This window comes from Paenibacillus sp. ClWae2A (assembly GCF_032452295.1).
Lineage (GTDB): Bacteria > Bacillota > Bacilli > Paenibacillales > Paenibacillaceae > Paenibacillus.
Window position 1 is genome coordinate 1 of sequence record NZ_JAULSQ010000006.1, and the last position, 115,343, is coordinate 115,343.

A 115,343-nucleotide genomic window follows, 5' to 3' on the forward strand; every position below is an offset into this window, starting at 1 on the left:
GCCTGTTGCTCCGGTAACTCCTGTCGTCCCTGTCACACCTGTAACTCCCGTGACGCCTGTTGCTCCGGTAACTCCTGTGGTTCCTGTCACACCCGTAACTCCCGTGACGCCTGTTGCTCCGGTAACTCCTGTGGTTCCTGTCACACCCGTAACTCCCGTGACGCCCGTTGCTCCTGTGGCTCCTGTCACACCCGTTGTGCTCGGCGTTTCTCCCAACAACTCCTGGGATACCAATCGGTGAGCCGCGACTAATACACCTTCGGCGTCTTTGCCCCATACAGATATTTGCGCTTCTGGAGCAGCCGTATCTGTGGTTGAAAATACAAACTCAAAAGCATCAAAATTGCCATAATAATCTTTGGTAATGACCTGATTAGGCAACACATTGAGCAGTTCTTCTACATATAACGTCCTGACCCCATTAAGGTAATAGCCCATAAGAAGCACTGTGAACATATCTGTCGCATTCCGGTTATCGATTTTGACCGTAACGGATTGAGTCGGTCTGATCCCCGTTATCCCTGAAATATTATTCTCAATGGGCCCAGTTGATAGAATGGCCATTTCATCACTCTCCTTTTCTTCTTCATGCGGAATGCCTTCATATAGCATTATTCAGAATTTTCTTAATAGTGTGGACAATTCATGTTCTATATGAATAATCACTTCAACTGCCCGTGTAGCAGATTGAGAAATAACAGTTTAATCAGGTATTTCAAATGTCAATTTTAATAACTCAATCCTCACCTAAATCACTGAATGGACCATACGAATTAGCATTAATCCCTTTAAATGATATTAAAAGGGATTAAAAGAAATGAAAATTCAACATTGATCTCTTCTATGCCGATAACATGTATGCTTCATGTCAAAAAATATATACACACTACAACTGGAAAGTTATAATATGGGTAGCCAACATTCTCCAGTCATTTCATATGCAGATCATTTGCAAGTAACTCGTGTAAAAGAAGTCGTTTCCGAACGTTATGCTCTAATTGAGGTGATATCGATGAAACATTTACTTCCAGATTTAATGTCTTTATTGCGTACGGATATGGATATTCTGGATACAGACCTCTCCACATTTACCATTCCGTCATCAACGTCGTTGGTAGATGCCTTCTCCTTATTCGACACATCTTCTTATCTATTCATTCAGGATGATGGTCCCCTATTGGGATATATCGCCGTATCCGATGTTTTGCATGCCATGATGCATGCACATCGCCTAATAGAAGCTTATTTTGAGACCACACTGGAGACAGCGAGTTCAGCTCTGACATTAATTAATGAAGACGCGAAGGTGGCCTACTGGACAACTGGCGCGGAGCATATTTTTTCGATCAGCAAAAAAGACATCATCGGACAACCCGCAGCGGACTTTTTTCCTCCTGATCGGCTACAGTCTCTCAAGACCTTGTACACCGGCGAGTCGGTCTATCGCAAACAGCATCAGCCACGGCCCGACCTGTTCGCCCTGATTAATGCTCGTCCTGTCCAACTGGATGGACATATTGTGGGTGCAGTTGCTGCCGAAGTGGATATAACAACCGAAATCCGATTACATCAGGAACTATTACATATGACTTCCAAAGTCCAGCATCTGGAGAAAGCCGTTGCTCGACTACGGCCCGAATTAGATCCATTCGCCAGAATCAAGGGCAGCAGCTTGGTCATCAAGCAGTGCATGGAGACCATTCGCAAGATCAGTACCACCTCAGCAACCGTACTTATTCTCGGAGAGAGCGGCACAGGCAAGGAGTTATTCGCCAAAGCCATTCATGATCTTCGTGAATTGCAGACTGCACCGTTCATCGCTATTAACTGTGGGGCAATCCCTGCTTCATTGTTTGAAAGTGAATTATTCGGCTACGAGAAAGGGGCTTTCTCCGGAGCGGATCCCAAAGGCAAAAAGGGCAAGATTGAGCTTGCCAAAGGGGGGACTCTTTTTCTGGATGAGATCGGTGAGATGCCATTGGAATTGCAAGTGAAGCTGCTTCGGGTGTTGCAGGAGAAGAGTTACTTTCCTGTGGGGGGAACGCGTATGAAACAGGCTGACTGCCGGATTATCGCTGCGACCAACCAGAATCTACAGCATATGATTGCCCGCAATCAATTCCGGGAAGACCTCTACTATCGGCTAAATGTCATTAACCTTGTCATCCCTCCTCTGCGCATGCGGAAGGAAGATATATATGAATTAACCCAGACGTTCCTTCAAGAATTCTCGTTGCTCTATAACCGTCATATTGAGTTGGTTCCACCTGAAGTGTTCAAGTTGCTGTTCCAATATGATTGGCCAGGCAATGTACGTGAATTACGAAACGTGATCGAACGCCTGACCATTCTGACGACAGATGGTGAGGTGAAGCAGGAATATCTGCCTGATACCCTCACTTCCCTCACCATGCAAGAACAGTCCGAAGTTCAACTGACATCCGGATTTCATTCACATGCCAACAGTGAAAATCAGCAACGTCCAGATTCAGCGGGAGCAGAACAAGAACCTCGAACGGTTGCACATGTAGACGAATTAGATTTCTCAGATGATTCCGAACTTGTCTCCGGTGTTACCTACCAGCTAAAATTGGACACCTATGAGGCTCAACTTCTAATTCAATATCTGAAAGCAGCAGGTGGCAACAAACGAACACTCGCCAAGCAACTTGGCATCTCCAGGGCAACACTCTATAATCGCATGAAGAGGCTTGGTCTATGACCAGCCTCTTCTTGTCGTTATGAACGGTATATCAACGAATAGAACCTTACAAAATCCGTGCCAAGCGAGTCAGCGCCGTTTTGAGATGGCGATAGAATGTCGCCCGGCTCATGGAACACGTCTGGGCTGCGGCAGTTGGATTGCCAGCATGCGTCCAGTAGGCCGCGTATAACAGCATCTGATCCTGTGGAGATAGGCCATGCACTCTGCCCTCCAACAAATCCATGACATACAACTGTAACTGGATTCCATCCTTTACTCCTCTAACCCTGCCAACATATTCCCGCAATTCTCCCGGAGAACGAAGGTATCCTAACATCTTACGAACATCCTGTTCCGTCCAGACTACATCATCCACTTCCGTTGTTTCCGGCTGTATACGAGTCTCTGCTGATTTCGGATCAAGTAAAGACATGACCCACTTTCCGAATTGTCCATTACGCAAATCCAAATCAAGTACGTCGGCCTGATCCTCAAATCTGTCGCAGACACGCGTGCGGGTTGTTCGCATCCGGAATCCAATACTTTGCAAAAATAGTTTCAGGTGAGGATTCGTTGCAACAAGCATGGCTCGCGCACCGTCCCCCAGCAGAGATAGCCGGTCCAGTACCATGTATCCTACCAGTTCTTCTCGTGTATAACCAGGCACATCATCTCTTGCCGCAGCCAGCAAAGCAAAGTGCGTATCACTCTGATCCGGGTCATTCCCCAGCTCCTCTGATGTGAAGCATTCATACATCTCATTCGGAAAATATTTTAACAGCAGCTCACTACTAGCCTTATGCACAAGGACTGTAATGAACATGGCGATTGTCTCCCCATGCTTGTCACGCATTAATACGATTCCTTCGGGATAACGATGTGCCAGTTCATCCAGGAAGGGGCCATAGGGTACAACCTGCCATGGTTCTACACTGTACTCGCACCATTGTTGTAACAGGTTGTGCAGAGCAGGCAGATCGTCGCTTCTCATCGTTTCCAGAGGTGAGAACAAGGAATCACGGGACACATCCGCGTACTTGCGGTATTGAAGCATGGATTCCTGACAGAGCAACAGCATCTTCCGGGCGATCTGGCGACGCTCATGTGGACCCGCCTGTTCATGCAGCGGTTTTAGCAACTTCACAATCTTGATGCGCATGGTCTGCAATCGATGAGGCTCACGTTGGCGAAAGTCCCGGAGTAGATGTACTCTGGCCATATCATGCAGGGCAAGACCATCCGGGCCGGAACGGATAAACGACATCTGTCTCAGCATGTGGTACTCTTCTTGAGTCACGGTCATATCCAGTACGGATGATAACAATTCCTGATTGGCTGTCTCAAGCAATGTTAGTACCTCCACCATGGGATGCAGACGAGGTGTAGTCAGTTCCAATAACAATCGAGCACTGATCATATGAGACAGTTCAGCCCATTCGGATTGCGGAAGATTCCTCCTCTGATCCGCAGCTTCTACCGCTAAGGCCAGACCCAGTGGATGCCCATCGGTCATTCTCGAAATGGTGCCTGCCATGCCCTGATTCAAAAAACCTGCCACCGTGATATATTCCGTAATCTCATCCACTGTGAAATGTTGAAGCCGCATCTGAATAAACCTCTGATGCAATCGGGGATGTGTCCGCCAGGTAGATGCCAATTCCGGGCGTGATGCAAGAATGACAAGAATTCCTCTTAACGGAAGTTTGGATACAAACACTTCCATAAACCAACTCTCTAACAGAGCCAGCTCTTCATAATTATCCACTGCCAGGACCATTCGCCTCTCGATTGATGTGTCTTTAAGCAGACTTAATGGCCGGGGGTATCCTTCACTATCCAGTGTCTCCAATCCTAATGTAGAGGACAAATAATCCATAAAAACGGAAGGTGTCGCTCCACATGATCTGCCGTCCATCCAGATTGCTGTCGCACCTCGACTCCGAGAGAATGATAACATCTCTGAAAGCAATGAAGATTTACCGATGCCTCCCATACCGGTAATTGAAAATATGGTCAATGGGGCTTCCGGATGATTAAACCACCGCTCCAGTGTGGTCAGTTCCTTGATTCGACCAACAAAACGTTTGCCATCCTCAACATACTCGTCGTATTGAGCCTCACTACTGTTTCCCATATGTGTCCTCCGTACTAGATACTGGTACTTTTAATGTATTTATTTTCTCACCAAAATTGAGACTATATTGAGACGCGCAGCTGCATGTGAAGTGATAGAATCTTGTTAAAAGCCAATTTATAGGAAATTTTCAAAACAGCGGACATGGAAACGTTTTTACACGATATACATAGACGCCTCCGCGCTACTTCTTAACATAATGGATCATTCCGCCGATCAAGCACAGCCAACTTGCACATGAGCATTTACTGATCTCGAATTCATGCTTCCCTTTCAAACCCTACTACCAGCCCGATATTCCAGGAAAGGCGGATTTGTGTGAGAATAAACCTCGATATCTGTAATCTGAGCGGACAACTTGGAATCAATCCCAAACGACTTAATGAATGGCTGCACCAAAGTGGCATTTCAATGGCGGCCAATGAAGCAGAACCGGAAGGACGTCCTGACCGGTCATCACCCCCGTATCGGCTGGCTGCTCCATCTTCATTATCACTGGCACCATCCTCCGGTCAAACGAAGCTGTATCGGGGCCGACGCTCCACTTCCACCGCACAACGCCTGCATGCTTCATTACAACATACCCGGCGGATTAGTAAAAACTGCTAGACTGTGCTCAAGGTCGTGTCAGATCGATGCACAGTCTGTCTTCCATCTTTTCCTCCCATCAAGAGGATTGCCACTGTCCATTCTCAATCATCGCGTGCGCGAGCAGCGCCATCTCCAGACAAATTCTTCTCCCTTGGTCCATGTAATCTGGCCCCATCAGTTCTTCCAGCTTCTCCAGTCTGTTGTACAACGTTTGCCGATGAATAAATAACTGGGCGGCTGCATCCCGCTTGGAACCAAAATTTTGAAGGTAGGCATCCAACGTCTCCACCAATCGCAGGTGATGCGTCTGGTCATGTTCAATCAACATACCCAGGTGATCCTGAACAAAGGGTTGAAGGAAGGATTGGGGCAATGCCTTTAACATTTGATATATACCCATACGTTCGTAAAAGTGAACATGTTCCATCCGATCTACTGACCTCGAAACTTCGATCACCTGATAGGCCTCCTGAAGGCTCTCCGGCAGGCTGGTCAAACGGCTGCGCACCTTGCCAAATCCCACGTGAATCATAACCTGCTTCAAGTTACGACTGGCAAACCGTTTCACGTCCAGGGCAATCCCTTCCAGCAATCGCAGCAGTTGATGACGTGCAGCAGCCGTTACCGCTTCCTTCGCACAGCACAGATATACCTGGTTGTTCTTCAGCATAATCAGGCTGGGCAGATTGTTCTTCTTGAGCAGAGAACGAAGCAGGACAAGAACATCCTGATGATTGGCTTCCATTCGCTCCCGGCCTGTACCCTTCAATCGATGTTCAATCTCGATGACCCCTCCCGCAAACCAGTACTGCCCCTTCACCAGCAAACGAAGCCCCATTCGGGTCTGAGCCTGTTCCTCCTGATGGATGTTGCCATTCATCAGATCCTGGATCAATTCATTCTGATTACGGACCATCTTCTCTTCAAGAAACTGGGAACGAAGCGTGAGCGCTGCCGCCGCCTTCGCCGTATAATCGAGCAACAGCTTGAGATATTCCACTGGAGCTGCGGGATGCACAATCATGCCTACAGCCGAAAATACTTGGCCAAAACAGACGACCGGATGACAGAGCAGAGCCTTCTCTTCGTCCATGTGAAACCATAATTCGGTATCTGAATCATTCAAATCCAGATGTTCTACCTCCTGCTCATACCAGGTATAGATGGCCTGTTCCATCTCCGGAACAAGTTCGGGCACAAAACTGCCCGGCTCCATGGACGAAATGTACACCACCGGTTTTGCAGCGTACTCATGCAGCAGGTTCAGCACAGCAGACATATCCGTACTCTGCAATGTTCGTTGCTGAAGCTGACGGGAGTAAGCCTCCAGACTTTTCAGCAGCTGGTGCTGATGATTAATGAGCAGAGAGTGAATATCCTGCGTAATCTCGACAAAACGGACCGGTTGCTCAAATACGATCAGCGGAAACTGGTGTCTGTCCGCCAGTTCAATCAGTTCTTCCGGGATTCCGTATATGCTGGTACCAAACTCTACACATAACCCCGCTGCCTCACTGCCAATCAGCTGAAGCAGATACTCTTCGCGCCCTTCTTCCGATTGAAGCCACAGTCCAGTGGATAAAATAAGATCATGGGGGCTTACAAATGGAGATACATTCGTAATCTCAAGCACATGAACCCAGCCAACCTGACGGTTCACTCCATCCTTCCCTGCCGCTAGTCGTGCTCGGCCAAATACCGGACGTGCAAGGATATCTTTAATCGTAAACACGCGGTCATTTTGCAATGGCAATCCCTCTTCGTGTTATTTTTTCTTACATTATAATTCATGGACAAATGTCCTGAACAGTCTTTTTCGACAATATGTTGAGTACTATTTCTAAAAATTAGACATCAAGTATGGTGCAAAACGAATACTCAAGTCATAAACTTGTAGTATAAGCTAACAACCAATAAATGGACGAGGTGCATGGTGATGAGAATCGGAATTCCCAAAGAAATCAAGAATAATGAGAATCGTGTAGCAATGACTCCGGCCGGGGCTGCTGATTTCATCAGAGCCGGTCACCAGGTACTGATTGAACAAGGCGCGGGAATCGGCAGCGGCTTCACGGATCATGAATATAAAGCTGCGGGCGCAGAGATTCGAATGGATGCCAAGTCAGTGTGGAACGAGGTCGATCTGATCATCAAAGTGAAAGAACCGCTTGCCAGTGAATATGGATATTTTCGTCCGGGACTGATTCTGTTCACCTACCTGCACCTCGCAGCGGAACCGGAGCTTGCCAAAGCGCTTATTAAAAGTCGGGTAACGGCCATTGCGTATGAGACGTTGGAAGTCAACAGTACTCTACCCCTGCTAACCCCTATGAGTGAAGTTGCAGGCCGCATGGCCTCCCAGATCGGAGCACAGCTACTGGAGAAAACGGAAGGTGGCAAGGGCATTCTGTTGTCCGGTGTACCAGGCGTCAGTCGGGGGAAAGTGGTCATTATTGGTGGTGGAACGGTGGGAACAAATGCAGCCAAAATTGCCATTGGTCTTGGCGCCGATGTGACCATCCTTGACCTGAATCTGAATCGTCTACGCCAGTTGGATGATATCTTCGGCAATCAGATCCACACGCTGGTATCCAGCCCTTCCAACATTGCAACAGCTGTTGCGGCGGCAGATCTGTTGATCTGTGCGGTGCTGATTCCGGGCGCCAAGGCGCCAACGCTTGTCAGCGAGCAAGTGGTTAAGACGATGGCACCGGGTTCGGTCATTGTGGATGTCGCGATTGATCAGGGCGGGATCGTTGAGACCATTGATCATATCACAACCCACGATGAACCGACCTATGTGAAACATGGCGTCGTGCACTACGCGGTGGCGAACATGCCGGGCGCCGTGCCGCGTACGTCTACGGTGGCGCTGACCAACGCCACCATGCCTTATGCGCTGCAGCTGGCGAACCACGGTGCAGCCGCCGCGATTCGCGGCAGTTCGTCCATTCGCAGCGCGGTCAATGCGCTGAATGGACATATCACGTATGAGGCGGTTGCCCGGGATCTCGGGCATGCCTATGTTCCTGCGGGTCAGGCGCTGGAGAATACCGCCGCTGTCCAGTAATCTTGATATGATCGTTCCACCCGGCCCCTTGTCGCCAGGCCTGTGGAACGCAATAGAAGCGCAAGTCGGGCAGATGATGTTCCCGGCTTGCGCTTCTTGTTTTTTTTCACATATAAGATAGCTCGTTAGTTGGTATAAGGCCTTTAGTTTCCTCCAGTTTTGGCGCTTCAGACTGCTCGCTCACTGCACACTTCGCGGAAGTTGCAATCCCGGCAGGACCGGTGCGAAGGCATCGCTGTGAAGTAGGTGACGTCCTTTGGACGGTTATAGTACTCATCCTCCACACAGGATCGCATCTCCTCAATGTAACGACCCACGTTCTCCTCCACCTTCCGGATATCCTCTTCTGTGGCTGTAAACTCTCGGTGTTTTCCGGTTAACAGATACTCCACTCGCAGCTCAATCTGCTCCAAGGGAACCCGGTAGTGCTCTCTCACATAGGATGCGTACAACATTAGCTGATCGGAGAAGTCATCTTCCTTGCCCGTCTTCCAGTCCACAATGACAATATTGCCGTTACTGCGCCGATACAATAAGTCCATCTTCACATACACGCGCGTATCGTGCAGCATCATGGTATCCCATTTCTCGATCTCCAGAATGTCCGTACTTGCCCGGGATAAGTCCTCCCACGTAAGCGTCTGGTACAGGTTACCGACACAGGCCGAAGCCCGTTCCTTAATCGTGGCGATCCGGTCATTCAACGTGTCATCCCCATAATAGATCTCGGACAGCATTGTGCGATTCTTGGGGTTCAGCCGCCACTGATCCGCATCCATCGACTCCACATACGCCTGATTCAGCAGCTTGCGTATCGTCTGTTCCAGAAAGTGTTCACGCGGTTTATCTTTGCCCTCTTCCCTGCTGCGTATCGCCGACTCACACATCCGATGCGCGAGGTCCCCGAAGACAAGATACAGATTGCTGAGCTGCTTCAGACGGTACAGACGAACCTGCATCTCATCAGCAGAGTCTGTCTTCCAGCCGTTATGGGCACCGTAATAATGATAATAATATTTGCGCAGGCACTCATCGAACATACTCGCCCGCGACTGCGAATAAGACCATTGCGGGTATTGTGCCATAAGAACTTCTGCCTTTCTGTATGCCGGATCTGCATGAGATCCCTTAATGCTCACAGTATAAAGCCCGGGCAACCTTGCCGCAAGCGCGCTTCCGTTATTTTCTTCTGACGCAACCGTTTCCGATTCGATCCGTATCGTTTATATAGTATCATCACCAAAAGATGAAATTGCGGAGCAGAACGCATAATATACTCTACAGAGGGCAGCGAATTCGGGACCGGGAGGCTAGTTGGGATTTAGCCCGGGGCCAGTGCAGGCCCGGCGCTAACGAATCTCACACACCTTATCCCGTGGTCACGAGGTTTTACGGAATCTAACGAACCCCAGACAAGCTAATTAGTCTTATTTCGGTTGGAGAACGTGTTTACTGTGAGCAAATGAGCCAATAGCTTGTCTCTGATTCGTTACATTTTCAAATCTGGAAATTTTCGTGAAATAAGACTTACTCGGTTCGCTAGAAAATGATTATATGAAAAAAATTGTACAGGCATATCCTAAAAGGGGGCACCACCCATGAATCGACCGGATTGGTTCCAGGCGGAAGAAGCATTACAACAGATCCAAGTCATCGGAAGCGACCGGAATGAGCTCGTGAACATCATCGGCGATGTAGAAGGATTGAATTGCATTGGCACAGGTACAGACGCGGCTGTATTTACGTATGACGGCTTGCCGCAGTATGCCTTCAAGATGTACTCGGATCATGCCTTGGACAAACTCGAAAATGAAAAACAGGTATACGAGCAGCTCAAAGGTCTGCCATACTTCCCTACCTATTACGGCAGCGGCCGGAACGTTCTCGTGATCAGTTTTGAACCCGGGGATACACTGCTAGAATGTTTGGAAAAGGGAATCCCCGTCCCCGAGCAGGTGATGCTCGATGTGGACGCAGCGCGAGAAGCCGTTCGCAGCCGCGGGCTGAACCCTCGCGACATTCATCTGAAAAATGTAATTCTTCAGGATGGACGCGGGAAAGTGATTGACGTATCCGAGTATATTCAGGTCGGCAATGACAATCGCTGGGAGCATCTCGTCTGGGCTTATCACAACATCTATCCACGGATCAAAGGAACGCCCATATCTCCGCGCATGCTGCAAACGATCAAATGGGGATACAATCAGTTCGATCATGCCAACGTCAAAATGGACGACCTCGCCAAGAAAGCCAACCGTTTGTTCTCCAGATTTATGAAATAAGCACGTTGTACACATAGATGATTGTCTTGATATTATTGAATCAAAACCACCCGGATAACAGCCTTGAAGAGGCCTTTATCCGGGTTATTCTTTGTATATGTGCGTATGCGTATGATTATTGTTACGGTAATCACTGCTGTGTGCTCTGCTTCTGCTTCTGCTTCTGCTCACAATTGCGACTGTGAGTTACATATGGTCACAACCATCGTTATGACACTTTATTCGAGACTACTGCTAAACTGGCTGTGCTCAACCTTCTTTTCTCCCCCGCCCCTGCGAAGGGGTCATACCCTTGTACTGTTTGTATAACTTCGTAAAATAGTTGGCATTGTCGCAGCCTACTCTGGCGGCGATCTCCGTAATGGTCAGGCTACTGCCTTGCAGCAGTTGCTCTGCCTCACTCATCCTGCACCCGTTCACGTATTCCACAAAGGTACGTCCGGTCAGCTTTTTAAACATTTTGCAGAAGTGATACGCATTCAATCCCACATGACTTGCCGCTTCCGTAACAGACATCTTACCTGTGGGGTCCGCTTCAATCTGTGCAATCAACTTTTTGAAACGTTCGCGGTTGGGAAAATACGATCCGACCGATTTATCCGGTAGCTGCTGCGGCATAAAGGTTCGCGCAAGCAGGGTGAACAAGGCATGCAGCTTGGATTTCACCACGAGCTGATAAGCCGGGGGCTGTGACGCCATTTCCTCCACAGCTTCATTTAGCAAAGAATAATAGCCTGTGCAGGCTGTGTTTTCCTCTGCCGGTTTGACCGGGAATCTCACTCTTCCTTCCAAGTACGGCGCGACATATTGCTCATGCACAGGATCATGGGTGAAATCATGGAACAGTGCACGGTTAACTACAACGGAATCATAATGCACATCCCCCTCATCCAGAGCATATCCAACATGCAATGTGCCTCCAGGAATGATGATGACTTCACCTGCTCGAACTACATAAGGTTTGCTATCAATATGAAACAGCGCACTTCCCTTGCGCATAACAATCAGCTCAAAATGTTCATGCCAATGCAAATACAAAATGCATTCTTCAGCTTTCATATCTGAACACCTATTTTGGAACAGCTGAAATGGATGTGATTTATGGTCAATTCGGGTATTTTCGTGAAGCGCTTTCAGATCTAGCACGACTTCTTCCCCCTCTTCACAAGATCCGACTATTATTACACAAGATTGTTTAGAGCCATCCCGTTAATCCACGGCTATAATGAGTGTGTCACGAAGTACTATAAGCCAATATTGGAGTGAAATACAACCATGAATAAATCATTACGCATCGGTACCCTTGTAGGCGGGCAGGACGCCGTCCGCGTTATCCCGCAGATCATGCAACACGGCTTCGAATCATTTAACCTGACCTTCTGGCAAACAACTGGTGACCTGGACCTGGCAGAGACAGCCAAACGTGTCCGTGAAATCGTGGACGAACAAGGTATCGTCATCTCCGCGGTGAGTGTATTTGGTAATCCGCTAACTGGAGCCGGAGACAACGCCGATACACTGGCAAGCTGGGAGCGAGTGATCGATCACGCACAGCTCTTCGGTGCAGATATCGTCTCCGGGTTCACCGGACGTCTGACGGATCAACCCATTAACGAGTCCATCCCCCGGTTCAAGGAAGTATTTGGTGAACTGGCACGCCGGGCAGCAGACCGGGGTGTACGCATTGCTTTTGAAAACTGTGATATGGGTGGAACCTGGCAGACAGGGGACTGGAATATTGCCCATAACCCAACGGCCTGGGAGATGATGTTTGATGCTGTTCCAGATGAAAATGTTGGGCTGGAGTGGGAGCCTTGCCATCAAATGTCCAGCCTGATTGATCCTATTCCACAGCTACGCAAATGGGCTCACAAAGTCTTCCACGTCCATGGCAAAGATGCCACGATTGCTTGGGATATTGTCAAGGAATACGGCGTGCATGGCCCTCGTGAATTTGTCTGGCACCGCACACCCGGCTTCGGGGATAACAACTGGGCAGACATTATCACCATTCTGCGTCAGAACGGTTATCAGGGCACGATTGATATTGAAGGCTGGCATGATCCCGTCTACAAAGACGAACTCGAAATGACCGGACAGGTGCATGCATTGCGATATTTGAAACAATGCCGCGGCGGCGATTTTGTGCCAAATCCGGTATAGGAAACCTCATTATTTGAAGACTCCTGGGAAGAAACCATTTCAGCTGTATAACACAATCCATGCGAAGGAGATGAGAACATGAGTCATCCTTATCGGGTAATTATCGCTGGCTGCGGTGCCATGGCAAACACGTGGGCGGACTATGCCTTACAAAGGCCGGATACAGAAATCGTCGGGCTGGTCGATCTGTATGAACAGACAGCCAGTGCTTTTGCTACAAGACATGGCCTCACCTGCCCTACGTTCACCGATATCCGTGAGGCTATTCAAGCGACTGGCGCGAATATCGTGTTTGATGTCACGATTCCGGCGAGTCATTACGGCATTGCCATGACAGCCTTGAAGGAAGGATGTCATGTATTTGGTGAGAAACCCCTCGCAGAGTCCTTCTCCGACTGCACAGACATCGTGCAAACCTCTCGCAGTACAGGACACATTCAAGCCGTGATGCAGAATCGCCGGTTCGATCCGCGTATCCGCGCCTACCAGCATCTTATTTCCGGCGGAGCTATAGGGCAGGTAGGTTACGCAGGAGCCGACTTCTTCCTCGGGCCACACTTCGGCGGATTCCGGGATCTGATGGATAGTCCGCTACTGTTTGATATGGCTATACATACGTTTGATCAGGCACGATATATTCTCGGAGCCAACCCGGTATCAGTGTACTGCCACGAGTTCAATCCTCCAGGGTCCTGGTATCAGGGCAATGCGATGGCGTTATGTATATTTGAAATGTCCGACGGTTCCGTATTCAACTATCGCGGATCCTGGTGCGCAGAAGGTGTACCCACATCATGGGAAGCAAGCTGGCGCGTAATCGGTGAAAAAGGAACCGCCATCTGGGATGGTCATGATGACATCTATGCTGAGGTGGTTGCTGCGCAAACCCTGGATGCCGACGGCAAACCATCCTTTTTCCAGCCAAGTGAGCGGATTGAAGCGGAACTGCCAATCATGGAGAAAACAGGACACCATGGCTGCCTAGAAGACATGTTCGCTGCACTGGAATCCGGCCGACTGCCTGAGACCGATTGCAGTGATAACCAGTTCAGCATGGCCATGGTCCTCGCGTCCTTGGAAAGCGCACGCACAGGCCAGAAAGTCTTCATCGCCGATCTGCTAAAAAACACATAGCGAAGCGCCTGTGTTTTTCAATTAACAAAGCCCAAACTGCAAAGTTCAGCAGTTTGGGCTTTCCTGATTTTTTTACCTACTCTCCTATTCTAAAAATGATGTCGTTCAAAAACAGTCGCGCTCGATAGTAAAAGTAGTGCAGGGAACGAAATCGATTCTGAAGAAGCAAAGCGTTCGCCTAAAAGCTTTCTGAAAGAAAGCTGCATCGGAAGCATACGCTTATCCCCGGATATCAACTTTACAAAAGTCGATCAGGAAATCCGGGGATAACAGCGATCAAAAGAACGATTCGTAACCGGAACGGCTGCTTCACGAGCAGTGAGCAATTTTTTTTGAACTTACATCATTTTATAAAATTCCTTTTTTCATTGCCTTGTACACCAACTGCGAGAACAGATTATTAGACCAGGCAAACCATGGTCTGGTGAACGTGTTGGGATCATCGGCGTGGAAGCCTTCATGCATATATCCGGTACCCGCATCCGTACTTTCCAGCAATTCAATCATCGCCAGTATTTCCTCGTCATTGTCTGCGGTTAAGCCCTGCATGGATAACGCCATGTGCCAGATGTATCCCGGAGGGGTGTGGGGGCTACCTATCCCTTTGGCTACCTTCCCTTCATAATAGAACGGATTTTCCTTACTCAGAATAAATCGACGTGTGTTCTGATACACCCTGTCTTCAATCGAAGCATACTCCATATATGGAATGGACATCAGTCCTGGTGTGCCAGCATCATCCATCAGACAAAAGTTGCCGTAACCGTCCGTCTCATAGGCATAGATCTGCCCATACTCTGGATGACGGTAAGTACCGTACAGGGAAATACCGTGTCGTATTTCTTCTTCCAAACGAGCCATCCGGCTTACCAGTTGTTCATCCCTGAACACCCACTTCGCGATCTCCCCCATCTGACGCAAGGTTACCGCAGCAAACATGTTCGCCGGAATATTATAATGAAAATCACATGCATCATCACTCGGACGAAATCCGGACCAGATCATCCCAGTATAATTCACTGGCATACCCAATCCTTCATTTCGTAGCGTATCATGGGCTGGACAATTACGACGCATGAACCGGTAAGGTGATTGCTCTGCGTGATGCTGTTCTGTCTCCCATAGGTCTACAATATTCTCCATCACTTTCTTGAAGCGCTCATCGAATATATCCGTAAGTTCCGTCTCCCGCCAATATGTATAAGCCAGCTTCATGGAGAAACAAAGAGAATCCAGCTCAAACTTCCGTTCCCACACCCACGGTGACATCTCCGTCTCATCATTGGCATCCCAATGCCATCCATTCGCCGTTTCATTGAACGCATTGGCATAGATATCCATATCAGCGTAGAACGTATGGCGTTTGATCAGGCCTCCTATAATACGTTGCAACTTCTCGTCATCCTTCGCAAGCGGAACATAATGCATGACCTGCTCTACCGAATCCCTTAACCACATCGCGGGAATATCCCCTGTAATCACAAAGGTTGTTCCATCATCGAGAAGCTTTGTGGTCGTTTCCAGCGTATTGGGAAAACAATTGCGAAACTGAGCCAGCAACCTCGGTCGATGTTGCAAACGCTCGTCCGCCTCAGTCAGAATATCCTGCACAGCTTGCGGTAATTCCAGATGTGGCATAGGGATTTTTGGTAATCTGAACTGTTCCATGGATGTTGTCTCCTTATAATTATATTGTTATTTTTGTTATGATAAATTATAATAACATTATTATTTGTAAGTGTACTGTGTCAGAAGATGATCGTCAAATGAAGGAGTAATGATATGTCACGCAAAGTATCCATTCAGACGCTGGCTGACCAGCTTGGATTATCCAAATATGCCGTCTCCCGCGCACTAAGTGGCAAGACGGGTGTCAGTGAAGCAACACGCGCACGAGTTCTGGAACTCGCTCGGGCACTGGGGTATCGCCAAAGTACTCCGGGTGCTACCAACAGTCCTGCTGCTGCAAACCATGCAGATCCGTCCGATCCACCGTTTGCTCTCATATGCATGAATCAGCTCAACCGCGGTGAACCCCACTACTGGCAACGTGTTCTGTCAGGCATGATCTCCGCCTGTAATGAGCGTGGTTGGCATCATGCCATTGTATCTCCCTCACTCGGAGTGACGGACGAGAACACCTCTCCCGAAAAAGCTATTGCTCCTCATTTGGACTGGGAACGATGTGCCGGAATTATTGTCATGGGTGCTTTTCCTCATACGGTTCTGCAACGACTCTCTCAGACGGGTCGGCCTATTATTCTAGTGGATCATCAGGAGCCACTATTGAATTGTGATACGATCAGCCACGATAATCTGGAAGCTGGCATCACCGTGGCTAGATATCTATTGTCTATGAATTGCCAACGGATCGGCCTCATCACAGATGATGGTCGTGCTGCGAGCTTCGCCCAGCGGAAGATCGGGATTGAGTTGGCCCTGAACCATTTCCATGTGGACACCAGTCATACGACCAGCTTCAGAGAATGGAATATTCCGTATGAGAACGGGGAATGGGTTAACCAGCTGGCTACCACAATTCAAAACATGCCAGATGACAAACGTCCCGATGCCTGGATTGGCGTTAATGATGATATTGCCTTGCAATGGATGCACAAATTACAGGAGATGGGCATCTCCACGCCTAAAGATTGCCTTGTCATCGGTATTGACAATGTACATTCTGCCGTTACGTCCTCCCCGCCACTGACCACGGTTAACCTGTGCAAAGAGGAACTCGGACAGCGTGCCGTTGAAGCTTTACAACGCCGGATCGAACGCCCGGGGACACCGAAAGAAACCGTTATGTTATCGACTACGTTGATTCCAAGGGAATCGGCATAATTCAGAAAGGTAACCGCTCTTTTCTGAAAATGAATTCGTTAGGTACTTGCCTTCGCCGTAAATCTGGTACATACAAAAGAGGCCCCGCATATTATGCAGGGCCTCTTTCGTATATTAGGCTTATACCTTATATTCCTGTACATTCACACTTAAATCTGTCGATCCATCCTTATACATCCATTCGAAGCTTTCATTTACTTCATGTCTTGAATTGTACTAGTGGTTATTTCAGCCAAGGCAAGCTATTGTACGACGGAAGATCCACTTCCCAATTCAGATCGCGATACTCTCTATTGACTACGGTTCTTTTCAAAGTGAATTTTGTACCCTTTTCTTCGTTAAACCCCCGAATTTTTAATTGCAGATCATCTTCAACGTATTCACCGTTATTATTAGGTTGATCCGGATAACCGTTCACTTCAACAGGATACTCTTTTCCATCCGAATCTACTGCAACCCAGCGATCACCCATGAAAGCATTTCGGAACGTCCCACTCCCCTTCAGAACTAGTGAATACCCTTCCTTTACATCAATCTTCGGAGGATCATACGATTCCATCAGTGGCTCGTAATCAAAATCATAGAATAATATTTTATCTCCAAGCTGTTCAAATTGTGCAAAAGTATAAAAATTCGTGTCCTTACGTCTCTTATTCAGATCAACTTCCACTGATTTCTCTTCTTTCACCGGCAGGGTGTAACCATCCAGAACAAAGCGAATGTTCTTCGCATCTACCGTTACCAACGCAGGGTCCCATGTCTCTGACAACTTCAACGGCCCACCGTTCCTTAAGTCACTCTGATCTTGGAGCTGGAACTTGGCTTGACGGGCATCTGGTCTTATTCCATTGAAAATTCGATATTCATTTGTTTCAGGAATCTCAAGATGGTAGATGATACTCATATAGCTCGCCCAATTCTCATCAACTTTGGCACGAAGTTCATCATCCAGACTCACATTCAGGTCAAGCCGGGTTCCGTTTGGCGTGCGTACAAGCTGTGTCATATCAAGCTTCAGTCCTTCTGGCGTCGTATATGTGTTATCCATAGAATTTTCAACAGCCAATGATTTGGCTTTGGTCATATCGATCTTGAATTTGAAGCTCCAATCCACCGTAACTTCTCTATCTTCGTAGGATTTTTTCTCGTTATCATAATATCTGCCCACATTTAAATTACGCAGTTCACCCCGCACGACCACTTGATCCGGAATTTCATCATGAAACTGGAATAACAATCGTTCAGTTAGAGGGCCCTTTGTTCTTGCATCTCTTGCAAGAGTGGCAACCTGTCGCCCCTCTTCATCCGTAACATGAATTCTCCCCAACTCAGGCAGAAACCGTGATACCCCTAATCCATCAGGTGTTGTTTGTTGCATGGTCATTACCATATGAGATCGGTCTACAAGCACGTCTTCAATTTTAAGCGTGTAGCCCTGGTCATTGATATTGATATCCGGATTAACCACAAGTCCAAGAGGTTTAAGACGTTTATAATCATCCGCAAAATAGGAATATTTCAATGCTTCAGGCACAGGTATGTTAGGCAATGGCAGACGATCCACAGCATTTACCGCGGGTTGTGATGGCTCTGCTGTTCGTTCGAAAGCAAACCAGGCCCCTCCGGCAAGAATCACAACTGCAGCTGCGGCGATTCCCGTCCGGCGCATCCAAGACGCTCTCTTGGATTTTTTCACGAATGGATGCTCATCTTCTCCATTTTCCATGGACACGCCATCCAGCTTCTGCATGACCTTAAGCGTAAAATCTGCATCCGGTTCCTCACGGTACAGGTGCTCTTCCCACAACCGATCTTCATCCTTTGAAATAGGCTTCATACGTAGCTAGACCTCCTTTGCGTTCCATTTGCTTCCTCAGCGTTTTTTTCCCGCGATAAAGGGCGTTGCGCACTTTGGTTGCACTCATGCCTGTAATATCCGCAATCTCTTCATAGCTCAACTCGTTTGTGTACTTCAGTAATAACACCAGGCGATACGATTCAGGTAACTGTTCGAGCTGTCGATATATTTCACGTTGCATCTCTTTATGCAGCACACGCTTTTCAGGTGTTTCATTACTGACAGGTTCGATCCCCTGATCGACTGGAGACATGACGGGTTTCTTTTCCCGTATAAAATCCCGCATCCGATTCACCGCAATGGTGTACACCCATGACGAGAAACTGCTTCCCTCCCGCCGCGACGGGAGATAACGATAGATGCGAATAAACGTATCCTGAGCGAGATCCTGTGCATCCGGATGACTCGCGCCCATTCCGCGCATGATGCCGTAGACTTTATTTTTATATCGATCCACAAGCACGGAGAACAACTGCTTATCCCCTGCAACAATGCGCTGAATAAGCTCCTCCTCCGGTATCTGTTGAGTCATGTAATCCCCCTTCTCTACAGCTTCCATGCATGGTTCTGTACTATATAGACGGAAGCCGTTCCCGAAACCTCTCACTTTATCCAAAAAAAAGAATTCGCCCTTATCGGCGAAGCCGACTGGGTGAACTCTATGACAACCCGAATCACACATTCCATCGTACTCTCTTCCTGCTGCCTCTTATCTGTCCTGTCTTACTTGCCTCTTAATCTTCCCTGTTCTTCTCCACAACAAAATCAGCAAGCTGTGAATAGATCGCCACAATCTCATCCATCGACATGCGCACGAGTCCACTGGACGACGGAGCGACGAACTCCTGAATCTCCTTGACGACCGGGTCGTCCTGGAATCCCCATTGCACTTTGGCACGTTTGCTGTACTGGGTGTACACTCCTTTTCCGACAAAACAGGCGATGTCCGGTCGGTATTCCTCTAGCTTTTGCCGCAAAATCTGGCGTCCTTCTGCATATTCTTCCTTCGTAATATCTTCCATACCTTTAGTGGGCCGGGCCACGATATTCGTGAATCCGTACCCCAGCTTTAGCAACTCTCCATCCTCTTGTGCATCATATAAACGCGGGGTTAACCCCGACCGTTCAAGAATGCGCCAGAACCGGTTTCCTTTGTAAGCATAATGATGACCCGTCTCTCCAGACGTGATGCTAGGATTGAAACCAATAAACAATATCGATAAACCAACATCCAGATGATCTGGAATCATGATGGAAAGCCCCCTTATCTTTTTTAACTAATTACATCTTTCGTGTGTGTATAAAATGATATAATAAGCAAAGCATTTTCGAAATTGGATTGAAATTTTCATGAAAAAGGAAGCTGAACTAATGATTGCAGACATCATGCTTGAAGTCGTCTTGCCCGTCTTTCTCCTGATCGCCGTCGGGTCCTGGATGCAAAAGGTGTTCAAGCTGGACTTGTACACACTCGCCAAAATCAATTTCTATTGTATTACCCCCGCAGCCGTCTTTATGAGCATGTATCACTCCGATATGTCGGGCGAACTGCTTGGGACCGTGACATTATTTTACGCAATCTATGTATTGATTCTCTATATTATAGGTTCAGTCGTCTCCCGTTCTCTTCGGATGAATAAAGGCATGAAGGCTGCCTTCAACAACAGCATTATGCTGGATAACGCAGGCAACTATGGACTGCCTATCAATGCACTGGTATTTCGCGGCGATCCACTCGCCTCTTCCATTCAGGCGCTGGTCATGTCTTTACAGGCATTACTGACATTCACCTATGGCGTGTTGTCCATTCAGGGCGCGAAGCTCAAAGGTAATTACCGTGCGGTGATTATTGGATTTCTGAAAATGCCCGTTCCGTATGCGCTCTTGCTGGGGATTCTGTTCCATATGTGGAAAGTTCCCTTGCCTACGTTCCTGTCCATGCCGCTGACCTATGCGCAACAAAGTATGGTCGCTGTAGCGCTACTGACGCTGGGAGCACAGATTGTAAAATATCCAATTCGACTGTACCGTCTTGATGTGTATATTAGCACATTTTTGCGTCTCCTGATTGGCCCCGCTATCGGGATTTCTATTGTGCTCATGTTAGGATTGGAAGGTATCGCTGCACAGGCACTCATTATTGCCTCGGGTATGCCGACCGGTGTCAACGCATCCATCCTGGCGGAAGAATACGATAACGAACCCGATTTTGCAGCCCAGACGGTACTGATCTCAACGTTGCTTAATATCATTACGATCACGGCACTGATCTCTTATGCCAAAACGTTCTAGATGGGGAATGTCCATAAGTACATCCCTCCGTTAAGACCAAACTAAAATTTACAAGTCCACGCTCCCTATAGGGGGTTGTGGGCTTCTTTGTTTATACTGTTCGTCCCACTTGCAGGAACAAAGTCTTACGAAGAGCACTTATTTAACCCAACCAAAGGACTGTTTTGCGCGTCAATTGCTTATTAGCCGTTGCGAATAAACGTTTCGACCTTTAAAATTAGTGGGTAAATATTTCACAGCGTTTCATTTTTGATATGTACATAATCTGTAGAAATTCTTAATTTTATCTTCCACGAGGTGAATGTCGTGACCAGGATTATTGTACCGCCTGAGCAGCTTCAGGCAATCTCCAACCAATTTGCTCAAGCTTCGGAACATAGTCGTAGCATGATTAACAATTTAAGCAGACATATAAGTACATTACAAAGCCAGTGGTCAGGAATCACACAGGAGCGTTTCTTTCAGAACTTTCAGGTGGCACATCGGCAAATGGAAAGATTCTCTAGCTCAGTCTCTGCGATTGGCACGGAACTACATACGATCGCAACTCGTTTCTCACAAGCGGATCAATCTCAGGGGCATGGTGTACAGACCAGTACAAGCCAATCCACTTCTGGGAAAGATGTAAAAACGACAATATCGGATATATATGATCAAGGAAGTAAGTCTTGGAATATAGTTAATGGGATTCATGGAAATGTAGGCCTGATTGGAACAGGATTGTATTCTGCTTTGGCTACGTCCATGGTACTCTCCAAAACGGTTCATTTCAAAGTAGATCCCCGGAACTCTAGCCGTGCCAAAGTCCATAATGCTCCGTGGGTGAAGGGAAAGGGGAACTCCTTTCTGAGTAACATGGCACGTAAACTGGATAAACAATTCCGCAACCCGGGTCTGGTCATGAAAGGATTAAAGGGCTTTGATCGACTTGCAGGTAAATTAAAAGTAGGTGATATCGGGCTTGGTTTCAACAAAGCCAACAGCTTCAGTCAATGGACCCGCAATGTTATTGCCGGTGTGAATAAAGGTCAATACGGTATGAAAATTTCCAAAATCCCTACAATGATAAGCAAAAAACTGTTCCCTATCAACGTAGGACTTAATGTTTGGGATGAAGGGGTTAAAACGGTCTCCAAGTATAAGGAAGGAACATTAACCAAAACGGATCTCGCCGTGTCCACATCGAATATCGTGATCAAGTCTGCCTCTGCAGGGGCCGGGGCTATTGTTGGCGGGACCCTATTATCGTTCGCCGGGCCTGCAGGAACAGCAGTTGGAGCTTATGTAGGCGGAGCTATAGGTAGTTATGCCGGAAAACATATAGCCTCAGCGGCTGAAAAAGGGATTAGATGGGTTAGTAAACTCTTCAAATAATACTTAGGAGGTATCCATGCAGTTCGTTACATACCAACGCAAATATGCAATTCGTCATACGCTGATATCTGCTCTTTTTATCATTGCTGGACTTGTCTTGATTGGTGATGTTATCTATGGTGACAATAGCGTTCTTCAAACCTTGTACTTTACTAGTGCAGCTTTCTTAAGCTTTTGGTTTGTGGGGCGTCTGTTTATCTGGAACATCACGAGAATATTTGGAACAAACATCTTATTTTCCTTCGATCTGTCTGGCATTAAGACAAATGCAGGAAAACAGTTATCTTGGAAGGATATACGCACCATTGATTTTGTAGCACCGGGACTAAACAAATGGATTCAGCCTACTCCTTCCTATTACTTATTCAAAATGGTTGATGGAAAAAGCTATAAAATATATACGTATAGTCTACTGAAACATCAGGAAAGCGACATTCTTAAAATACTTCGAAAAACCTGGAATGAGCACAAATGACCTTCTAAAAAAAGTAACCTGTATCTATCAATCTACATAGAAAGTAGGCGGTTAAGCTCATGAATAAACGACTTGTTACCTTATCCATTGAAGAATTCGGATTTGCGCTGGCCACACTTGGCGCAGAGGACATTGCAGCCGGTCTCCTAAAACCGATGTATGGCGAGTTATCTGAACAACACTGGGAACTCGTTCTAAGGGCTGCCTCTCACGGTCTTTTATCCAAGGGGCTAATCTTGCATATGGAAGATACCAAGATAGAGGTCGAGCCGGAGTTTTTGAAGATGCTTATGCATTTTGCCCAAAGCCGCAGCATGATTAGAGCGTACTCAGACAGCCTTGAACAAGAAAAGGTATTAACCATTCACAAAAGTACGGATAACAACGATACATACCTCTATCATTTGGCAGTAGATCAACGTGTGCATTTGTTCACCTGGACAGAACCTGAGGAATGGGAAGAGGAGTTGTTCCGATTTTACATAGGGCAACACAAACCATTCATTGATCAACCTACTCAGTTCACGATAACGGAGGAACAATGGATTGTCCTGACGAACGAGGAGAACCGTATTGTGTTAGATAGATTCATGGACGATTGGGAACTACCTCTAGAAACACGCAATTTATTGAAGGTATGGCATAACTCTTTTGAAGCTTCTGGTCGTAGTGTGGATAACCTCAGTATCATCAATTATGCCGAAGATATAGTTCCTCTGCCTGATCAAGCTCTCCTGCTGCTTCATACCGAACAAGGTATCTGGAGCATGACTAACAGAGATTCCACCAGCGAAAATAATTCTAACATCGAGATTGACCAGCATACCAATTCCTCCTTTCGTAAACAATTGCGAGAATGGATCGATCGCTTCGCGGTCCCTGTCTCCCATACTTAAATGTGCACCACACGCAAAAAAGTCCAAGAGCCACTACCTTTGGTCTCTTGGACTTCTTTCATTATTCAACCCATGAACTCTCAACTGCCTGCTCAGCCCACTTGTCATGCAGCCTGCCATAGGACTATGATTCAAACGTCGTTCGTTCCGGGAACTTGCCGCCTTCCCTGAATAAACATCGTACCAGTCGCTGCGCGGCTCGGTTAAAGAAAAAACTCGGGCTTACCCCATCCACATGGACAGGTTCCAGTTCCCTCACACTTTCCTTGATCTTATTCATCTCAATGAGCCCCATCTTTCGCTCATTCGGTCCGAATCGATAAATAACCTTCTCATCGTCCTCCGTCTGTTTCACCAGCAGAATCACGGATGCCATACAGGTTACCCCCTATCGTTACGTTATGAGATTCCATTAATCACTTGCCTACTATAATTATTACCCAGATTCTAGGGGAAGGATATAGGACTTAAGTTAGTTATACCTAAATTAAATATCCTGATATAAAGATTCTCCGAAATGAGTCGTTAGGCTTACTAACACCCTGCTCGCGCTATCCTTTTGGATAGTCACTGTCATGAAAGTGCGTACTGCCCAAGTCTTTTTTCTCCGTTTATACTAACCCTATCTTGAATTTCAAAGGAGAGAAACTTATGACTACAGCTCAAATATATAGCCACGGTATGCCCTGGGAAGAAGCATTTAGCGTTGCTCAGGGATACAGCATTAACGGTACGATCTACATTGCAGGACAATTTTCGCATGATATGCAGGGGACGTTTATTGGTGTCGATGATATTGAAGCACAAGTTCGCCAGACACTGGATAACTTGGATCGCGTGCTCGCAGGATTTAACGTGACCAAGTCGAACATTGCTGAACTGGAGATTTTTTTGGTTCACCCGCAGGAGCATCTTGAGCCATGTGTTGCCGTGTATAAAGAGTATATTGGTACGCATCGTCCGGCTGTTACGATGGTTGGGACATCGGGTCTGGCCTTCCCTCATCAACTGATTGAGATTCGCGCCGTTGCTCATACCAACTAACTGATCCAGGTCATCTCAAGTCTTGCAGCACACAGCAAACTGACTGATGAGGTACTCGCTTTAACGAAGTTCATGCGCCACATAAAGAAGCAGGTTAGGATTAGATCCCAACCTGCTTCTTTTTGATTTCTTAATCTTAATCTTAATCTTAATCTTATTCTTTCACCTTCACTGTCAGCGTATTACCGGATGAAGTGAGGGATGCTCCAAGCCCTTCTACCAAAACTCTGAGTGGAATGTATGTTGTTCCCTTAATTTCTTTGGGCGCTGCCTGTAGGGTGACTTCTTTCCCGTTCACCTTCACCTTTTTACTGCCCAAGGTAAAGATTAGCTTGTACTTGTCTTTGGTAACGGTAATGGTTTGAGTCTTACTGTCCCAATACGTTTTGGCTTTCAACGCTTTGGCCATCTCACGCAGGGGTACGAGATTTGTATTATTCATTACAATTGGAGATTCAGTGAAAATAACCTTGGAACCATTCACCTTCACCTGAACAGAAGAGGTGATATATTCCGGTTTAGGAGCAGTTTTCTTTTTGCTTGCCGTTGAAGACTTGTTACTTTTCTTGGTACTTCCTGAACTGGATGAACTTGAAGATGAAGATTTGGAACTCGAAGAGGAAACTCCGTTATGATAGTGATATTCCCCTTGTTTCAGCCCCCATTTTGCACAGTTGGTACGACAGGTGTGCCCTCCACTCGAATCTGTTCTTCCCGGGTGAGCAGACGCAACGGTAGCAACAATCATGAAAATGGCAAGCAAACTGCTTATTACTTTGATACGCATACGGATAACCTCCAGCAATTAGTTTGGCCAGAGTATCATACCATAATTACCCATACAATATAGGTGAATAACAAAAAATATTTTCATATAACAGTTTACAAACGCGGGTCTACTCGCTCTGACTCTAGCGAAAGCGTCGCCAGCACACAACTTTCTTCCTCTTATTCCCCTTCGCCCCACACCTCTTGCAGTGCCAAACGGAAAATCCGGTCCAATTCTTCAAATTCAATTATTTGCTCATTCTCCATCTGGCCAGCCAGTCGTTCAAAATGCTCGATCTTCTCCGCCAAAAAAGTCTGTATTGCTGGCAACTGCGGCTCCAGATCCAGTTCCTCGCCCGCCTTTTTCCGGCGAAGCAATTCATGAATCTCCGTATACAGCGATGCATTCGCAGGTACAAGCTCTTGCACCAACTCTTCAAATGCCATCGGTGGCATCGCATCATAACGTTCAATCCAGCCACAAACGAGTAAGGGACGCAGCACGTAGAAATACTTTTTGATCTTCACTTGGTCCCCTTGTAAATAATCCCGAAAATTGCCCTTTGCCATATTCAGATAATGATACATACAGGACTTGGGCGAGAATGTCAAAGGCGACAGTGCACGGATATGCTGTGCCACGTTATATTGTTCATCATACTGAATGGGGGATTGCAGCCACTCCAATAAAGGTGGATTGGATTTGCGAAACAGCTTCAACGCCTTGCGCAGATCCCAACCATTGATATCGAGCAGATCACTGATTGGGCGTTCGATAACATCCCTTCGATCCTCAATCGACAAGTACCATTCCAGCGGTCTTACATACAGAAAACGCACATCATAATCACTGTCCTGTGAAGGAAACCCCCACGCCCGACTGCCAGATTCACAGGCATAAATGATCCGTACCTGTTCCTCCTGTTCAATCTGCTTCAGCTGTTGTCTGATCGTATCTTTCATTTCTTCATGAACGTAGGTCATGGTCAGCCGCCTCCAAATTCCCCCATTTAAATCTCTATCTCTCTCACCCGGTTCGCGAGTGTATCATATCCTGCCACAGTCTCGGCAATATACGTCAATACCGTTTCACTCCAACCGTAGATGTAAAAGGTTTTGCCATCCCGTGGCGGTACCATTGCCTGCCGATAAGGTGCTATATCCACAATAAATGCCTTCAGCTCCGGATTCATCATCCGGCGATATCGCTCAAGTTCAGCATATAACGGGCTGCCTTCATTCTGCTGTTCATCGGTGATCATAATGATCTGATCCACTTTCTCTCCAATATCGCGAAGTTCCCGCACCGGTCGACCTGTGTCTGTTCCACCTTGTGCGCGAATACGGTGAGCTTGGGCAAGAATGCTCTCATCCATCTTGGGACGAGCATCCTCAACCAAATGGTCGAATAACCAGAACAGCGCGTTACCTCTTGTTTGTTTATAAAGCGCCAGTGCCAGCACCGAACCAATCCGTAAATAATCCCCTTGCATGGAACCGGAACGATCCAGGAAAATAGCTGTTCTTCCCGGCAGCGTTGGCAGGTTACCAATGGATAGCTCCACTGCTTGTCGCAAAGCATCCCGCAGCTCTTCTCTGGAAATCGTTTCATATGCACTGGCGAATCGGAAAGGTAAGATTCGCGACTTGCGCAGGGCTTCTGCATCCGTTAGACGGCCCGTTACGTAATCAATATTTTTCGATTTTTCAAAAACACCTGCCCGATCCATTGCATTCAGATGGCGCAGCAACGCAAAGGTCGGCATCTGTGACATTAACGCCTCCCACACCGTACGTGTCGGTTGCATAATCGAGGTCACCACCGAATACGGGAGTTTACCTTTCGCGATCAGATGCATCCGACTTGCCGGGTTGCGGGTAGCCTTCAGCTTTTCCAGCGCCTGCAACTGCGGAAGTTCCGTAAGATCCACCTCATGCCCGCGCAGATAACGGAATAAGGCTTGCTGCTTCATATCGATCGGCTTGGGGTGTGCTGTAGCGATCATATCGCCCAGACTGTATCCACGCCCGCGTCCGTTGTATTTAATGGCCCAGTATTCGCTGATTCCGTTCAAAAAGAGATTCACCTGACGCTTCACCGCTCGGCCGCCCTGTCCCCGACCTGTTCCTCTTAGAATGGTCAAAAAATCGGCCAAATCAGCCGGTGTCTGTACGACTTGGGAGAACACCTTTGCAAAATGATCCACATCTACTTTGGACAGCAGTGCCAGCCCGTATAGAGGCTGTAACCGCATCAAACCTTCATTACGAGCATAGACCAACGCCCGCGCCATAAACCCTGCATCGACCTCAGCCATTTCCTGATGACTGACCAGCGCATCGTCCATCAGTTGCTGTGTGTCTGCATAGAACGTATTGTTCAATGTATTGGTCATCAACATCTGTATATATTGTTCCTCCACCAATCGCTCATAGGCTCCGTAGCCCCCATGATTACGTGTCGTTGGCTGAGGTTGATTGAATAATTGTTTCGCTCTGCTCATCACTCATGACCTCCCGGTGTGAGTCTATTTACTGATATTCCATAATAAAATGTTCCGAGGAAAAAGGTGGGAAGGTATAATACCCGCTCTACCGCTGAGCTACACCGCCATGTACGGCGGCGATTGGATTCGAACCAACGACCTGGTCGATTAACAGTCGAAGTAACCCTCCCTGGCGCCTCGGAACCTTGATCCGCAGAGTTTGTTGCTGCCCCGCTTCACATCCTCATTATGCCTCACACATCTGCATGCGAACATGGCGAAAGTATGGCGACGAATCATTTTCTGAAATGGAGTCAATCTTCATAAGTTTAAAATGAAACCTTCTGCTCATCCTGCTACAATGAAGGGATAACAAGGAGTGAATGTTCATGGCAAGAGAGAGTTTTGACAAAGAAATTCAGTTCTTACGCATGTTATCCCTAACAAGCGGTGCATATAACCGTAAACAGTATGCCGAGCGGCTTGGCATATCCGTACATACCTTTGATAAAACCAATCGCAGGTTAAAAGAAATCATGCAGACCGTCGCTGACCAGCGCTCAGGTGCCGAAGCAAGCCGGGAAATGGCCGATCTCGTTCGCTTCCAATACGGAGAATCCGCGGAACCTATGCTGCTCTTCCTCTTCCGCGCCAAGTCGATGAAAGAGACTGAAGTTCAGCGTCTTTCCATCCTTTTGCATACCCTACAAGATACAGCACTAACCGCGATGGAACTGCTGGACGCCTGCTGTGCTGATCTGCCCGAAGATCTGGCGTTACCTGACGAGAAAACCATTCGTTCCGATCTGAAATATCTGGAAGAGGTTGGGGTTATTCGAAAAGAACCCGGTGGCAGACCGTATCGCTATGCTTTACACCAAGATGTCCTTACCGAATTAACCGTGGAGGAACAGCTGGAGTTGTATGATTTTGTGGATATGATGGCGAATACCCAGGTTCCTTCCGTACAGGGGTACTTATTGCGGGACAGTTTGAAGAAAGCCATTACGGCAAGTTTTCCGCAAGAAGAAGCGACCGAACCCTATATCTACAAGTATCACTATTATTCTCGTATCCTGGACGAAGCTCATCTCTACACGCTGCTTAGTGCCATTCGTCAGCGCAAACGTGTGCAGTTCCTATACTATTCACCGAAAAAACCATCCAGCTACAGTTCACAGAATACGAATCCACGCTTTGAACGGGAAGCAGATGGTCGATCCAATCAGATCGTGCCCCTTGAAGTGATTTATGACCATCAGTATGGTCGTTGGTATGTAATTGGATATCAGGGCCGCCGCGGCTTTGTGAAATTCCGCATGGAAGGCATAACCCAACTGGAGGAACAGGACTCAGTTGAAGAGGAATACATGCTCGAGTTGAAGCAGCAATGGACCGATATCAGTCGCTACAGTTGGCTCGTGGATACGGGGAATACCGTGACGGTTCAAGCACGCTTTTTCCACCCGGAGCGTGGTCAGCGCAACTTCATTCTGGATCGGGTTCGTCTGCAAGGTCAATGGGGCAAGATTATACCCGAAACGGACCATACCTTTCTCTACGAAATTCAGGTCAACGGTACCACCGAGATCAAACCGTGGTTACGGAGTTTTGGCTCAAGCTGCGAAATAATCGCACCCCAGAGACTGCGCCAGGAGATGATCAAGGAATGGAAGGAGATTGCGGAATATTATGAACCTGTTCGAGAAGATGTTCAATTACCAGATGATGACACGACTGAATGAAACCGGACTGTTCACCTGGACCTCACAGGAACGAGCCTGGCTTCGCATGATGTTAAATCACCCTGCCGCAAGAGAAGCCCTGAGCCCTGTAACGTTGGATAAAATGCACAACATGCTGAATAGTGAACAGGACCTGAACCTTCAAGATTACCTGACCGAAAAAGCCAAAAGTGAGGAAAACAGTGTCTCTCACCCACTGCTTAGACAATTACGACTAATCATTCTGCATCATCAGGGATTTCGAATGATAGGCCGCGTCCGCAATGGACGCACAAGCCATGATGAATTTGGTTTCCCGTATAAACTGGAATATTCCATGGTCAAAAAAGAATGGTACGTGCTCTGGTACGCCCCTCGCTTCGACAAACTCATTTCTACCAAGCTGCACAGCATTGTTACCGTGGAAGCCCAACCGGTTGAACCGGATACCGCTTCTGGGTACACTGCCCGAATTGCTGCGATTACCGAGAAGCGGAAGACGACCATCACCATCGAAGTACTGCCCGAGTTCAATCAGGAACTGTCCCGAATCCTCTATGCCTTCTCCTGCTTTGAGAAACAGGTCGAGTACCTGGAAGCCAAGCAGACATATCGGATCGAGTTGACCGTTCCGCGCAATGAGATGGATTACGTCTTATCCAAAATGCGTTTTCTCGGCAAACGGGTTCGAATCGCTGACCACACAGTTCTGCGGGAGCGAATGTCGGAAACAGCTGCGAAGGCACTGGCCCGTTATGCGGAAAAAGATTCTGATATGCATTCCGAACGCTTCAATAAAGCTCAGCACCACCAACGTGAGGAAGGCTCCCTTGCGAAAGCCGATGGTCAATGATTTTGTAAGATTGGGTTAACCATAATTATTGCTCAAAAGCCAAATCCATATCTACATCCATATACGAAAAAAGGTCTGGAGAATCTCATCCAAACCTTTTTGGTATACATGCGCCTAAACTAGGTTCCACCACTGCTGGCAGCCGAGTTCCGTCTTTTATTAATCGCGTGCACGCCCATGACCACTGCAATTAATTCATACGTGTCCAGTTGTTCCGACTGATTATCTAATACAAATGCCCCTGAACTAAACCAACCGCTGGTGCGACGGAAACTGGCCACGATGCGGCCACCACTGCCACTTATATCATATTCCTGCGAAAATGCTGGAGCAGACACATCATACGTACCGCGCGATCCTGCGTCATACTCATACTTTTTACTAAAAACACTGAATCTCGCCCGAAGCACACCCAGATGTCTCCCATCAGCTGCAGTGATGTCCCAACGATTCGTTAACATGCGGAATTTTCCGCTACAAACCAATCCCGAGTTATCTGATACATCGAGCGAAGAACCAAAAACACTTTTCAAATCCAGATGCCCAGCCTGTTCCTGGTTCGGATTCATAATCTCGGTGTAACCCGCGTTAAAAAAGTTATCCCTGAAGTATAGTTCCATTACGCTTTCTCCTTTCCCTTACATATCCTTTCGTTTTGTTTAACCTAATCTCTCATCGAGCACACATTATATCTATATTTACGCATAATTAATGGTATTAGATTCAAAAAGTGTATTATTACTGGATGTAAAAAACGAGCAACCCTGGTTGCTCGCATCACGTTCAAGTTATCCTGTCATCAGACTTCAACTTTTTTGTTGTTCAGGTAAATGGTAGCCCACACCAAGATAACGGCTACGATGACTTCAAATACAATGCTTCCCCACATGCCGTCCGACCATAATACGCCATTGGCTGTGATCGAGATCCCTGTACTTTCTTCCGTGTACCGGAACATCTCATTTGGACTAAAACGTCCTGTCGTAATGATATTTTCCAACCAGCCAAGCAGATTAACGAGGACAAAGAATGCAACGATTCCAATCCATGGCCCCGTTCTCCAACGGAAGCTGCCTGCAATCGAGATCGAAAGGAAGATGATGACGGTCATGAATACCATAACCCATGCGCTAAACAGCACCAAACTAATATAATCCGAAACATGCAGACCCGAAAGATCAATATTGCTAGCCATGTTCATTCTGAGCTTCATTGAAATATAGATGTAGGCATGAGTCGTAAAAATAATGACTAACCCCAACCCGCAAAGAGCTCCAAAGATCAAGGGAGACAACACATGTGATAGGCCCGTTACGGGTAAAAGACGGCGATTATAAGAGCGGATATTGGACGTGTATGTTTTGATCATTTTCACATAAATAGCCACACCTACCCCAACATAACCCATAATGCCAATCACAACCCCTGTGACCTCAGACATAAAAAGGGAAAGCCCCACTTGCGCGATAATCAAAATAACTAGCCCAGCCAGCAGTGTATTCCAGTTCCTTCTAAAGTCATACTTCAATAATGTCATCATTCCGCATAGACCTCCTTGAACATCTCATCCACACTTTTCCCATATTTCAGACGGAGCGTTTCCACTTCTTCCCGCATCACCAGTTCGCCCTCGCGAATAAAGACAACTTCATCAAAAATCCGTTCGATATCATTCACAAGATGCGTGGAGATGATCAGACTGCTGTCTTCATCATAGAATTTGACGATCGCATCCAGTATCTTGCCTCGCGCAACCGGATCTACTCCGCCAATCGGTTCATCCAGCAAATACAGACGAGCCTTACGAGAAAGTGCCAGTGTTAGTTGTAGTCGTTCATTCATCCCTTTCGACAGATGCCGTACCCGGTCACTCTCGACAAGGTTCATGAATTCCAGCATCTCCCGCGCCTTCTCCTCGTCAAAATCAGCATAGAAATCCCGATAGTATGCAATCGCATCTCGCACTCTCATCCACTTCTCGGTTAATGGACGATCCGGCATGAATGAAACCAGCGCCTTCGTCTCCAGCCCAACAGGCTTACCTGTAACTTGAATCGTTCCGCTGCTCGGATGCAACAAACCTGCAACCAGCTTCATGAGCGTACTTTTTCCACTACCGTTGCTTCCCAGCAGACCTACGATTCGTCCAGGAGCAATATCCAATGTAATATTACTGAGCGCTTTCTTATTGCCATATGTCTTATTGATCTGGTTCAGTTCAAGAATGTTACTCATGCGTTGTTCCTCCCTTTCCTTCCGCAACGGCATCGGCTACGATGGATAAGATATCCTGCTCTTCGATCCCCAGTTCCTGCATTCCGGTCAGAAAGCGTTCCAGCAATTCACCGGCCATCTCTTTTTTGATCGTCATAATCTTCCGCTCCTCACTGGTCACATATCTGCCCAAGCCCCGTTTGGTTTCAACCACTTCTTCCCGCTCAAGCTCCTGAAATGTCCGTTGTACTGTATTTGGATTGATCTGTAGTTCAGCCGCCAGTTCACGAACCGAAGGAATTTTGTCCCCTGCCTGAAGTGTCCCGGTTACAATCTGTCTTTTGATGTACTGCATGATCTGCAGATAGATCGGTAAGTTGTTATCAAATTCCATAGTCACAAAGCTCTCGCTCCTTTCTGTACTGGTGTGTTAGTTACATAGTACACTAGTGAAATAGTGTTGTAAAGCCCATTTGTTATAAATATATATTCGCTCAGTTGATGAGCAAGCTTTGGTTATCGAAATACATACAAAAAAAAGAACAGATCGTGAAGATCTGCTCTGCATAACTCATTAATCGTGTTGTTATCTTATTCATATGCTTATCCGATAAAGTAGAACCAGCTACACGATATCTAAAGGTACCTTACCTTTAGGCGCAGGGAATGCCTCATCCAAACGGGTGAGTTCCTCTGGTGTCAAAACGATATTCACTGCTGCTGCATTGTCTGCCACATGATTCTGCTGCACCGCCTTGGGAATCGCCAGCACATCTCCGTCCCTGATCACCCACGCTAATGCGATCTGCGAAGTCGTAACTCCTCGACCCTGTGCAATCTCCTGAATGACTGGATTCTCCAACAATTCACTTCGAAGTCTGCCACCCTGTGCCAGTGGACAATACGCCATTACAGGAACGCTACGTTCCCGCATCCAGGGAAGCAGATCATGTTCAATACCACGCGAAGCTGCATGGTAGAGCACCTGATTCACCATGCACTGAGACCCCTCCGGCAGACTCCATAATTCCTGCATATCCCTTGTATCCAGATTCGATACACCCCAGCGAAGGATTTTACCGGATTGTTTCAATTGTTCCAATGCCTGAACCGTCTCTTCGAGTGGTACTCCTCCCCGCCAGTGGAGCAAATACAGATCCAGACGATCTGTACCAAGACGCGTGAGACTACGCTCACAAGCGGTAATCATCTGCTTGCGATCTGCATGATGGGGATATACTTTGGATACGAGAAAAACTTCATCACGAAGGCCCGAGATGGCCTTTCCCGTAACAACTTCTGCCCCGCCTTCTGCATACATCTCCGCCGTATCAATTACGGTCATTCCCAGTTCAATACCGGAACGCAGTGCCCGTACTTCTTCTTCCTGGCTAGATTGCTTCTCTCCCATGTACCATGTGCCTTGTCCTATCGCAGGCAGGGCAGTTCCATCCGGAAGCAGAATCGTGCGTGTTTGATTACCATGCATCATCTATATTCCCCCATTCTGAAGACTTATGGACATTGTAACCTCTCTAACGACGATTATACGAATCATAAATCATGTTATCACTCACATGCCTCCAGTGGCTCATCATCATGGTATACACCTGATCCAGTGGCATTGTGAGGCTACTTTGGGCAACGCTGATGGTTGCATCGACCATATTGCTGTTGACCGTCATCAACTTGCGTTTCATCCCGTTCTGGCGATCCAGAAAGGCTTTCTCGTCCCGCAATTTGACCCCGATCATTTTCTGTCCCATTAGTTCATACATAAAAATATTCTCAACGTCTCTCCAGGCCACTGCTCCTCCTGCGGTATAAGAAGATGCATCCACAAACCCATCCTCATCGATTACAAAAGAAGGTTCCTTCTTAATCATCTTTACCAGACTGTAGCAGAAACATAGCCCGAAAAACAAAATGGATAGAAGTCCAATCACACCCGAGAGGATGGAATCATTCGTAACTGAAGAACGATCAAAAATCAAAAAAAATCCGGCTGCCACAAAGAGTGCCGCCCCTGCCGTAAGCCACGCCATTCGTTTCCGGTTTGGATATTCTACATGCTGCTCATAGGATGTGCTCAACGTGACGTTCCTCCTTCATTACGACTGAATCATACAAGTTCTATATAAACGAATGGTTATGAACCCAAATACCTGAATGTAGAACAGGAATTGCATTGTACATTAAACCAAATTCACCAATGTTAAACATTAAATTAAGACCATTTTTCGGTCATTTCTGCGCTTATTCAACATTAGGATTCGTCATTCTTCGAGCAAATCCTTTTAACACACCTATATGAATTGAACTAAAGAATATTTACACTAGCTACTCCGATGACAGAACAACCTTCCGATCGCTGTTATAAAAGTCTCCCCTCCCATCCTTAGTCATATTGTCCTGTCCCTTGCTTTCCGTTAATATAAATGGAAAGGTTAGGAAATTAACCAATTCTAATTCATGGTGGGAGGACAAACAATGAACAGTCTGCGCGGCATAACAACGGAAGATCTTTATCAGATTACATGGGTTAACGATCCAACTCCGTCCCCTCAAGGCGGACAACTGGTATATGTAAGCCGGAAAACGAATGAAGCACGTGACGGTTATTGTTCTCACCTGAGACTGCTGCATCTGGGAAGTCAAAAGGATAGAATGTTTACCTCTGGAGAGAAGGATCATTCCCCAGCCTGGTCGCCGGATGGGTCACAGTTGGCCTTTTTAAGAGAGGTTGATGGGGAATCTCAAGTGTGGATTATCGCAACAGATGGCGGAGAAGCACAGCAAATCAGTCACCTGAAACATGGCGTCAGTTCCCTGCTCTGGTCACCAGATGGTCATACTTTACTTGTGAAATCATCCGTGGATATGAGCGGAGATGAAGAATCAGAACATACAGATCCTATAGACGACAAACCCAAACTGCTGCAAGAACATGTCGTAGACCGGATTCGCATGAAATCAGATGCCAGTGGATTATGGAACGGAAGACGTTCCCATCTCTTCACCATCGCGCCGATTGACGCGTACGCGGAAGCAACCCCGGTAACTACAGGTCATTATGACGTTGGAGACTACGCTTGGTCCCCGGACGGAACATCCATCGCATGGATTACGCAAATGCCTGAAGAAGGCGAGGAGCATAACGATTACACCCTTACCAATCATGTGTATCTTGCCAAGGCAGACGGATCAGATGTGCAGCAGTTAACCCCGGAAGGATATACGTTCAGCCGACTGACATTTGCACCGGATGGACAATCTCTTGCACTGCTCGCCAGTGACCGTTCTTATGGAAATGCCACACTTGTGAAGCTATATACCCTTCCTATATCAGGTGGTGAACCCGTATGTCTGAGCACGGATTGGGACGTGCAACTCAATCACAGCATTGTTGGCGACATGCGATCACATCTGACAACCACAGGGCCTGTATTCAGTCGGGATAGTTCATCCATCCTCTGTCTAGCGACCATTCATGGTAGTGTACGCATCGCCAAATTCGCACGAGACGGTAGAAGTGCCGAGTATATATTGCCTGACGAACGGGAGATTTATCAATTTGCCGAGTTGGAAAACGGGCAGATCGTTGCCGCTGTAGCCGATACACTAAATCCTGGTGATCTATATATATATGAACAACCGGAAGATCCTGAGGTAGAACCGATTCAGATCACCCGCAGCAACCCACAGCTTGAGGGTGAGATCCACCTTAGTACACCGGAAACCTTCTGGTTCAATTCCTCGGATGGATTGCGACTGCAAGGATGGATCATGAAACCTCACGGAATGGTGGATGGGGTCAAAATCCCGACCATTCTGGAGATTCATGGCGGCCCGCACATGATGTATGGTTTTACATTTATGCATGAGTTCCAAATTCTCGCCGCACAAGGCTACGCTATTGTGTATATCAATCCACGCGGTGGCCTCGGATACGGGCAGCAGTTTGTAGACGCCTGTCGCGGAGATTATGGCGGTGGCGATTATCGTGATCTCATGGAGAGTGTGGACTATGCCCTATCCCAATATGAATTTATCGATGAATCCAGATTGGGTGTAACCGGGGGCAGTTATGGTGGCTTCATGACCAACTGGATTGTTGGACACACGGACCGCTTTAAGGCCGCTGTTACCCAGCGTTCCATCTCCAACTGGCTATCCTTCTACGGTGTAAGTGACATTGGATATTTCTTCACGGAAGACCAGATTGGCGGTAACGCGTGGGATGACACGGAAAAACTGTGGAAACATTCCCCGCTCGCTTATGTCGGCAACGTGAGTACTCCGCTGCTCATTTTGCATGGCGAACAGGATCTGCGGTGTCCTATTGAACAGGCTGAGCAATTATACATTGCGTTGAAACGGCGTAAGCAGACCACTCGTCTTGTTCGTTTCCCAGGTGCCAACCACGAGTTATCTCGTGGAGGTCATCCCCACTTAAGGGTACGCCGTCTGGAGCATATTGCCGGATGGTTTAACGAGTACCTGTAACGGACTAATATTTAGACTATTAATTCAGAGTATAGAACCAAATATGGATTCAACCCTAAAAGCCGTCCAATGAAATCGGTTAAGATTTCAACGGGCGGCTTTGGCTTTTCACCTTTTATAGAAGGAAAGATTACTCTTCGCCCCACACTACGGTGATTTCATTCAGATCCTTGTTGGTTGCAGACACCAAACCTGTGATGGTTACGGCATATTTGCCATCTTCACGACCCACGATGCTGAAGCCATCTGCCTGGATATCCTGAGTGTTCTGGCTCAAGTTTTTGGTCTGGTAGTAGTCTTTGTAGGAGGTTCCAACGGTTAGCAATGATTCTTTGGTTGTGTACGTGAGCACGACTTTTTTATTGTCCCCGTCTACATTGCTCTCAATGAGGCTGGTTGCCTTCGCATCCTTCGGTAACGGGAAGTCAGCTGGCAGATACTTGGACTTCACACCTTGAGCCTGTGTGTTCGTGCCTGTAGATGGCAATGTCGATCCGCTGTTGCCTGTGGAAGTTGACTCACCAGAACTTGAAGAGCCGATGCTTACTTTATTGTTTTGGGCATCATACTTCACTTCGGTCTTCAACGCATCAGCAATCGAACGAACGGGGAGATATGTACTGCCTTGATATGTAATTGGCGCAAGCTTTTTGCCCTGGTCACCTGTCGGTGTAAATTTCTGTCCGTTCACTTCGATCGCGAGCCCATGGTTCAGATAAGCCTTAATCGTCTCCAGTTGTGTACCTGCATATACACCTGCCGATCCGGTTAACACCATGCCAAACACACCCGCAGCAATCAACCACTTTTTGCTTTTCATCCCTAAACGCCTCCTGAGTTCAATGTCAGCCTTATGCATAATACGATTCAAGCGATCGCTCGATGTACGCAAAAGGCTCATGTAGTTATGCTCATCATGTATGGGCACGAGCTTATTCGGATAACAGCCCGTTGTTCCACCAAATGTTAGCAATATAATAGCATCTGACAAGAGGTTGTAAACAATAAATGGATAAATCAGGACCAAGGGCGTACAAAAATAGTCTTTGTCGTATGCCTGCTGTTCTCTGGCTCGTTAAGTTGTTCTTATATGAATAAAGTCCTGAATTCCGGACCATACCTATGAAGCCAATCATACACGCACAACAGTTGCGAAATTAACCAATGTATTAGATAATTATTTGTCGATTTGTGGTCGAAGGAACGGAACTCAAGGGGGATTTATACGATGAACAATAACAGTACATTTGACCAGTCTATTAACCGGGTCTCTACCGGATCAGAGAAATGGGATGCACTTGAGGATATCTTCGGCGCTGCTGATGCGCTTCCGATGTGGGTGGCCGATATGGATTTCGCTGCTCCACCATCCGTCATTCAGGCCCTGCAAACACGTATGGAGCACGGGATTTTTGGTTATACAGTGCGGACTGAGGCGTATCATGCAGCTGTTGCAGGTTGGATGGAACGGCGCCACAACTGGAAAATTAATGATGACTGGATCGTATTCACTCCAGGGATTGTGCCTGCACTCAGCATTGCGGTACAACGATTCACTCAACCGGGAGATGCCGTGGTTATCCAAACCCCGGTGTACGCCCCCTTTTATGAAGTGGTACGTGGTCAAGGTCGTGAACTGATCACTAACCCTTTAATAGAGAATAATGGTCATTACACGATGGATCTGGAACAACTGGGAGCCAGCTTGCAGACGGGTCGGGTCAAAATGTTAATTCTGTGCAGCCCCCACAACCCCGTTGGACGGGTATGGACTCGAGAGGAGCTTGAAGGGCTCACGTCGCTGTGCCTGCAATACAACGTACTAATCGTTTCGGATGAAATTCATGCTGATCTTGTTCATCAGCGCGGAGCTCATACACCGCTAACCCTGATCTCGGATGCCGTCTCTGATCTAAGTATCATCTGTACGGCTCCAAGCAAAACGTTCAACATTCCTGGCCTCTGCACATCCAACATCATCATCCCCAATGCCAAGTTGCGGGAATCGTTCGCGCAGGGTGTAAAAACAATGGGACTTGCCAATATCAGCACACTGGGGGCTGTTGCAACCGAAGCTGCTTACAATGGTGCCGAGGAATGGCTGGATGAGTGCCTTGCCTATATCCGTGGAAATATGGAGTATGTCCAGCAATATGTTGCGGAACATATGCCACAGATCAAAATGCATCTGCCCGAAGCAACCTATCTGTTATGGATGGATTTCCGGGAGCTGAATATCCCTCATGCACAACTATGCAACATGCTGCTTCATGAAGCCGGGCTTGCTTTCAATGACGGGAGTTTCTTTGGAACAGAGGGCACAGGGTTCATGCGCATTAATGTAGCCTGTCCACGTTCCACGGTTGAAGAGGCGATGCGCAGGTTATCTGTGTTGTTAAGCAATGTGTCGGGCAAATAAGCTGTCCAGTTACATCTATGTACGTTGCGAACAAAACGTGTACTGTTCGTTAAATGGTGAATATTTGTCAAAATAGAAAAAGGGGTGCCCCGTAGTCAAGTCCATGACTCATATTCATAGTCAATGACTTCACAAGGGGCACCCCATTTGTATTCGATCATTTTATTTATTCAAAACATAATTAAAATTACAGTCACATCGATATCGGCATCGGTGTAATTCTGTCGCACAACCTGTTCAACAAATCCCGATCATGGCTTATGATCAATAGCCCCAGATCACGCTGGCGAGCCACTTCCATCACGGTATGCCATATCTGTGCCTGAGTGATTGCATCCAGCATCGTTGTCATCTCATCTGCGATCACATAACGTGTCGCTGTGCCAAGCGCCCGCGCCACACAGAAACGTTGCAGTTCTCCACCGGATAATTCAGTCGGCCTACGGTCCAACCAGGTCTGCTGAATACCCAAAGCTTCGAGCAACTGTTCATCCTGCACAGACGCCTCCTGAAGTACACGACGCATCCGCCAGCGTGGATTCACAGCCTTCTCCGGGTGCTGGAATACCAGCTGAACTGGACATACTCCTGTACGTGGGAGTGGGTTCCCATCCAGAAGCACTTGTCCTGCCACAGGTTCGGCATATCCTGCAAGGATGCGTCCAAGGCTTGTTTTTCCACAGCCACTTGGTCCCCACAAGCCCACGACTTCGCCTTGTTTCACCTGCATATTCATCTGCTGGAACACCCACGATTTCGGATCGTAACGGTAGCTCACGTCCCGTGCTTCAAGTGACATGGAAACACCTCACTTCTCCGCCTCGTATCTGACGAAGCTCTGGACGTTCGCGGGTACATGCAACGGTTGCTGCGCTACATCGGGGAGCAAATGAACATCCTGTCGTGATCTCTTGACCTGCCAACGGCTGGGAGCCTGGGAGTGGCTGAAATCCGTTCTGCGGCAACGCATTCCAGAGCGCTTTTGTATACGGATGACGAAGACGTTCTCCATTCCCTTTAAAATCATCCACCTGCGCCGCCTCTACATTGGTACCCGCATAAAATACAGCGATGCGATCCGCTGCCGTCAGGGCTGTCGTGATATCATGAGTGATCCACAGAATGCCTACACCTTGATCTGCGAGTACGCGAAATTGCCTCATCGTCTCGGCCAACACTTCGGGATGAATGCCTGGTGTCGGTTCATCTGCAATGATCAACTTCGGCTGACCTGAGGTCGCTGTAGCCATCAACACCCGCCTTGCCATACCTCCGGACAACTCAAACGGGTATTTCCCAGCTGTTTCTTGAGGAAGATGATAACGATCCGTCAGCTCCTGCTCCGTCTTTTTCAAGTGGGATCGAGTCATGAATCTGCGCTTCCTTCCCAAATCTCGGGTTACCGGCTGAACTTGTCTCCCCACCTTCATCAGCGGGTCCAAATAACTGACGGATTGCGGGATTAACACCAGTTCATCACCACGCAGATGAAGCTGCCTCTCTAAGGTCAAAGGCTCACCATCATAGCTAATTCTACCTTCCAACTTGGCATTGACAGGCAGAATGCCCATAATGGCCTGCGCCAGTACACTTTTGCCCGATCCGCTTGCGCCTACAACAGCCACGACCTCGCCCTCGTTTATAGTAAGATCCAGATTCTGAATGACATAAGTCTGTTCGTGCCCAAACCAACCACGAGCGCGCCGAAATGACACCGACACTCCCTCAATATCAAGAAGAGCCATATTTACCTCACCTCCCTTGAACTACCTGTACCCGTCAACGTCTTCAGACTGTTGCCCAATACATCAAACGCACGAACAACCAGCAACAATGCCAGCCCCGGGAAAAAGGCGAGCCACCACATACCAGCAGATAAATATCTCATCGACTCTGACAAAATAATTCCGATTGCCGGTTGTTGCGGGGACAACCCCAGCCCCAGAAACGTAATGGCTGCCTCATGCAGAATTGCATGGGGAAAGATTAGCAGTACGCCCACGAACAGTTGTGGAACCAGATGTGGCAGCATATGCCGCACCGCAATTTGTAACCGCGATTGACCTAACTTATGTGAAATCTGAATATATTCTGCGGATTTCAGTTGAATCATCTCCGCTCGTACAATCCGGGCCAGATTCGGCCAGTGCGTCAGCGCAATCGCTGCCGCCACTCCTGCCAGACCTCCACCGAATACAAAGGCCAGCATAACCAGTGATACCAGATGAGGTACACTCAGGAACAGGTCGATAATCCATGAGATTACCCGGTCAGCAGCCTTGCTTGAAGCGGCAGCCAAACCCAATAGCAGTGCGATCAAACCGCCACCACATGCAGCAAGCAATCCCACTTGAATGCTGGTTGCCAATCCTTTTAACGTACGCATGAACATATCTCTTCCGAGCCAATCTGTGCCAAATGGATGCGCCAAGGTTGGAGCCAAATTCCGATCCATTAGTGAAGTCAGCGTAGAACCAGCCGGAAGCAGCCTGCCCGTCAACCACACAACGGCAATCCAGATCACCGCGAGGCTTCCCCAGATCACCGCTCTTTGGCGAGGGTTGCGGAAATTTTGGTCTCTGGCACCCGCATAACCTTTTCTCGTTTGGCGTGTTGTTCCTGTTCCTTTTCCAGTCTCAGCTTGTAGTAACCCCGGATTAATGATGTACCTTACCTCTTGAGTCTCCGTTTTCACTTTTTGTACTTGGGCTGTTTCTGCCGTCTGCTCGGAGGAGCGTTCTACCGTCTGCTTCATGACATCAGCTCCTCCTTCATCCGTGGATCGATCATACGATACAGAATGTCGGCCACCATATTACCTGTGAAAACAAAAATCGCACTGCACATCACAAGTCCAAGCAGCAGTGGAACATCTCCACGCAATCCAGCCTGAACCGTTGCCTGACCAAGGCCGGGGTATGAAAATACCTGTTCTGCAAGCACAGCCCCACCGAACAGTTCACTGAACGAAGCAAACTGTAGTGTTATGGCTGGCAAAACAACATGTCTGAACCCATGTCGACGGAACAGCTGAAATCCACGTTCACCCCGCGCTCTCGCAAACAGAATATAATCCGACTCCAGCACATCCGTAAGTTTCTGCCGGGTATGCAAAGCGATCGAAGCTACCCCGGTCAAACTGAGGGTCAACGCTGGCAGAATCATATGGATAGCCCGATCTCCCCAGGTCACCTGATCAGCCGACATCCCTGCGGGTACTCCAAGGCCAACCGGAAGCCATCCGAGCCACACCCCAAATACCATCAGCAGCAACAACGCAATCCAGAATACTGGCGTGGAGGCCAGCGTATAACAATACCAGCAGATCAGGCGATCCAGCTTCGAATCCCGTCTCATGGCAGCAACTACACCAAGAGTGAAACCAATAATGCCGGATAATATCCAAGCTACAGCCATAAGCGCGACAGAATTCATAAACCGTTCCTGGATAATATCCGCTACAGGCTGTCTGTAGATCATCGAAGTTCCCAAATCCCCCTGAATCAGCGCTTGTCCCCAGGTTAGCAATCGTTCCATGGGAGATTCATTTAATCCCCAACGTTCTTCGATGAAACTGCGCTGTTCGGCGCTTACCCTGATCATGTCTCCACCAATGTAGGCTTCGATCGGGTCCACAGGAGAGAATTGCATTAATATAAAAGACAACACACTGACTCCAACCAATAAAGATACAAGTCGCAACACTTTAAAACCAACAAATCTGGCCCATCCATTCCTGCCCGTCATCCAATCTCTCCCCAATTCAGGCTAAAGCTACTGCTAGGTTTCCTATTTCGTGCTGTTATCCCAGGACCATTCCTCCAGATTGGATGTCACCGGCCAGCCGTGACCATGGGGATGGATCTGCTGCTCCCCAATGTTCAGGCCATTCGTAACCAGATACAGATGATCTATATTTACGAGCCATGCCCAAGGTGCATCCCCCTGATAACTGAAACCTGTTGCTCCATCCCATTCCGCTTTCTTCCAGAACGGCAATGCCTCTTCTTCACTTGTTGCCTGAAGGGCTTTGTCCATCCAAGAATCCACGACAGGATTGCTGTACAGCCCCACATTGTAATACCCTTCTCCTTTGTGAGTACTGCTATAGAGGTTATAAGTTTCCAAAGGGTCATGACTGCCCCACCCAAACAATACAGCGTTGGAGTAAGCCATCTTTTTCGTCTCTTCACGGCTTTTACCTTCAACATTGATTTTAATTCCCGCCTGGGCAACCATATCCGCAGTAGCTAACGCCAGAGATTGTCTTGTTAAATCACCTGCAAAATACAGCAGATTGAACTCGGCCTTAACGCCGTTTTTCTCGACGATACCATCACCATCCGCATCCACCCAGCCACCAGACGTTAGAATGCGCTTCGCTTCTTCGAGATTGGCATCCGTAAATACAGCTTCTGCATTGCTCCAAGGCAGATCATCACTGACGGAATAAGCTGGACGACCGTACCCCTCAAGTACACCCTCAACCAAAGCCTTACGATCAATCACAACATTCACTGCTTGGCGAATCGCCAGATCGGATGTCACATCATTCCCTGCGGGAAGACCATCGCCCGACTTGGCACCAGCAGGCTGCATGGGGAACATGATGCCCCGGTTATCTACGGTTTTCACGGCCTCTAATGTCATGCCATTCACCTGTTGCTTGCTAAACGCTGCCGGAATAGCTGCAATATCCACCGTACCTGCCTGCGCAGCGGCGTAGGCTGCATCTTCATCCAGATAGAGGAAGGTGAGTTTGTGGAATGCAGACTTTTTACCGTAATATTCTTCATTGGCCTCAACGATGGCCTGTTGTCCTTTGTCCCACTGGACCAGCTTGTAAGGACCTGATCCGACCGGATGCTCTGCATAATCAGTGCCATAGGCGTGTTCAGGCACAATGCCAAGTGTCGTCAGCAGACTGATGAATGTCGACTGCGGCGACTTCAGTGTGAATACAACCGTGCTATCATCAGGTGCCTTCACATCAGCCATATTGGTTAGATCAATTACGGACCCACTCTTGGCAGCTGTTTCAAACGTAAATTTTACATCCTCAGCCGTCAGGGGTTCCCCATCAGAGAATTTCACATCGTTCCGAAGCGTAACCGTCCAGGTCAGCCCATCTTCACTAACTGAATATGCGGTAGCCAGATCGTTAACCAGTTGTAGCTTGGCATCCCTCTTCAGCAAGGTACTCTGGAAAAGCGGTGACCCATATTGCCCCCATCCGGTTGTCGGATCAAACCCGCCTTCCGGCTCGGTGCCAACGGCCAGCACCAATTCGTCTTTGGTTGAGGTTGTTCCTGATTGTTCATCCTCTGCTGATGAAGCTGTTGGCGCTGTTGTGCCCTGTGCACAACCAGATAAACCAATGGAACATACAAGCAAGATGCCTAATCCTGTTCTACCTTTTCGTTTTCCCCATCTCCATGAAAATCTGCCCATTCTGGTCGTTCCCCCTCTAAAGTTGTGCTGCACTCACTTGTTTCGTGTTACTTTTTAGAGAAATTGTAGCACAAAACACAAACCATATGTCAACAAAGTTCACTTCATAATCCATATTTTTTCATATTTTAGAATTAATCATTAAAAATTTATATGTACGAGCAATTGAATGGCCCTATAAAGTTAGGTATTGTAACAAAAGACAAAAAAACAGACGCATTTGGATTCTAACCAATGGTCTGTTTTTTCAGGTTCGCTTTATTTTTAATTACACTCGTATTTGTCTTACTCCGTAGAGCGATGATGATGATGGCTGTGACCATGCTGACCCGCACTAAGATTGTGATCCAGACTTTGATCCGGATTGTCATCCTGATCATGACTCTGAGCATGAGCCAGTTTGTTGAGTTCATCCACATAAGTCACAGACAGCTCAGCATACAATACCCCTTTTTGCACCTGGATCTGTTGATGCAAATGACGCAATCGCCCCAGATTCCCTCGTACGGCAATAACCTCCAGGCATTGGTCATGGTTCAGGTGCACGTGCATATTGGAAATGATGTCATGATGCGCCTCGTGCTGCAGCTCCATCAAACGAATGGGAAGATCACTGATATGGTGATCGTAGACCATGACAATGGTGCCGGCCACATCCTGGTCGGATTGTAATGCAGAAGGTTGCAGTAATGTTTTGCGAACAAGATCACGGAAAGCCTCAGATCGGTTTTTGTATCCCTGTTCCTCAATATACTGGTCAAACTGCTCAATTAGAGGTGTAGGAAACGCCACCCCGAACCGGGTCAAATCTTCTTTATCTGCCATACTTCTCCTCCTGCGCCCTCATTTGCTTCGAGTGTACCACAGACTTGTCTGCTCATCGACTATACTGTTGCATGAATCGTACTGCCGAATGTATCGCCTGTTGTCCAGCGTCACTCCCCAGATCAAATTGATAATCGTGTCCCAGCTTCTCTGATGAGTTTGAGAAAAACAAGGTTTCCACCTCAACATCAAGGCGCTTCAATACTTGTGCCAGCTCAATCGATTGACTGGTCAACGGGTCATCATTGCCTGAGGTAATAAATGCAGGCGGGTACGCTGTTGTGGCCTGAAGCACGGTCGACATTTCATGCAGACGTGGATAGTCTTCAAATGTTTTGACTCCCGTATATGACCAGAGAAATGTCCGTATGAGTGGAAAGCCTGTATTGGCTACCGTGCTTAGATTGTATGGACCACAGAATAGAAGAACCCCACGCAACTCTTCTGGCTGGGCGGCTGGTGTTATGTTCATCAGTTTAGCCAGAGATGGATTGGTCACCACTGCCGCGGTCTGACTTGCAATCTGGGCACCTGCCGAATTGCCTGCGAGAAATATGTTTTCCGGGTCACCGTGATACTCACTGACATGGTTCTTCACGTAAGTCAAAGCCTGATTCGTCTGGATCACAGGAATGGGATATTTTGTATCCGGTGCGAGCGCATAATTCATACTGACCACAACGTAACCCTGTTTGGCTAATTGTACGGCATAATCTGCGATGTCCGCTTTGTCACCCAAGAGCCATCCACCACCATGAACCCACAACACGACAGGCAAAGGTTTTGATGTTACGGAAGGATAATAGATATTCAGTGTACTGTCATTACGACCTTCGTCTGCATAGGGCACATCCACAACACGAGTTACGCCTTCCGAGAGCATAGTGCCCTTGCTATTTGTGTCTGGATTAGCAATCTCAATAAATGACTTTAATAAAAATACCGTTATTTTGGGTGTCCATTGTGTACCAATCCCAATAAAACCTATGATCAAAATTAGTACCACGCTGGGAATCCAGTACCGTTTACGTTTAAACCCTCTTGCCCCCGTACGTTTCGTTTCCAACTTGGACTGCAATAACTTCACCTCGTTCCATCATCATCGAAGCGTCTTTACATCTAAAGTTGTGTACGTTGCGGAGAGGACCGGGTTTCCTCTTATTTGGGTCTTTTGGCAATTTCCTGTCTGACTTTCACGTATGTAGTGGATACTTTTTGCTCCAGTGTATGAATATTTTGTTTTGTGCCTGCCCACTTCTCTGCTGCGGAAGCCAATGTGTTCAATGAGCTGAGTACACGTGACGTTTGGCCTTGCTTTGTACTCTGTTTGAACTGTTGTAATGCGCCCGAATATCGTTCTTTTGCCAGACTCGCCTGTTTTTTAGCCGTTTGAATCTGTTTCTTCGCGGAGTCGGCCCCTGCTAGCATAGCTCGTAAACGTTTTATTTCAGCGCTCTTCCGTTTACGAGCTTCAGCAAGTTCCTTTTTCTTGATCCGAATGTCTTCTCTGGCAAGCTTCACAACGGGTCTCAACGTCTCTGCCTGCGTGCGGATTGCTGCACTCCATTCCTTATTTTTGATGGCTTTGGCTGCATCCAACTGTCTATTGACTGAACTGTAGAGAGCGAATAGGGGTTCATATCGGGCTTGGGTTTGCTTTACTTTTTCAGTTAGAGATGCGACCTTCGCATCATCGGTTTGTCTTATTTCTACACGTAATCGCTCCAATTCCGTGGTATTGGCGGTATGAAGTGTCTTTATCTTTTGTTCCCAAGCCTGCTCTTGTGTCTTCCAGCTCCCCACTTTCTCATATGCTCGTTGCAGGGTTAATTTGGTCTGTGCATCGGTTTTGTTCAAAACGGAGTCCCAGGCTTTCTGCGCTGTTACGCCAAGATCTATACCCGCAGCCTCCACTGAAGAAGCATAATAGATCGTGCCCACACTGAAAAAAATCACAAGCCCTATAAGTAGGCGTGATCCGAAAATAAGATGAGTCAACGATGGCAATTGACGACGCCGGACGTTACTTTGTTCCATCATGTGACTATGGCTACCTGCTAGTGGAGAAGGAAATAGAATGTCACTCGTCTCCATTAAAGCTATATCTTCTGTAGCTGTATCTTCAATATGCTGTCGACCCTTCGTTTCTCCCAATAAACCGTGATGTTCGATGAAGTTATATGAGCTCGATCGTTCCAATATGAAACAACACTCCATTGCCTCCTGTTCACTTACCGTTTCCTTCCATGCTTCTGTTTGCATCCGTCTCTACACCCTTTCTTCTAAAGTATTTAGCAGAATAGCCAACGAAATCAGCGAACGACAAAAAAACACCCGCAAGTCAGGCAATTGCCTGCTCTTACGGGTGCTTCCCACATAAGCCGTTCCATATGAGATCCGATTGAACGAGTCGCTCGAACCTTTCCTTTTTCTAATATATTCCATTCGTTGTATCTGGTCAAGTAGATCTGGTTTCACTGTACTAATATCAACCCTTCGATCAACGGGAGAACCCTTCCCGCTTATAGTTAACAACTGATACAGCTCAACTTATTGATTGACCAAAATAGCTTTCATTTCCTCGGTCAGATCCTCTTCTTTCAGCATCATATAGATGTTCTCGCCACGAGTTACATTCAACTTGATCTGATAGATAGTATCTTTCTCTGTTAGATAGCCCGACCGTTGACGATTGAGCAGATCGCTAATAATTTCTTTGTTTTGAGTCGCGACCTGCTTCTTGATGCTCAGACTCCCATCGATATAATCTGGCTGCGTAGTCGCCCACTGAAACGAACCCGGACTGTTGATCTCCTGCTTCGCAAACTGAGCGGAGACAATCTCATCTGCCTGGACAAGCAACTGGTCGTATAATTTGTTCTCCTTCAGCCAAGCCAATACCCGATCATAGCTAGGTTTGATCTCAAAATTCCACATCTCCCTCGGTTGAAATGGATCTTTTGAAGACGAATCCTGATTCATCTCCGCGTAAGCAAACGACCGCCACGAAGAGCGCTGTTCTTCATAGGTCTGATCCAAAATGTCCTGTCTTAAGAGTTCCTTGAACTCACGGACTTGCTCTGGATTGCTAATGTACACCTTCCGGAATGAACTCAAGTCAGAGCGAATGCCAAAACTTAGTGCATCCTCTTCCAGCTTATACGTTTCAAAGGTAACTCTTTTGTAATCCTGGGACTGTTTCAGAGCCATTAATTCCTGATGGAATTCGGCTTCTGGAATATAGTATTTACGTTTCATCACCTTGCCGTTATCCAGCTTGTAGTTAATAAATACATACTCATCGTTACGCATTCCTGGATTGATGGGATCATTCAGTAAAGGAAGATCGGAATCCACAATTTTTTGATGAAGAGCGATAACTGCCCCCATGTATTCCGGATCATTAGAATAGAGGTGACCGTCCTCCATCTTCTGATTGACACCGTTACTGTAGATGTAACGCTCTCCGCCAAGCTTAATACTTTTAACCTTGTTCAGTTCAGGTACTCGGGCAGCGTATCCATTCCAGTCGGCAATAGGTACGTACAGTATCAGACCAGCGATGATACCATATATAATCAGATTGGGTAGCAGCCTGCTGCTCCAGATCAGCCATGTTTTGCGAATAATCATCTCAGCAACGATATAACCTACAATTCCACCGAGGATATATCCGAAGATTCCCCATCCAGCTGATCCTCTTGGAGCAATAAGCGTGAAGTAAGCTCCGCCGATCAGAACCAGCGTAAACATCAAACCAAATCGGAATATAGGTTTCACTAGAGTAAACGTAACTGCTTGCGTAGCAGACTCAACCTGTCTCCTCGCGTAGAGCACATAAGTTAGAGGAATAAACAGGATTGTGAATATCGAATAGATTATAAGCTCTCCACCAACGAGAGGTGAATCACTGATTGAAGCCATTCGAAGCACAAGCGACATCTGCTCCGCGTTACGTCCCAACTCATCGTACGGATATCCGAGCAAATAATGCTGGAGATGAAGTGACATAATGAACCACACGACAACAGGTAACAAAACGAGCGCGTAAACGGTGAGTCCCTGCAATACAGATTGACCAATACACATGCCGACTGCCACAGTTAGCATGAACATAAACAGCGAGTAGATACTCATGCTCAAGCCCCACATCCAGATCGTACTGCCATCGAACAGAAACGCAGGTTGATCCAGTACCGCCCATACCCAGCCGGTAATCGCAGTTGTAATCCAGATTGGAATCAGGATCATGGCAAATCCGGTCAATAGATTAATCGTTAATAGATGTTTACGACGTAACGGCAAACTATGGAACAGATCCGAAGGTGCACCAGATTGAATGTACCGAAAAAGAAAGATTCCAGCCGCTACGGGCAGTGTGATAGCGAACAAAATCTGCACTTCACCATTGGCCTGAAACAAACTTGTAATCTGTTGTGGTACGTCCCTGTACTCGGTAGCGATATATAGCGGAAGTGAGAACAACAATGTGATGAGATATAAAATGCCTATCCATCCATGCTGTCTGAAATTTTGGATCAGGATGCCCCGGTTACAGAACAATCGGTTGAATATCATACCCTGCGTCCTCCATTTCGTAAATAAAGATTTCTTCGAGCGTCAAAGGCAGTACATCCAGCAGATACGGATCATGTATACGAAATTGATCCGTTACCTGTTGTCGGTTGCCTTTGACAATGTACAGGGATACACTTCCCCGTTTCTCTTCATGTAAAATATCAATCTGCTCATCCATGGCTTTGGCATGGTCCGGATGGCGAAAAGCAACCTGGATTTTATGCGTATCCGCCTTCAGATCATCCAGATCCTTCTCTACAATAATTCGGCCTTTGTGCATAATCGCCACATGGTCACACAGATCTTCGATCTCACGCAAGTTGTGGGACGAGATCACAATGGTCACCTGACGCTCAGCTGCTTCCTGGAATAGCAGGTTTTTAATCTGCTGGCGCATGACAGGATCAAGACCGTCAATCGGCTCATCCATCAGCAATACTTCAGGCATGCAGCTAAGCCCTAGCCATACGGCTGCCTGACGGCGCATGCCTTTGGACATGCGATGCAGCTTGCGTTTTACATCCAGTTTGAACACGGTAGCCAGTTGCTTGAATCGTTCCTCATTCCAGCGCGGATATACGGAACGATAAAATGCAGCCATCTGAGTTATTGAAGATTGCGGGAAAAAGTAGGGCGAATCGGCCATAAAGATTGTACGGCCTTTGAGATCCATATTTTCATAAATTTCAGCATCTTCGATACGAACAGTCCCGCTGTCCTGACGGTAAATACCAGCTATCATTTTGAGCAGCGATGTCTTGCCTGCCCCGTTGGAACCGAGCAAACCATAGATCGACCCCTTATGTATGTGCATCGTTACGCCATCCACTGCCTTTTCCTGTTCAAACGCTTTGACGACTTGATTCAGCTCAATCATGAGGCTCCTCCTTCTCTATACGGGCCATCGCTTCCTCAAACAAAAGCGTCATATCCGCTTTGGTCAAACCGGAATACGAAGCTTCTGCAATCAACTTCACCAGAGACTCTCTGATCTCATCTCTCATGGCTTCATTCGGATGTTCCACTGACGATGATACGAAGCTTCCTTTTCCCTGCAAAGAATAAATGTAACCTTCACGTTCAAGCTCGCGATACGCTTTCTGAATCGTATTTGGATTCACAGTCAGCTGCGTGGATAACGCACGAACGGAAGGAAGTTGCTCGTCGGGCTTTAGAATACCGTATACGATCATTTCTTTGACTTTGTCCACTAGTTGCTCGTAGATCGCCTTACGGCTGCGTACATCTAATTCGAACATCCCGCACCTCCTTTCTGTAAATGTGTGAAATAACCTATGGGTTTTAAATGACTGTATCTGAGGTGTATTAACTGTACTACTATTATTAATACAGTTAAATCAGATTGTCAACCGTTGGCTTTGACTTCTTGTTTTATTGGGAGTACGGTAATAAAGATAGGTTATATGGTTTATTTGACATATAAAATTAATTGAAGTAGGTTCATTCTGGCTTAGGACGGGGCATGAACAGGGTGGCGTTCACATGAAGTGGTGCAAAACGGCTATCTGAAGCGATGTAACCAAATGTAGCTACTCGAAGTTATACAGCTTACCCGAAACCTATGCTTTACCGCTTTTGACAGAATTACATGCAAAGGTTGTTCAGGTCTTTCCCCTTCCGTTATGATGGAGATGCAAACAGTTCAATAATTACTGTATCTTGATTACTTTCTTGTGCACGTTTAACCTGATTGATTGTTAGGTCTGTTATGCGCTATATATGTTGTGTTGCTTGATAGATCCATTGTCTGCACAGTGGTTGGCTGTTCAGGAGGTAGCTTTATTAGAGTAGCAAGACTATGTATTTGCTGTAAGTTTGGGTTTGCACCAATGAGCTACTATGAGGAGTCAAGTGTAGAGCCGCCCCATTATTCATTAGGCTTGTTGGTATGAAATTTGAAGATTGATATAGGGTTAGCGTTGATTGGGTCTGGGTCAGTGCAGTCTTCCACCTTTTCAATCGTTTGTCTGTTCGTTTGGGGTGCCAACTCGTGCTGTCCGCACTTCGCATACATATTGTAGATATGTCTTTCAAAGGGTGGACACGGACATGTGTAATCAAGCTGGAATTGATATTCTATATATAGATCATTTGTAATTTTATGTCCGAAAACATCTATATGTAGTGTTTTATTTTAAAGGATGGGTATAGTACCTTTTTAGAAAAAGTGTCCACTCTTTGAAAGACAAAATTAAGATGAATGTCCTTTTGTAGGGGACAAATATATGCCCAAATTCAATTTATATAATTCGAGCTATACATTTACACGAAAATATAGAAGTCAATAACAACCCTAAGAAGTGTAACTAGAAGCTTGCTGTAAGAAAGATACTATGGAGGCATATGTTACGCTTCTAATACCTCATAAGGAGAATCCGAGATGAATGAACATAGACAGGATGAAGATCAGAATAATAAACCAAACGCATCATTCGAAAATAGTGGACACCACGGGGATTCAACTGGGGAAATAAACACTTCAGATATAAGTCCGGTACAAGCAAATTCATCACAACGTGTGTTAATTGTAACCGCGGTTGATGCGGAAAAAGATGCGGTCCTCCGTGGTTTGGGAGATACGGCCGCGGAACGATTTGACGTCATCGCTGCGGGCGTTGGCCCAGCCTCGGCCGCAGCAGGAACAGCCGCTACATTGGCATATGCCGTAGCGGCTGCAAGCACTAGGGCGTTGGCGCAGGGTTCTACTGCGCCAAGCCCATCCGATGTGGCACAGGCATCTGCCACATCTTCATGGCCGGGGCCCCTTGCCGGGACCGGATATTCACCAGCCTACATGCTGGTGATCAGTGCTGGCATCGGCGGCGGGTTCCCCGGCCGGGCAGACGTCGGCTCCCTCGTGGTAGCCGACGCCATGGTTGCCGCCGATCTGGGCTCGCAGACGCCAGACGGCTTCCTTAGTGTGGACGAGCTCGGATTTGGCTCGTCCATTGTGGCGGCGGACGCGGAGCTTGCCGCTCGCCTGCGCCATGAGCTGCAGCGGACTGGGCTCGCTGTCAGCGGAGGTACTGCGGTCACCGTGTCCACGGCGACCGGAACAGCCGAGACGGCCGCGGAGCTATTGCGTCGCGTGCCGGATGCCGCCGCCGAAGGTATGGAAGGCTTCGGCGTGGCAACAGCTGCCCAGCAGTTCGGCGTGCCAGCACTGGAACTGCGGGCCATATCCAACGCGGTCGGTCCACGCGACCGCGACGCTTGGCGCATCAAGGATGCCCTCGATGCGCTTCAGGCTGCAAGTTCCATTTTACGGGAGGTTATTACATCATGAAAATTGCATTTTCCCCTTGTCCAAATGATACATTTATCTTTCACGCGTGGGTGCACGGTTTGATCCCGGGCGCACCTGAGCTGGATGTCCGTTATGCGGATATTGATATTACCAATGGTCTGGCGGCAAATCCGGATGGACCCGATACACCTGAAGTGATGAAAATATCTTATGCAGCACTTCCATACGTGTTATCTGACTATGCTCTGCTTCCCGCTGGAGGCGCACTTGGCAGAGGATGTGGTCCGTTGGTTCTGACCGCAAATGGCACGACCGATCCAGCATATCTGTCTGGACGACGGGTTGCTGTGCCAAGTGAACGCTCGACAGCATATCTATTATTCCGTCTGTGGGCAGCGCAAAATGTTCCGGGTGGTGTAGGCGAGATTGTTGTCATGCCATTCGACCAAATCATGCCTGCTGTGCGAGACGGCAAGATCGATGCCGGACTTGTCATCCATGAAGCACGCTTCACGTACCAGAACTACGATCTCAAACTGATGACGGATCTTGGTAACTGGTGGGAAAGCGACACAGGCCTTCCGATTCCGCTTGGAGCAATCATCGCACGTCGCAACATGGATGCTCATGCCCTCGCCGGATGGGCACGCGCCTCCGTTGAATATGCATGGGCGCACCCGGATGAGTCGAAAGCATACGTTATGGAACATGCCCAAGAAATGGACCCTGACGTAGCTGCACAGCATATCGGCCTGTACGTTAATGAGTTCAGCGCCAACCTGGGTGATGATGGTTACGGTGCAATTACCGCACTGCTTGGGCGTGCCATGAAAGAAGGACTCGTTCCCGAGTTCGATCTTGATCTGTTGCGAATCTAACATCTATATCTGTACGCTCTATATCTAAAAAACACAGCACATCTTATTTAGCCGAATAACGTGGTATGAGAATTCTAAAGAATCTCAGACACCGTATTCGGCTAAAATTCGTTCATATCGTCGACAAACTTGCATAATTTCTCCCAATAATGATCCTACGATTCGTTAGAAATTGGTATGTGCGGATTTTCGGCGAATAGCGTGTACTCGGTTCGTTAAAGTCCGTCCCACGGTGTTCTGAGGAGCAAGCTTCGTAGAAGCCTTTCCTAGGTATTCGAAATTTAAATGGTTTGTAAAAGTAGACTTAGGGTGCTACAAATTCGCAGATTTTTCTCTTACGAACACTAAACACCTTATTTAGCCGAATATCATGCGTTGAAAATTCTAACAAATCCCAGACACTCTATTTAGCTAGAAATCGGTCATATCACCGATAAACTCGCTTCATTCCACACAATAACGCTTCTACAATTCGTTAGAAATTGGAATGTGTAGATTTTCGGCGAATAGCGTGTACTCGGTTCGTTAGAGTCCGTCCCACGGTGTTCTGAGGAGCAAGCTTCGTAGAAGCCTATCCGGGGTATTCAAAATTCGTTAAAAATTGGTATGTGCGTTTTTTCAGCGAATAGCGTGTGCTCGATTCATTAGATTCCTGCATAGGGTTCATTCGTGGATACATACCACTTAGCTTGCCAGGGTGATGGTGGTGTCCTAGCGTATTGTTTTTTTAAGGGCTTGGTTACTTAGGGGTAGTAAAGGTCGTATTCAGAAGGCACACGAATCGGAGTCTATCCTTAAACTCCCCCGCACCTATTTCGCTGAATCCCTACTTTCCAGCAAAAGTTATATAAGCCTTATCGGGTTTCGGGTTTCGGGTTTGTGGTTTGTGGTTTGCGGTTTGCGGTTTGCGGTTTGCGGTTTGCGGTTTTAGAGTCTATTTTTAACTAGTCGAAATACTTGCAACAAGATACTTACTGCAAACTAGCGCCTCACTAACCATGTTGGTCTACATATGACACACAAAATAGAAAGAGCTGTCCCCTAACGTCAGACTCATGACGATGGGACAGCTCTTTTTTGACTTTATATTCAACTTCATATTTATACTCATATCTATCACTCTACTCAACTCAAGATTGAAGCAGAGAGAGCACCGTGCAACTCCACGCTCTCCACGTCATCTTGAACCCTACTGTAACCCATCCCAACCCACTGCTCTCCCTCTCACAACTGTGGTCTAGAATCCAACCATCGCCTATGAATCAGCCACAACCGCGCGAATCATGATCCGTAGCGCATCCAGCATCACGGGAATAGGTAGCGAAGGGACGGAGGGCTGCAACACAGCCATCTCTGTTGAAGCGGGAAAGTGTACAAATCCTGCACGGATCGGAAGCTGCCTTACACGAATATAATCCAGCACCCGGTACATCGTATTGTTGCAGATATATGTACCTGCTGTATTGGACACGGTAGCGGGAATACCTGCTGCGGACATGTCATTCACCATGGCACGTATGGGCAAGGTGGAAAACAATCCGTCCGGGCTGCCATCTACAATTGGCTCGTCCACGGGACGTTGTCCCTGGTTATCCGCGTAGGAGCCAGGCGGAATGTCTTTGATATTAACGGCAATCCGCTCCGGTGTGATGGACGTTCTGCCCTTGGCCAGCCCGCAGGCGATGACAACATCTGGCCGATAGGCTTCCATCTCTGCGATCAGCAGGTCTGCACATTCATCGAAGTGCACGGGCAATAGTATTGTTTTTAGCTCAGCACCCTCGATCACTTCGTTCGCAAGAGCTTCCATTAACGCTCCGGTGGGATTCACCGCATCCCCGCCAAAAGGTTCAAACCCGGATATCAGAATCTTCACCATCACACGTCAGCTCCTGTCTGTTTACTCCGATTTGTAACGCAATCCCCACTGGCCCCGAATCGTGTCCATCAGCTTCATGATTTCCAGGGATTCGTCCAGTTTAATGGTGTGGCTCTCCGTCCGACCTTCAAGGATACAACGTCCCGCTTCTTCTGCCTCAAAAGCATAACCAATACATGTTCGATCATCCGTGAACTTCTCCGGCTCGTCCTGACCATTCACATGCAGATAGGCTTCTTTGCCCGCCAGGAATAAAGGAAGACGAATCTTTCCTTCCGTACCGTATATGACCGCTTCATTGCTGAGGTTCAGACGAATGGCAGCACTCAGTGATGCAGAACGTCCCTCGGAATAGGACAACAATACGGAAAACTGCTCGTCCACACCCGTCTCACCGATATTGGCCGTACTCCATACATGCTGGGGCTGTTCGCCAAAGATCATCGAAGCAAAGGAGATCGGGTACACCCCTGCATCCAGCAAAGCTCCCCCACCCAGATCCGGATTAAGCAACCTTCCTTCCGGCTCCCAGCCGACACGGAATCCAAAGTCTGCCTGGAGCAAACGCACTTCACCGATTCGTCCTTCTGCGATCCATGCTCTGGCTTGAGCGATCGGCGGCAAAAAGCGTGTCCACATCCCTTCCATCAGGAAAAGGTTGCGCTCCCGTGCCGTCTCCACCAGTTGCTCCAACTGACGCGCATTCATCGTAAACGGCTTTTCACAGAGCACCGCCTTGCCTGCCTCCAGACAAGCCATTACATTCTCCTTATGCAGAGGATGAGGTGTTGCCACATAGATAATATCTACCTCAGGGTCTTGCAGCATCTCATCATACGAGCCGTAAGCGCGTGCAAAACCATATTCAGCTGCAAACTTCTCCGCGCTTCCCGCTGTCCGTGAACCTACTGCTGCTTTCACTGCGTTCCCGGCATGCTCCAAATCCCTTGCAAACTGGGATGCAATCCATCCCGTGCCCATAATGCCCCAACGTACTTTGTCCCGTCCCGCTATTTCTGTCATATTAAAGCCTCCCTACTGCAATTTGAGTTGAAAAGGTTCATGATTCAGATCAGGCCAACATGTTATCCCCTTTATTTTACCAAAAAGAAACGCTTACGTCAGAAAACGATTTCGAATATGTGCTTTCAATATACTTTAAGCTCATCAGGGCCTCGAACATATCTGTGTACATTTCAATTCTCCAGTAGATTTGCTAAGATTATCAGCAGACTAGGGCCAAGAGGTCTTGACCCTTAGCATGCTTGTACCTAGCGACAATCTGGTTAAACTATCGATCACATCTGATAAAGGGATCATATACCCTGTGCTATTCATAAAACATCTGACTATACTGCAAACGCGCTTTTGACAAGGCAGCCAGTAATCATAACATCATGAGAAACGCAACAATAGATGAGACGTTCAAGTAAGACGTTCAGGTCCGAGAAAATATGGTACGTTCCAGATTCAATCATTACCTAAACTGTTCAAAAGAGAGGAGGTCGCATAGCACCATGACTACCATCCCCGGTACCGCCCACAGCGGCATGAATCCACACATATTGCAGCAGCAGACGAGTCCCAATTCAGAAAAGGAATCCTCAATCCGATCAGACCTGGATGCATTCTTGAATGATACCCTGATCGAACTTCGTCAGGCAGAACATATTATAACCCCTGGGAAATGGCGCTGGTCCACAACTGAGCTAGCTCATCATACTTTCATATACATGCACAAATTCACAGGCCAACTGATCATGAATGGGATCCAATCTCACGTGGCTCGCAAATCAGCTTGTCTATGCACACCAGGAACTGCGATTGAACTGATCGGAGATGAAGACCATGATATTGAACTATATATCATTCACTTCGACCTGTATCGGGCTACGGAGAAGACAAAAGCCAGACGAATCTACGAACGTGAGCTCAGTTCACCTGTTACAGGCTGGATTCAGGGCCCATTTTACGGTATACAGCGCATTGCCGCACAGCTTACACAATTAACCCAGGAAGGTTTGGAAACAGGCTTGAAAGCACAGCTCCTCCTGACAGAACTGTTACATATACTCTGGCCTCAAGAAGACCAGACTGACGTAGGGGCTGGACAGGATGAACCCGAACAGTGGCTCAGGTCCACCCTGCAATACATGCGCGAAAACTACATGCACGAGATCAAGCTGGAAAAGCTGGCTGAACTGGCTGACATGCATCCATCTTATTACTCGCAGCTATTCAAGAGCCGCATGCAGAAGAACCCGATTGAATATATCACTCATCTGCGTATGAATCGGGCCAAGGAATTGTTGCTCACTTCCGATCTGCGTATCCGGGATGTGGCTCGTGAAGTGGGTTACCGTGACGAATTTTATTTCAGCCGACGTTTCCGAAACCATGCCGGTTATGCGCCAACTTCCTATTCGAAGCAGGTCCATCGGAATATCGTGTCGCTCTCCTATCCATACACGGACCACCTGATGACACTGGGTATCACGCCATGCGCAGCTCAGATTCAGGGCCACCTGCCTCATATGCCCAAATCGCTCACGCTGCCCTTCCACGCTTATGAACCGTGGGAACAGGGACGTCAGGCCTTCCTGGATGTGAATCCTGAATTGATTCTGACCAAGGATAATGCAGCAGCAAAAGCCATGGAGCACATTGGCGATGTCGCCCCTATCATCACGATTCCCTGGAACCAGACAGACGTCTTTGGTCATCTGCATCAGATTGCATCCATTGTGGATCGTACCCAAGCAGCGACAGATTGGCTCGATCGACATGAGCGTAAAGCGGAGCGTGCACGCAAAAAAATGAAGGAATTGGTCGGGGATATTACCGTTGCCGTTGGTACGTTAACTCCTAAAGGTCCACGGATGTACAGCCATCGCAACTTTGGACATGTCTTTTACCGTAGTCTGCAATTGGCCGCTCCTCAGCGCATTCAGACCGAACTGGCTGGCAAATCTCCCGGCATTGGATTCAACTGGCTGCCCTTCACACCAGGAGAATGGGACGGACTGGAGGCAGATGTGCTGGTACTGGCGATTAATTCTATGCATGAAAAGGCAACACTGTTGAAAGAGATGGCTTCGAATCCACTGTGGAACAGCCATCCTGCGGTAAAAAACGGACGTGTACATCTCATCGACTGGAACTCATGGGTCGTATATGCTCCATATTCCATCAACATCCAGCTCGATGAAGCGCTCTCTATGTTGACGAACAAACCTTCACTTTTGTAATCTAAAAAATGTCCATCTCCAAAATCTTAATTTATGCCATGTACGGGCCTGAATTAAGATTCTATAATGATCACTAATTGATAATGATAATCAATAACAATGAAATACGTTGTTGGTACCAAAGGAGTGACCCGTATTCAACATCCGGGACTGCCACATCGTCCGTCTAATTCAAAAAAATCTGCAGTGACCGTTGGGCTGACGTTTTTGTCTGCCATAGCCATACTGCTGCTAAGTATGTTTGTCGCAATCTCGTTAGGTGCCAAAGGGCTAACGCTGGAAACCGTATGGGCTGCCATATTTCAGTACAACCCAGCTTTGACACCACATCAGATTATTCATGAGCTGCGGCTGCCTCGTGTCCTTGCCGCGGTTATTATCGGCGCTGCCTTTGCTGTTGCAGGAGCTTTAATGCAAGGTATTACGCGTAATCCGCTGGCAGACACGGGCATTCTGGGCATCAATGCTGGAGCCACTTTTGTCGTAGCACTGAGCTTTGCCTTTTGGCCCGGACTGTCATATGGCTGGATCATGGTTTTATCATTCGTGGGGGCTGTTCTGGGCACACTGCTTATCTTCCTGCTTGGAATGGCAGCACCTGGTGGTCTGAATTCCATCAGACTGACCGTTGCCGGAGCCGTAATTGCAGCCATGTTAACCTCGCTCAGCACAGGAGTTGCCATTTATTTTGACCTGAGTCAGGATCTGGCCTTCTGGTATGCGGGTGGTTTTGGCGGAATAGAATGGCGGCATCTCAAGCTGATTCTTCCCGTGCTGCTCGCCACACTAATACTGATTATGCCACTCGCCCGGCGTGTATCGCTTATGTCACTCGGTGAAGAAGTAGCGATTAATCTCGGGATCAACTTGCGCTGGACGAGGTTTCTCGCCCTCGCAGCGGTTGTTGTGCTGGCTGGTGTGTCCGTGTCGGCAGTAGGCTCGATTGGATTTGTCGGACTTGTCATCCCCCATATCTCACGCAAACTGGTGGGTATGGATTATCGACTCATCATTCCGATGTCTTCTCTGCTGGGAGCGATATTACTGGTGCTCGCCGATCTGGGCTCACGCATCGTGAACCCTCCCGAGGAGCTCGCGGTAGGTATTATGGTCGCTTTTGTCGGTGTACCGTTCTTCCTCTATCTGGCCCGTAAAGAAAGGAGGGCCTTATAGCGATGAATTTTAATACACCTTCACGAGGTAAACGTTCGATAGTTGTCAGTATCACGCTGCTCTGCATCGCCATTGCCGTTATTGTGATCAGCCTGAACACGGGAACCATCCGTCTATCACCAATGGCTGTGTTACAGACTTTGCTTGGTAATGGCAGTTCGGATGATCAGATTGTACTGTTTGATTACCGACTTCCTCGCATCCTGGTAACTGTACTGGCCGGAGCGGGACTTGGTATTGCCGGAGCGGCCTTGCAAGGGATCACCCGCAATCCACTGGCGGACCCGGGTATTCTGGGATTACATGCGGGGGCAGCATTTGGACTAATGGTGTTTGTTAGTCTCTCCTTTACAATGGATGGTTCTGTAGCCTTGCTGATTCCGTTGTTTGCTTTTGCAGGCAGTGTTGCCGCCGCCCTAATCATCATGCTGTTGTCTTATGATCGGCATAACGGCGTATCACCCATTAAGCTGATTCTGGTGGGAATCGCGGTAGCGGCCGGGTTCCATGCGTTGACACTCTACCTATCCCTGCGTTTGGATGAAGACACCTATTCCTTTGCCGCTCGCTGGTTGGCAGGTAGCGTCTGGGGTCGGGATTGGATTCATGTGCAAGCACTGCTTCCTTGGGTGGTGTTATGTATCTCGTACATTTGGAGTCGATCCAAAACGCTTGATGCCTTCAATCTTGGTGATGCTGCCGCAACCAGTATCGGGACGCCTGTTCGATCCCAGCGTGTTATTTTGCTGCTCTGTGCCGTGGCTTTGTCTGCCGTCAGTGTATCGATGGCTGGTGGGATCGGCTTTATCGGTCTGGCGGCACCACATCTGGCGCGCAGGCTTGTCGGTCCGATGCATCGGCATCTGATCCCTGCTGCCGGGCTCATCGGTATGGTTATTCTGGTGACCGCCGATACGATTGGACGAACGATCTTTCAGCCTAATGCCATTCCGGCAGGTGTGGTGGTTGCTGCGATTGGTGCACCTTACTTTTTGTACCTGTTAGTACGAAGCAAGTAATCTTTTTTCAAAAAAACAATAAAGACATCCAAGAGATGTTCAAGGAGAATGTGAATACCCATGTTAAAGAAAAATCTAATGCTTGTCATGAGTATCTGTCTGGTGCTTGTGCTCGCAGCCTGCGGAACGGCTAACAATTCATCATCTGCTTCTGGCGGTTCGTCCACGGATACTTCAAGCAACAATCAGGACAACAGTGCAAGTTCAGGAGAGCCACGTATTGCCTCCATGTCGATCCATCTGACCAATGATCTGCTGTCTCTCGGTATTACTCCAGTTGGTTCCGTTATTGGTGGCGAAGCCAAAGGCTTCCTGTCCCATGTTGCTGATCGCCTTCAAAATACAACTCCACTTGGTCCGGTTAAAGACCCGGATATGGAAGCTTTGCTTGCCCTGAAACCCGATGTGATCTATCTGGACGAAGAATTCTCCGGTGATGATATTGCCAAATTTGAAAAAATTGCTCCGGTGCATGTCTTCAATCTGGATGACGGTACATGGCGCGATCATCTGAAAGAGATTGGCAAACTCGTGAATCGCGAGAAGGAAGCCGAGCAATACATTCAGGACTACGCGACCGAAACGGAAGAAGTGAAATCTCTGATTCATGACACGATTGGTGATGGTACTGTGATGGCGATCCGTGTTACTGCCAAAGAATTACGTGTATTCAGTACACGCCGTCCCATGGGTCCCATTTTGTATGAGGATCTCGGTCTGACTCCTGCCAAAGGGATCACAGATATCGATTCGACTAAACCGTATCAAGTCGTCTCCCGTGAAATATTGCCAGACTATGATGCAGATGCGATCTTTGTGGTTGTGAATTCGGATGATGAAGCCCAAACCATGTTCAAGGAACTGCAAAACAATCCGATCTGGCAAGGTCTGAAAGCAGTCAAAGCCGGTCATGTCTACCCGATTGGTGCACAACCTTGGCTCGATTACTCATCTATTGGTAATAAAATGGCCATGGATGAAGCCAAAGAAATGTTCTCCAAAAAATAAAGTGTCCCGTACATCTGATACCCATCATCTATAAAAAACAATAAAAAACCTCACTTTGAATGGAACAGCGTAGGTATGAATCATACTTACGGTCTATTCCCCTCAAAGCTGAGGTTTTTTTGCTTTGGCTCTGCCAGCAAGCTGCAGTCCATCCTCTTCCACCAAGTGCGCTCATAGTGTACAGATAATGATCTCAACATCCGTATCGGCAAAAGTTTTCTGGATAATCGGACTAACCTTCTCCCATTTCAGCCTGTCCAACCCGCATCCTATTCGAGGCATAGCCAGCTTCGTAATGCCATCCATCACACATACGTCCCGCATGGATTCTACTGCATTAGTCAACGATTGGTACGTCGGCTTATTGGAGAACTTTGCCTTGGTGACCAGATTCAGCGTCCGTCCTACCGGATAACATCGTCCAATCTCAAGCGGCTCTTGATTGGCCTGCTCTTGAAGATTTTCCAAACCGAATCGCTCGCGAAACTGTACCGCAATGCCCTTGCCCATCCTTGCATCAGCTGATATGCAGTGCGCAAGCGTGTAATCATCTCCCAGGTCAAATAGATCCTGTTGTCTCTCATGGAACTGCATCGCATTCCTCTCCTTTATCAAGCGCTCTTATTCAATCTATATAAGTTGAACTAAAGATTATTTACACTGACACTACGATGACAGAATAACCTTCCAATCGCTGTTATCCCCAGATTTTTTCGATTCCCTTTTTCTAGAAGGGAAAATCCGGGGATAGCGTATGCTTCCGATGTAGCTTTCCTTCAGAAAGCTTTTAGGCGAACGCTTTGCTTTTTCAGGTTTTTTCTGTCCTCTCCGTTATCGTGCAAATGATTAGTTCAAACTATGTAGATCCCATACTTTTATTAGGCCTCTGCCAAAAAACGTTGAAATGCCTTTAAAGTTCTCTGACCTGCTGATCGATCATATACCGCAAATACAATTCGTTCAAAGGAGTCCTTAAATCCCTCTCCAACTAACACATCATGAAAATACTTCGCCACCACTGCCGGTTCATTACGAAATACGCCGCAACCGTAAGCGCCCAGAACAATCGTACGGTGATCGTTGGAGGCAGCCACATCCAGAATATAACGAATACGTTCCTTCATCACGGACTCAATCTGTAGATCATCCGCTTCTCCACGCTCTTTCACCACACCCGCATTCACCGCTGGCGCAGTAATGAAGGATGATACATAATATTTGTCCAGCAATCGGTCTTCGTCATCACGGATCACCGGAACATCCGGTGAATAGATCATATAATTCGAATAGAGACCCGATCGCTGTTTGCGATTGTACTCGTACATTTCATCCATTTGTGCGATGCACGGGTATAGCCCTGTCGCTCGGGCCAGACTCTCTTCCTGTGCCTGACTTCCGCCTAGGAAGCCGCCGCCCGGATTTTTCGCTGATGCAAAGTTCAGACAGACCACATCTTCTCTTCCTTCAGCTACCGTCAAACGTAAAGCAGCTCCAAGTGTAGTCTCGCCAGTAACTTCAATGCGACCCGGTGCAGCCTCAACTTCAGATGATGGGGCCGTGGGTTGGATTGCAACGTAAGCTTCTGTACGAAGCTTTTCTCTGAGCGCGGACAATTCTGCTGGACGGTATAACGCCGAATTTCGGATGGCTTGCTGCACATCGGTACCTATCTCAACCTTGCGATCATACCCATTTACGTATTGCCCTTCATCCAAAATAGCCAACGTCTGCTGTGCGATATTAGCCCGCATGGAACGTGGATTGGAGCCGGCAATACCGGTTGATCTATCGAGTTTACTGTTGTTGCTGTATCGCCCACTGCTATTGTTCTTATACTGTTGCTTATCACTCATCTGAATCACTTCCTATATCTTCTCTTAGACGGGTAAGAATCTCACCCAGCCAGTTGGTTCCCCGCCATGTTCTTCGATTACGAATACGCGGGTCTTCCTCCGCCAGCCCTACACCCCAGATGCGATCATCCGGACTTGCCTCCACAAGGGTCGTTCCACGAGTGGCACGCAGCGCGGTCAGTAGTTCTTTATTTTGTGTAAATTTAGCCAAATTTCCTTCGTAGACAATGCGCTGGCATTCCGCTTCCCATAAAGTCTGGTCGAAGCCTGCAACCTGTCTGCCCAGCTTTTTTTGTACCGAAGCAGAGCTTGCCTTCAGAATCTTGTCTGCGATGGTCTGATCGCCAAACAGCAGCGCTTTCCGGTGCATCATGTATTGCTCCGCACTCGTGTAGTGAATCCCGTTCACGGTAAAATCCGCCGGGTGCCACTGTGAGAACGGAGATGCAGTCCGCCAGAAAAACGTAAACTTTTCCATCCATATCCCCTCCTTACTTGCTCCTCATGTATGAAGCGATCCAGCCTTGGCTTGAATCACTTCGTCCGAGTTCATTGATTCTTACCGTTTCGTTTCTACGGTGTCTGCCTCTCTGGATTCAATCTGTACAAGCGGGATGGTCGATGACCGGCACTGCTCGCATACTCTCCGGTCTCAATGACCCAATCGGCAATTTTGCGCCGGAAAGCAGCAGCCAGCAGCTTTTTGCCACTGATGATCTCATGCACTTTCTGAAGCGCAGTCAGCGTAAACGTCTCCGGCATCAGATTAAATGCAATATCCGTGTACTCGATCTTGGATCGCAGACGTTCAAGCGCATAATGAATGATTTTGGCATGATCAAAGGCAATCCCCTGAACCTCACCCAACGTCAGATGATGGCTCCGCACTTTTCCTTCTATCGTTTCTTTCGTCTCAACAATTGCTGACAACTCTTCTGTTCCATTGGTCAAAATCAACTGCAACCTGCGTTCTGTCACACGTCCACGCTCATGGATATGGCGCTTCTCTTCCAGAAGTCGCTGCTCCACCCGAAACCAATTGGCCTCACTGGCATCATCACCGGCCTGAAGCTCCAGCTCGCTACTATCCACCAGTGCCATATAGGAACAGCTGATAACCCGTGTACGTGGATCTCGCTCCACATCTCCCCAGGTGTACAGTTGCTCCAGATAAATATCATCCAGCCCCGTCTCCGTCAGCAATTCCCGACGAGCAGCATCTTCCAATGATTCCTGCATGGAGACAAATCCGCCCGGTAACGCCCACTGTCCCAGATAGGGATGGCCGCCTCGTCGGATCAGCAGTAACTGGAGTTCGGGTTCCGCGAGTTTGCGATAGTTCTCCTGAGCCTCACTGCGGATCGTAAAGACCAACATGTCTACGGTGACGGAAGGACGTTCGTAATCACCAGCATTATACGTTTCGAGAAACTGTTGTTCACTGATATGTGCCTGATCCTGATGCTCCCGGTAATCGGGGGCTTTTCCTCCAGAGGAACCTTCATAAGTCATAATAAACGAACTCCATTCTGTTATTAACATTCTGTTATTAACAATTAGATAATATCAATTTATCACATCATTTTATGTCAAGTCAATCTTTCCAGTTCAAAATAAATGATCTGTATTCACTTGACGATATATCAAATCAAACTTAAGATTTAGTTAGTCGACTAACTAAATGTGCGTGTTCAAAAAGTCTGGTATTCAGTATCAAGAAGATGGAATGAAGGTAGAAATGGAGTAGATGATATGAACCCAGTCCAAAACGATCGGTTAATGGGACAGCTATCCGAACTCGTGAAACTGAAACGTTACAAGGTTCATGAGAAACTTGTGAACCACCCCGAGCTATACCCTGGGCAGCCCCCTTTGTTGTTCCAGCTTGAACGGGAAGATGGCCAATCCCAGAAAAATCTGGCCGAACAACTTCAGCGCAGTCCCGCAACGGTGACCGTCATGCTTAAGCGCATGGAAACATCCGGTTATGTGAGACGCGAAGCAGACCCGAAGGATCTGCGCAGTCTGCGGGTCTATCTCACGGATCAGGGGCGCTCCGCGTTACAAGAATTGAGAGAAGTGATTCAGGAGTTGGAACAGCAGGCTCAGAAAGATTTTACCCCGGAAGAATCCCGGATCATGTCTGCACTTGCACAGCGTATGCTCCAAAACCTGCGTGAATCCTGAGGTGATGCAGATTCTCGATTGAAGCAGCTAAAGGTATTATGAAATTGATTCACTTATGCAATTAAAACTGAGGTGATTCCCTATTGTGGACGTTAAAACGATTCTTGACCCCGTATAAGTCGGCGGCAATCGTCGCCCCGCTGCTCATGGTACTTGAGGTAACCATGGACCTGCTCCAACCCAAGCTGATGTCCAGCATCGTGGATGATGGTGTACTTGCAGGCAACCTGCCCCATATCGTGACTACAGGTCTGATCATGCTACTTGTTGCGTTAATCGGCTGGGTTGGCGGCGCAGGCTGTACACTCTATTCAAGCAAAGCTGCCGTTGGATACGGCACAGATCTGCGCCAGGAGCTGTTTGACCATATTCAGACCTTCTCCTTCCGTAATCTGGATACATTTCAGGAAGGGTCTCTGATCACTCGTCTGACCAGTGACATTACGCAGATGCAGACCTTTGTACAGATGCTGCTGCGGATGTTTATCCGTTCGCCAATGCTGATCATCGGTAGTATCATCATGGCGTTTACGATCAGTGTGAAGCTGGCTTTGATTCTTATTGCGACTGTACCCGTACTGTTTATTATTTTATTTATTCTGATAAAAGCATCCTATCCGCTGTTCGCCAGTGTGCAGAGCAAGCTTGATCAGGTCAACGCTGTCCTTCAGGAGAATCTTGCCGGTATCCGTGTGGTCAAGGCATTTGCACGTGCACGTCTGGAGAAAAAACGGTTCAAGCAATCCAACGAAGATTACACGACAACCGCCGTCAAAGCCTGGCGTATTGTCACACTGAATGCACCCGTGCTCAGCTTGATGCTGAACGCTACGATTGTAGCTGTGCTGTGGTTTGGAGGTTTCCAGGTAGTGGGAGGCGATATTGCTGCCGGAGATCTGATTGCTTTTATCAACTATGTCACGGTTGTACTCTCTTCCCTCACGTCCATCGGCATGATGATGATGAGCTTCTCCCGCGCCAAGGTATCAGCTGCCCGGATCAACGAGGTGTTACATACACAGCCGGATATTCAATCAGGAACCGACAACTCCGGGAATGTACAGTCACTCCCGTCTATCCGTGATCAGAACTCATACCAACCATCTCTCCTTCCTTCGCACACAGGCGGTCAAGTGGAGTTCAGAGACGTATCTTTCCGTTATGACGGAGACCATGCACTCACCGGAATTAACCTGAAGGCTCGCCCCGGTGAGAAAGTGGCCCTGATTGGCTCAACAGGTTCAGGCAAAACCTCGCTGGTGCAGCTGATTCCTCGTCTGTATGATGCTTCGCAGGGTGAAGTGCTCGTGAATGGAGTAAACGTTCGTCACTGGGATCTTCAGGATCTTCGCAGCCGTGTGTCCATTGTGCTCCAGGAATCCATTCTGTTCAGCGGCAGCATCCGTGATAACATTTGCTTCGGCCGGCCGGATGCAACGGATGCCGAATTGCGTGCTGCGGCACAAGCTGCGGCAGCGGATGATTTTATTATGAAACTGAAAGACGGGTATGACACGGAACTGGGGCAGCGCGGGGTCAATCTGTCCGGTGGGCAAAAACAGCGTATATCCATTGCACGCGCCCTGCTCATGCGACCGGAAGTGCTGATTCTGGATGATAGCACCAGTGCTGTGGATCTGCGCACGGAAGCGAGTATTCAGAAGGCTTTGCAATCCTTGATGAAAGACAGTACCACCTTTTTGATTGCACAGCGGATCTCATCCGTGAAAGATGCAGACTGTATATATGTCATTGATGAAGGACAGATCGTTGCCAGAGGCACACATGATGATCTGATGGCTCATTCGTCTCACTACCAATCAATCTATTATTCGCAGCAACGGAAGGAGGATGTTCAATTTGGCTAAACCTGCCTCTTCCTCCATACAACAAACGGTCGTGCCTCCCATCGGAAGACCCGGACCAGCGGGCAGAGAACCTGTTCCCAAAGTCAGAGCCAAAAATGCTCGCCACGCCTTAATCCGGGTATGGTCATACATGGGACGTCATCGCAAAGGAGTCATTGCTGCGTTAGTGCTGACCGCTCTCGGCACACTGCTCAACCTGGCAGGACCTTATCTTCTCGGCCGTGCCGTTAACGAACATATCGTTCCCAAAGTAACAACCGGTTTGCTGAAGGAATGTCTCCTCTTGCTGAGTGTTTATGTCGTTGGCTCACTCCTGATGTGGGCGCAATCCTATGTCATGATTGGTGTGTCCCAACTGACCGTCAAAGATCTGCGTCATGCGTTGTTCTCCCGACTACAAGAGCTGCCTGTCAGCTTTTTTGATAAAAATCAAAGCGGGGATCTGATGAGCCGGGCCACCAATGATATCGATAACGTATCTACAACGCTGAATCAAAGCGTGACCCAATTGATGTCCAGTGCCATCCTGCTCGTCGGCTCCTTGTCGATCATGTTTGCACTGGATGTCCGGCTTACCCTGCTCAGTCTAATAACGGTACCTTTGATTACCATCGCCACTCGCCTGATCGCGACAAGAACACGCAAACACTTCACCGCCCAGCAGAAATTACTTGGTGAGCTTAATGGATATGCTCAAGAAACCATTGCCGGACAAAAAGTCGTAGCGGCTTATAACCGTCAGGATCAGGCACATCAACTTTTTCAGAACCTGAACGAGAAACTACGCACATCCAGCACACAGGCCCAGACTGTTTCGGGTTTGGTTGGACCTACGATGAACGTGATGAACAATATCGGGTTTGCCATACTGGCTTCTGTAGGTGGATGGATGGCTTATCATGATCTGACATCCATCGGACTAATCGTCAGCTTTCTCGCTTACTCCCGCCAGATTGAGCGGCCGCTCAACGATCTGGCCAATCAGTACAATCTGATTCAGGCTGCAATCGCAGGTGCTGAACGTGTGTTCCACATTATGGATATGCCTGGCGAATACGTGGAGGAACAGAAGAAACAACTGGATCAGATTCAAGGCAAAGTTGTATTTGAGGATGTCTCCTTCGGGTACAGTGCGGAGCGAGACATTTTGAAGAAGGTCAGTTTTACTGCAAAACCTGGTGAGATGATTGCACTTGTTGGACCCACCGGCGCAGGTAAAACGACCATTATCAACCTGTTGCCCCGTTTCTACGAGATTACAGGCGGGCGGATTACCATCGATGGATGTGACATCTCGGAACTGGAGAAGGATCAACTCCGTCGGCAACTCGGCATTGTACTTCAGGATGCCTACCTGTTCTCAGGTACCATTCGCGACAATCTCGCCTACGGCAAGCCGGACGCAACCGATGAACAGATCAGGCAAGCGGCTGAGCTGGCGAATGCACATTCGTTCATCCGCAAACTGTCACAGGGCTACGATACCCCCATCATTTCCGGGGGAAGCAACCTGAGTCAGGGGCAGCGACAGCTGCTGACCATTGCCCGGGCAATTCTGGCTGATCCGGTCATTCTGATTCTGGATGAAGCAACGAGCAGCATTGATACGCGTACAGAGATGAAGATCCAGGAAGCGATGCGCACTTTAATGAAAGACCGTACCAGCTTTGTCATCGCCCACAGACTGAGCACGATCCGTGAAGCCGATCAGATTCTCGTCATTGATGATGGACAGATCGCTGAACGGGGAAGCCATGACGAGTTGATGCAGCAACAAGGATTCTACTATCAGTTACATCAGGGACAGCTCAATAAGTCGAACTAATGATTATTTACACAGACACTACGATGACAGAATAACCTTCCAATCGCTGTTATCCCCAGATTTTATCGATTCCCTTTTCACAAGGGGAAAATCTGGGGATAAAGGCGAGATGTATGCTTCCGAAGTAGTTTTCTTTCAGAAAGCTTTCAGCTCCGCTTTTTCAGGTTTTTTCTGTCCTCTCCGTTACGTGTAAATGATTAGTTCAACCCAATATAGTCTGATCTGAACCGATGTGGACTCCACACATTAACTTATTAATCGAAACACTAAACGCCGCATGAGGTTCTTCAGAACCCACGCGGCGTTTTTTTGTTTAATGACTATGTTATTGCTATCTCTGGGTCAGTAATACGAGTTACGTCTCCATTGGCAGATGAAGCGTGAAGGTCGAACCCACCCCCATTTCGCTATGGACGGTAATTTTACCATTGTGATCCTGAACGATTTTCTGGCAGAGTGCAAGTCCCAGTCCCGTACCTTCTTCTTTGGTTGTATAAAATGGATTAAAGATTGTGGATAGCGAATTTTCCGGAATGCCGCTTCCTGTATCTGTAATTGAGATGAGTACTGCGTCTGCGTCCTGCAACAAATCCATATGAACCTCACCAGGGTCTGTCATTGCTTCAAAAGCGTTACGAATCAGATTGATCAGTACCTGCACAATCTTATCCCGATCCATGTTGATCACAACTGGCTCATTAGTCATTTCAAGCGTAATTCGATGCCCACGAGATGCCGCATCTGACTCGGTCAAAGACATCACCCGCTCAAGGCAGTGGCCCAATTGTTCCGGCTTCATGTGATTGGCATGTGGTTTGGAAAACTGCAAAAATTCAGCCGTCAGATCGGTCACTCTCGTCACCTCACCCATAATCACTTCATACCATGGCGCGATATTAAATGCTTGTCCTCGTGACAGCTGTAGGAATCCCCGAATTGCGGTAAGCGGGTTCCGAATTTCATGAGCCATACCCGCGGCCAGTTCACCAACGGCTCTTAATCTTTCAGAACGAAATACTTCTTCTTCATTTTTCAGCCATTTGCTGCGCTGTTGTTGAAGCAACCTATCCTCGGCTACCGACATAAAGTGCTGCAACGAATCCGACATTTCCGGGTACAGAGAGATGCTGTAGCTTACCTGGAGTCCTTGAAGCTGAACGGATAGCAGTGACGACATGCGTTCTTCCACATCCTGTATCTCCGGCAAAACGACCGCAAATCGGTCTCCTGCATAACGGGATATGCCGTAGGCCTCGTTGAAATGATTGCTAATCATCTGGCCTGTACCTATGATTACCGTACACCAAGGATCTTCTGAATCTTTTTTAAAGCCGCTATAGTTATTAACGTTCAAAAGGACAAGCAAAAAAGACCGATGCTCTTCTACTGTCTTATGCAGCACCTCCATATAACCTTCGTAATTCAACAGTCCCGTAAGCGGATCATGGAGGGTCAGGAACCGATTCTTTTCCCGAAGTCTGCGCTTCTCGACCTCACTGTTGATTAAGGTATGATACAAAAAGATGATAACAACCGAGGTTAACAGGTCAAATAACGAGACGAGCAAAGTATATGTATCTACAGGCACATACGAAAGCCGAATCACCGTATATTGCAGCATAAGCAGCAACGAAATCGGCAAGGTCTGCGCCAACCGCTGTTTGTCCTGTATCATTGAAATAATAAGCATATAATACAGCATGTTACACCAGTTCAGTTGACTGTAATAATGGAATATCCCGAGAAAAATCCACTGAAACTTCCGCAGCACAGGATATCGTCTCTCCCCAAAAATACTTGCTACCAATAATGTCCCTGAAAGCGACATTATTGCCATATGAGGGGTAAGCCTTAGAACATAAGAGGACAGAATGACAAGCAGACAACCTAGCGGGAATATCACCATTTTCATCGTGTAACTTAGCAAACAGCCTCGCCCCCTTTGACATAAAACTCACATCTAACAACTTATGTACATGTATTATATCGATTATGATTAGCTGATGTTGTCGATTAGTGGAGGCTCGTCAAATTCGCACGAATGTATAAATTATGAAGGCAATAGGACATATGATGTAATTGTAATCAACAAAAGTGAAACAATTCCTCTTCGCATAGATCATTATTGTGGTACAATACATTAATGGATTAATTTAGGATAAATTCTTGGTATATGGAGGATGTCACATGACAACACAACGAAAACCACTGGGCTTCGGAACGCTATCTCTGCTCGTACTGACGATGGGCCTTGCCTTTAACTTTCCATGGGGCCAAGCAAATTTTATGATCAGTCATTACCTTTTTAACTTAATAAACATACCGATTTATAGCAACGGAACTCAAGGACTTCACATTCCTTTTGTAGTAGCGGCCCTCTTCTGGATTCCAGCCTTCTTGATCGCCAAAAAATATCGTGCGCATTTTGGCACAAGTGTATCTTATAACGTCGCCGGATTTATGTTGCTCTTATGCATCATTGGACCAGTTATCCCCGTTATCGATTGGATGGTCAATGGTTAAACAATTAAAGCCAGCTCTCTATATCCCGAGGGCTGGCTTCTTTGCTGCTTTTCCATATAAGATGGGCAAATTATTTACACGATAACGTAGAGGACAGAAATAACCTGAAGAAGCGGAGCTAAAAGCTTTCTGAAAGAAAGCTACATCGGAAGCATACACCTCGCCTTTATCCCCGGATTTTCACTTCTTTAGAAGGGAATCAAAAAATCTGGGGATAACAGCGATCAGAAGGTTGTTCTGTCATCGGAGTGACTGGTGTAACCTCTTGAGGCTCATCTTATTTTTTCGCCATATACTTACGGATATCAAAAGCCACCGCAGCAACAATGATCAATCCTTTGATAATCAACTGCCAGTATGGACTTACACCGATAAACGTCAGACCATAGTTAATGACCCCGAAGATCAGCACACCCGCCATAACCCCAGGTACCGTTCCAATACCTCCTGCCGTTGATACGCCGCCTACCACACATGCGGCAATCGCATCCAGCTCATACATGTTACCGTAATTGTTCGTTGCTCCACCTGTGCGTGCTGCCTCAAGCACACCACCCAGGCCATACAACGCACCCGCAATGGCATACAGCGCAACCAGGTTGCGTGCCACATGAATCCCGGATACATGCGCTGCCTGAATGTTGCCACCGATCGCGTACATATTTTTGCCGAGACGTGTTTTGTTGAAGATCACCCAACAGATTAATGCCACCGCAATCGCAATCAGGACAATATACGGTATGGAATAACCTCCGCCTAGATCAATGTATCCAGAGCCAATAACGGTAAAATCGGGTCTCAATCCTCCGATCGGCTGTGACTGGTTGGGTTCCGTATCAAAATAAATGGAGTTTAGTCCATACACAGCAACCATCGTACCCAACGTTGCGATAAAAGGAGGCACATGTAATTTGGCGACAATGAGTCCATTTACCAGTCCCACGAATAGACCCGCGGTAATCCCGACAAGGATCGGCAAACCTACCCATAAGTGGGGCAGATCGGGGAAGAAGCGGTTTGCATACTCGTCAATTTGCAGCATCGATGCCGATACAACAGCCGTCAGACCAACCACCCGTCCAGCGGACAGATCGACCCCGCCCGTGACGAGGATAAAGGCTGCACCGAGCGCAATAATGGCCCGTGTGGAGGACTGCTGTAAGATGTCCCTTAGTGTAGAGAAGGCCAGAAAATTCGGATCGGCAATAGCAATACCAATGATGAGCAGGATCAGTACGATAAAGATGGCGCGCTGTGTTACGTATTGTTTCACTTGATTGATCATCTGTGTGTTCATCTGTTTCCCTCCTGACTAAGCCATCCGCTGCTGAGCGGCCAGCCTCATAATATCCTGCTCTGTTGCCTCGGCTCCGTCCACGATTCCGGTGAGACGCCCTTCGCTCATCACCATAATGCGATCCGACATCCCCAGCAGTTCCGGCATCTCCGAGCTAATCATGATAATGCTTTTGCCCTGACGAGCCAGTTCCGTAATAATGGTGTAAATCTCGAACTTGGCCCCAACATCGATTCCACGTGTTGGTTCATCCAACAACAGAATCTCCGGGTCGGTCAGCAACCAGCGGGCCAGCAGAACCTTCTGCTGATTACCGCCAGAAAGGTTTCGAATCAGCGTGTTAACTGAAGGCGTTTTGGTTCTGAACTTCTGCGTCTGTTCACGTGCCTCTTCGCGGCCCTTTTTCTCGTCCAGCAAGCCCACGCGATTTCGGTAGCGCCCCAGACTGGCAATGATCGTGTTCTCATACACCGACAACACAGGGAATATCCCTGTAACCCTTCGTTCTTCCGTGAGCAACGCAATGTTATAACGCTTCGCTGCTGTGGGGGAGTTAATCTTCACCTTGCGCCCATGAATCGAAATCGTACCTGAAGCGAGTCCGCGCAGTCCGAACAATGACTCAATCAGTTCTGTCCGCTGTGCTCCAACCAGGCCGCCAATGCCGAGCACTTCACCTTTTCGCAGCTCAAAGGATACATCACAAAACGATTTGGACTGGTTTGATGTCAGACCCTCGGCTTTTAATATCACTTCACCGGGTACGTTCGTTCGTTCCGGGAAACGTTCGTCCAGATCACGGCCAACCATACGCGTAATGATCAGATCTGTTGTTAAATCTGCAGCATCCCATGTCCCGACAACGAAGCCATCACGCATGATTGTCACTTCATCCGAGATCGTCAGGATCTCCTCCATCTTGTGGGAAATATAGATAATGGATACGCCGCGATTGCGCAGTTCATTAATAATAGCGAAGAGTTGATCCACTTCCTTGCCTGTCAGGGAAGAAGTTGGCTCATCCATGACAATGACTTTGGATTGAAAAGAGACGGCTTTGGCAATTTCCATGGATTGAATCTTGGAGACAGACAATGTTCCGGCCTGAGCCTTCGGATCAATATCCAGGTTCAAGTCCTTGAACAGGGCCAGCGTATCGGTATACATCCGTTTCTCGTCCACCAGTATTCCCCTCATCGGAAAACGACCCAGCCATATATTCTCCATCACCGGACGATGCGGGACCGGATTCAGCTCCTGATGAATCATGGATATGCCTTGCTGAAGTGCCGCTTTGGAATTCGGAATATCCACATCCTTTCCTTCGATGCGTATCGTTCCTTCATCCGGGCGATACATGCCGAACAGACATTTCATAAGTGTGGATTTCCCCGCTCCATTCTCTCCCATCAAAGCGTGAACCGTCCCCGGCTTCACCTTCAATGTGACCTGACTTAGTGCCTGCACACCCGGAAATGCTTTCGAAACTCCATTCATCTCCAACAGGTAAGGTGACTCCATCTTGGTTCCTCCCTTCCATATGACCGGCAAAAAAGGGACGCTACCCGAATGTCGGACGTCCCTGTCTCGTGCTGTTATTGGGCGTCGGCAATGTTGTCTTTTGTAATCTTTTTGTATGCAATCCAGACGTATTTACCATCTGTAATGTCGTATTTGGTATTTTCCTTCGTTGGTGTCTCACCTTTGGCAAGTACGGAAGCCAGTGCCACCGTGGCTGCACCCTGATTCTTGGCATCATTAAGCACCGTGCCCAGCATCGTGCCATCCTGTAGAGCTTGAATGGCTGGAGCTGTTGCATCCACACCTACAACCGGCATGGATTTGCCATCCTTGAAGTATCCGGCTGCTTTCAATGCCTCAATGGCTCCCAAGGCCATGTCATCATTGTTCGCGAGAACAGCTTCAATCTTGTCACCATGGAAAGCCAGGAACGCCTGCATTTTCTCCTGACCTTTCACCCGGTCCCACATCGCCGTGTCTTCAGCCAGCGCTTCCACTTCGATACCGGCATCCTGGATCGCCTGAACCGAATATTTGGTCCGAAGCTCTGCATCCTGGTGACCCGGTTCCCCTTTCAGCATGACGTATTGCAGTTTGCCATCGCCGTTTTTGTCCGCATCCGGATGTGCTTTCCAGTAATCCACAATCAGCTGTCCAGAGATCGTACCGGACTCCTCAGCTTTTGCTCCTACGTAGTACACTTTATCCCACTTGTTCATATCTTCCGCCACTGGCTCACGGTTGAGGAATACCACTGGAATGTTCGCTGCCTTGGCCTTGTCAATGATGACACCTGCCGCCGTCCGGTCCACCGGGTTCACAGCCATCGCATTATATTTCTTGGACACAAACAGATCGACTTTCTCATTCTGGGTCGGCTGTGCATTCTGGCTATCCACGATATCCAGAGTCGCAACGCCTTCCGCTGCTGCGGTCATTGCATTACGTACACCCGTCATGAATGTATCATCGAATTTGTAGATGGCAACACCGATCTTGGGCGTTTCCGTACCGGCTGCTGTCTGGCCTCCTGTATCTGTTCCCGTACTTCCACCTGCACTGTCTCCGCCGCTGCTACACCCCGCCGCCACAACCATACATGCCGTAATCAACAGTGTCATCCATGTTTTCTTCATATCCTAATGACCTCCCCCAAGTTCATTCGGTTTCACCGATGTCTTTATTATGAAAGGGTTTACATTAAATTCGAATACAATATCTTCACCTGTTCTATCGAAATCTTCCTCAAGTTAACAAACACCTTAATTTCTTCGTTCAGCATTCGTTCCGGCACTCGTTCATTGTACAAAAGGAAACAACAGCTTCTGGTTATCCATCCAGAACATATTGTCTGTACTAACCAGCTTGGTCTCGAGTAACACTCTCGCTTGCACCTGTTGATTGTTCAGCCGCGCAACGGCTTGATTCACTCCCAGATAACCTGCACTGTATCCATTCTGGACGATGAGATGATCAAAGACCCCTTCTTGCAATTGCTCCAGTTGCTGTTGTTCACTGCCAAATCCAACAATCCTTATCTTGTCCGCAGAGTTGCGTCGATTCAGTTCATCGGCTGCCCCCAGAGAAGCAGCTTCCTGAAGAGTAATGAAACCATCCACCTCCTGCTGGTCCAGCAATTGCTTCGCAGTCTGCCAACATCCATCCCGTGTATTACATATCGATTTGGGTTCCACTTGAATATCAGGATACTGTACCAAGGCTTCCATAACTCCCTGCTCTCTCTGAACAAGACCAGCATTAAGAGGATCGGGGCCCAATAAAGCCACATGCCCTTCCCCTTCCAGAAGCTCCGCCATAGCCTGGCCGGCCTGTCTTCCCGCCTCAACATTATCCATCGAGATGAAACTGGTAATGCCTTTCACGGGAAATTCATCGTTAAGCACAATGACAGGAACAATGGTTCCATCGGAATTCATTGTCTGTGCCTCCTGAATGATGTCACTAAGTGCCTTCTCACTTAGGGGATCAACCAATAGAGCTGACGCTCCCTGCTTCAGAGCCGAGGCGGCGGCCCCCACTTGAGCCTGCTCTCGCGCACTGTGAGACAACGTTTGGCTGTTGAGATTTGCATTTGCCTGTTTGACCTGCACCTGATTTTCAGCAGAGTCCAAAATGGCAGGCGTGTACACATCACCATCGGAAGGGTATGCTTCCACAGTAATCAGTTCGGCTCCACTCTCTTTGGCTGCCGCTTCGGCGCCAAGCCGGATAGCTTCCGCAAGTTCCCCTGTCCCAGCTGGCGCAATCAGCGCGATACGTGGCGGTACTGCCGTAGTATCGGGACTCGATAGGCCGCAGGCACTGCATATTAGCAGACAGCAGCTTGCGGCTGTCAGGGTTAATAACCGACGTTTCCGGATTCCAGGAAAGCTCGCGCCAATCTTTTTCCAAAACGTACGGATGTACGACCCTTCAACCCTGTGGCTGTGGATATCGTTTCTATTAACTTGGTTGTCCATCATCAGGCTCGCCCTCCTTCTGCTGCGATTGAATGGGAATCCGAACCCAGACCGTGGTGCCTTCTTCCAACTCACTTGCAAATTCAAGACCGTAACCCTCCCCATAATAGAGCCGGATTCGGTCATGTACATTGCGTACCGCTACGCCTGAGCCTGCACCGCTTTTGACCACAGGACGACCACTTAATAATCCCGACATCTGTTCTTCCGTCATTCCGACCCCATTATCTGTAATGCGAAACACCAGCTTGTTGTCCTCACGATAGACATCGACCTCAATACTTCCTTCATCCATGTGGTACTCGATGCCATGAACAATGGCGTTCTCAATCAGGGGTTGAAGCACCAGCTTTAATGTCAGGCAATCCAGAAGCGTATCATCGGCCTTAATCGTAAAGTTGAATTTGCGCTTGAACCTCATCTGCTGGATCGTCAAATAATGCTGCGCATGCTCCAGCTCTTCCCTGATCGTAATGATCGTTTTACCTTGACTAAGGCTGATACGGAACAGGCGCGAGAGTGATGTAATCATCGTAATCACTTCTTCATTGCGGCTCATGCCTACCATGCGTACCACGGAATTCAGCGTATTGTACAAAAAATGTGGATTGATCTGGGCCTGCAAGGCTTCCAGCTCCAGACGACGCTTCTGCTCCTGTTCATGAATGATCTCATCCATCAGGGTGCGAATTTTATTGACCATCAGGTTGAAGCGACGGGATAGTCGTTCCACCTCCAGCGGCCCTTCAATAGGCAACTCCACGTTGAAATCCCCACGCTCTACAGCCTTCATCTTACGTTCCATTCGTCGGATTGGGCGAGTCAGACTGGAGGATAGAAAAAGGGATACGAGAATGACTAACACCAGTACAACGACCAGTACACGAATGAGATATCCGTTCACTTCCTGACGCGTTGTCATAATCTCATCCAGATAAGCAACACCAACGATTTTCCACCCGATATTGGCAACGGACTTTACGGTATTCAGCCTTTTCTGCCCATCTGCTTCATCTTCGTAACTGCCGGAAGCCACCAAAGCCTGTTCGATATTCTCGCTTTTGAGTCCCATATACATCAATTGTTGCTGCGGATGGTACACGATATTGCCGGCACTCTCATCGATGATATACACGTATCCTCGTTGCCCCAGACTGACCCGACGGCTCAGTTCATCCATCTGTTTGAAATTGATATCGACTAGCAAAATAACCTGCCGTTCCTGACCATTTTGCCGTATCGTTATGCCTTTGCTCATGGAAACGACCCATTTATATGGGCCTGTGTACATGTTCTGAATATGAGGTAACGAGAAACTCAGGTGATCCGGCACACGAAGCGCAGACTGAAACCACCCTTGCTGTGTCACATGGGCGCTGGTTTTTAATTCTGCTGTAGGTCGGTTCTTGAGCAATTTCCCCTTGGAATCAAGCAGAGTAATCGAGATGATATCTTCACGACTGCTGAGCAGTGTGTCAAGCTGTTTGTCCACCAGTTCCCCTTCCCATGTCCCGTCACGCAGCATGTGTTCCTCAATGGCACGGTACAGATGAGACATACTGCGGACGTAATCCTCAAGGTTATAACTGACCTGATCCACAATCTGTCTCGTCGTCAGTTCCGCACTTCGCTCGGCAGCCTGCGTGAACTTGTCATGCAGAAGCATCGCCATGATGGTCAGCACCAAGACGATGAAAACGGAAAAGGACCACGTAATAATAAACCGGATACTGCTGACTCTGGACGAACGCAGCCGGGAGCGTAATTGAAGTCCCATGGACTTCACCCATCTGGACAAAAACTTCATCGGATTGAACCTTCACTTGCTGCCTGGGAAGCCTGTTTACGATATTCTTTGGGAGAGACACCAATATGTTTTTTGAAACAAAAACTGAAGTAATTTGGTTCAGCAAAGCCAACCTGCTCCGCAATCTGAAACGACTTCAGCTCTGTCGAGCGAAGCAGTTCACGCGCTGCCTCCATTCGGATCTGCATCAGGTACTGCAGGAAGGTAAGTTGCACTTCTTTTTTGAAAATGCCACAAAAATAACCGGAGCTGATATGCAGATGTCCGCACACCTTCTGAATAGACAGGTCCGGGTCGGCAAAATGCTCTTTGGTGAAGACTAACGCCTGCTCGACAATATCCTTGTATACATGCTGGCGACCGCTGGCAATGCGATGTTGTACGAGTAGACAGACTTCCCGTACCTTCTTCTGTGCCTCCGTAAGTCCCGGCAGTCGGAACAAATCCGCATACAACTGGAACCCTGCACCAAAGATGTCTTCCATTTCTTCCCCTGATGCCTGTGCTGCCTTCCATACTGTTGTTAATACTTCAATCAGATAGAGCTGAATATCACTTCGGCCGTGTTCCACTGTAATTTCCCGGAAAATGATCGCAAGTGCTTCTTCCAGCTCCGCTTGTGTACCCGCCTTCAGACAACGTGTCAGCGTCTGCTGCTTCAACTCGTCGAACCGCAGCTTGCCCGCCGTCTGTCGCTCTACGTCCGCGATGTATATGATTGAATCCGTTCCGGGCACAAGCCGATAATCCAGTGCCAGCAGTGCATCTTCATAGGCATGATTCACATCCGCGAGTGTATCCACAATCTGACCAGATCCCACCGTAGCCGGGATACGTAAGTAGTGGTTGATGCTGCGCATCACATTTTCCAATGCCTTCTGTTGCCGCTTCGCTCCATCTGTACCGCCCGTGCGATCCACATAGAGCAGGACAATTGTCTCCTGATGCATAAAGGCATGACCAGCCCCGTGTTCCGCCCAGACTTCTGCCGCAATGTTAAGTGCAGCAAAGCGTTTCAGTTCAGCATCTTCCGATTGACGCAATGAACTTCCGGGAACGAATATTTCAGACTGATGCTGATCCGCTTCCTCAGATGTTGTTTGGTTATGTCGCTGCAGAGGCTCGTTGTTGAATGCTCCCTCAGGTTTCTCCTTCTGCATATCTCCTTCCATGTGCAGTGTCAATACGGAAACCCCATAGCGTTTTCCTGTCAGATCCAATCCGCATTGTTTGGCTTTACTATGAATATATGTCGAGGATTTCTGCCGATGGAGCAAGGTCGCCATCAGATCTGCCTGCAGTAATGGCAAGCTGGTATGATAGTGCTCACGCAGTTGCTGTACATCTTCACGCTCGGCCACTTCAGCCGCCATCTGGGCGCGCAGTCTTGTGAGCAGTTCGGTGAGATGTCCTGCCGAGAACGGCTTCAACAGATATTCATCCACACTTAACGAGATGGCTTGCCTCGCATAATCAAATTCATCATATCCAGTCAAAATGACTACCTTCACAAGTGGATTTCGCTTCCTCAATCTTTGCGCGAGTTCCAAACCATTCATGAAGGGCATGCTGATATCGGTCACCACAATATCCGGCTCCACCCGCTCCGCCATCTCCAATGCTTCCCGCCCATTCTCAGCCAAACCTACAATCCGCAGATCGAGCGCTTCCCAATCGACCTCTACAACAAGTCCTTCGCGTACATCTTCTTCATCATCCACCAGCAGTACCCGGTACACGATTGGATTCCTCCCTTTTAATGACGGCCTTATGCCCTATCAACGAATATATATGTAGCATTGTGAATCATTTGATTTCTTATTGCTCACCGAATTGAAGCAAAATGCAAAGGCTCATGTTGATCTGTTCCAAGGTTGCCATCATAATATACAATATTATCAGGGGTATGTAATCGCTTTCTTTATTAGAGGTAAGGCAACCCTGTCGGGCAGTGCCTAAGTGAAATGTGAAGGATCGTATATGAATGCTAAAGGTAGGTTAAAGTAATACAAACACGGAAAATTTCGAAGTACTTCTAATAAGAGGTGTTTTGATTGTGATTATAATTCAGATTCTTCATTCTTGTTCAATACGATGATTCGTACTTAATGCTTTAAAATAAATCATTGTCGTATCTGGATTGGTGTGTCCCATCATCTCCGCCAATCGGTGCAGTGGCGTATGCTCAGCCATGGCGTAGCCAAAACGGTGACGCAGGTCGTGTGAACTCAGTCCTTCCAGCCCTGCTGCTATCATTACTTTTTTAATCAGGTGGCGCAATGCTCTCTCCGTTAAACGATCGTTTGTCTTCTCTGAAGGAAAAAGGTAAGCAGTATCGGTAGCAAGATCAGACAAGTACTGATTCAACATTACAATACATTGCATATTCAAAGGGATCTTACGTTGCACGTTGCGTTTATCGGCTCTCACTGTCAGGTGACCACTTCGTCTACCAAGTTCGATATCATGAGGCGTGAGGTTGCATACCTCCATCGTTCGCAAGCCTGTGTGAAACATAAGGGTCAGGATGGTCTGATCACGAAGGGAGTTACCATACTCCACTGCCGCGAGGAATGCCTGCTCTTCTTCGGATGTTATTCGGCGTGGACTGACTTTGTCTTCCGGAATGAATTTTAATGCTTTGGAAGGGTCATGACTTAGCCTGGATTCCAAGACAGCCCATTTGAAAAAACGCTTCAGCGTAATCAATCTCCGGTTAATCGTGGCTGGTTTCAATAACATAACTTTGTGTGCATCTTCACGATAACTGACTAAAGTTGATGTATCTACATCTTCAATTCGCAATGAAAACTCTTCGCTGAGCATGATGCTTTCCTTGTACCATTCGATAAAGTGCTTCAGATCACTTGCATATTCCTTCACGGTTTTGGGATGCAATTCACCCTCATTGGCAAGCATATAAATAAATTCTTCTATCGTCGGTTCCCGCTGCACCGATATGCCTGATGACTGATTCATTAGAAAATACCTCCAAATCTTGACTTATATTAGCGGACATGGTATTATCATATTAATCGATACATTAGCGGACATCAAGTTCGTGGTTTAAATGCACCAGGTGAGTGTCAATTTTAAATTATACTCGTCATAATGATCGGCTAAAAACTTATTTTTTGGAGGAATCACATGCAAACAGGTACAGTGAAATGGTTCAACGCGGATAAAGGATTCGGCTTTATCGAAACTGAAGAAGGAACAGACGTATTCGTTCATTTCAGTGCAATTCAAGGTGAAGGTTACAAATCTTTGGACGAAGGTCAACGCGTTCAATTTGAAGTAACTCAAGGTAACCGTGGACCACAAGCTGAGAACGTTACTAAACTTTAATTATATGAAAGCTGCCTTATTAATAAGGCAGCTTTTTATTTACTCATATGTGTCAAAGTAAAGTTTTCACATCCCAAGAATGAAAGCGAGGTATTCCCCATGGATAAAGAACAATTGATCACAGAAGTAGCCAAGGCTGGCGGTTTCTCCAAGAAGAATGCTGAAAAAGCTGTAACCGTTGTACTGGATTCGATTCTCGAAGCTCTCAAAGAAGGTAAAGAAGTGCAAGTGGTTGGATTTGGGAAATTCGAAGTACAGAAGCGTGAGGCAAGAACGGGAAGAAGTCGGAGAACAGGCAAGGAAATTCAACTACCTGCAGGTAAAGTTCCTGTATTCACAGCAGGCTTAAGCATGAAAGAAGCTTTAAATTAAACCACGTAACAAACGTAACAACCCATTGAAAAGAGGTTTTTATTCAAACACACAATGATAATATGGATTTAAATGTCGTGTTTACTACCGTTGATGATATCATTAACTTTTATTCTGGCAAACAGACAAACTCGGATCATGCAGAAGCTCATACTCATTTAAAGCCCCCATCAGTACAGTCTGATTGCAACCTACGACCACCCACCCGCTAAATTAACATTTCATCTTGGACAACAAGAGGTCCTGATCCGCTCAAAACGGTCCAGGGCCTGATTTGCTTGGAAGCCGGCTCCGTCAGGAACCAGCTTTTTTTGTCTTTTATGCACAATGCACAACCATCCTATTTGCTGTTCAGAAGTTCGCGCAAGATCTGTAGATCATATGTAGAGACAAGACGTTCCAAATGCTTATCCAGCCATTCCTCATCCTGATCCCACCACTTCAATTCCAGTAACAGAGCAATCGTCTCTTCGTCAAAACGCTTTTTAACAGTCTTGGCTGGATTACCACCAACAATCGTATAGGGTTCAATGTCCTTAACAACGGTTGAATTGGAAGCAACGATTGCCCCGTCTCCAATCGTGATACCAGGCATGATCGTCACATTTTGTCCAAGCCATACATCATTCCCCAGTACCGTATCACCCTTATATGGAAGCTGCTCAAGTGTAGGTGTCACACGCTCCCATCCTCCACCAAAAATGTTAAACGGATACGTGGTCATACCCTCCATCCGATGATTCGCGCCATTCATAATGAATGTCACACCTTCCGCAATTGCACAGAAATTGCCGATGACCAAACGATCACCAATAAAGTCATAATGATGCTGTATCCGGTCATAGAATTGCTCTGGCGGATTTGTGTTATCGCTATAATACGTATAATCACCGATGTCCACGTTGGAACGCGGCGGCAGGTTTTGAATGTAACATACCGTACGGATATTCTCATTCGGGAAAAGTTTTCTTTTATCAGGGGCCATATTGTAGTCCCTCCTTTTCCCTATTGTAACAGATATTGAATCTTAAACGGGCTAAGTGAGGCCAGACATGGACGAGGCCGGATTTTGATGGGATGTTCGCTCCGTCTAACCTGAAAAAGCAGAGCAAAAAGGGATTCGATCTGACCATCGAATCCCTTCTCTCTTTCTCCGTACAACAACGTTGCACCGCAGAAAATATTGCTTATTTGGATGTAAGGCTTACTTGTGCAGCGGTTTGATCCCAGTCCACGGTCAATCCCAGTCCTTCCGAGATGAAGCGAACGGGCACAAGTGTGCGACTGTTTTGAATGATCGCTGGTGCATCAATTTCGAGTTTCTCCCCATTTACGGTTGCCGTGCTGCTTCCAATCTTGAGCACAAGGGTCTGCTCATTCAGAACCGCTGTTACCGTCTTTGCCGTTTTGTCCCAAGTCACTTCTGCCCCCAAAGCTTCAAGGATGGCATTCACTGGAACCATCACTCGGCCACTTTGCTCTAGCGGCTCCTGATCCGGGAACGTGATCGATTTACCATCAAGTGTTACGGTAATGGTTTTGTCGGTTGTTCCGGATGAAGTATTCGAACCTGTCTCTTCCGAAGTCTCAGGCAAAGGCGTTACTTCACGTCCGAGTTGCTCTTGCAGATTGGCAAGACGGTTCAGTGCAAATGTCGTCAGTGATCCGGCTGCCATGGAGCCCATGCTCCAACCTCCGCCAAAGTTGCCGCCAGGAGGTGTTTGGACATTTCCTGTATTCGTTGTTGGATTTGTTGCACCATTTCCAGTTGCGGCACCCGGCTGAGTCGGAGGTGTTGTTCCATCTGGAGGTGTCATTCCTTCGAAACCTTCAGGCGGCGTCATGCCTTCCATGCCCTCAGGTGGTGTCATTCCCTCAAATCCTTCTGGTAGTGTAAAGCCCATACCATCTGCTGCATTTGCAGAATAAGCAATGTTGGATTCAAACTGTTCTGTCGTATAGAATTTCGTTGGATCTGCTTCTACATAAGGACGAATCTCATCGGCAAGGCCAGTAATACGATCCTGAATGTCTTCCATATAGTCCGTCAGTTCATTGACGTAGCTCAAATATTTTTCCTTATACTCCGGCACAGCAAGCAGGTTATTAATCATAGGTACATTTTCCATGCTAATACCCAGTACAGGCTCGTCTACAGTTACGTTCGTTGCATTGGTGTTGGTCGTGGTTGATCCGGTTGTTGTGCCACGTCCGCCTCCACCCAAGTACCCGTTGAAGGACATGTTGAAGTCCCAAGGGACAACCGTGAACTTGCCGTCGGCATCACTATAGAGCATGTAGTTGTGCCCTTTGTCGCCGTTATAGCTGTCATAGTTGCCAAAAACCATGTTGCCTGCAATATATTGAAGCGCCGAATCCACGTCCAGTACACTTTCAATGTCACCTTTTTTGCCTTCAGGCATGTCATTCAGCGTTTTGATGAAGTTTTTGAGTTTGGTTTTGTTCTCGTCCGTACCCAAGTCTTTGGTGATTGTACTGTAGTCACTGCCCTCTTCATATTGAAGATAACTCTTCTCATCCGTATCATAGAGGACGCCTTCCTCGTAATCCTCACCGTAGTTGCGTTCCAGGTAACTATCATCCACCGCTTCGACCCCAGTGTAGAAACCAACCAGTTCGCCGTTAACATACAGATTGACGTAGTTCGTCATCGGTACATCCATGCCAATGCTGCGCAGCGCTTCATAATGAAGAACTTCACGCATGAACGATGGATCGGAATAGTTGTTGTTCAGAACCATTTTATCCAGTCCTAGCAGGGTTTGTGTTTTGTCGTATTTATCAAATTTCAGTCTGAAGCTGTAACGGTCTGAATCTTTCATGGAGGATACAACTTTCAAAGTCAGATTACCCTTGGTGGAGAAACCAACGTTGTCCAGCTTGTTGCCATCCACTTCCACACTTACTTTCTTATAATCCTTATCCAGCGGACTTTCGAGCATACTCTTCCAGTCTGCATCATCAATTGTTACATTCACGTCAATGACGTTATCCGTCTGGAACAACGATTCATAAGCTTGCGTCACGCCTGCACTCGTAGTTGTCGCTGTACTTTCTGCAGCATATGCCGCATTCGGACTTGCAATCAGGCCAAAAGATGACGTTACCATGGTCACGGATAATGCCGTTACTGCAGCTTTTCGTAACAAAATATTCAAATGATAAATCCTCCTTCTTGGTTTCTGTTAAGCAACTGAGGCTTATGTAACCATGGTAGGGGACGAACCTTTAGTGAATCTTAAACGCGAAAAGACGACAATCGAATAGTATGTATCCATATGAAATTTTCATGGATATTCAAGAAACATAATGAAAAAAGCGCAAATAAAACCTAAGAACCGGTTCATAAGACCTATTTTGTCGGAAATATCTAACATTAATATGTCTTTATAACGATATATTTGAAGAGTAGAACTTACCTGGAGTTCATATACGTGAATATTAAAACTCATTACGAAAAGCTTTTAGAAACAAAAGAGAATTTGATCAAACAGGATATTTAGGGACGATTTCACAGTTTTCGAGTCAACAATTACATAGCGTGTACAACACCCAGGATAAGTCCTTCGTCACAATCGTAGAAGGAGTGAACAATCTTGTTTAATAAGCTTCGCTGGAGTACCATGCCTTTCTTCATCAAAAATTTGGTGATTTCATTCGGCAGCATCATGTTGATCGGTGTAATCCTGATTACTGCCGCGTATCAATTGCAAAAAAATATCTTGGTTGAACAGCTGCACGACCAGGCTACCGTCATCACCCAGAAATGGTACGATGATCTCGACACTGCCAAAGTAGCAGAAGCAGCTAAGGAAAAAAGCTACTCCGGTCCTGTACAGCTGGAAATGAAAGCTTATCTCGATTCCATCCATGAATTCTATCCAAACATCGCACAAGCGTACATTTTTGGTTCAGAACTTGAGCAAGGAAACGGAACGTCCATCATCGCGATTCCAACGAATCTGTTGGAACCATTCGAGGAAGGTAATCTGCCTGCAGGAGCCATGTACCCGCTGCCTCAGAATAACGTCGTAGTGCTGGAACAGATGAAAAAGGACGGCAAACCTGCCTTCAGTGATTTCTACACGGATGAGTATGGAACTTGGACCACTCTGATCTATCCGATTAATAACGCAGATGGCTCCATGTACGCTGCTCTTTACTTCGATGTAGATGCAAGTGCCGTTCCAAAAGGTCTGAACAAACTGCTTACGTACGGTTTGATGTTCCTGATCGGTTTCCTGATCCTGTTCATGGTGTTGCAATTCATTTTGCTGAAAAGAACGTTGCTTCCGATCCGCAATCTGATGAAAGGTATCGAAGAAGTCAGCACGGGTAATCTGGACGTAACCATCGATACCGGGCGAGATGATCTGGGTATCATCAACGAGAAGTTCAATGCGATGATCCATCGCTTCAATACAACCATCTATAAAGTACAGAATGCTTCACATCACCTCTCGGAATCTTCCAAACAACTACTGGGCATTTCAGAGAAAAATAATGTGAACATTCAATCCATCAGCACCAATATTCGGGAAATATCCACTGGACTGGTGTCACAAGACAAAGCCACTGTGGAGAACGCACGTGCCATGACAGAGATGTCAACGGTAGTACAAACGATCGCCAGCAGCTCAGCCGATGTGGCAGATGAAGCACTCAGCATGGAGCAGCGCTCCAGCACGGGTAATGTGGTGATGCAACAAGTCATTGAGCAGATGCGCCTGATCTCCGGTGCGGTGCAAAATACGTCAAACTCGATTCAGTCTTTGGAGAATAACTCGAACCAGATTAGCAACATTGTTAACGTAATCACGGAGATTGCCGGACAAACCAACTTGCTTGCACTTAACGCTTCAATCGAGGCAGCCCGCGCAGGTGAAGAAGGAAGAGGTTTTGCGGTGGTTGCAGGTGAGGTACGTAACCTGGCAGAGCAATCCCAGGAATCAGCGAAGCAAATTCGACAGTTAATTGAAGAAATTCAGCGGGATATCATGCAGTCTTCCGAGGCGATGCAGTTGGGTTCCAAGGAAGTCACCAAAGGCTTGGAAGTTACCCAAGAGACTGGTGTATTCTTTGAGAATATTCTGACTGCTACGAATAAAGTTGCAAACCAGATTCAGGATATCTCCAGTTCTACTGAAGAAATCTCGGCAAGCACACAGGAAATGTCTGCCACGGCCGATGAACTGTCTGCCAATGTCAGCAAGGCAGCAAGCAGCAGTAAACAAATTGAGCAGTCCATTGATGAGCAGGAAGCCTCCATGGCAGCCATTGTGAGTGCCTCCGATGAGCTCTCGGTTGTATCCGAACAACTGCAAGAACTGATCTCATTCTTTAAAGTACGAGCAGAATAGAATTAATAGGATACAGATAAACGGAATAAATAACAGTAAAAAAAGGCTCATGAAGGGACTGCACCCCTTTTGTGAGACAGGGATCAAAACACCTTGCATGTTTAAGCAGCCAGTCTTCGGAAATTTATCCGAGACTGGTTATTTAGTTTAGCTTGATTTCGAGTTAAGTTATAGTAGTTAATATAATCTCGAACGGTCTGTAGTGCGATGGCCGTCGTTGTGCACCTAAGATCTTCGAGGTAGAATGTTTCAGACTTTAGTGTGGAATGAAACGACTCAATGGGGGCATTATCAGCGGGCGTTCCTTTACGGGACATGCTCATGGTAATGCCTTTTCCCTTTGCTACAGTCTGATAAACTTGATAAGTATACATGCTACCTTGGTCGCTGTGGAGCAGCATATTTGTCCGCTCTGGAAGTTGGCCCAGCGTATGCAAAACCAAGGACGTGTCCTGCTTGTCAGCTATACTGTAAGCGACAATTTCTCCATTGTACAGATCCATAATACTTGAAAGGTATAACATTTTATTACCGAAAGGTAAGTAAGTAATGTCGGTCACTAGTTTTTGCAAAGGAGCTTCTGCATGAAATTTGCGCTTTAGTAGATGTTCCACAGGTTTTGCTGGTTGCACTGTGTTTTTTCGTTTTTTCATCCTCACTCGGCACTACAAGCCCTCGCACTGCATAATTCGCTGTATCCGTTTACAATTTATGGAACCTTCAATCCGAAAAAAGGCAGTGATTTTTCGATATCCATACCGGAACTTGTGCTGAGTACAAAGCTGATCTACTTTCTCGACCATTGGATCTGGATGCTTGATCTCACAGGTTGTCTTCCAGCGGAAGTAGGTCACTCGGGCAATTCCAAGCTATGCACAAGCTTCAGATATGGCCACTTCTTTACGAATAGACTCGACCCAGGTGATAACGACTTCTGTTTCCACCTCTTTTCCAGTTCCTTGTATTTTTTTAGTAGATCCAGTTGTTGCTTTAAGAATCGGTTTTCTGCCTTCACTTTTTCCAGATCTGTCGTGTGTTCTGGACCTCTTCCATAGCTATATTGCTTACCAACCGGTTGCTCTAAGCGATGTAATTCTCCTTTTCGATACCATCTCATCCAAGTTCTTATCTGTGTCTTATTCCATATTCCGAGCTGATCCACAACCTCTTCCACGGTTGTACCTCTGCCAATCTCATTTCTATGGCTTTCATCTTTAATTCCACGGGAAGCCACTCTTGTTGCCATTACCAAAACACCTCCAAGATGATCTCCTCATCTTACGACAAGATTCCAATCTCTTGAAGATGTTTTGGTTTGTCTCACGTTATGGGGTCAGTCCCTCCATACTTGGCATGAGAAAGGTATGACTTTTTTAGGGATTCATTTTTTCAAAGAATTTAATTCTACGCACTCATATAGAGTTCGTCAGCAGAAAATTTATTCTGTCATTTAGCAAATAATAATACATTCAAATAAATACAAATAATTATGTTTCCAATAAGAGACAATACTAGCTTAAGCAACAATTTTCGAGGTGCTATCTCCTAGAGATTTAATGTGAGTTTAACAAGCGCACCATTAAAGTGGTAGTTTTTCAAGTCTAATCTTTGTTATTTTATTAATATATTTCATAAATTAACATCTAGAAAACCAAAAAATTCAATGTATTTGATCTCATTCTATAATGCTACTCTGACCATCGTATCATAATATAATATCAGTTTTTTTATTGAAATCGATCAAGCTTCAAATTCATATCAACACGTTCTGGAGTCCGCAATAATACATCCCTGAGAAATGTCAAAGCATCCATTCGGCACAATCTATCTACGCTTGACTCAATGAGTTCTTTGACATTTCCTTGGGGGCTCAGCAAGATTATTCCTTCGTTATCTCCATTAATATATAAGTGATCTACGTGAGCAACTTTGTGCACATACCGTAGCCATAATGAACCTTCGTCAAGGAAAAAGAGATAAACTCCATTAATCCCATACTATTGGTAAATATAAAAATCCTGAACGTCGTCAAAAAGACCAAGTTAACGAAGCAAGTTTCAAATTTTCGGGTGCTCATATTGCGTGTTTTCCTTCTTGATTCTATTTCAAACCTAAGGCAACTCTCAGATAATTTAATGAAATAATCATTAGTATGAGTGCTCATAATAACGTTGTTATGCAAAATTAACTTGTTAACATATAAAATCTTTTTCTCCTCTCCCTAATTATAGAAGATCCCAGTGTTTGAGGCGGTTCATTTAATCGTTTTACTTTCTCCTGCTTACTAAAATTTACATCCTTGAACGTCATTAGATTACAATGTAGCAAACGGAACATCACCGAACGCAAGCCTCGTAAACATTGCAGAAAAGCCAAATATCATGGCATCAGTAATGACCAATTGTGTGGCTTCGTTGACCGTGACCGCCAGAAAATGACGTATTCTGGAAATCTTGGTAGTGGTCGTATTCGAACGAGAAAATTAGATGAAGCGATTGGCGGTCATCATGCCTGCGAGCATTCAGTTCCTATGCAAATGGGAGGGGCATAGCTATTACCGTTTCAAGTCCGATGGTAAACAGCGTGTGAAGGGCGTTTACCATATTTAAAACGTAAACAGCTATCACAGCCGATTGAAGAAATGGGTGGCCGTTTTAATGGAGTGGCAAAAAAATATTTGCAACATTATTTGGCTTGGTTCCGTTATATAGATAGCAAGGAATATGAGAAGAACTCATCAAACAAAAAATAAGTTGGTTAAACCGTGCTTGTTTACAGTGACCAACACGAACGTCAAACTTCGGCTTTCTACTCACTAATGTTTATTGGAAAGGATGTTTACGATTAAGAAAATAATAATTTTATTCTTGATGTTACTTATTCTCTGTTCGTGTAGCAGTCAGTTTGACAAAGAAACATGGTTAAAAGAACCAGAGAAAAGACAGGATATGGTAAGCAGTTTAACAAACAAGTTCAAACTTGAGGGTATGACTGAGAGTGAAATTATTGACTTGCTTGGAGAACCAGAGGAAAAGTTATCTGAACCATCACCACAATTCTTGTACTACATCGGGAGTACAGGATTAGGGGTAAAGGTTAATTTATTACAACTACAATTGGATGAAAACGGAAAATTAAAGAGTCATGACATCATATATAAATAGGAAAATGCTTACTCTTTATGCAATCATATTCACCATTATCAGTTGAATTAACGAATTCATCATTACAACGAGCCTTAACGAAGGTGGTTTTCTAACGGTCATAAATCAACATTAAAATTTAACATAGCCATTTAAAGAAACGAATTAGGATAAATCCTGAATCCTTCTCACTGCCTATAATTTCGTGCCTCGCTCGTGTATATTCACTATATTTTCCTATTCCATTACATTTAATATATGTTCCTCCTTCCTACCTCTTGTTTATGAAAATTAAATATTTTACATCTATAATTTCGATTTCTTTTTTCTTTTGCTTGGCTCTACCATCTCATAAATAATAGGAGTCTATCGGCTTGTGAGAGATAAGGAGCATATATTTATGCCCGGATATTACTCGCCCTTCATCTAGTGCAAATTTTGAGATAAGACATTAAAGTTTTATCCCTTTGTACTCCCTACAGCTAGTGGCTCTAAAGTATATTTTCATTCATATAAGTAGCTTATTTTAAGCTATGCACCCACACCGAGTACGACCTAGGCGGCCCCGGCCGTCCTTTTGACTACTTCCGATTTCACACACTCCATACGGAGTGCGACAATAAAGATAAACCATATCTGAACCCAAACATTATATTTCAATCCACGCACTCCATAGGGAGTTCGACAGCGAAAAAACACGTATCTTAACAATTTTATCTACTACAAACACGTTCGGATTCCACTAAATAAGTAATACGGTCTATCCAGATACATCTTTTATAATTTCAGACAACAAGGAAGAACTGTTCGACGAGATTCTCCACTCGATCATTACCGATATGAAACAGATTACCGAGCAAACGGTGAAGGATGAGAATTCGTTTCTGGACAATGTACACCTTAGTAAGGGCTCTTTGCTAAAGTATAGGGAAGAGCATGAGCTGTTAATCAAACTGTTTCAGGATATGAACGAGTTTCGGCATGCCATAGGCGAAGGAAGGTCTGCAGAAAGTAGAGACAACGATTCTCGAATATCTGGAACGCAATGGGATGCAGCAGATTCGAGAGGATGATCCCAGCTGGTCTCTTTTGTACTACCAAAACTCTATGTCACGTTAACACTCGATTGAAACAAAGCATATCCTACGCTTCACAAGGTTCAATTAAGGCTTTCGCCGCCTTCTTTCTCAAGAGTGGATTATCCCCAACATATGAGGAATATGCAAGGCTGGATTCTTTTTCTTTTCCCTCTGCATAGCATAATTTCTCTAAAAAGTCTGAATATTTCCGCTATCAAACAATTCATTGCATTTACTTAAATCGTGCTAACTGAAGGTTAGGGATGTTTGGTTAGATGTTATGCAAATTACATTCATATTTCACAAATCTAATTCTAACTCAAGTCAATTAAACGTAAGTTAGGATCGCTAGCCTCGAGTATTGATAGTTCCCTTCCGTTTACCTAAGGTTTTCTCCATCCGAATTACGCTTTTATTTCCTTAGCGTTCCTAGATAAATCTCAAGAACTCTCTAAAATGTAATCCTTCACCCTTATCCCTTTTAGATGCGGGACGTTTAAAAGAGCATTCCACTATTCACCCAATGCTATGCGCTCATCAAGTTACTAAACACAGGCCTATTATAGTGGTCAGTTTACAATGGCGGTAGCAGGTAGGACCAGGCTCTTTTAGGAGCGAAATGCCCCCGTAATAAAAACTGTTCTCCTACTACCTCCAATGAACATGTTTGAGCTGGTAGAGGCAATGACTTGCATCACAAGCGAAGGAACGATCGTAGGAATGCCGGAGAATAATGTAATGAGCAGGAGGTTGTTATAGAACCAGTAGTGGGTGTGGATGTGGCAAAAGGCTTTAGTGTCATTCGGGCTTTTACGAGACGAAATGAACTTTATGGAAAGGTGAAAACCATCTCGCACGAGGAGAACGGTTTTGTAGACCTGAGGGAGCTCCTTGCGGAACTTCAAAAAATGATTGGCTACGCTCAGTCGCAGTTCGAAGCGATTTAGGCCCTACCATCCAGCGCTGGTAGCGTATGTGGAACGAATCAGTTGGAAGCAACTTCATCGTATATCCAAAGAACCAAAGGAACTCAATTGCGCAATTTTAAAACAAAAGCCACAGATGCGTGGTATTTAGCAGAGATGCATTATCTAGGAGATCTAAAACCACATCGGGTATGGAACAAAGCATTCACGTTACATGTGACAAATAATGAATTTGTGACGGGATTGTCCATGCAGGCAAGGTTAAATACGAGAGCCATAATTGATCAGGTGTTTCCGCGGCATTCGAGAAGGTCTTTGGGGATCTGTTTCTGTAACGTCTCTTGAGGACTGACGCACTGTCTGGAGGGGAACGTCGAAGACCCTCAACAAGTGATTCAGAGTGGTGGAGCAGGAAAATTTCGCTCAAGCAATAGGTACAAGAAAAAGCAGATCGACTTCAGGACGTGTTGTCTTCTTGATAAGAAGACAGGCGAAGCAGTTCTCTAAAGTGTACCCTTTGTAAAGGACATTTTGAAAAAAACTAGGCAACTTGTTGAAGCTGCTGTCTGTATTTTACAGGCGGCAGCTTTTTCAAATTCCATTGCCCTCGATAATGATTGTAGTACGTCATATAACTCTTAATTTCTCGTTTTACTTCTTCTAATGTTTCGCATTCTTTGATATTCGTTTCATCCTTAAAATGCCCAAAGAACGATTCTTGGGGAGCATTATCCCAACAGTTTCCCAGGCGTGACATGGATTGTCTTAATCCCATGTTCTTCACTACGGATTGAAATTGGGGGCTCGTATAGTGAAAGCCTTGATCAGAATGGATTAAGGCATCTTTGGTTAAATGGCGATGCTTCTGTAATTTACGAAGCGTGTTTAGCACAATTCCTATACTTAACGAAGAAGAAACTTCATACGCTAAAATTTCATTCGTCTGTGCGTCTTTAATCGTCGATAAATACGCACGTTTATTGCCTTTGTACGTTAAATATGTGATATCGGTTAATAACACCGTTCCCGCCTCGCCTGGCTTAAAATTGCGGTGTAATTCGTTTGGACATGTGCGATGTTCTTTCGTTGCTTTTGCCATTCTACGGGCTGGATTAGCCTTTTGAATGGAACAGATGATCTCAAATTTCTTCATGATCCGGCGAATCCGCTTCAAGTTGTACGTCACTTTGTACTGATTTTCTAACGTCATTTTGATTTGGCGTGCTCCTTTTTTTCGTCCACGAAAATGATACGCCTTTAAAATAATTTCCTTTACAATCTCATCTGTTTTGGCCTTAGCTACACGCTTCTGCACTGATTTTTCAGAGAAGTAATTGTAGTATCCAGAACGTGATACTTCCATAACATCGCATAGATAGCTGATTAACCGTTTCATTTTATACGTTCTGATCGTCCGATAAATGAGTTCAAACTTCAGCTCTGGTGCCACTTTTATTTCTTTTTCAACATCTGCCTTTCGAGTAGATCGAGCTTTTTTAGCAGTTCATTTTCCGCTCGTAACAATTGATTTTTTGCTTCTAATCGTTCAATCTTTTGTTCTAATGTTAATTCACGTTCCGATGGGCGACCTGAATTTGTTTTACGTGTATCCTGTAAGCCTTCTACACCCGCTTCACGATACGAAGCACGCCAACGTTTTCCGGAAGAACGAACACGCTCCAAACCAATACATTCAACATCTAAGCCCGCTTCTTCAAAAATGTCTCGTGGCAGTTTCCCCTGTTCATTTTGTGCAATGAAATGGCGCTTAAATTCATCTGTGTACGTAATCGCCTTTTCGCTAACAGCGATTACATTTGGATTCCGTTTTAGCAGTTCTTGTTCTTTCTTCGTCAGTAATCTTTTCGTCATAATATTTTCGCTCCAGCCTCTTTTTTTTCATTATAAACAAAACACCCTATAAGTTGGACTTTTTTCAAAGTGTCCATCTTATAGGGTACATTTTACTCAAACTGTGGCCTTGTTTGGCTTGGTCCTCTTATTGCTTCAGATGGCAGAGCAAACCCGGCTGGAAGAGCAGATGGAAAAGGTAGCATCACATCTCCCGGAGTGGAACTCGTGAAGAGTATACCCGCCATAAGGAAATAAGCCTGCTGCAGCTCTGTCGCTGAAATTGGAGACGTACGACAAGTTTGAAAACTCCGAATCACTAAACGTGCTCCAAGGGGCTACATCGTGCTTTATATCTAGCCGTGCTGTGTGGTATACGCGGGATTATGACAGAAAAAGAAAAGAGGCAAGCCTTACAAGGTGGTCGTGATTGCTTACGCCAACAAGCTACTTCATCACGTATTCGCCAACCTTAGTAAAAACTAGCCCTATAGCCTGTAAAACCATATTTATCGAAATGATCTTCATAGTACAATGAGTATTTGTTGCTCTCAAAAAAGTATACCAATAAATTGTCTAAAAACCAAGAGCCAAAGCTTGACAAATATTAGCTCTTGGTTTTTTATTTATTTCCAGCAGATGTCACACTCCATATTACAATCCATCAAGTTAAATCTAAATTAATTGTTTCCAATCCACTTGGTATGGTATATAATTACTTTAAAGGAGGATAAAAGTATTTTAGATCAATATTTTCAATTGATTTTAAAGGACTATAAACGATTCTAAGGAGGATAACAAAAAAATGTATACTAAGAAACTTTTAAAAGTTGTTACTGTGTCTGCAATATCATTGATGCTCCTTATACCTTCTGTATCTTTCGCTAATTCAAATACTAATTTAAACTCAGGTACTGATGCATTACATAAGGTTCGTCAAGCAGTTGAGGTTAGTCCTCAAAACAATTTCCAAACTCAATCGGTGGAGCTGAACATTTCAAAAGCTTCTATTCTCGATGAAGCCCCTGCTTTTTATGAATCCATTGAGGGTAAATCCTATGAAGAATTGTCTTTTTCAGAACAAGAAAAATTCGTTGAAATCTCTACAGCAGCAACAGCTTATTATAACGAAATTAGCAACGCTGTTAATGGGAAGAAGAATTCACAAATATCTCCTATGTATTTCGAATCCGAACTTTCAAAAGCAATTGAAGCTACGATTTATGTTGGATTTCCATCGCTTTCAACATCCGATATAGCTTCTTCCATCACCAATGCTAACACTGCTAGAGAGATTGGCGTCAAATATGCCCAATTAAATGGATGGGGAACAACAACTTGGGACAATCCTGCTGATGCTTATAGACATTTTGCTTGGAATTGGTTAAATACAAGAAGTATCAACGCAAACGACGCACGAGTATTTGGTGACTACCACGAACTTGCACTAGCGGCTGCTGACGAAGCAAATGCTCTAACTTCATTAAATTATGCTCAAAAAATAGCATGGGGTGCAGGCAGGGCTTTAGCTCTTAAATCATCAACTCAGGGAAGCCTCAGTACGTTCAATTCTGTATTTAAAAATGATAGTGTGATGGATATCTATAATAACTCCCAGGGAAGAAAGTACGCAGTGAATTATTCACATAACAACGTAGCAGATGCTTTTTATGCTGCATTCTTTACTAACAATGCTCTGATTGGTTATCTATCTCAAGTCAATTCATCCGTAAGAAATACTGCATATAGTTATTGGCAGTGATTTCGTTTTTTAGATTCAAAAAAAAGAACTGCCGATACACTTTAATGTGTCGGCAGTTCTTCTTATTTGCTTAACTCTAGTTACACTTTTCATCTATCTTTACATTGTCATTAGTAATACTGACATTGGAGTAGCCAGATAGCGTTTCTGTATACGAACAAATCATCTCGTTTGATATTTTTCCTCATGAATCACTATATTTCAAATAATCCCCACCTTCTCCAGATATACTCTTTTGAACCATTTTCTACTGATGTAAGATCATAATCTGAATGATTATCTATTGTTACATTAAAGCTTCTGAACTGCTTTAGGAATTCAAAAACATTAAACATTACTTTGCACTGTAGATTTAATAGCAATAACAAGTCCAACAACAATGATAATATTCAATACAACAGTCCATAAAACTTCCCTTTATTTGCATACACTCACCCTTTCAAATATATACATAATATTCACTAAAAAGTTTCAATCTACTAGGGAGTGTCCCAAAATTCATAAAAGCCACGGCACAATGAATACTGGAGCCAAAAAAAGCCATGGACGTACACGCTAATATAACGTAGCGACTTGCCAGATCACGATATTTTTTCACTTTTTTTGAAATAGCATTCCACCAAATGACGTTGCCCGTTCAGGTGGAAGAGCATAAATATAACGAAGTGCCCAACGGTACAGGGTTCTCGCCATACTTCCTGTCACTCGGGCTGTTTGTCGGGGCATTGATTGCCACATTGGTAGTGCCAACACGAGGCAGCACGGTTAGTGAGGCAAGTGGCTGGAATCGTTTTGTGAGTAAAACGCTGGCTTTCACACTCATGAGTGCTGTACAATCCCTGCTTGCTTCATGGCTGGTCTTGTACGGTTTGGGTCTGAATGTTCAGAGCGTTCCATTGTTCCTCTTGTTCAGCTTTGTTACCAGTCTAAGCTTCATGTACATCATTCAGGCACTGGTGACTTGGCTGGAGAATCCGGGACGCTTCCTTGCGATTCTGATGCTGATCTTCCAGCTCACCACCAGCGCAGGCACCTTCCCGCTCGAACTGATTCCCAATTGGCTGAAAGTATTCAACCCTTGGCTGCCTATGACCTATTCGGTAACGGGTTATAAAGCTGTCATCTCAAGTGGGCAGTTCGGCGTGGCTTGGGATCAGATCGGCATTCTGTGCATATTCGCCGTGATTGGTCTTGGAGGAACCTTAACGTATTTCCTGATGCATCGGACTCGTGAGGTTGAGGATGTTAGCGGTGAGGTCGTACTTCATATGTAAAAAGTAAAATAAAAAGCAAAGGCATGTACCTAAGCCCCACCCTCTTCTGGTCAACAGGAGGTGTGAGCTAAGGTACGCCTTTGCTTTTTTAGTTTGATATACAATCTAAGTTTGCTAACTTTATATTTCTAGTATGTAGAAGACATGTCAGTATTAAAGTAAAAGACGCTTGCAACTAGTAGAATCAAAATGATAATAGCATATATCGCCGTACCAATAATTCCACAAACCAGACCGGCAATCGCTAAACCTTTTCCCTGTTCCATGCGAAGTTTAATTTCTTTCAGAGAAATCGATGCAAATATGATAGCAACAATTCCAATCAAGAATCCCAAGTATGGAACCATAACTGACAAAATTCCCAAAACTAGCGCCGCTATAGACTTACTATTGGTTTTTGGTACTACATAAGGTGGTGGAAGTGTGTCGTTATAATAACGATCCACATCATTTTCACGATGTTTCAAGGTAAATCCTCCCTGTTTATTAAGTATGTTCATTATAATTGATTAATAGGAAAAACGATATCCATATTATGTTAACTGCGAATCGATATTAGATTTATTTTATTCCCATCATCTCTGGACACATCCATACGCTTATAGATTGTACTTCAAGGATATGAATTTAAGAACCGTTTATCCGTGTGATGATCCCACGACATTTAGAATTCGAAAACATTGGAATGTAGCAACCTATATCTTGTTGACCTTTGTATTGATTATCTGGAACATATACCTGTGGATACAAGACAATATTTTAAAAAGCAAAAAAGAACGCAATCCCTCATTACTCATAGGATTGCGTTCTTTCAACATTTCTTAGATTTGGAATGCCTTTTATCCTTCTACTTCCACCCGCTGTAAAAATGTCCGGGTACGTGCGAGCCTCGGATTGCCGAAGATCTGTTCTGGTGGACCTGCCTCTGCAATTTCCCCGTTATCCATGAAGAATACACGATCCGCAACGTCACGGGCGAAGCCCATCTCATGCGTAACAATCAACATCGTCATATTTTCCTGTGCCAGTTGTTTGATTACGCGTAACACTTCCCCGGTCAGCTCCGGATCAAGTGCCGACGTCGGCTCATCGAACAGGAGAATGTCTGGTTGCATCATGAGTGCGCGGGCAATAGCTACACGCTGTTTCTGTCCACCGGACAGATTGGCTGGATATACATCGGCCTTGTCCGACAGCCCTACTTTGCCGAGTAATTCCAGACTACGATATCGAATGACATTTGAGCTTTCTTTTTTCAAAGTCTTCGGTGCAAGTTCCAGATTATCCTGTACGGTCAGATGCGGGAACAAGTTGAAATGCTGGAATACCATACCCATACGATCCGTCATCTTGCGAATATCTGCGGCACCCGCGTAACGGCCATTATCAACCAACGTCTGATCCTGAATGCGAATCGTTCCGCCCGAAATATCCTCCAGATGAATCAGGCTGCGCAGCATCGTACTTTTCCCCGAACCGGAAGGTCCAATCACGGCAATTACTTCTCCTGGTTCCACGTTGAAAGATACCTGCTTCAGCACATCAAGTGTACCGAATGATTTTCTCAACTGATTTACTTCTATTATATGTGTCATATGCAGACAGTCCTTTGATTGATCAGATTTAATTTATTCAAATGAAAACCGCTTCTCAAGTAGCTTGAACAACACTGTGAGTACGAGTGTCATGAGCAGATACATAACCGCTGCCACGAAGAAAGGGATCAGCTGCAAGTCGCGATTTACCGCCGCTTGTGCATAATACAACAGCTCTGGTACAGCAACGGCATAGAGCAGTGCCGTATCCTTGATGAGCGTAATGGACTCATTGGCCGTTGCGGGCAATACTACACGAATCATCTGAGGGATGATGACTTTGGTCATTGTCTGCCACTTCGTTAATCCCAGAACTTTCGCCGCTTCATGTTGCCCCTTATCAATGGAAAGCAGTCCGCCCCTGAAGATTTCCGCAAAGTAAGCCGCATAGTTCAGGATGAACGCAATCCCTGCCGCAACAAAACGATCAAACACCAAGTATTCCCCAATTACCGGAAGCAACGGTAACCCGAAGCAGAAGAATAGAATTTGGAGCAGCAGTGGTGTTCCTCGCATTACGTAGACGTAGGTATGGGCAATCCACGCCAGCAGTTTAATCTGGCTTCTCATCGCGAGCGTGACTGCAAATCCAAGCGGCACAGATAACACGATCGCCAGCAAGAACATGAAAATAGTGGTCTGCGCACCCTCTAACATCGGTTTTAAAATGGTCGATAGATAATCCCAACTCATTATTTTGTCTCCTCTAATCTGTTAACCCCGCATTCCTCCGAAGCATAAATCGCTCCAGCATGGAATACGGGGTCCGTTTTGTTTCTAACTATATATCAGGTGTGTAACCTGCCTATTTCAGAACCTTATCTTCACCCAACCATTGGGTGGAAATTTTAGCTGCTGTTCCATCTGCATTCAGCTCATCCAGCGCTTTTTGCAGTTGATTCAGAAGCTCTTCATTGCCTTTTTTGATACCAATGCCGTATTGTTCCGGTGCAAGAGATTCATCCAGCAGTTTGAATGTTCCCTCTTCTTTGGACATGTAGTATCTCGCTACCACTTCATCAATGATGACCGCATCCAGACGTTTTGTCTTCAGATCCGTCAGTGCAAGCACGTTATCCTTGAATTCGGAAGCTTTCACTTTATCCTTCAGAGGACTGGCTGCCAGTGCATCTGCCGCGGAGGACAGTGCCTGCAATCCCACATTTTTGCCATCGAGTTCATCCAGCTTCGTAATTGGTGAGTCTGCCAAGGTAATGGCTACTTGACTGTTTTCCAGATACGGCTTCGTGAAGAGCACTTTCTCTTTGCGCTCATCCGTAATGGTGTACCCGTTCCAGATCATATCGATCCGGCCACTGTTCAGCTCTGACTCTTTGGAAGACCAGTCGATCGGCTGGAATGTGATTTCTTTACCCATTTTCTCCGCTGCAGCTCTTGCGTAATCAATATCAAAACCAACAATTTCATTTTGCTCGTCCCGGAAACCCATTGGAGCAAACTTGTCATCAATTCCTACAACAATCGTGTTATCGTCTTTGCTTGCGGAACTGGAACAACCAGCCACAATCAATACACATATGCTAATGAATAATAGTAGAATCGCTTTTTTTCTCATCTCTTGAACCCCTCCATGTCTATAACCAAAACCCAAACGCTTTAGTTCGTTACCACGTTATCAGAGATTTATAATAACATAGCATGGGAGAAGAGTCGAGTCTCTTGCCTATTTCCTTCTATTTCATGCAGCTTAATTGTCAACAATCTGTGAAAAAACCTCTTTCACTTGTGCCGGTTCTACCAGCTTCTCGCGTACAGTCGAATTCCATAGCTCCGGGTTCTGAAGCTCCTTTAATTCCGTACCTGTCCATTGTTGGGCAGATTCACGACGTAAGGTATGGCTGGTATTCTCAAACTGGTAGACGATCTGCTCCAGATTATCGATCATAACAAAGTTCGCAACCGCATTATATACGAGTATCCGCTCAAGTTCCTCTGCATCCATCTCACGCGTATCCAAGCTATAATTCACTTGGACCGTGAACGTCTCCGGGTACAGTTGGTAACCATTCAATCTTTCACATAAAGGTAAAGCCTGATTCAGATGACTAAGGTTTGAATGATCACCCATGTAGGGAGTGCGATATTTGGCTAAAGCGATAAAATCATGTGTCAGCGGATTCTGCTGTTCTTCCTCGTACTGAGCCTGTTTCGCCTCGATCTTCGGATTAACGAAGCCTTCAACAATCACTAAGCCAATGATGCCCAACACAACAAGTGTTATAATCCATATGTTTCTAATTCTCATAACACATCACTCACTTCATACTTGCTAACGATCCGATACGCCCGATGCACAACCAAAGGAATAATAACACTCAGTAATGGGATGGCAAAGGCAATGACGATCACAGCAAACTGGTAGGGTCCATCCACCTGAATGGGTCGATTAAACCAGATGTTGCTTCCGAATCGCAACGCTGCCTGCTTCCCCCATAGTACGAGTATTAATGCCGCCCACAACCACCATATTCTGCGATTCCACTGCACTAATGCAGGGATTCGAATAACCGTGGTTTTAACAGAAGTTGCAGGATCATTCGTCCTGTTGGTCAACATATACAACACATACGTTCCACCAACAATGAGACTCACAATCATAAGCAGGTTGTTTATGGCGGAGCCTTGCATCAGCACTCTCATTGGAATGGTAATGATCCAGGCTATGAGGCTATAAATTAGAGCAGACTGCAACAACGCTGTCCAGTAAGGAACACGTTGTACCCTTCGATGGTCACTCATCACTTCATCCATACCAGCGATGTGCTGGATGGCGGTCTGGAACGCCTTCTCTTCACTCATTCCCTGCGAGATATAATCGTCAATCCGCGCAGCGAGATTGCTGTGAATCTCTTCTTTTAATTCTCGATTGTCCAATGTATCTGGTGCGTGAGCGAACAGACGATTCACATGACGGGTGATGCGAGCATCCAATCTCATAGGTCTTCATCTCCTTTTTCTCCAGTGACAATCATACAATCAATCAGTGCCTTGGCTGCCTGCCAAGCTTGAACCTGCTCCCTATAGGCTTCGAGGCCTTGCACTGTAATTCGGTAATATTTGCGTCGTCCTCCCTGTGTCTCTTCCCCCCAGTAGGACTCCACATATCCACTCTTCTCCAGCCTCTTCAAACTGGAATAAAGCGTGGGTTCCTTCAATTCAAACTGCTCTCCACTCTTGCGATAGATTTCCTTAATAATGCTGTAGCCATAGTTATCTGCGGGTATAAGTACACTCAGAATGATGGGGTCAATATTACCCCGTATCAGATCACTGTTAATCACTTGCACATCCATCTGCGAGTTTCACCGACTTTCTTCCATCCTGCGTATACTATAAAACATATTACTATGTCTGTAAAGGTAATATGTATCGTGTAGTACACCCTTAACTAGCAAAGCAACCTTTCCCCCCTTATCTCCGTCTGGAAGATATTAGGGAGGCAATAGAATGAAATCGCTAACTAGAATACAGAACTTCATCTCACTTATGTGTCTTACAACAGTTCTCCTGTTGGCCGGCTGTAACACTACTCCAATTAACAGTACCAACGAACCCTCCTCTGCCCCAGCAAATCACCAAAAAGAAGTGGAACCAGACCCCACTTTGCCAAAGGATCTGCCTACTCCGATTATCCAGACTGCAAGTGTCATCTCCGTTCCTGCTGTTCAAAGCAGCTATTGCTGGGGCAGTAAATGTGCTGATTATGTCGGTGGGATCACCATGTTGGAAGGAACAACGCCAACTCCGGTTCTTGCAGGAGAAAAAGTGACCATTGAGATGGATATTCCAATTCCCCCCGACAACGTAATGATGTATGAATACGTCGGTGACCAGACTCGCGAGATTTCTTCACAGGATGGTACATTTCACCTTCCCCAAGAAGCGGGAATTTATTATTACGGCGCATTTATAAATTGGTCTTCAAAAGAAGATCAACAAGTCAGTCTTGGGAGTACCTCATTTGCTTTTAGTGTACAGATCAAGGAAACAAATTGATGCGCTCCATGTAGAAAAAGGCCAACTCTCCGTCTGGAGAATCTGGCCTTTTCCTATTTTCTGATGTTTCTATGATCTCTATATCTAATCAACGGTAACACTCAACACTATTGCTGCACTTTCTCGCGATCTTTCCCTTTATCGGATTCTCCCGCATTTTTGTTCGCGGCATCGCGATCTTGTTTCATTTCTTCCACCGTTTTCACTTTGAGACGAGCAGCTCCCTCATATTCCTTCGTTGGAATCAGGTCACCAGCAGCAAGTCTCGCTTCTGCCGCTGCAATCGCATCTTCGTACTGCGGCAACCACTGGGCCTGCGCAACCAGCATCTCGTCGACCATCTGCCAGATTTCTTTTGGATTACACACGGCACCCACGAGCGGGTCCATCATGAACGCCTGACGAAGTAACTTGTCATCTCCGTTCACCGCGGCTTCAACCGCGAGCCGTTGCACGGAAATACTCACATTACATACCGCCGCCGGACCAAGTGGTAGATCCCCTACATGCGGCATGGAGATCCCGTTGCGATCCACATATCCCGGTGCTTCTATGATTGCATCATTCGGCAGGTTGGAAATCACTCCATTATTAACGGTATTGAAATGTCCACGATAGACACGTCCCGTCTCCAGCCCTTCAATAATGTACGAACCGTGCTCCTCGCCCCGTTTTTCCGGAATGAATTGCATCGGTTCATCCTTCATCCAGTTAGGAAAATCAGTCTCAAACCAGTTGCGCCCCTCGGTACATACCCGCAAATATCCACCCGTCTCTCCGTTAATCCAGTTGCCCAGGTCGATCCAGTCGTTGATCTCTTCCGGACGTTTGCGGTACCAGGGCACATATTCACTCAGATGACCATTCGATTCCGTGCTGTAATACCCGAAGCGGCGCAGCATATCGATCCGCACTTTCTCAGTGCGGCTGTACTCGGGATGTTTCTCGAAGGCTTCGAGCAGATCTCCTGTAAGGTCTTTACCTTCATGAGATGCCTGGATATACCAGGTCTGATGGTTGATGCCGGCACAGACAATATCCACTTCACTCTTTTTCAAGCCAAAAGCTTCCGCAATCTGATGATGACCATGCTGTACGCCATGACACAGTCCGATCGTCCGCACACCGCCGTACTTGTTGCATGCCCAAGTCAGCATCGCCATCGGATTGGAATAGTTCAAGAGCAGCACGTCAGGTGCGCTATGTTCACGAATATCTTTACAGATATCCAGCATCTCAGCGATTCCGCGTTGTCCATACATAATGCCACCCGCACACAGCGTATCGCCGACACATTGATCTACCCCATATTTCAGTGGAATGTCCACATCGGTTGCAAATGCTTCCAGTCCCCCAACACGAATCGTGCACAGTACATACTTCGCATCTTTCAATGCTTCTTTACGATCTGTTGTCGGCTGAATCTGAATATTCAATCCATTCTCACGAATATCCCGCTGACACAGCTCAGTCACCATGTCCAGATTGTGCTGGTTAATATCGCAGAACGCAATTTCAATGTTGTTAAACTCTGGTACCGTGAGCAAATCCCTTAGCAATCCCCGTGTGAATCCGATACTTCCTGCCCCGATAAACGCCACTTTAAACGACATGCCTATGTCCTCCCCTAATCCGAATCTTTCGCTTCGGTTAATGACTCTCTTCATGAAATCATTGTACCAACGGCAAATGGGGAAGCGTTATCAAAATCATGACCTGTTCAAGATCTTGTTGTCAAAAATCCTAACTTTTACGCGCCAGATCCACTAATCGATATGCATTCGAAAATAACTGCAATCGGCTCATTCATCCGACGGATACTGACTGACATGTCGTTCCATAGAGGAGCGAAATTCAACTGGCGTACAGCCTGTATATTTTTTGAACAACATATGAAAATACTGACGACTGCCTACCCCGACATATTCGGATATCTCTGAAATCGGGATATTGGTCTGCTGAAGCAGCATCTTGGCCTTCTCCATGCGAAGCATCGTCAGGTAGTCGGTAGGTGTCCGCTGCGTGTGCTGACGAAAAATGCGATGTAAATAGCCTGGATGCAGATTGACGGCTGACGCGATATCCTTCATCTGAATATTTCGATCCATATTGTGATGCATGAATTCAATGGTTCGTTTGACATACAGCTCCGCCTGATCTGTCGCATTCCGGCTCATTTCTCCGCGCAGACGTGCAACACGGACCAGCAATTGGATGAACAATGTACGCACCAGCATGCCCTGTTCCGGAGACGAGAGATTCCGGGCTTCGCGGTGATGCGACCTTTCCTCTGGTGGAATGATCTTCATCGGCACAGCTGATCTTCCTTGCTCCAGCAGACCGCGCTGATCGAGTTCCAGCACCAGACTTTTCATAATGTGATACACCTCTTCTGGGTCAGGCAGAACCAGATATGGCGAAGCATTAGTGAGTAGAGTATGGACTTCTTCCTCTTCCAGCGCGAGCTGACGGATGGATAGCTGTCCAGAAGGTGAGCCTGAGAATCCAAACTCCACATTGAGCATCCGGCAAGGCACGCCATCTTCCACCAGCAAACGGTGCGGGACACCTGCATCGAGCATAATGAACTGCCCTTTTTTCAAAACGGCCTGCTCCGAACTCCCATCCGGCATCTGCACGTCCACCCGGCACATTCCCGAAATAATATACATGATCTCTGTGGAATCATGATGGTGATAAGCCATACGATAGTTGTCCCACTGCTTGTAATAGTACGCGTAGAAACGCGGCCCGCAGTCCTCTGTTCGCAATGCCTCCTGGTATAGGCTTCCTGTCCAGGGATTCGTGATGCTCATATCCATACCTCCATTCCTACAACGATCGATCCTCACTTTTCTCCATTGTAGCAATTCTATAGGTTGAATATAAACTGTCTTCATTAAAACCATCATTGCATTATTTAATTAGATAAATATATAATTAGTATATTATCTAATCCTTTATGTGAACTGTCTATAATTAAGGAGGTTTCCACTCATGAGTACCACCTTTCATCTGGTGAGACACGGTCTTAAAGAACGACAAATCGGTGATGTCTCCCTCACTGCCGAAGGGGTTTTACAAGCCGAAGCCACAGCACTTCATTTTGCCAAAGCCACCTTCCACGTTACTAAAATCCTGACCAGTCCACTTCGAAGAGCCCGAGAAACCGCGAGCATGATTGCCCGCCACACCCATTCCCATATAACCGAAGATCCTCGCCTGCGCGAACGTGCCAATTGGGGCGATTGCCCGGATCAGTCATTCGAAGAATTCATTGCGATGTGGGATCGATGTACGTCTGACCCAGATTACATTCCACCCGTGGGTGACTCGGCCAAACAGGCTGGTGAACGGCTGGCCTCCCTCCTAACCGAATTAGCTAATGAAGAGCCAGAGAACAGTAACATTATTGTGGTTGCACATGGCGGACTCATTACTGATTTTCTGGTGCAAACCTTTACCGAGGGCGAGCTTAACGTCTGGCATTCCGATTTTATAGCTATGCAGAACCAATTGATCCCCGAGTGCTCCATCACCACATTGATTCATGATCAAGGAAACTACACCATTAAAGCGTTCGCTTCTACCGAGCATCTAGACTCCAACGATGTAAAAAAATGATGTAACATGGATGGCCGGGAAACGCCAAGCTTTATCCGCAGATCCCAATGTAAAAAAGCTCTGAAACCTCCATGTGTCGAGACACATTGGGATTCCAGAGCTTCTAATGTCCAATACCAACGCTTAAAAATGCCAACGCTGCTTTACGTTACAGGCTGATCCTGAACACATTTTGTATGGCTATTGCTCATGGGGTTTGTTTACTTTCCGCCCTTACCTGGCGTGTAGAACTTAGGCAGCGTTACTTTGGACCAGTCTATATCCGATGCCATGTAGAAGGACGGATAGGAAGGCTGGTTGTATCCACTGTTCTGTCCAGCAATGCCCACACGATACATCGCATCATGCATCAGCGTGTACAGCTTGCGGTCCGTTTTCTCGGTACTGAGATAGATGCGGATCGCTGAACTGTCGGTGGTTCTCACCAACATCTCTTCCCGCCAATCCCCAAAGATATCAGCTACGAGAGAAGGCGTACCTTTCGTGTGATTGTTGGTCAATGTGCCTGTTGCCGTCAGCAACGTGCCACGATTCCAGTCTTTGATGGTGGGTGTAACATCAATCGCACCATCTACGATCTGTGTCGTCATATCACCAGCCCAGCGGATGTTCATATTTGTACCCGGCGCCTGATCACTGATTTTCTCACCCTTAGCTGTCCACAATCCTACAGCCCAGGTCTCCAGCCCACGGCGGGTCGGATCAACATCACCCACCATGCCGCGTCCGGTATCTTTCCCCGTGTACCCGCCATAGATCACTTCTCCGGTCTTCGCATCACGGAGGGAATAGCCGTACGGCGCCCAAGGACCACCCTCGTGAACCATGAAAATCTCAAGTCCCGGACGATCCGGGTCGATGTCTGCCACATGAAGAGCATCCCCATGGCCCAGACGGGCACTGGTTCCCGGTGCAGCACTCTCAGCAGGCATCAGGTCTGTGGAGCTGTACAGCACGCTGCCGTCATGATCAATCGTAGCCGAGCCATAGATGATCTCCTGTTTGCCGTCTCCATCCACATCCGCCACACTGAAATAGTGCGCACCCTGAGTTGTGATGGAACCATACTGCGGATCTGTACCATCTACGCCGTGTGGTCCGTCATTAAACGGGTTCTTCATTGGTGTCCAGCCGCTATCCACTTTCCATTCCTTCTTCAGCTTCTTGCCATCCCAATTGTAGGCAACCATCGTTGAACGTGTATAATATCCGCGTGCAAAGATTGCAGAAGGTTTCTTGCCATCCAGATACGCCACGCCTGCCAGGAAGCGGTCCACCCGATTGCCCGGTTCGATCCGTGCCATGGCATAATCACCCCACATCAGGCCATCATCATGACGTTCAGGTTCATAGGGAATGGTCTCCAGCTCTTTGCCTGATTTTCCTTCAAATACCGTAACATACTCCGGTCCATCTACGATAAAACCTTCGAACTTGCGCAGCTCATTGCGGTTGCTGCGTTCTACCGCGTACACATCAATGAAGTAGCCGGCCAGGCTCTCGGCATCCTGCTGAGACAAAGGGTAGTTATACTTTTTCTCCATTCCAAAAGCCTCTTCCAATGTTGCAGGCCAGTTGCCCTTAACAACCTCATCGTGTTTATGCCAGTTTCTGAACATATCCACCACATGATCGTAGTACCCATCCGCACTTAAACGATAATCATCTTCGTTCGAGTACCCTGCCTTGCGGTCCTGCTTCGGAAGCGTGATGTATTTCTCGGAGGTCACTTTTCCTTTTTTGTTATATTTGATAATCTTCGTACCCGGAGCGGTCTTAAACATCATCTCAGCCTTGCCATCCCCGTCAAAATCATAAACGAGCATCTGTGTATAGTGAGCACCTGAACGGATGTTGACCCCAAGATCAATTCGGTACAGCAATTGTCCGTCCATGGTGTAAGCATCAATGTAGGTTTTACCGGTGTATCCTTTCTGCGATACGTCCTTGGCATTGGAAGGGTCCCATTTGACGAAAAACTCATATTGGCCATCCCCGTCCACATCCCCAACGCTCATGTCATTGGCGGAATACGTATAAGCTTCTCCCACAGGTGTCACACCATCGGCGGGTTTTTGCAGTGGAATGTCCACATATCCGTTCGCCCAAGGTTTGACGGATGCACTGCGTTTGCTCTCCTTGCCCTTCTTGTTCACCGCTGCCACTTCATAACGGGATGACGATTTGCCCGCGGCATCTACATAGTTGGTGCTGTCGGTGACGGTAGCGATCTTTTTGCCATCACGGTAGACGTTAAAATCCGTACCTGTCAGCCCTTTGTCGCTATACCCTGTGGCCTCGTCACCAAGCAATCTCCAACTGAGAAAAACACCTTCAGATGTCGAAGCAGCAACCAGTCCCCGATCCAGATATTCCAGTTGAATCTCTTTCACGTGACTGCCCCCCTTATGTGATTGCGGGCTGGCTTCCGTCGCCCCATTACCGTCTGAAGCTTCTGCTCCAGTGATTCCCGCTGTTCCTCCAATAAGCAAAGCTACGCTGAGTGCCGAAGAGAGCACCTTGGCTGCAAGTGGCATACGTGCCTTCCTGCGACCCGATTGCTGACCTGAAGCCGATTCTTTATGTACCGGCACTGTTGTTTCTGAGTTCATCCACCTTCACGCTCCTTGAGACAGAATAGGTGACGCATATACACATCGATGATGATTGGACGTTCGATCACCCGTACAGACTTTCTTCGACAGACGTTCCTTCACATTATGATTACGCTTACAAAATTAAAAAAGAGAAATCAGCTTGCCCGACTACCAGAGTGCGGTCCCCCTTCCATTCTCTTTCCAATCCGAGCGAGGTGATCCCGCCCATCGGGTTCTATTATAGACATCCTGTCTGCCAGACCCTAGGCAAATATCCGTCCAAAACGATCAATAATCAGTGTTTTTAGAGTCATTTGAGAAAAAGAACTTGCAGCTGTGAGGGATATCCGTTCCGGTTACGAATCGTTCTTATGATCGCTGTTATCCCCGGATTTTCTTCCATCCCCTTTCCAAGGGTAAAATCCGGTGATAAAGGCGAACACTTCGTTTCTTCAGAATCGATTTCGTCCCCTCCACTACGTTCCTCAGTTGATCAAGTACTTCAATCGAGAATGACTCTTGTAATCCATAGCAAAAACCGCGATCCTCTAACACACTGAGGATCGCGGTTAAGACAGTTACAAGTAAAGTTTAAGGCTCAATACCCCATACCAGATTTCCATCTTGGTAGAGTGTTACCTTGTTCCAATCCTGGTAGGATGTTTTCGTTGGATCGAAAGAGTAGTCATTCGTCTCGTCAAAGTTGGACCAGTCTGTTTTGTACATGCGAAGCTGAATGTCTCCAGTCTGTCCACCAGCCTGAATACTGCCAGCGCCAGATGTGAAGCTCAGCTCCACATACGAGTCTGTGAAGGTCCGCTGGATATTGGCTCCGCCAACTTGAGCGTAATCGATGGCAGAATCCATCGCAGCTGAGCCTTCTTTGGAGAAGTAATAACGGATCTTCAGATCACTCAGATTCACAGCAGTACTACCCAGATTTTTGATGTTGAAATACGGTTTGATCTGGCTATCTTGAGCATTGGTATCTCCAGCACGATATTGCACGACAAGATCACTCGTTGGTACAACGACACTTTGAGGTGTCGCAGAAGCTACAGCGGAATTGGCACTTTGCCCTGCTGTATTCACTGCACTTACCACATAATGATACGTCGTGCCGTTCGTCAGGGAAGTGTTGGTGTATGACGTACCGCTCACATTCGCCGAGATTGTGGTGAACGGACCTGTTGCACTCAGTGCGCGTTTCACATCATAACTTGTTGCACCTGTAGAAGCGGTCCACGTCAGGCTCACCTGCGCATTGCCTGCAGTTGCTGTGAGAGCAGTCGGTGCAGCTGGCGCCGTTACACCTGCAACAGGTGTAGCTGTTGCTGTTGCAGAGTTAACACTTTCACCTACTGCATTTGTTGCCGTTACCACATAATAATAGGTTGTACCATTGATCAGCCCGGTGTTGCTGTAAGATGTTCCACTCACGTTAGCTGCAATTGTTGTGAATGGACCTGATGCACTCAGTGCCCGCTTCACACTATAACTTGTAGCCCCTGTAGAAGCAGTCCACGTCAAGGAGACTTGAGCGTTACCGGCAGAAGCCGTCAATGCTGCTGGTGCTGCCGGGGCTGTTGTTCCCCCGGGAGGATTGCCTCCACCGTTACTGGCAGGCAGTACAGGGAATGCGTTTTTCACCAGTGCCACGAATTGATCATGGAACCAGTGACCCGATACTGGAGCATTAGGCAACGCACCTGTTAATACACCATCCCGAGTTGTGAAGGTTGGATCACACATCCGGTCGAAACCTTTGCCTTCGTTATTCGGAATTTCGGAGCTGGAGCCATCGGATTCACCCGGAGGTTTCACCCATACATAAGCATCCAGATGCGCTGGTCCTGGTGCAGCCTTAGGTGCTTCACCAATACCTGCGCCACTGGCATTACACCAGTTCCCCCGATGCTCCCGGCGATCTACACGTCCAGAATTCACATAATCGTTGATGTTGCTGCCCGTAGCAGATGCTGGACGGTCTACCCCGCCCCACCCATTCCGGCTAGTATCAATCAGGAAACCTGTGCTGCTTGGCCAGCCAGCTTGTACGAAATCGGCATACAGCGCAGCGGTGAAATCGGTTTCGTCAAAATAAGGATTCCACTCATAAAACTTGGCAGATTTAATCGGTTGTCCACCGATATTGAGATCCGGATTAGACAGGTTCGGCTCCCCCAGTGGTGTGGTGTTCGCAGTATTCGTAATGAAGCCATCTGCACTGCTCAGACCCGCGGCTGTCCCTTGCACAACACTTGTATACAGCGCGACTGCTGCAGAACGGTTGTTATCCCATCCAAGCCAGCCGGAGTGGCCGATATCCAGATAGTTGTACACATTCGGAATGGCGTGCAGCTTGTCCAATGCATACTTCACACCCGCCTCATAGATACCTGTTGAGCTGGCTTGACCACAAGCTGGTGTACTCAGGTTGGTCACAAGGTTAGGCAGACTGTCCGGTTCAATGACGGCAATAATACGAATATCCTGATACTTCGGATCTGCGAAGATATCTGCGAGCACATCAATATAATCCGTTTTATATGTCTGCAGTGCCGCCTGTGTTAGTGGAAGTTCACCATTTGATGCAAGTGCATGACAATCCCGTCCGGGCAGATTGTAAATAACAAATGAAGCGGTGATCGGTGTACCCGGTTTCTTTTGAGCGAGAACGGCATCAAGATGTTGCTCTACACTTTTGCGACCAGCGTTGTCCGTGCCGCCATAGATTGCAGCAATCCGGTCAACCCATACTGCGGTTGGATACGATTTGACCGTCTCCATCTTGGCCTTCAGCGATGCATCGTTAGTCAGCGCAATGGACGTATCCACGAGAGCCGAGTAATCTTGGTTCAGATAAGCCGTTGCCCCTACAAATGGATTGTCCACATGTGCCTCAGCCGCCTGAGTCAGGCCTGGAGACATCCCCGGGAAAATCCCCGCCGCGAGCAGCGTTGCTGCCAGCATTTGTTTTACACCTTTGCGCAGGATCTTCTTACCTCTGGATTTGGTTTTCAATTTAGTCTTCATAGTTCCACCTTTCCTTTAGTTAGATTGGGTTGTACTCATGTCTGATCCTCTGTGTCATTATGATGCTTAGCACGAAGAGAACGTTCGGATGAGTTGGTTGTATCACCTCCAGAAGAATGGGTTGTATAACTGGAGTCTTGAGCAAACAAATGGTGTGTGAGGGCGAATCATGTGAATGAGTATAATATGGTGGGTGTGGTTGAACGTGTGTTAGACATGAAGAAGTGTGAAAAATGACTTACGGGATGTCTGAACCCCAACTTCAGTAAGCGCTTTCTTTTAGCAGTTAAAAAAAAGGCCTTCGCCTAACCATCTACAAACATGATGTTCGGTGTCACCTCCTTATGTTCTGATTATACGACATGTAAATATTACTGTAAATTGAATTATATAAATTTAATTATATTTTTTTCCATAATTCAGGCAGGAATTTGGACATCCCTTGCCCCTAACCACACCAAAGGCTCATCCTGGCCATATGCCACAATGAACCTCGTGTTGATTAAGGTCGAATCGACCGCTCGTCTAAGGCAGAACGACGACATCTCCCGGTTTTAAACCGCTAACCACTTCCGTCTTGTCCCCAGATTCCATTCCAGCCTGGATGGTCAGCTGCTCTGTCTGTCCGTTCCCTTTGTCTAACAATACATAAGGTTCGGTCTGATCCCGCATGATGGCCAAGCTGGACACAACCGTCACTTTATCCTTACGCATCGTCTCGATATCGCCTTCCAGACTCACGCCTCCATACATTCTGGCATCCGGCTTCAGATCAATGACCACGTCAAACTGTGAAGCTTGCTTGAGATCCGTATCAGT

92 protein-coding genes and 4 pseudogenes (1 of these 96 running past the window's edge) are annotated in these 115,343 nt (G+C 46.7%); 35 read left to right on the forward strand and 61 right to left on the reverse strand.

Translation table 11 applies throughout. From position 1 onward, the window contains the following. A pseudogene (locus tag QVE09_RS18395) lies at nucleotides 1–564 on the reverse strand (YVTN family beta-propeller repeat-containing protein); the annotation flags it as partial. Between the two features lie 343 nt (nucleotides 565–907). On the opposite strand from QVE09_RS18395, the gene QVE09_RS18400 reads away from it, so the two are divergent. Further along, nucleotides 908–2,722 (forward strand): sigma 54-interacting transcriptional regulator, encoded by a 1,815-nt coding sequence (locus QVE09_RS18400; protein WP_315937927.1) that lies wholly within the window; start codon nucleotides 908–910, stop codon nucleotides 2,720–2,722. A 46-nt stretch (nucleotides 2,723–2,768) separates the two neighbouring features. Here the strand turns inward: QVE09_RS18400 and QVE09_RS18405 are convergent, their stop codons facing one another. Beyond that, nucleotides 2,769–4,838, reverse strand: coding sequence for an ATP-binding protein (locus QVE09_RS18405; protein ID WP_315937928.1), 2,070 nt, complete (start codon nucleotides 4,836–4,838; stop codon nucleotides 2,769–2,771). A gap of 318 nt (nucleotides 4,839–5,156) precedes the next feature. On the opposite strand from QVE09_RS18405, the gene QVE09_RS18410 reads away from it, so the two are divergent. Next, a complete protein-coding gene (locus QVE09_RS18410; protein WP_315937929.1) occupies nucleotides 5,157–5,447 on the forward strand; it encodes a hypothetical protein in 291 nt (96 codons plus the stop codon). A gap of 58 nt (nucleotides 5,448–5,505) precedes the next feature. Here the strand turns inward: QVE09_RS18410 and QVE09_RS18415 are convergent, their stop codons facing one another. After that, nucleotides 5,506–7,176, reverse strand: coding sequence for a PucR family transcriptional regulator (locus tag QVE09_RS18415; RefSeq protein ID WP_315937930.1), 1,671 nt, complete (start codon nucleotides 7,174–7,176; stop codon nucleotides 5,506–5,508). A gap of 189 nt (nucleotides 7,177–7,365) precedes the next feature. Here QVE09_RS18415 and ald point away from each other — a divergent pair, with 189 nt between their 5' ends. Beyond that, a complete protein-coding gene (gene ald, locus QVE09_RS18420; protein WP_315937931.1) occupies nucleotides 7,366–8,499 on the forward strand; it encodes an alanine dehydrogenase in 1,134 nt (377 codons plus the stop codon). A 167-nt stretch (nucleotides 8,500–8,666) separates the two neighbouring features. On the opposite strand, the gene QVE09_RS18425 is transcribed toward ald, so the two are convergent. Further along, nucleotides 8,667–9,584 carry a PD-(D/E)XK nuclease family protein gene (locus QVE09_RS18425; protein ID WP_315937932.1) on the reverse strand — a complete coding sequence of 306 codons (918 nt, stop codon included), beginning with the start codon at nucleotides 9,582–9,584 and terminating at the stop codon, nucleotides 8,667–8,669. 513 nt (nucleotides 9,585–10,097) lie between these two features. On the opposite strand from QVE09_RS18425, the gene QVE09_RS18430 reads away from it, so the two are divergent. Next, nucleotides 10,098–10,781, forward strand: coding sequence for a serine/threonine protein kinase (locus QVE09_RS18430; protein WP_315937933.1), 684 nt, complete (start codon nucleotides 10,098–10,100; stop codon nucleotides 10,779–10,781). Nucleotides 10,782–11,030: 249 nt separating this feature from the next. On the opposite strand, the gene QVE09_RS18435 is transcribed toward QVE09_RS18430, so the two are convergent. Then, the gene (locus QVE09_RS18435) at nucleotides 11,031–11,840 is read right to left on the reverse strand and encodes an AraC family transcriptional regulator (RefSeq protein ID WP_315937934.1); all 810 of its coding nucleotides are present in this window, start codon (nucleotides 11,838–11,840) and stop codon (nucleotides 11,031–11,033) included. 216 nt (nucleotides 11,841–12,056) lie between these two features. Between QVE09_RS18435 and QVE09_RS18440 the strand changes: the two genes are divergently transcribed. Both QVE09_RS18440 and QVE09_RS18445 read left to right on the forward strand, forming a co-directional pair. Next, the gene (locus tag QVE09_RS18440) at nucleotides 12,057–12,944 is read left to right on the forward strand and encodes a sugar phosphate isomerase/epimerase family protein (protein WP_076214488.1); all 888 of its coding nucleotides are present in this window, start codon (nucleotides 12,057–12,059) and stop codon (nucleotides 12,942–12,944) included. Nucleotides 12,945–13,022: 78 nt separating this feature from the next. Next, complete coding sequence (locus QVE09_RS18445) at nucleotides 13,023–14,078, forward strand: Gfo/Idh/MocA family protein (protein WP_315937935.1); 1,056 nt, start codon at nucleotides 13,023–13,025, stop codon at nucleotides 14,076–14,078. 348 nt (nucleotides 14,079–14,426) lie between these two features. On the opposite strand, the gene QVE09_RS18450 is transcribed toward QVE09_RS18445, so the two are convergent. Beyond that, on the reverse strand, nucleotides 14,427–15,746 hold the full coding sequence (locus QVE09_RS18450) for a glycoside hydrolase family 125 protein (protein ID WP_315937936.1): 1,320 nt from the start codon (nucleotides 15,744–15,746) through the stop codon (nucleotides 14,427–14,429). A 114-nt stretch (nucleotides 15,747–15,860) separates the two neighbouring features. Between QVE09_RS18450 and QVE09_RS18455 the strand changes: the two genes are divergently transcribed. Beyond that, on the forward strand, nucleotides 15,861–16,922 hold the full coding sequence (locus QVE09_RS18455; protein WP_315937937.1) for a LacI family DNA-binding transcriptional regulator: 1,062 nt from the start codon (nucleotides 15,861–15,863) through the stop codon (nucleotides 16,920–16,922). 223 nt (nucleotides 16,923–17,145) lie between these two features. Here QVE09_RS18455 and QVE09_RS18460 read toward each other — a convergent pair whose 3' ends face one another. From QVE09_RS18460 to QVE09_RS18470, 3 genes are all read right to left on the reverse strand, one after another. After that, nucleotides 17,146–18,759, reverse strand: coding sequence for a hypothetical protein (locus tag QVE09_RS18460; protein WP_315937938.1), 1,614 nt, complete (start codon nucleotides 18,757–18,759; stop codon nucleotides 17,146–17,148). Further along, on the reverse strand, nucleotides 18,737–19,312 hold the full coding sequence (locus QVE09_RS18465; protein ID WP_315937939.1) for an RNA polymerase sigma factor: 576 nt from the start codon (nucleotides 19,310–19,312) through the stop codon (nucleotides 18,737–18,739). The genes QVE09_RS18460 and QVE09_RS18465 overlap by 23 nt, the downstream gene beginning before the upstream one ends. A 202-nt stretch (nucleotides 19,313–19,514) precedes the next feature. Continuing rightward, nucleotides 19,515–20,030: a mismatch-specific DNA-glycosylase gene (locus tag QVE09_RS18470; RefSeq protein ID WP_315937940.1), complete on the reverse strand. Its 516-nt coding sequence runs from the start codon at nucleotides 20,028–20,030 to the stop codon at nucleotides 19,515–19,517. A gap of 121 nt (nucleotides 20,031–20,151) precedes the next feature. Between QVE09_RS18470 and QVE09_RS18475 the strand changes: the two genes are divergently transcribed. From QVE09_RS18475 to QVE09_RS18490, 4 genes are all read left to right on the forward strand, one after another. Further along, the gene (locus QVE09_RS18475; protein WP_315938154.1) at nucleotides 20,152–21,072 is read left to right on the forward strand and encodes an AEC family transporter; all 921 of its coding nucleotides are present in this window, start codon (nucleotides 20,152–20,154) and stop codon (nucleotides 21,070–21,072) included. 306 nt (nucleotides 21,073–21,378) lie between these two features. Then, the gene (locus tag QVE09_RS18480) at nucleotides 21,379–22,446 is read left to right on the forward strand and encodes a WXG100 family type VII secretion target (protein ID WP_315937941.1); all 1,068 of its coding nucleotides are present in this window, start codon (nucleotides 21,379–21,381) and stop codon (nucleotides 22,444–22,446) included. Between the two features lie 16 nt (nucleotides 22,447–22,462). After that, on the forward strand, nucleotides 22,463–22,921 hold the full coding sequence (locus QVE09_RS18485; RefSeq protein WP_315937942.1) for a hypothetical protein: 459 nt from the start codon (nucleotides 22,463–22,465) through the stop codon (nucleotides 22,919–22,921). Nucleotides 22,922–22,980: 59 nt separating this feature from the next. Beyond that, nucleotides 22,981–23,817, forward strand: a complete 837-nt coding sequence (locus QVE09_RS18490; protein ID WP_315937943.1) for a hypothetical protein — start codon at nucleotides 22,981–22,983, stop codon at nucleotides 23,815–23,817. A gap of 124 nt (nucleotides 23,818–23,941) precedes the next feature. Here the strand turns inward: QVE09_RS18490 and QVE09_RS18495 are convergent, their stop codons facing one another. Beyond that, a complete protein-coding gene (locus QVE09_RS18495; RefSeq protein ID WP_315937944.1) occupies nucleotides 23,942–24,193 on the reverse strand; it encodes an RNA-binding protein in 252 nt (83 codons plus the stop codon). A gap of 275 nt (nucleotides 24,194–24,468) precedes the next feature. Between QVE09_RS18495 and QVE09_RS18500 the strand changes: the two genes are divergently transcribed. Continuing rightward, nucleotides 24,469–24,861 (forward strand): RidA family protein, encoded by a 393-nt coding sequence (locus tag QVE09_RS18500; protein ID WP_315937945.1) that lies wholly within the window; start codon nucleotides 24,469–24,471, stop codon nucleotides 24,859–24,861. A 154-nt stretch (nucleotides 24,862–25,015) separates the two neighbouring features. On the opposite strand, the gene QVE09_RS18505 is transcribed toward QVE09_RS18500, so the two are convergent. The 3 genes from QVE09_RS18505 to QVE09_RS18515 all read right to left on the reverse strand — a co-directional run bounded on the left by QVE09_RS18505 (nucleotide 25,016) and on the right by QVE09_RS18515 (nucleotide 28,133). Then, nucleotides 25,016–25,648: a copper amine oxidase N-terminal domain-containing protein gene (locus tag QVE09_RS18505; RefSeq protein ID WP_315937946.1), complete on the reverse strand. Its 633-nt coding sequence runs from the start codon at nucleotides 25,646–25,648 to the stop codon at nucleotides 25,016–25,018. Between the two features lie 161 nt (nucleotides 25,649–25,809). Next, nucleotides 25,810–26,613, reverse strand: coding sequence for a nucleotidyltransferase domain-containing protein (locus QVE09_RS18510; protein ID WP_315937947.1), 804 nt, complete (start codon nucleotides 26,611–26,613; stop codon nucleotides 25,810–25,812). Between the two features lie 26 nt (nucleotides 26,614–26,639). Next, nucleotides 26,640–28,133: a TROVE domain-containing protein gene (locus tag QVE09_RS18515; protein ID WP_315937948.1), complete on the reverse strand. Its 1,494-nt coding sequence runs from the start codon at nucleotides 28,131–28,133 to the stop codon at nucleotides 26,640–26,642. A gap of 371 nt (nucleotides 28,134–28,504) precedes the next feature. On the opposite strand from QVE09_RS18515, the gene QVE09_RS18520 reads away from it, so the two are divergent. After that, the gene (locus QVE09_RS18520; protein ID WP_315937949.1) at nucleotides 28,505–29,860 is read left to right on the forward strand and encodes a helix-turn-helix transcriptional regulator; all 1,356 of its coding nucleotides are present in this window, start codon (nucleotides 28,505–28,507) and stop codon (nucleotides 29,858–29,860) included. After that, nucleotides 29,808–30,692, forward strand: coding sequence for a WYL domain-containing protein (locus tag QVE09_RS18525; protein WP_315937950.1), 885 nt, complete (start codon nucleotides 29,808–29,810; stop codon nucleotides 30,690–30,692). The genes QVE09_RS18520 and QVE09_RS18525 overlap by 53 nt, the downstream gene beginning before the upstream one ends. A gap of 119 nt (nucleotides 30,693–30,811) precedes the next feature. Here the strand turns inward: QVE09_RS18525 and QVE09_RS18530 are convergent, their stop codons facing one another. The 6 genes from QVE09_RS18530 to QVE09_RS18555 all read right to left on the reverse strand — a co-directional run bounded on the left by QVE09_RS18530 (nucleotide 30,812) and on the right by QVE09_RS18555 (nucleotide 34,999). Beyond that, nucleotides 30,812–31,312 carry an LURP-one-related/scramblase family protein gene (locus tag QVE09_RS18530; RefSeq protein ID WP_315937951.1) on the reverse strand — a complete coding sequence of 167 codons (501 nt, stop codon included), beginning with the start codon at nucleotides 31,310–31,312 and terminating at the stop codon, nucleotides 30,812–30,814. Between the two features lie 179 nt (nucleotides 31,313–31,491). Continuing rightward, nucleotides 31,492–32,232, reverse strand: coding sequence for a hypothetical protein (locus QVE09_RS18535; RefSeq protein ID WP_315937952.1), 741 nt, complete (start codon nucleotides 32,230–32,232; stop codon nucleotides 31,492–31,494). Further along, nucleotides 32,229–32,927 (reverse strand): ABC transporter ATP-binding protein, encoded by a 699-nt coding sequence (locus QVE09_RS18540; protein WP_315937953.1) that lies wholly within the window; start codon nucleotides 32,925–32,927, stop codon nucleotides 32,229–32,231. The genes QVE09_RS18535 and QVE09_RS18540 overlap by 4 nt, the downstream gene beginning before the upstream one ends. Next, the gene (locus QVE09_RS18545) at nucleotides 32,920–33,306 is read right to left on the reverse strand and encodes a GntR family transcriptional regulator (RefSeq protein WP_026081254.1); all 387 of its coding nucleotides are present in this window, start codon (nucleotides 33,304–33,306) and stop codon (nucleotides 32,920–32,922) included. Before QVE09_RS18545 ends, QVE09_RS18540 begins: the two co-directional genes overlap by 8 nt. 225 nt (nucleotides 33,307–33,531) lie before the next feature. Further along, nucleotides 33,532–34,395 (reverse strand): aldo/keto reductase, encoded by an 864-nt coding sequence (locus QVE09_RS18550; RefSeq protein ID WP_397387067.1) that lies wholly within the window; start codon nucleotides 34,393–34,395, stop codon nucleotides 33,532–33,534. Between the two features lie 46 nt (nucleotides 34,396–34,441). Continuing rightward, the gene (locus QVE09_RS18555; protein WP_315937955.1) at nucleotides 34,442–34,999 is read right to left on the reverse strand and encodes an STM3941 family protein; all 558 of its coding nucleotides are present in this window, start codon (nucleotides 34,997–34,999) and stop codon (nucleotides 34,442–34,444) included. A gap of 397 nt (nucleotides 35,000–35,396) precedes the next feature. On the opposite strand from QVE09_RS18555, the gene QVE09_RS18560 reads away from it, so the two are divergent. Continuing rightward, complete coding sequence (locus tag QVE09_RS18560) at nucleotides 35,397–37,412, forward strand: S9 family peptidase (protein WP_315937956.1); 2,016 nt, start codon at nucleotides 35,397–35,399, stop codon at nucleotides 37,410–37,412. A gap of 130 nt (nucleotides 37,413–37,542) precedes the next feature. On the opposite strand, the gene QVE09_RS18565 is transcribed toward QVE09_RS18560, so the two are convergent. Further along, nucleotides 37,543–38,232, reverse strand: coding sequence for a stalk domain-containing protein (locus QVE09_RS18565; RefSeq protein WP_315937957.1), 690 nt, complete (start codon nucleotides 38,230–38,232; stop codon nucleotides 37,543–37,545). 408 nt (nucleotides 38,233–38,640) lie between these two features. Here QVE09_RS18565 and QVE09_RS18570 point away from each other — a divergent pair, with 408 nt between their 5' ends. Continuing rightward, the gene (locus QVE09_RS18570) at nucleotides 38,641–39,831 is read left to right on the forward strand and encodes a MalY/PatB family protein (RefSeq protein WP_315937958.1); all 1,191 of its coding nucleotides are present in this window, start codon (nucleotides 38,641–38,643) and stop codon (nucleotides 39,829–39,831) included. Nucleotides 39,832–40,024: 193 nt separating this feature from the next. Here the strand turns inward: QVE09_RS18570 and QVE09_RS18575 are convergent, their stop codons facing one another. The 11 genes from QVE09_RS18575 to QVE09_RS18625 all read right to left on the reverse strand — a co-directional run bounded on the left by QVE09_RS18575 (nucleotide 40,025) and on the right by QVE09_RS18625 (nucleotide 51,944). After that, nucleotides 40,025–40,630, reverse strand: a complete 606-nt coding sequence (locus QVE09_RS18575; RefSeq protein ID WP_282319203.1) for an ABC transporter ATP-binding protein — start codon at nucleotides 40,628–40,630, stop codon at nucleotides 40,025–40,027. Next, nucleotides 40,620–41,576 (reverse strand): ABC transporter ATP-binding protein, encoded by a 957-nt coding sequence (locus QVE09_RS18580; protein WP_315937959.1) that lies wholly within the window; start codon nucleotides 41,574–41,576, stop codon nucleotides 40,620–40,622. Before QVE09_RS18580 ends, QVE09_RS18575 begins: the two co-directional genes overlap by 11 nt. A gap of 2 nt (nucleotides 41,577–41,578) precedes the next feature. Next, nucleotides 41,579–42,586, reverse strand: a complete 1,008-nt coding sequence (locus QVE09_RS18585; RefSeq protein WP_315937960.1) for an ABC transporter permease — start codon at nucleotides 42,584–42,586, stop codon at nucleotides 41,579–41,581. Next, nucleotides 42,583–43,578 (reverse strand): ABC transporter permease, encoded by a 996-nt coding sequence (locus tag QVE09_RS18590; RefSeq protein ID WP_315937961.1) that lies wholly within the window; start codon nucleotides 43,576–43,578, stop codon nucleotides 42,583–42,585. The genes QVE09_RS18585 and QVE09_RS18590 overlap by 4 nt, the downstream gene beginning before the upstream one ends. A 42-nt stretch (nucleotides 43,579–43,620) precedes the next feature. After that, nucleotides 43,621–45,282 (reverse strand): ABC transporter substrate-binding protein, encoded by a 1,662-nt coding sequence (locus QVE09_RS18595; RefSeq protein ID WP_315937962.1) that lies wholly within the window; start codon nucleotides 45,280–45,282, stop codon nucleotides 43,621–43,623. Between the two features lie 285 nt (nucleotides 45,283–45,567). Beyond that, complete coding sequence (nikR, locus tag QVE09_RS18600; RefSeq protein ID WP_315937963.1) at nucleotides 45,568–46,107, reverse strand: nickel-responsive transcriptional regulator NikR; 540 nt, start codon at nucleotides 46,105–46,107, stop codon at nucleotides 45,568–45,570. 52 nt (nucleotides 46,108–46,159) lie between these two features. Further along, nucleotides 46,160–47,185: an alpha/beta hydrolase gene (locus QVE09_RS18605; RefSeq protein ID WP_315937964.1), complete on the reverse strand. Its 1,026-nt coding sequence runs from the start codon at nucleotides 47,183–47,185 to the stop codon at nucleotides 46,160–46,162. Between the two features lie 80 nt (nucleotides 47,186–47,265). After that, nucleotides 47,266–48,369 carry a hypothetical protein gene (locus QVE09_RS18610; protein WP_315937965.1) on the reverse strand — a complete coding sequence of 368 codons (1,104 nt, stop codon included), beginning with the start codon at nucleotides 48,367–48,369 and terminating at the stop codon, nucleotides 47,266–47,268. A 288-nt stretch (nucleotides 48,370–48,657) separates the two neighbouring features. Then, complete coding sequence (locus QVE09_RS18615; protein WP_315937966.1) at nucleotides 48,658–50,685, reverse strand: hypothetical protein; 2,028 nt, start codon at nucleotides 50,683–50,685, stop codon at nucleotides 48,658–48,660. Beyond that, nucleotides 50,660–51,562 (reverse strand): ABC transporter ATP-binding protein, encoded by a 903-nt coding sequence (locus QVE09_RS18620; protein ID WP_315937967.1) that lies wholly within the window; start codon nucleotides 51,560–51,562, stop codon nucleotides 50,660–50,662. The genes QVE09_RS18615 and QVE09_RS18620 overlap by 26 nt, the downstream gene beginning before the upstream one ends. Next, nucleotides 51,555–51,944, reverse strand: coding sequence for a GntR family transcriptional regulator (locus tag QVE09_RS18625; RefSeq protein WP_036606399.1), 390 nt, complete (start codon nucleotides 51,942–51,944; stop codon nucleotides 51,555–51,557). The genes QVE09_RS18620 and QVE09_RS18625 overlap by 8 nt, the downstream gene beginning before the upstream one ends. Before the next feature lie 1,142 nt (nucleotides 51,945–53,086). Here QVE09_RS18625 and QVE09_RS18630 point away from each other — a divergent pair. Beyond that, nucleotides 53,087–53,992, forward strand: coding sequence for a futalosine hydrolase (locus QVE09_RS18630; protein ID WP_315937968.1), 906 nt, complete (start codon nucleotides 53,087–53,089; stop codon nucleotides 53,990–53,992). Continuing rightward, nucleotides 53,989–54,831 (forward strand): 1,4-dihydroxy-6-naphtoate synthase, encoded by an 843-nt coding sequence (locus QVE09_RS18635; RefSeq protein ID WP_076214407.1) that lies wholly within the window; start codon nucleotides 53,989–53,991, stop codon nucleotides 54,829–54,831. The genes QVE09_RS18630 and QVE09_RS18635 overlap by 4 nt, the downstream gene beginning before the upstream one ends. Nucleotides 54,832–56,086: 1,255 nt before the next feature. Here QVE09_RS18635 and QVE09_RS18640 read toward each other — a convergent pair. Both QVE09_RS18640 and QVE09_RS18645 read right to left on the reverse strand, forming a co-directional pair. After that, the gene (locus QVE09_RS18640) at nucleotides 56,087–56,710 is read right to left on the reverse strand and encodes a pyroglutamyl-peptidase I (protein WP_315937969.1); all 624 of its coding nucleotides are present in this window, start codon (nucleotides 56,708–56,710) and stop codon (nucleotides 56,087–56,089) included. A gap of 21 nt (nucleotides 56,711–56,731) precedes the next feature. Then, entirely contained in the window at nucleotides 56,732–57,733 is a 1,002-nt protein-coding gene (locus tag QVE09_RS18645; protein ID WP_315937970.1) for a Gfo/Idh/MocA family protein, read from the reverse strand. A gap of 494 nt (nucleotides 57,734–58,227) precedes the next feature. On the opposite strand from QVE09_RS18645, the gene QVE09_RS18650 reads away from it, so the two are divergent. The 4 genes from QVE09_RS18650 (at nucleotide 58,228) to QVE09_RS18665 (ending at nucleotide 63,158) form a co-directional block, all read left to right on the forward strand. Next, entirely contained in the window at nucleotides 58,228–59,958 is a 1,731-nt protein-coding gene (locus tag QVE09_RS18650; RefSeq protein WP_315937971.1) for a helix-turn-helix domain-containing protein, read from the forward strand. A 99-nt stretch (nucleotides 59,959–60,057) separates the two neighbouring features. Further along, a complete protein-coding gene (locus QVE09_RS18655) occupies nucleotides 60,058–61,131 on the forward strand; it encodes a FecCD family ABC transporter permease (protein WP_315937972.1) in 1,074 nt (357 codons plus the stop codon). 2 nt (nucleotides 61,132–61,133) lie between these two features. Beyond that, nucleotides 61,134–62,150 (forward strand): FecCD family ABC transporter permease, encoded by a 1,017-nt coding sequence (locus tag QVE09_RS18660; RefSeq protein ID WP_315937973.1) that lies wholly within the window; start codon nucleotides 61,134–61,136, stop codon nucleotides 62,148–62,150. A 60-nt stretch (nucleotides 62,151–62,210) separates the two neighbouring features. Continuing rightward, nucleotides 62,211–63,158 (forward strand): iron-hydroxamate ABC transporter substrate-binding protein, encoded by a 948-nt coding sequence (locus QVE09_RS18665; RefSeq protein WP_315937974.1) that lies wholly within the window; start codon nucleotides 62,211–62,213, stop codon nucleotides 63,156–63,158. Between the two features lie 171 nt (nucleotides 63,159–63,329). Here QVE09_RS18665 and QVE09_RS18670 read toward each other — a convergent pair whose 3' ends face one another. From QVE09_RS18670 to QVE09_RS18685, 4 genes are all read right to left on the reverse strand, one after another. Further along, on the reverse strand, nucleotides 63,330–63,752 hold the full coding sequence (locus tag QVE09_RS18670) for a macro domain-containing protein (RefSeq protein WP_315937975.1): 423 nt from the start codon (nucleotides 63,750–63,752) through the stop codon (nucleotides 63,330–63,332). A 284-nt stretch (nucleotides 63,753–64,036) separates the two neighbouring features. Further along, nucleotides 64,037–64,909 (reverse strand): TIGR02452 family protein, encoded by an 873-nt coding sequence (locus QVE09_RS18675; protein WP_315938155.1) that lies wholly within the window; start codon nucleotides 64,907–64,909, stop codon nucleotides 64,037–64,039. Between the two features lie 94 nt (nucleotides 64,910–65,003). Then, the gene (locus QVE09_RS18680; RefSeq protein ID WP_315937976.1) at nucleotides 65,004–65,489 is read right to left on the reverse strand and encodes a riboflavin biosynthesis intermediates N-glycosidase; all 486 of its coding nucleotides are present in this window, start codon (nucleotides 65,487–65,489) and stop codon (nucleotides 65,004–65,006) included. Nucleotides 65,490–65,584: 95 nt separating this feature from the next. After that, nucleotides 65,585–66,523, reverse strand: coding sequence for an NUDIX hydrolase (locus tag QVE09_RS18685; protein ID WP_315937977.1), 939 nt, complete (start codon nucleotides 66,521–66,523; stop codon nucleotides 65,585–65,587). Nucleotides 66,524–66,763: 240 nt separating this feature from the next. Here QVE09_RS18685 and QVE09_RS18690 point away from each other — a divergent pair, with 240 nt between their 5' ends. The 3 genes from QVE09_RS18690 to QVE09_RS18700 all read left to right on the forward strand — a co-directional run bounded on the left by QVE09_RS18690 (nucleotide 66,764) and on the right by QVE09_RS18700 (nucleotide 70,891). Then, the gene (locus tag QVE09_RS18690; RefSeq protein WP_315937978.1) at nucleotides 66,764–67,198 is read left to right on the forward strand and encodes a MarR family winged helix-turn-helix transcriptional regulator; all 435 of its coding nucleotides are present in this window, start codon (nucleotides 66,764–66,766) and stop codon (nucleotides 67,196–67,198) included. An 83-nt stretch (nucleotides 67,199–67,281) separates the two neighbouring features. After that, complete coding sequence (locus QVE09_RS18695) at nucleotides 67,282–69,066, forward strand: ABC transporter ATP-binding protein (protein WP_315937979.1); 1,785 nt, start codon at nucleotides 67,282–67,284, stop codon at nucleotides 69,064–69,066. Next, nucleotides 69,050–70,891, forward strand: a complete 1,842-nt coding sequence (locus QVE09_RS18700) for an ABC transporter ATP-binding protein (protein WP_315937980.1) — start codon at nucleotides 69,050–69,052, stop codon at nucleotides 70,889–70,891. The genes QVE09_RS18695 and QVE09_RS18700 overlap by 17 nt, the downstream gene beginning before the upstream one ends. A 355-nt stretch (nucleotides 70,892–71,246) precedes the next feature. Here the strand turns inward: QVE09_RS18700 and QVE09_RS18705 are convergent, their stop codons facing one another. Then, the gene (locus QVE09_RS18705) at nucleotides 71,247–72,662 is read right to left on the reverse strand and encodes an ATP-binding protein (RefSeq protein ID WP_315937981.1); all 1,416 of its coding nucleotides are present in this window, start codon (nucleotides 72,660–72,662) and stop codon (nucleotides 71,247–71,249) included. A 416-nt stretch (nucleotides 72,663–73,078) separates the two neighbouring features. Between QVE09_RS18705 and QVE09_RS18710 the strand changes: the two genes are divergently transcribed. Then, nucleotides 73,079–73,414, forward strand: coding sequence for a hypothetical protein (locus QVE09_RS18710; protein WP_315937982.1), 336 nt, complete (start codon nucleotides 73,079–73,081; stop codon nucleotides 73,412–73,414). 277 nt (nucleotides 73,415–73,691) lie between these two features. On the opposite strand, the gene mglC is transcribed toward QVE09_RS18710, so the two are convergent. The 7 genes from mglC to QVE09_RS18745 form a co-directional block, all read right to left on the reverse strand. Beyond that, entirely contained in the window at nucleotides 73,692–74,711 is a 1,020-nt protein-coding gene (gene mglC / locus QVE09_RS18715; protein WP_017690326.1) for a galactose/methyl galactoside ABC transporter permease MglC, read from the reverse strand. 15 nt (nucleotides 74,712–74,726) lie between these two features. Beyond that, the gene (locus tag QVE09_RS18720) at nucleotides 74,727–76,232 is read right to left on the reverse strand and encodes a sugar ABC transporter ATP-binding protein (protein WP_315937983.1); all 1,506 of its coding nucleotides are present in this window, start codon (nucleotides 76,230–76,232) and stop codon (nucleotides 74,727–74,729) included. A 74-nt stretch (nucleotides 76,233–76,306) separates the two neighbouring features. Beyond that, nucleotides 76,307–77,368, reverse strand: a complete 1,062-nt coding sequence (locus QVE09_RS18725; RefSeq protein ID WP_315937984.1) for a galactose ABC transporter substrate-binding protein — start codon at nucleotides 77,366–77,368, stop codon at nucleotides 76,307–76,309. Between the two features lie 162 nt (nucleotides 77,369–77,530). Further along, entirely contained in the window at nucleotides 77,531–78,715 is a 1,185-nt protein-coding gene (locus tag QVE09_RS18730; RefSeq protein ID WP_315937985.1) for a substrate-binding domain-containing protein, read from the reverse strand. Beyond that, nucleotides 78,696–80,519: a sensor histidine kinase gene (locus QVE09_RS18735; RefSeq protein WP_315937986.1), complete on the reverse strand. Its 1,824-nt coding sequence runs from the start codon at nucleotides 80,517–80,519 to the stop codon at nucleotides 78,696–78,698. Before QVE09_RS18735 ends, QVE09_RS18730 begins: the two co-directional genes overlap by 20 nt. Next, nucleotides 80,516–82,258 carry a response regulator gene (locus tag QVE09_RS18740; protein ID WP_315937987.1) on the reverse strand — a complete coding sequence of 581 codons (1,743 nt, stop codon included), beginning with the start codon at nucleotides 82,256–82,258 and terminating at the stop codon, nucleotides 80,516–80,518. Before QVE09_RS18740 ends, QVE09_RS18735 begins: the two co-directional genes overlap by 4 nt. Nucleotides 82,259–82,595: 337 nt before the next feature. Beyond that, the gene (locus tag QVE09_RS18745) at nucleotides 82,596–83,498 is read right to left on the reverse strand and encodes a tyrosine-type recombinase/integrase (protein WP_315937988.1); all 903 of its coding nucleotides are present in this window, start codon (nucleotides 83,496–83,498) and stop codon (nucleotides 82,596–82,598) included. 168 nt (nucleotides 83,499–83,666) lie between these two features. Here QVE09_RS18745 and QVE09_RS18750 point away from each other — a divergent pair, with 168 nt between their 5' ends. After that, on the forward strand, nucleotides 83,667–83,867 hold the full coding sequence (locus tag QVE09_RS18750) for a cold-shock protein (RefSeq protein ID WP_017690333.1): 201 nt from the start codon (nucleotides 83,667–83,669) through the stop codon (nucleotides 83,865–83,867). A gap of 99 nt (nucleotides 83,868–83,966) precedes the next feature. Beyond that, the gene (locus QVE09_RS18755; RefSeq protein WP_124117202.1) at nucleotides 83,967–84,239 is read left to right on the forward strand and encodes an HU family DNA-binding protein; all 273 of its coding nucleotides are present in this window, start codon (nucleotides 83,967–83,969) and stop codon (nucleotides 84,237–84,239) included. 340 nt (nucleotides 84,240–84,579) lie between these two features. Here QVE09_RS18755 and QVE09_RS18760 read toward each other — a convergent pair whose 3' ends face one another. Both QVE09_RS18760 and QVE09_RS18765 read right to left on the reverse strand, forming a co-directional pair. Next, nucleotides 84,580–85,224 (reverse strand): Vat family streptogramin A O-acetyltransferase, encoded by a 645-nt coding sequence (locus QVE09_RS18760; RefSeq protein WP_315937989.1) that lies wholly within the window; start codon nucleotides 85,222–85,224, stop codon nucleotides 84,580–84,582. A 202-nt stretch (nucleotides 85,225–85,426) separates the two neighbouring features. Continuing rightward, nucleotides 85,427–87,418 carry a CotH kinase family protein gene (locus QVE09_RS18765; RefSeq protein ID WP_315937990.1) on the reverse strand — a complete coding sequence of 664 codons (1,992 nt, stop codon included), beginning with the start codon at nucleotides 87,416–87,418 and terminating at the stop codon, nucleotides 85,427–85,429. Between the two features lie 465 nt (nucleotides 87,419–87,883). Here QVE09_RS18765 and QVE09_RS18770 point away from each other — a divergent pair, with 465 nt between their 5' ends. Continuing rightward, nucleotides 87,884–89,620, forward strand: a complete 1,737-nt coding sequence (locus tag QVE09_RS18770) for a methyl-accepting chemotaxis protein (protein WP_076329480.1) — start codon at nucleotides 87,884–87,886, stop codon at nucleotides 89,618–89,620. Nucleotides 89,621–89,721: 101 nt separating this feature from the next. Here QVE09_RS18770 and QVE09_RS18775 read toward each other — a convergent pair. Further along, nucleotides 89,722–90,866: pseudogene (locus tag QVE09_RS18775) on the reverse strand (IS3 family transposase). Nucleotides 90,867–91,946: 1,080 nt separating this feature from the next. Between QVE09_RS18775 and QVE09_RS18780 the strand changes: the two are divergent. After that, nucleotides 91,947–92,395 (forward strand): annotated as a pseudogene (locus QVE09_RS18780) (IS1595 family transposase); the annotation flags it as partial. Nucleotides 92,396–95,309: 2,914 nt separating this feature from the next. Here QVE09_RS18780 and QVE09_RS18785 read toward each other — a convergent pair. Further along, nucleotides 95,310–96,640, reverse strand: a protein-coding gene (locus tag QVE09_RS18785) for an IS3 family transposase (protein WP_397387061.1) whose coding sequence is annotated in 2 segments (ribosomal slippage) — nucleotides 95,310–96,256 and nucleotides 96,256–96,640 — 1,332 coding nt in all. Because the reading frame shifts where the segments join, the coding sequence is not laid out codon by codon here. A 291-nt stretch (nucleotides 96,641–96,931) separates the two neighbouring features. On the opposite strand from QVE09_RS18785, the pseudogene QVE09_RS31630 reads away from it, so the two are divergent. The 3 genes and pseudogenes from QVE09_RS31630 to QVE09_RS18795 form a co-directional block, all read left to right on the forward strand. Further along, nucleotides 96,932–97,105 (forward strand): annotated as a pseudogene (locus QVE09_RS31630) (IS110 family RNA-guided transposase); the annotation flags it as partial. Between the two features lie 319 nt (nucleotides 97,106–97,424). Then, a complete protein-coding gene (locus QVE09_RS18790; protein WP_315937992.1) occupies nucleotides 97,425–98,381 on the forward strand; it encodes a DUF6973 domain-containing protein in 957 nt (318 codons plus the stop codon). A 623-nt stretch (nucleotides 98,382–99,004) separates the two neighbouring features. After that, entirely contained in the window at nucleotides 99,005–99,655 is a 651-nt protein-coding gene (locus QVE09_RS18795; protein WP_315937993.1) for a YhgE/Pip family protein, read from the forward strand. Between the two features lie 128 nt (nucleotides 99,656–99,783). Here QVE09_RS18795 and QVE09_RS18800 read toward each other — a convergent pair whose 3' ends face one another. The 7 genes from QVE09_RS18800 to QVE09_RS18830 form a co-directional block, all read right to left on the reverse strand. After that, nucleotides 99,784–100,122, reverse strand: coding sequence for a DUF4190 domain-containing protein (locus QVE09_RS18800; protein ID WP_315937994.1), 339 nt, complete (start codon nucleotides 100,120–100,122; stop codon nucleotides 99,784–99,786). Nucleotides 100,123–100,494: 372 nt separating this feature from the next. Then, the gene (locus QVE09_RS18805; protein ID WP_315937995.1) at nucleotides 100,495–101,250 is read right to left on the reverse strand and encodes an amino acid ABC transporter ATP-binding protein; all 756 of its coding nucleotides are present in this window, start codon (nucleotides 101,248–101,250) and stop codon (nucleotides 100,495–100,497) included. A gap of 33 nt (nucleotides 101,251–101,283) precedes the next feature. Then, on the reverse strand, nucleotides 101,284–101,943 hold the full coding sequence (locus QVE09_RS18810; protein ID WP_315937996.1) for an amino acid ABC transporter permease: 660 nt from the start codon (nucleotides 101,941–101,943) through the stop codon (nucleotides 101,284–101,286). 112 nt (nucleotides 101,944–102,055) lie between these two features. After that, nucleotides 102,056–102,826: an amino acid ABC transporter substrate-binding protein gene (locus QVE09_RS18815; RefSeq protein WP_036672520.1), complete on the reverse strand. Its 771-nt coding sequence runs from the start codon at nucleotides 102,824–102,826 to the stop codon at nucleotides 102,056–102,058. Nucleotides 102,827–102,958: 132 nt separating this feature from the next. Further along, nucleotides 102,959–103,516 carry a DUF4825 domain-containing protein gene (locus QVE09_RS18820; protein ID WP_315937997.1) on the reverse strand — a complete coding sequence of 186 codons (558 nt, stop codon included), beginning with the start codon at nucleotides 103,514–103,516 and terminating at the stop codon, nucleotides 102,959–102,961. After that, nucleotides 103,513–104,208 carry a permease prefix domain 1-containing protein gene (locus QVE09_RS18825; RefSeq protein ID WP_315937998.1) on the reverse strand — a complete coding sequence of 232 codons (696 nt, stop codon included), beginning with the start codon at nucleotides 104,206–104,208 and terminating at the stop codon, nucleotides 103,513–103,515. The genes QVE09_RS18820 and QVE09_RS18825 overlap by 4 nt, the downstream gene beginning before the upstream one ends. Continuing rightward, nucleotides 104,205–104,564, reverse strand: a complete 360-nt coding sequence (locus QVE09_RS18830) for a PadR family transcriptional regulator (RefSeq protein ID WP_315937999.1) — start codon at nucleotides 104,562–104,564, stop codon at nucleotides 104,205–104,207. The genes QVE09_RS18825 and QVE09_RS18830 overlap by 4 nt, the downstream gene beginning before the upstream one ends. Nucleotides 104,565–104,718: 154 nt before the next feature. Between QVE09_RS18830 and QVE09_RS18835 the strand changes: the two genes are divergently transcribed. Continuing rightward, nucleotides 104,719–105,267 carry a hypothetical protein gene (locus QVE09_RS18835; RefSeq protein WP_315938000.1) on the forward strand — a complete coding sequence of 183 codons (549 nt, stop codon included), beginning with the start codon at nucleotides 104,719–104,721 and terminating at the stop codon, nucleotides 105,265–105,267. A 107-nt stretch (nucleotides 105,268–105,374) separates the two neighbouring features. Here the strand turns inward: QVE09_RS18835 and melA are convergent, their stop codons facing one another. Together melA and QVE09_RS18845 are read right to left on the reverse strand one after the other, a co-directional pair. Beyond that, nucleotides 105,375–106,880, reverse strand: coding sequence for an alpha-glucosidase/alpha-galactosidase (gene melA, locus QVE09_RS18840; RefSeq protein WP_315938001.1), 1,506 nt, complete (start codon nucleotides 106,878–106,880; stop codon nucleotides 105,375–105,377). Nucleotides 106,881–107,069: 189 nt separating this feature from the next. Continuing rightward, complete coding sequence (locus QVE09_RS18845) at nucleotides 107,070–108,083, reverse strand: AraC family transcriptional regulator (RefSeq protein ID WP_315938002.1); 1,014 nt, start codon at nucleotides 108,081–108,083, stop codon at nucleotides 107,070–107,072. Between the two features lie 181 nt (nucleotides 108,084–108,264). On the opposite strand from QVE09_RS18845, the gene QVE09_RS18850 reads away from it, so the two are divergent. Then, nucleotides 108,265–108,891: a histidine phosphatase family protein gene (locus QVE09_RS18850; protein WP_315938003.1), complete on the forward strand. Its 627-nt coding sequence runs from the start codon at nucleotides 108,265–108,267 to the stop codon at nucleotides 108,889–108,891. A gap of 200 nt (nucleotides 108,892–109,091) precedes the next feature. On the opposite strand, the gene QVE09_RS18855 is transcribed toward QVE09_RS18850, so the two are convergent. The 3 genes from QVE09_RS18855 to QVE09_RS18865 all read right to left on the reverse strand — a co-directional run. After that, on the reverse strand, nucleotides 109,092–111,428 hold the full coding sequence (locus QVE09_RS18855; RefSeq protein ID WP_315938156.1) for a rhamnogalacturonan lyase: 2,337 nt from the start codon (nucleotides 111,426–111,428) through the stop codon (nucleotides 109,092–109,094). 651 nt (nucleotides 111,429–112,079) lie between these two features. Further along, nucleotides 112,080–114,524, reverse strand: coding sequence for a glycoside hydrolase family 6 protein (locus QVE09_RS18860; protein WP_315938004.1), 2,445 nt, complete (start codon nucleotides 114,522–114,524; stop codon nucleotides 112,080–112,082). Nucleotides 114,525–115,049: 525 nt separating this feature from the next. Beyond that, nucleotides 115,050–115,343, reverse strand: the 3' end of a protein-coding gene (locus QVE09_RS18865; protein ID WP_315938005.1) for an efflux RND transporter periplasmic adaptor subunit. Its footprint extends 783 nt past the window's final position; 294 of the gene's 1,077 nt are visible here — the last part of the coding sequence; its start codon lies beyond the right edge, outside the window; its stop codon occupies nucleotides 115,050–115,052.

What these genes read in the sequence shown, in the direction of transcription:
- QVE09_RS18400 (WP_315937927.1), top strand. Translation starts at nt 908, where the DNA reads ATGGGTAGCCAACATTCTCCAGTCATTTCATATGCAGATCATTTGCAA.
- QVE09_RS18405 (WP_315937928.1), bottom strand. Translation starts at nt 4,838, where the DNA reads ATGGGAAACAGTAGTGAGGCTCAATACGACGAGTATGTTGAGGATGGC.
- ald (WP_315937931.1), top strand. Translation starts at nt 7,366, where the DNA reads ATGAGAATCGGAATTCCCAAAGAAATCAAGAATAATGAGAATCGTGTA.
- QVE09_RS18425 (WP_315937932.1), bottom strand. Translation starts at nt 9,584, where the DNA reads ATGGCACAATACCCGCAATGGTCTTATTCGCAGTCGCGGGCGAGTATG.
- QVE09_RS18430 (WP_315937933.1), top strand. Translation starts at nt 10,098, where the DNA reads ATGAATCGACCGGATTGGTTCCAGGCGGAAGAAGCATTACAACAGATC.
- QVE09_RS18435 (WP_315937934.1), bottom strand. Translation starts at nt 11,840, where the DNA reads ATGAAAGCTGAAGAATGCATTTTGTATTTGCATTGGCATGAACATTTT.
- QVE09_RS18440 (WP_076214488.1), top strand. Translation starts at nt 12,057, where the DNA reads ATGAATAAATCATTACGCATCGGTACCCTTGTAGGCGGGCAGGACGCC.
- QVE09_RS18445 (WP_315937935.1), top strand. Translation starts at nt 13,023, where the DNA reads ATGAGTCATCCTTATCGGGTAATTATCGCTGGCTGCGGTGCCATGGCA.
- QVE09_RS18450 (WP_315937936.1), bottom strand. Translation starts at nt 15,746, where the DNA reads ATGGAACAGTTCAGATTACCAAAAATCCCTATGCCACATCTGGAATTA.
- QVE09_RS18455 (WP_315937937.1), top strand. Translation starts at nt 15,861, where the DNA reads ATGTCACGCAAAGTATCCATTCAGACGCTGGCTGACCAGCTTGGATTA.
- QVE09_RS18460 (WP_315937938.1), bottom strand. Translation starts at nt 18,759, where the DNA reads ATGAAGCCTATTTCAAAGGATGAAGATCGGTTGTGGGAAGAGCACCTG.
- QVE09_RS18465 (WP_315937939.1), bottom strand. Translation starts at nt 19,312, where the DNA reads ATGACTCAACAGATACCGGAGGAGGAGCTTATTCAGCGCATTGTTGCA.
- QVE09_RS18470 (WP_315937940.1), bottom strand. Translation starts at nt 20,030, where the DNA reads ATGATTCCAGATCATCTGGATGTTGGTTTATCGATATTGTTTATTGGT.
- QVE09_RS18475 (WP_315938154.1), top strand. Translation starts at nt 20,152, where the DNA reads ATGATTGCAGACATCATGCTTGAAGTCGTCTTGCCCGTCTTTCTCCTG.
- QVE09_RS18485 (WP_315937942.1), top strand. Translation starts at nt 22,463, where the DNA reads ATGCAGTTCGTTACATACCAACGCAAATATGCAATTCGTCATACGCTG.
- QVE09_RS18490 (WP_315937943.1), top strand. Translation starts at nt 22,981, where the DNA reads ATGAATAAACGACTTGTTACCTTATCCATTGAAGAATTCGGATTTGCG.
- QVE09_RS18495 (WP_315937944.1), bottom strand. Translation starts at nt 24,193, where the DNA reads ATGGCATCCGTGATTCTGCTGGTGAAACAGACGGAGGACGATGAGAAG.
- QVE09_RS18500 (WP_315937945.1), top strand. Translation starts at nt 24,469, where the DNA reads ATGACTACAGCTCAAATATATAGCCACGGTATGCCCTGGGAAGAAGCA.
- QVE09_RS18505 (WP_315937946.1), bottom strand. Translation starts at nt 25,648, where the DNA reads ATGCGTATCAAAGTAATAAGCAGTTTGCTTGCCATTTTCATGATTGTT.
- QVE09_RS18510 (WP_315937947.1), bottom strand. Translation starts at nt 26,613, where the DNA reads ATGACCTACGTTCATGAAGAAATGAAAGATACGATCAGACAACAGCTG.
- QVE09_RS18515 (WP_315937948.1), bottom strand. Translation starts at nt 28,133, where the DNA reads ATGAGCAGAGCGAAACAATTATTCAATCAACCTCAGCCAACGACACGT.
- QVE09_RS18520 (WP_315937949.1), top strand. Translation starts at nt 28,505, where the DNA reads ATGGCAAGAGAGAGTTTTGACAAAGAAATTCAGTTCTTACGCATGTTA.
- QVE09_RS18525 (WP_315937950.1), top strand. Translation starts at nt 29,808, where the DNA reads ATGAACCTGTTCGAGAAGATGTTCAATTACCAGATGATGACACGACTG.
- QVE09_RS18530 (WP_315937951.1), bottom strand. Translation starts at nt 31,312, where the DNA reads ATGGAACTATACTTCAGGGATAACTTTTTTAACGCGGGTTACACCGAG.
- QVE09_RS18535 (WP_315937952.1), bottom strand. Translation starts at nt 32,232, where the DNA reads ATGATGACATTATTGAAGTATGACTTTAGAAGGAACTGGAATACACTG.
- QVE09_RS18540 (WP_315937953.1), bottom strand. Translation starts at nt 32,927, where the DNA reads ATGAGTAACATTCTTGAACTGAACCAGATCAATAAGACATATGGCAAT.
- QVE09_RS18550 (WP_397387067.1), bottom strand. Translation starts at nt 34,395, where the DNA reads ATGCATGGTAATCAAACACGCACGATTCTGCTTCCGGATGGAACTGCC.
- QVE09_RS18560 (WP_315937956.1), top strand. Translation starts at nt 35,397, where the DNA reads ATGAACAGTCTGCGCGGCATAACAACGGAAGATCTTTATCAGATTACA.
- QVE09_RS18565 (WP_315937957.1), bottom strand. Translation starts at nt 38,232, where the DNA reads ATGAAAAGCAAAAAGTGGTTGATTGCTGCGGGTGTGTTTGGCATGGTG.
- QVE09_RS18570 (WP_315937958.1), top strand. Translation starts at nt 38,641, where the DNA reads ATGAACAATAACAGTACATTTGACCAGTCTATTAACCGGGTCTCTACC.
- QVE09_RS18575 (WP_282319203.1), bottom strand. Translation starts at nt 40,630, where the DNA reads ATGTCACTTGAAGCACGGGACGTGAGCTACCGTTACGATCCGAAATCG.
- QVE09_RS18580 (WP_315937959.1), bottom strand. Translation starts at nt 41,576, where the DNA reads ATGGCTCTTCTTGATATTGAGGGAGTGTCGGTGTCATTTCGGCGCGCT.
- QVE09_RS18585 (WP_315937960.1), bottom strand. Translation starts at nt 42,586, where the DNA reads ATGAAGCAGACGGTAGAACGCTCCTCCGAGCAGACGGCAGAAACAGCC.
- QVE09_RS18590 (WP_315937961.1), bottom strand. Translation starts at nt 43,578, where the DNA reads ATGACGGGCAGGAATGGATGGGCCAGATTTGTTGGTTTTAAAGTGTTG.
- QVE09_RS18595 (WP_315937962.1), bottom strand. Translation starts at nt 45,282, where the DNA reads ATGGGCAGATTTTCATGGAGATGGGGAAAACGAAAAGGTAGAACAGGA.
- nikR (WP_315937963.1), bottom strand. Translation starts at nt 46,107, where the DNA reads ATGGCAGATAAAGAAGATTTGACCCGGTTCGGGGTGGCGTTTCCTACA.
- QVE09_RS18610 (WP_315937965.1), bottom strand. Translation starts at nt 48,369, where the DNA reads ATGCAAACAGAAGCATGGAAGGAAACGGTAAGTGAACAGGAGGCAATG.
- QVE09_RS18615 (WP_315937966.1), bottom strand. Translation starts at nt 50,685, where the DNA reads ATGATATTCAACCGATTGTTCTGTAACCGGGGCATCCTGATCCAAAAT.
- QVE09_RS18620 (WP_315937967.1), bottom strand. Translation starts at nt 51,562, where the DNA reads ATGATTGAGCTGAATCAAGTCGTCAAAGCGTTTGAACAGGAAAAGGCA.
- QVE09_RS18625 (WP_036606399.1), bottom strand. Translation starts at nt 51,944, where the DNA reads ATGTTCGAATTAGATGTACGCAGCCGTAAGGCGATCTACGAGCAACTA.
- QVE09_RS18630 (WP_315937968.1), top strand. Translation starts at nt 53,087, where the DNA reads ATGAATGAACATAGACAGGATGAAGATCAGAATAATAAACCAAACGCA.
- QVE09_RS18635 (WP_076214407.1), top strand. Translation starts at nt 53,989, where the DNA reads ATGAAAATTGCATTTTCCCCTTGTCCAAATGATACATTTATCTTTCAC.
- QVE09_RS18640 (WP_315937969.1), bottom strand. Translation starts at nt 56,710, where the DNA reads ATGGTGAAGATTCTGATATCCGGGTTTGAACCTTTTGGCGGGGATGCG.
- QVE09_RS18645 (WP_315937970.1), bottom strand. Translation starts at nt 57,733, where the DNA reads ATGACAGAAATAGCGGGACGGGACAAAGTACGTTGGGGCATTATGGGC.
- QVE09_RS18650 (WP_315937971.1), top strand. Translation starts at nt 58,228, where the DNA reads ATGACTACCATCCCCGGTACCGCCCACAGCGGCATGAATCCACACATA.
- QVE09_RS18655 (WP_315937972.1), top strand. Translation starts at nt 60,058, where the DNA reads ATGAAATACGTTGTTGGTACCAAAGGAGTGACCCGTATTCAACATCCG.
- QVE09_RS18660 (WP_315937973.1), top strand. Translation starts at nt 61,134, where the DNA reads ATGAATTTTAATACACCTTCACGAGGTAAACGTTCGATAGTTGTCAGT.
- QVE09_RS18665 (WP_315937974.1), top strand. Translation starts at nt 62,211, where the DNA reads ATGTTAAAGAAAAATCTAATGCTTGTCATGAGTATCTGTCTGGTGCTT.
- QVE09_RS18670 (WP_315937975.1), bottom strand. Translation starts at nt 63,752, where the DNA reads ATGCAGTTCCATGAGAGACAACAGGATCTATTTGACCTGGGAGATGAT.
- QVE09_RS18675 (WP_315938155.1), bottom strand. Translation starts at nt 64,909, where the DNA reads ATGCGGGCTAATATCGCACAGCAGACGTTGGCTATTTTGGATGAAGGG.
- QVE09_RS18680 (WP_315937976.1), bottom strand. Translation starts at nt 65,489, where the DNA reads ATGGAAAAGTTTACGTTTTTCTGGCGGACTGCATCTCCGTTCTCACAG.
- QVE09_RS18685 (WP_315937977.1), bottom strand. Translation starts at nt 66,523, where the DNA reads ATGACTTATGAAGGTTCCTCTGGAGGAAAAGCCCCCGATTACCGGGAG.
- QVE09_RS18690 (WP_315937978.1), top strand. Translation starts at nt 66,764, where the DNA reads ATGAACCCAGTCCAAAACGATCGGTTAATGGGACAGCTATCCGAACTC.
- QVE09_RS18700 (WP_315937980.1), top strand. Translation starts at nt 69,050, where the DNA reads ATGTTCAATTTGGCTAAACCTGCCTCTTCCTCCATACAACAAACGGTC.
- QVE09_RS18710 (WP_315937982.1), top strand. Translation starts at nt 73,079, where the DNA reads ATGACAACACAACGAAAACCACTGGGCTTCGGAACGCTATCTCTGCTC.
- mglC (WP_017690326.1), bottom strand. Translation starts at nt 74,711, where the DNA reads ATGAACACACAGATGATCAATCAAGTGAAACAATACGTAACACAGCGC.
- QVE09_RS18720 (WP_315937983.1), bottom strand. Translation starts at nt 76,232, where the DNA reads ATGGAGTCACCTTACCTGTTGGAGATGAATGGAGTTTCGAAAGCATTT.
- QVE09_RS18725 (WP_315937984.1), bottom strand. Translation starts at nt 77,368, where the DNA reads ATGAAGAAAACATGGATGACACTGTTGATTACGGCATGTATGGTTGTG.
- QVE09_RS18730 (WP_315937985.1), bottom strand. Translation starts at nt 78,715, where the DNA reads ATGATGGACAACCAAGTTAATAGAAACGATATCCACAGCCACAGGGTT.
- QVE09_RS18735 (WP_315937986.1), bottom strand. Translation starts at nt 80,519, where the DNA reads ATGAAGTTTTTGTCCAGATGGGTGAAGTCCATGGGACTTCAATTACGC.
- QVE09_RS18745 (WP_315937988.1), bottom strand. Translation starts at nt 83,498, where the DNA reads ATGAATCAGTCATCAGGCATATCGGTGCAGCGGGAACCGACGATAGAA.
- QVE09_RS18750 (WP_017690333.1), top strand. Translation starts at nt 83,667, where the DNA reads ATGCAAACAGGTACAGTGAAATGGTTCAACGCGGATAAAGGATTCGGC.
- QVE09_RS18755 (WP_124117202.1), top strand. Translation starts at nt 83,967, where the DNA reads ATGGATAAAGAACAATTGATCACAGAAGTAGCCAAGGCTGGCGGTTTC.
- QVE09_RS18760 (WP_315937989.1), bottom strand. Translation starts at nt 85,224, where the DNA reads ATGGCCCCTGATAAAAGAAAACTTTTCCCGAATGAGAATATCCGTACG.
- QVE09_RS18770 (WP_076329480.1), top strand. Translation starts at nt 87,884, where the DNA reads ATGCCTTTCTTCATCAAAAATTTGGTGATTTCATTCGGCAGCATCATG.
- QVE09_RS18790 (WP_315937992.1), top strand. Translation starts at nt 97,425, where the DNA reads ATGTATACTAAGAAACTTTTAAAAGTTGTTACTGTGTCTGCAATATCA.
- QVE09_RS18795 (WP_315937993.1), top strand. Translation starts at nt 99,005, where the DNA reads ATGACGTTGCCCGTTCAGGTGGAAGAGCATAAATATAACGAAGTGCCC.
- QVE09_RS18805 (WP_315937995.1), bottom strand. Translation starts at nt 101,250, where the DNA reads ATGACACATATAATAGAAGTAAATCAGTTGAGAAAATCATTCGGTACA.
- QVE09_RS18810 (WP_315937996.1), bottom strand. Translation starts at nt 101,943, where the DNA reads ATGAGTTGGGATTATCTATCGACCATTTTAAAACCGATGTTAGAGGGT.
- QVE09_RS18815 (WP_036672520.1), bottom strand. Translation starts at nt 102,826, where the DNA reads ATGAGAAAAAAAGCGATTCTACTATTATTCATTAGCATATGTGTATTG.
- QVE09_RS18820 (WP_315937997.1), bottom strand. Translation starts at nt 103,516, where the DNA reads ATGAGAATTAGAAACATATGGATTATAACACTTGTTGTGTTGGGCATC.
- QVE09_RS18825 (WP_315937998.1), bottom strand. Translation starts at nt 104,208, where the DNA reads ATGAGATTGGATGCTCGCATCACCCGTCATGTGAATCGTCTGTTCGCT.
- QVE09_RS18830 (WP_315937999.1), bottom strand. Translation starts at nt 104,564, where the DNA reads ATGGATGTGCAAGTGATTAACAGTGATCTGATACGGGGTAATATTGAC.
- QVE09_RS18835 (WP_315938000.1), top strand. Translation starts at nt 104,719, where the DNA reads ATGAAATCGCTAACTAGAATACAGAACTTCATCTCACTTATGTGTCTT.
- melA (WP_315938001.1), bottom strand. Translation starts at nt 106,880, where the DNA reads ATGTCGTTTAAAGTGGCGTTTATCGGGGCAGGAAGTATCGGATTCACA.
- QVE09_RS18845 (WP_315938002.1), bottom strand. Translation starts at nt 108,083, where the DNA reads ATGAGCATCACGAATCCCTGGACAGGAAGCCTATACCAGGAGGCATTG.
- QVE09_RS18850 (WP_315938003.1), top strand. Translation starts at nt 108,265, where the DNA reads ATGAGTACCACCTTTCATCTGGTGAGACACGGTCTTAAAGAACGACAA.
- QVE09_RS18855 (WP_315938156.1), bottom strand. Translation starts at nt 111,428, where the DNA reads ATGCCACTTGCAGCCAAGGTGCTCTCTTCGGCACTCAGCGTAGCTTTG.
- QVE09_RS18860 (WP_315938004.1), bottom strand. Translation starts at nt 114,524, where the DNA reads ATGAAGACTAAATTGAAAACCAAATCCAGAGGTAAGAAGATCCTGCGC.